Raw genomic sequence first — 115,343 nt, forward strand, 5'->3', positions numbered from 1 at the left:
ATGGCCCCGGTGAGCACCTCTTCCCATTCCGAACAGAGCAGTTAAGCCCGGGAGCGCCGATGGTACTGGGGTCACACCCGGGAGAGTAGGTGGCCGCCAACCCCAACAAGAGGGCCCCTTTCGCAAGAGAGGGGCCCTTCTTCTTTTTCCCACCACCACCACAAGCAAAGGCCATGGGAGGCCCAGCACCTACGAACGTAACTGTTGATTGCCTCTGAGCACGTTGGGAACGCGTTGAAAAAATGCAGGCCACCTACATTTATGGGAAACATATAAAAAGCCCCTGCCATCACTGTCAGGGGCTTTTTATGTAATTCACTATAAAGTTGATTTAGGTTCTTATTTGCCGATGCAGAAAGTGATGACTGTGTGTAATAGATTGTGAGTTAGTGTATTACAATATGTTGTTTCCTGATGAGGTACAAATGGGGAACAGTGGAGTTTTTTGGACTATTTGAGCTCCAGTTCTTTAAACAAAATTATTGATTTTTTCTGCTCCTTCTATTAAATTCTTAAACAGGTTAAGCCGGCCGCCCTTGCAGGCTTATTGCAGCCATTCCCTCACTTTTCCATGTAAGGCTGCCAGTTCACGATCAGCACTTTTTCCTCAGGCAGCAGCAGATACCCGTAATCGTAGCAGAAGTGGTAGGTATTGCCGTTTTTGGTGCGGTAGGTGTGGGTGAAGTGACGAAAGTCGAAGCCGTCCATCTCGAGCAGCCTGCGCCTGACGGTCGTCTTGCCCTGGGGGCTCGCCTGCTTTAGGAGGTGCCTGTTCTTTCTCAGGGAGGCGTTGACAGTGCGCATGAGCTGCTCGCCCTCGTCCTCGAGTTTGCGCCGGTTACCCGCCGCTGCCCGGCACTGGTCTGAGCAGAACTTCTTGTCTGACCTTCCCGCCATGGCTGTGCCGCACTGCCCGCATTTCCTGCTTTCTTTTTCCATAAGCTGCTGTTCTAGCCGTACGTATCCGGTTATACCCGGATTATCCGGCTATAACCGGATCATCCGGATGCTTACGGAACTATACGGGTAATCTCCGACTAAGTGTCGGCAAAGCGCGTTATTGCGCATAGTTATCAATTTAACGCGACATGTACTACGCCTCATCGCAGCCTGTCATCTTCCTTAACCCCCTCGAGCACGATGGGAAGCCCTTTGTTCGCATCTGGCACAAGCCCAACCCTTTTATCACTAAGCGGCTCAAGGAGGCCGGCTGGATTAGGTACAGTAAGACCTACAAATGCTTTGTGATGCACCGCTCCGAGCAGAGCATTGAGCGGCTGCACCTTCACTTCGAGGGCACAGCCAAGGTGGACTCGCGCTACCTGTACCGGCCCAAGCGGCTAAGGCCGGCCGAGGGGGCGGTGATCCTGGCCGGGGGGCATGCCTCTGAGCCACTGCAGAAGTCGCCGGTGCTGCCGGTGGTTCGGCTGCAGCCGCTGGAGCACGAGGGGAGAGCGCTGGTGCAGATCAGCCACGCCTTCGACAGGAGCATTTATGAGTGCCTGCGGCTCAGCAAAAGCTGTACATGGCTGCCCGTGCTCAAGTGCTTTGTGATGGGAACCGGCAGCGCTGAAATGCACTTGCTGCTCGACGATGTGGCGGGGGTGGCGCAGGTGTGGCTGGCGCAGACGCTGAAGGTGCGGGACCTGAGGCTGCAGGCAAGGCTCTGGGAGCAGACCTACGCCAAGGGCGAGGGCTATGTTGCCTGCCCTGTGGCATACCTTGAGAAGCTTTTCCTGCTAAACTACTCGCTCAACACCATCCGCACCTACCACTCGCTGTTGCTGCGCTTCCTCAACGGGCACAAGGAGCAGGGGCTGGAGAAGATCAACGCCTTCTCGGAAGAGGAAATCAACCTGTACCACCGGGGCATGGTGCAGAGCCAGAAGTACTCTTTCTCCACCGTCAGCCAGTCTATCAACGCCGTCAAGTTCTACTTTCAGCGGGTGCTGGGGCGCCATGAGGTGCAGCTCAACCTGGTGGAGCGGCCGGAGAAGCCCCGCCGCCTGCCCACCGTGCTCAGCAAGCAGGAGGTGGCCCGGGTTCTCGCGGCCACCGAGAATGTCAAGCACCGCTGCCTGCTGCAGCTGCTCTACGCGGGGGGGCTACGGATAGGGGAGGTGATCAACCTGAGGCTAGGAGACGTGCAGTCGGACCGGAACCTATTGTTTATCAGAGGGGGCAAGGGCAAGAAGGACCGCACCACACTGCTATCGGCAAAGCTGCTGGAGAGCCTGAGAGAATACTATAAAGTCTATCGGCCAAAGGTGTGGCTGTTTGAGGGGCAGACAGGCGGGCAGTACACGGTGGAGAGCATCCGCAACGTGTTTAGGGCCAGTATGGTGAAGGCAGGTATAAAGACGAAGGCGACGCCCCACACGCTGCGGCACTCCTTCGCCACGCACTTGCTGGAGCAGGGCACAGACCTGCGCTACATCCAGACGCTGCTTGGCCATGGCTCCAGCCGCACCACCGAGATCTACACGCACGTGACAAGCCACTCGCTGGAAAAGATCACCAGCCCGCTTGATAATCTGTAGATTACTTCTATATTAGCTAAAGAATATACTATGCGTATGAAGACTATTGGAAAGACGATAAAAGGAAAAGGTGGCTGCCATAAAACAGGCACAACCACCTTCGCACATAGTGTCAATAACCGTATGTTTTCGCATAGCCGCTAGTTAGGTAGTATTTGAATTATAAATTTTTTGTAAAAGAATCAATGAACTATAAGCAGTTTCTTCTTGGGCTAATTATTATAGTTCTCACAGGCTGTTCAGGCTATACTAAAAAGGATGGCAAGGTTTATTTAAGAAGTTCTAATGAAGCAAGGATTGGTGTTAGGTATTTGGAAGTAGAGAATGCTGATTACAGCTCATTTAAAGTTATCAACCAAAATACAAACTTAGACCTTGCTAAAGATAAGAAACATGTATTTGTCGGAATTTCAATCTTAGCTGACGCTGACCCATCAACTTTTGAACAAATCAAGAAGTACTACTGGAAAGACAAAAGCAACGTCTACTTATTACAGTTCGGAGTGAATGATAGTAAGATAAAACAAGCTGATGTAAACACCTTTGAAGTGATAGACAAACTTTGGTCAAAAGATAAAAACCATGTATATCATAAATTTGAAAAATTAGACGGCGTAGCCCCAAATGAATTTGCAGTCATAGATGAAGATTGGGGTAAGGACAACAGCTTCTTCTACTGGCATGAATTAAGAATAGACTCATTAGATTACACTTCTGCCAAGATTCTTAGCCCCTACTACATAAAGGACAAAGATAACGTCTATTACAAGAATCAATTAGTTGAAGGAGCTAACCCTTCAGCCTTTGTTCCAGATGGAGTTGGCTGGTTTGGGCATGATGATAAGAATATGTATGATAGGGAAAAGAATAAAGGCCCTATAACAGAGCAGTATAGAAAAACATACTTACAGTAAGAAAAAAACATTACCTAACCACACCCATAAGCCAGCTACGCCGCCTTATGGCCAAGTACGTTATAGCTAATTAGAAAGTATGAATAAAATATTGAATAGCTACTCCTTAACATTATTTATACTTTCAGGACTTTTGTTTTCCTGCTCAAACAGCAAAGCCTCTTTCGGTGCCAATGAATCATCTACTGACTCAAGTATAATAATTGATACTTTTTCCGAATTTCCACCAGAAATAGAAGGTTGTTCTTGTTACTTCTCCAGTAATGAGAGTGACTTTGAAAGTGACCAATATATCTATGTGGATGACTATGGAAGCAATGCCTTCGTCTCAATCAATGGAGAAATGAAAAGCTTTAGTCTAAGTAACACCAAAAAAGTAGCAGACGACCATTTCATCAAAACTTGGATTTCAGAAGATTTTGAAATTACCCTTGACTATAAACAAGTCAGTCAGGTAGAAGAGACTTGGCAGCAAAAAGGGACAATGCGAATAAAATCAAAGAAGGGTAAAGAAGTAGTTAAAGAGTTTTATGGAGAATGTGGTTGCTGAAAGAACAACAAGCTATAACCACACCTATAGGGCAGCTACGCCACCCTATAGCCCAGTACGTTGGGCTCAATTTGTAAGTATAAAATCTCAAGCAATTGAAAAAAATAGAATACTCGAAAGAAGCCGTGGATACCTTAAGGCTACTGATAGGAAAGACAGCAGAAAGGGTTATCTATAATTTCATGTACTACATTCTGGACTTTGGCGACTATCACATTCTATTCCCTATGGAGCTGGAAACAGGTCTAAGCGAAACAGGGGAGCAGGAAATTAAATATACCTTCCCCGTGCTATACCATGAAAGTGTTAAACTTGAAAGGTCAGATATAGTAGTAGCTGATAGTTTTAAGATAGAGAGTATACAGATATTGCAGACATTGCTCTACTGGAAGAAAGTAGAAAAAGAAAATGTAAATATTAGAGTTGGGGATGAAGCTGCAGCCAAGGTAGTCGCTGACTTAATTGCGGTTTCATTTGAGACTGAAGAAGAGCTTATGATAAAACCTAGCACAGCGGAAGATTTTCCATTAGAACCAAAGTATAAGAACCTTGTGGATGTAGGAATAAGGATAAGAAACAAAAACAATAGCTTGATAATTGCTCCCATAGATAATTGCTTTGGGTTTATGGAACATTTTGACGGATTCTTCTGGAACGAAGAAAATATAGAAGCACGTCTTTCAGAGTCATACGATTTTATAGTTGTAGATAAGAAAAACTAAGCCCAACAAGGTTTACACCCTATGCTTCGGCTGATAGCCTCGCACAAGGTATACACGAGCCGTTGTATGGGATTAAAATTATAGAATGAATGACCTGATGGAATTTACTTTAGGCTACTACGAGACAAGAATTAAACAGGAGTTCGCTATAGATGACGTAGGAATCACTTTAGACAGACTTGGCGGAAAAAGCTTTGAAAAAGTAATTCCAGTGGACTTAAATAATCCAGACTTACTCAACCAGCAAGAACTGGAAGTTGAAATACCTGAAGTCATTAAATTTATTCGAAAAGTTCTTCAGAAGAATTATAGTTATCGCCCTGTGTGGTTTAAGACAAACGTAGTTGACCAAGCTGTAAATGACTACGTTGGAATCGGGTTGTTAAATCTTGGTGGACCTTGGTTAAAATTTATAATTTGCTCTCTCAGCTTCGATAGAGCCGCCCAAAGTGGAGACACATTAATGACAGTTTTTGATACTGGTTTCCAGTGGGCAATCAACTTCGAACTATCGCAGGATAACAGTTGCTTGACTGTACAAAAAATTGAAAAATAACCCCATACAACAAAGTATAGCATCTATGCTGCGGCTGACGCCTTGCCATTTGCTATACCAGCACGTTATGGGGAATTGATAATATATGAAAGCAATAATTTTACTTGTGTCGGTTATTCTCCTTGGTTCTTGCTCACAGCAGCAGGAAATTATAAATGGAGATGTTCACGCAAGTGAAATCAAGGGCTATTGGGAAGGCGAGCAGCAATTCTTTGTAGTTTGGGACTCTATTATGCTTTATCCCACTAAGAGAACATCGGGCTTCCATACCTACACTTTGACCGATGATTTGTTGACAGTCAATAATAACGGTACAAGTAACTCACTTAAGCTCCTAAAACTGAACAAAGATTCTCTGGTTCTCGAACAGGTCAATAAAATTCTCCGCTATTCAAGAGCTAAGCCAGTCAACCCTGAATTAGAGTTTAGTACCATTAATTTTAGTACTGGTCCTTGTGAAGGGAATTGCCCTGTTTTCGATTTGACAATTAATGAAAACGGCCAGGTTGAATATGTTGGCAAACTCTATTCAGAAAAGTCTGGAGAGCACCATGGGCAGCTGCCTCAACAGCTTTTGAAAAACTTAAATGAATTGCTAAGCCACATCGACTTTCAAAAAGTAAGTAAAAATCAGTTACCACCGCCAGCAGATAATCAGCAGTTTGAATTGAGAATTAGGTTTAAGAACAATCAAGCGGTGCAGGTGAAGAATGGAAAGGCTGATGTCAGGTATAAGACGCTTTTGAACGTGCTGTACAACTTGGTTGACATAATAGAATTGAAGAACAAAACCCCATAACAAAGTGCAGCCCTTATGCGTGGCTTTGCCTCGCCCATCGGCTGCACGAGTAACGTTATGCGGCAGCTTAGAAGACGACACCGAAACAAACAGATAGATAGAAAATGAAATCAGAAAATAAACTCGCAGGACTTGGACTTTTGACAGCAATTTCAGCTTCACTTTGCTGTATTACACCTGTTTTGACTTTGTTGGCGGGGACAAGTGGACTTGCTTCGACTTTTTCGTGGCTTGACCCATTAAGACCGTATTTAATCGGCTTGACAGTTTTGGTGCTTGGATTTGCTTGGTATCAGAAACTAAAACCGCAGAAACAAGTGGACTGCAACTGCGACACGACCGAAAAAACACCATTCATTCAGACAAAGAAATTTTTAGGTATCGTGACAGTTTTTGCAGGACTAATGCTTGCGTTTCCGACCTATGCACATATCTTTTTCCCTAAGACAGAGAAACAAACAATTGTAACCGAACAAGCGAACATTCAGACTGCGGAATTTACAATTAACGGAATGACTTGCACAGGTTGCGAAGAACACGTAAACCACGAAGTGAATAAATTGACAGGAATACTTAACACGACTGTTTCATACGAAAACGGAAACGCAATTGTGGAGTTTGACAAGACCAAAACCGACATTCAAGAAATAGAAAAAGCCATTGCAAAAACAGGCTATTCAGTAACCGACAAGAAAGAAATAAAATGAACATAATACTACAATCAACAATCACTTGCCCCGACTGCGGACATAAGAAAGAAGAAACTATGCCGACAGACGCTTGCCAATACTTTTACGAGTGTGAAAATTGCAAGAAAGTTTTAAAGCCAAAACAAGGCGACTGTTGCGTTTATTGTAGCTACGGGACAGTAAAATGTCCACCCATTCAGGCAGGAACAAGTTGCTGTAATTGACAATGAAACAACTGACCGAAATAGAAAGCCGACCGCATAACACGGGTTTTGCGTCAGGCGGGGTGATGTGCAAACTTGGAGCTTTGTGCTTTTATTCAAGTTCGGTGCTGGTTGACAGTTTTGTGCTCCAAAACCCGCCCGAACGCAAAGCCCGAAACCGTTGTACCACATAGGAATTTATAAAATGAAGTTAAAGTATGTAACCATATTGCTGTTATTGCTTCTCACTTCTTGTTCTATCCTTGGCAGTGGTTCAAGGGCAAAACATACTTCTAAAACTATAAAACTCAAAAGTATAGGTGACGGCACCAAAGTAGGCTATGAAACTGATTCAGCAGTTGTGTATTTCAGCTTGGCAGAAATGAAAGAGCGAGTTGACAGGCTTCTGAATAGCAATAAGCTCGACCCCAGATGGGATTACAGAATCATAGCTCAGCTAAAAAAGGATAAGCAAATATTAGATGGCATAAATCATGACGTTGTTGTGAAGCACTGGCAAAACCAGAAAAGCGACAGAGATTTAGCAGAATACGATTTAGCCGGGTTTACTGACCAGTACATCTTCAAGGACTTTATACTTGATGGCAAGGCAAAAGTGTGGAATAAGAACTTAAAAAGATTTGAAGAAAAGGTGGTTTATAATTTTGTAAGGCACAGTTTAGGTACAGAGTCGGCTTACTATACTTTCAAAAATGGGACTGAATTTCACAGGCAAATAATCGCATTAGGAGAATAAGAACTACGCAGTACAACACGGTGCAGCTTTAACCCTTGCTACGCTTCGGGCTTTGGCTGCACGAACCCGTTGGCAGTAATACAAGCTAAATCTAAAATATGAAAACATTCTTACTTCTGTTTCTGACCCTTACAGCCCTAAATTGCTATTCGCAAACTACAGGAAATTACAAAATTGAAATCACGGCAAATGCATCAGCCAGTAATTCAGAGTTTAAGATTCATCTTTTGAAAGATACAGACACAGCAAAAGTCATTTATTTTAAAAGAAAGCAGGAGGATTCAAAACCCACGAAACAAGACAGCTTAGAAATTCAAGAACTAACTGAAACCTTCTTGAATGATTTGGAAGCGCAAAAGCGGCTAACCCAACTTTTTGAAAAGTATAAAAGCTATGATAAAGACAGTTTGATTATCTCTTCAAACCACCCCTTGCTTCGTATCAGTGATTCTCTATCAAGGGAAAAGAATCTACATGTAAAGAAAAGCGACAAAAGCAGAATTATCTTAGACGGGACACTCTTAAAAATAAGAGTACAACATGAAAATGGACCTGAATATGAATTTTATGCTCTCTCACCTCAAAAAGATAGTCATCCCTTGGTTTACCAATTTATAAATGATGCATTAGAACTTTATAGAGGTAGCGTAGAAGACCCAATTCTTACCAAGAACCATACGAATGGATATTAAAAGTACAACAGCCAACAAAGTGCAGCATCAACCCTTGCTCCGCTTCGGGCTTCGGCTGCACCAGTAACGTTGGGCAAAATCTTAAGTAAATAAATTATTGATGATTCTTATTCTGGAAATATTGACTTCCGTTGCTTTGGTGCTCTATCCGTTAATAGAAATCATCAGAACATCAACTAAAAGAGAAGAAAGAATCTCAGGAGCTGTTAAATGGATTTCTGTACTTTCTATAATCTTTGGAACATACTTGTGGCTCAAGAATGGCCTGACATTGGATTATGGGACGACAAAGGAGAAAATTGAGTCCAAAGCTGAAACCATGTTGTACTTTGGACTATCCAACATGGCTATAGGACTCCTGATAATATTGTTCTTAACGATTTGGTGGGTTTTTAGAAAAATAAAAAAGACTTTGCCCAACAACAGCTAAACACCAGCATCGGCCTCCGCCGCCGTTTAGCCTAACCGTTGGTAGTAAATGATGTTATAGAATATAGATAAATTTAATATATTAGAATTATCTGAAAATAAAGTGAATTAGTAGTAAAATGGATTGGTACAGCTTCTTATGGGGGTTTGTGTTTGTGTTAACTGGTGTAATACTGTTACTAATATGGTATCAAGATGATAGTAAAGAAAGTAGTTGGCTTGACATAGGAAATGCTGGTTTAATTTCTGGGGGTATCTTTGGTATCATTATGGGCTTATATGTTATCATTTCTTCACTTTAAAAAAACATCTTCTACCAACACAATGCATGCTCAACCTTCGCTTCGCTTCAGGCTCTGCATGCACCCGTCCGTATAGGTAAAAGCAGTACTCCTATACCTAGTGAAAGGGTGCTGACAGTATTGGAAAAATAATATAGCGCTAATCTAAAGGTTAGCTGTAACCAAAAATAAAGAAAATACTGAGTGAAAATGGAAAATATTGAAATAAGAAGAGTAACTGTAGACAATATAGACCAATTACAGAGAATCGGCAGACAGACATTTTCCGAAACGTTTTCTTCTGGGAATAGCGAAGAGAATATGAAAAAGTATCTGAATGAAGGGTTTTCTACAGATAAGCTAGAAGCCGAATTGGCGGACAAGAACTCTGAGTTTTATTTTGCTCTATTTGCTGATAAAGTAATTGGCTATCTAAAGGTCAACTTTGGAGAGTCACAGACAGAAATTAAGGATGAAAACACCCTTGAAATCGAACGCATTTATGTTCTAAAGGAATTCCACGGAAAGAAGGTCGGGCAAATCCTTTACGAGAAGGCAATGGAAATATCCAAGCACAAAGGCGTGGATTATGTCTGGCTAGGGGTTTGGGAAGAAAACCCAAGAGCCCTTCGCTTTTATGAGAAAAATGGTTTCGTGGAATTTGATAGGCACATTTTCAAACTAGGAGATGATGAGCAGATAGACATAATGATGAAACTGCAATTGAAATAAGAATGGTTGCAGCTAACATTGTGTAAAAATCATGTCTCAGCCGATGGCCTTGCACGTTTTTTACACGAGGCCGTTAGGCAAAAAAGCAATCTATATAAAAACCCATATGAAAACATCTTTTATTTGTCTCTTCATCCTCATGTTGCTCATAACTTCAGGCTGTAAAGACCGTGACAGGCTAAATGAGCCTTGTTCTGGCAACTGCGTTACAATTACGGGTAAAGTCACTACCGAAAATAACTCGGCAGTAGCAGCGTCAGGTGTATCATTGAAACTTTCTTGGGCAAGACCAGCAGTACCTTTGGGCAGCCCACAACGTGACATTGCCACTACAACCACAGATGATAAGGGAAACTATACCTTTGTCTTTACACCGAAAAGTGATGAGTTGCAGGATGGAAGGTATTTAATTGAATACTCCAAAGAAGGTTTCTTCCCTGCCGACATCAGCTTTTACGGTATTTCGAGAGGAGACACGACTATCAAACAAAATATACATATAGTTGAAAAGGAAACATGAAAAAAGGCCTTCAGCGTTAACTGAAGGCCTTTCGTGTAGCCCGTAGAGGAATCAAACTTTGAACAAGCTAAGGAACAAATTCTTCTTAACCAGTTGCAGGGTCAATTAAGCAAGTGTTATGAAAGGTATAAAAAAGACCAGCAGTAGAGTGAGAACAGTTACAAAGAAACTCCCCTCCGGCGGGACTGCCGTTTCTCTGCCGCCTCCTTTAGAGTGGTATCCGGCGTATGCACCTGCTGCTGCCTTTCCGGCTCCCGCTTTTGCTCCTGCCGCTGAATGGTCTCCCGCATCACCGGGCGACGCTGTTCGTTGTAGATGTTAATGGTCTTGAACTGGGGACTTGCCTCCACAAAGCGCTTCACCTCATAGCCTTCCTCCAAAGCCGTGATGGGGTGTTGGTTACCCTTTCGAAGGGAGTAGAGCAGCAGCTCCTTTTGCTGCGGGTCCTGAAGCTCTTTGATATTAAAATGCTGCAGGGTCTTATCCAGATCAAAACCATAGTTGTCATGGTACTGTTTGACCTTATAGTTGCCCGAAGGTTCCCGCGCCTTCAGGTCCAGCTGTACCCATGCCTTGTAGGGTAGGTTTTCTGATGTTAGCAGTTCCTTGTGCACTGCCCGGCCCTGCAGCAGGTTATAGGCCTCCTTGGTGGTGATGCCGCCGTTTCGGTTAATGTAGAAGGTGTGGCTTCTGTCCTGATCCAGGTCAGGGGAGCGCAGGGTCGCCTCGTACTTATTAAAAAAATACCTGTCCGATTGATCTGAGCGGCGGAAGTGCAGGGTATGGTCTACCGTACTGTTGTGGTAGGACAGCTGCAGCTGGAGTTGGAACTGTGGGGCCTGTTGCTTGAGCTGTTGCTCTAGGGCGCTGTAGAGCTTTTCGCCAAAGCCCGTGTACTTCAGTTCGTCCTTGAGGTAATCGAGGTTTTTGGAGTTCATATGTTATAGGTTTATGGGAGATGAAACTAGAATAATGATTCAGTGAAAGAGGAGGGAACTGGCCTGCTGCAGGTGCCTGCCACGGACTCTCAGGGTCAGGTGCCTGGCACCGTGGCGCTCATAAAGCTCGATAACCTGCTCTTGCCCGGGACCTAGGGGGAAGCGCTCTAGGGCGTAGAGCAACACCTTCGCTTCACCCGGTGCCACCACGGCGTCTTCCGCTTCCCAGGCATAGTAGGGAGGCCAGTCAACCTCTTGTCTGGCCGTGCGCCTGGCCTGCTGCCTGTCGCGTGTGGCAAAGCGTACAGTCTCCAGCGCATAAGCAAGGGTGGAAGCGTTGTGGAGTACGAGCCGATAGAAGATGGTATTTCCTTTCGTGTAGATTCCTTCCAGGGCCACCTTGATCCCTCCCGCCTTAGCTTTGATGCCGTGGTAAAACGGAGTGTCTTCAGCCAGCTGGCGACAGATACTTGACAACCTGGCCTCATTCAACCTGTCGCCTGGCAGCAGGACTGAAGTCTCGACAGCTGATAGCCGGTCTAGGGTAAGCAGGGTCTTTGAAGGAGCAGGGGCATAGCGTACAGGGAAGCTGTAAAGCTTACCGTCTGTGGTGATCACAGTTAGGTTTGTGCCGGGAAAGTTCTCCCGTGCGCCTTTGACCTGGAGCACGTTGGCCGTCTGCTCAGGAACCTGCGCCAGCACATCCCCACTGCCCCGGTCCACGCTCAGGATAGGGTAGGGGAAAACGAGGCTGGTGGTCTGATGGGTGCTCAGCTCTAGCAGGGGCTCAACGTCCGTCTGGGCATAAGCCTGCAGCCGTAACAGGAGCAGGCACAGGATTAGATAGAAGCTTTTGTTTTTCATGGCATGATCTGTTATTTGGTGGAAAAGTTAAACAAGGTCTTAGCGGTTTTGCAGGAGCAGGCGATGGCCGGCTTTTACTGTCACCTTCACCTGCCGCGTCTGGCGGCTGAGCAGGTCCCGAGCCGCGGCAATGCCGGCACCCGTGGCCTGCGCTCCCACTGAAGGGGAAAGCGTTGGCAGTTGCAGGCTTTGCTGCAGGGCACGCCCTGCTCCCTGCCGGGCAGCTTCCCGCCCGGCAGTCCCCGGAATAAAGAGGCCTTCCTGGCCGTCCAAGTCGTAGGCAGACAGGGCAACAGCCAAGGTTGCCTTGCCCACCAAGACGGAGTTGACGTCGATCATAAGGCGCTCTCCGCGGAGCCGGCAAATGCCGTAGAGGAGGCTACCCCGGGGAATGCGTCGGTCCTCCAGGTATAGGTCTTCAAGCAGGCGCAGCCTAACTTGCGCGTCTGTCGTGAGCGTTTGGGTGGTGGGGATCACCGCCTCCACGGTGTTGGCGTTTGCCTTGGCGACAGGCTGCGGGGGCTGCAGGGCGTGAAAGCCGGCTGCCGGGGCCTCAGATCCATTCAGTAGGGTGATGGCTGCCTGCCGCTTGTTAGTCTGCACCTGGGCGGGAGGCGGCTCCAGCGACGCATGCTCCGCTGCTTGTCTTTTCAAGCGCTCAGGGTGCTGAATATCAAGGATGCGCTCGAGCAGGGCCTCCATTTGTTGCATTTCAGGATTTGGGGTGCTGGCATTGGCCATGCGCTGGACCATCGCCTCCAGCCTGTCCACGTCCTGACTGAAACTAGCGCTGGATCTGACGGGCTGCCGGGCAGGCGGAATGCCTTGAGAAACTGGCGCTGGTGTGGTACCGGCTGCTATAGCGGAGAGCTGGGCAAGGCGCTGGTGTATTTCTGCTTCCTTTGGCTGAGGAGTAGGAAGGGCTGTTGCCTGTGCTGCATTGTTAGCTAAGGCAGGGGGGAGAACCAGCGGATCGGGTGCAACCAACGTGTCTGCCTCAGAGCCTGACATGCCCAGAGTGGGCAATACCGGGTTGTCCAAGTCAGTACCTTTTTTTGACAGGCGCCGCCGGGCCTGCTCGTAGAGGCTGAACTTGTCTTGTGCTTTTCCCTTCTTGAACTGCGGGTCGGGCAGCGCCAGGCTGAGTCCGCCGCTCCCGGTGGCATCAGGCAGGGGAAAGGGAATGCCCCGGCCGCCTCCGAGCGCCCAGAAGGCTAGGGTTAGGAAGGGAAGTACGAGCAGGGGCAGGACAAGGAAGAATTTTCGTTGGCGGAGCTTAATGTCGGATGGTGTGTTCATGTTTTGCTTGCTTTATGATGGATGATTGCTTTGTGCCATTAGTCTTGTTGCCGTTCGATGGCAGGCTAGCGGGCCTGGGTATGCAGTTGCCTGTTTTCCAGAGTGGTCCAACGCTCGATCAGAAAGCCATGAGGATTGTTGTCCGAGCGGGCCACGGGGCGCAGGAAGCCTTCGGTGATGAGGTTGCGCGTCATCACCGAGGTGGTACGCACCAGTTTTTGATGGGCATAGCAACGGAAGCGGTAAGGGGTTTGCCCGGTGTCTACCTGCACGCTGTCTATGGTGATCTCTTGGCTGATGTTGGCCGTGATCAGGTTGGAAAAGTAGCCGCTCTCCCGCAGGTTGTCATAAGCCTGCTTGGCCGAGTGATCAGCCAGGTAGAGTGCCCGTGCCATGGTTGCCTCAATGGCTTTGTCATCGGGAGCCAGGGTGAAAAAGTATTGGTGGAACTGACGAACGTGTTCCCGCGCCTCTACCGGCAGGTTCTCCCGGCCGCCAGCGGCGAAAGCCTCCAGGGCCTTACCGCCTGCCAGGATGTAAACACGCTCCTGGGCTTGCCGAACCTGCCGGTAACTGTAATAGAGGGCCAGGCAGCTGACGGCGACGCTGGCCAGCACCAGCACCAGGCTGAAGGTGCGGATGTAGCGAAAGGCGGTGTCGATCTGATGAAATTTTCGAAACATAGTATGTGGGATTAGGTGTGGTCATCTGTCTTTCCGGAAAGCCGTTCCTGCTGATAACTGGCGGGTGCGCTGCTGCCGGCTTGGCTGGTGCCCGTTTGGTTGGGTCCATAGAAGCTGGCCATGCCGTGTACCAACTGCTGGGCTCCGGCACCGAGCGTGCCGGCCGCATAGCTGGCCCCCATGCCGCCAGCTGAGACGGTGGTGTGGCTGGCGCTGCTCAGCAAGTTGGTTACTTTGTAGAGCAGGGCATTGCCGCCGCCGGCATGGACAATATAGTTGGCCACGTTGGGAACGGTGAAATAACCCACAATGCCGATGAGCAGGAAGATGAGGTAGGCTGTGTCGGTGGCGCTGAAGAACGTATCGCCGCTCACTTCCACCTGGCTGATGTCGAGCAGGAGCATGTGCTCTTGGATCTTGCCGATGATGGCACCGAAGATATTGGCCACGGGAAGCCACAGGAATACATTGATGTAGCGGGCGATCCAGACGGTAAGGGTGTGATGAAGCCCGTCAAAGACGGAGAGTCCGAAGACCAGGGGGCCGAGCACTGAGAGTACCACCAGGTAAAAGGTGCGGATGGTGTTAATGCACAGGGCAGCTGCCTGGAAGAGCACCTCGAGTACCTCCGACATCCACTGCTTGATGGAGTGGCGGAAGCTAAAGGAGGCACGGGCCATGGCAAACTTCATGTCGTTGCCGATGCTTTCCAGCAGGCCTTCCCCTTCCCCGAGCGGATCCTCCGGGTGGGCGTAGCGGTACCACTCGGACCGGTCACCTGTCCCATCCAAACCCACATACATTTGCCAGGCGTCGGATTGCTGGATAGCCGCTTGCTTTTGTTCCAGCAGGCGGGCAAGGGCCCTATCAGAATCTTCCACCATCGCGCCGGTGGCCGAGACGGTGGGTTGCAGCACCCCATTGAGCAGCCCCAGCACGGATGGGAAGAGCAGGATCGCCAGGCCCAGGGCAAAGGGCCGGAGGAGCGGGTAGAAGTCCACTGCCTCGGCGTTGGCCAGGTGGCGCCAGACGCGGGAGGCAATGTACCAAAGGGCGGCAAAGCCGGCCAGGCCGCGCCCTACGCCGATGAGCTGCTCGCAGAGGGGAAGCATCTGCTCATGGAGCTGGGCCAGAACCTGGTGCAGGCCCTGCATCTGGTCGGTTAGCCCCTGTGCCTGAGAGGCCTTGGGCCACAGTAGGCACAGGGATAAAAGGAAGATGAGGGAAAGAGGCTTTTTCATAGGTTTTGACTGGAGGTTAGGGGATGAGGTAGTAGAGCTGCTGCACCGCTTGCAGGTTATTTTGTTCCCGGGCCCGAAGTAGGGCCAGCCGGGTAGCCTGTTGGTTAAAGTGGCGGAGGAAACCAAATTTGTCAAGTGTGGCCTCATAGAGACGATCGATGGCCTCCATCCTTTCGGCCTCGGCCATACGCAACTCCCCGGCAGTGAGCACGAGCACGAGCTCCTCCAGATGCTGGAGGCTCTCTTCCAGTAGCTTTTCGTAGACGCTAGCCAGGTAGGTGAGCTCCTCTGGCGTAAACGCCCCGACTTCCCGGAAGCGGCGGTAGGCACCGCGGTATTCCTGCACCAGGCGTTGCTGCAGGGCGATCGTTTCGGCAACGCGCCGGTAGTGGCGAACCGTTGGACTCACCTCAAGGAGACCTTCCAGAAAGGCGTCATGCAGGCTGAAGCTCCCTTCCGATATGTCGCGGACGGTGCCGTAGCCCCGGTGAAGGATGTCATAGCCCTGCTTCATGTCCGAGAGGATACTCTTGAGTTGCCGGAGCTTTTCGACGTTGAGCAGCAGCTGCTGTATTTCATCGGCCTGTGCCTGGGCGCGGGGCGGTAAGCCGGCCCCCAGGAAAAGAAGCAGTAGCAGGGTAAAGTAGCTTTGTTTCATCTTCTTTCTGTTTATGGTAAGTCCTGTAGCTGGCGCAGTAGCGCGGCCTCCTGGCTCTGCCGCTCCCGCAGCCGGGACAGCTGCTGCAGCTCTGCAAGGAAGGCCTGTGCAAAGGCGACCGTTTCACGGGAGCTGGCATGAAGGCTGTTCATGCTTTCCAGCCGCGCCGCATCGCTCAGCTCCTGTTCACCTGCCGTGAGCGTTTGCCGGAGCGCCTCCAAATCTGCTGCTAACCGGGTCAGTACAGCGGAGCGGATCTGGTCAAGATAGGTGCGTTCGCTAGCCTGCAGCAGGGGAAGAGAACAGGCATGGATGAAGGCCTTTTCCAGGATCATCCGCCAGGTGACCATGTCCCCTGCCTGCGGGAGCCGGGCGATGGCAGGGTTCACAGACTTGAGGGAGGAAAAGAAGCCCTGGTGCAGGCCAAGGTCGCCTGCTTTGATTGTGTGCACGGTATGGAGCCCCTCACGGACAAGGACATATCCTTGCTGCAGGGTACCGGAGAAGGCCTGTAAGGCCGCGATCTGCTGCACCAGGTATTCTTTTTGGGTCTTTTTCTGGCGGAACCACTCGTCAAAGGTCTGCGCCCGGAGCGTGTGCCCTGCCAGCAGGAGTAGGACAAGGAGGAAAAGCTGTTTCATGTCATTTGCCTGGGGTGATACCGTAGAGTCGTTGCATGGCCACCAGGTCTCCCTGCTCGCGGGCGCGCTGCAGGCACAGCTGGAGTTGGCGGGCGTTGAAGCGCCGCAGGTCGCTGTAAGTTTGCCGGATGCCCGAGGCGGCTTTCTCCAGGCGCTTCAAGCGCTCTGCATCGCTCATCTGCGTGGCAAAGGAGCTGGTCACCAACAGGGCCTGGTCCAGGTGCTGGATGCTCTCAGACAGGATGCCGGCATAGACGCGGTAGAGGTAGTCCAGCTCTTCCGGGGAGAGCTTGCCGTCCTGGCGGAACAGGCCGTAAGCCCGCCGGTATTCCGCGACCAGGGCCGCTTGCAGGGTGATGATCTCCCGGACCTGGCGGTAGGTGGCGATGGCGGCCTTTACCTTCCAGAGCTCGGCATAATAGTCGGCGTAAAGCTGGCGCTGGCGCTCAGACCACTCGGAGATTTCGGTGAGCCGGAGCTCGGATAGCTTGTTTTCGAGCACCTTGTGGGCATTTTGCAGCCAGATGGTCTCGTTCTGGATGCGCTGCACCTGAAGGTCCAGGGCCACAATCACCTTTGTGACGCCGGCCTTGATGGCCTCTGTGATAGGATCCTGTGCATAGGCTGGCTTTGGTTCCGTGGCGGTACTGAGCAAGAGGATCAGCAGAAGAATTCTATAGGATGCTTTCATGGGACTGTTGTTTTTGGGTGCGGATATGTTGGGCCAGCTCATGGATGCCTTTGGCCATATCGCCTCCCCAGCGGGCAGCATAGGCTTCTACCTGCAGCTTTTCTTTTTCCTCGGTAGTAAAGGCAAGGTACTCTTCGAGCGACACCTCGGTGCGGTAGACCTTGGAGAGCGTGCCCCCCAGGCTAATGAAGACTTCCTTATAGGTGCGGGCAGGATCGTTTGCCCGGTTCACCGAGAGCACCAGGGCCTTTTCTTTTTCTGTGAGGCCCAGCAGCTGCTGAATGTCGTCAAACTTGTGCAGGTACTTTCGCTGGTCCAACAGGATCTTGCAATCGGAGTTGTTGATGATGGCCTGCTTTACGATGGGAGAGGAGATGATGTCCTCTACCTCCTGGGTCACGACAATGGCCTCCCCATAGAACTTGCGCACGGTCTTAAAAAGGTACTTGATGTACTCAGCCATGCCCTCCCGGGCGATAGCCTTCCAGGCCTCCTCGATGAGGATGACCTTGCGCACCCCCTTCAGTTTGCGCATTTTGGATAGAAACACCTCCATGATAATGAGCGTCACTACCGGGAAGAGGACAGGGTGATCCTTGATGGTATCAAGCTCAAAGACGATGAAGCGTTGGGGGAGCAGCTCCAGGTCCTCCCGGGCGTTGAGCAGGTAATCATACTGGCCGCCCCTATAGAAGGGGCGCAGCACGTAGAGAAAGTTACCTACGTCAAAGTCTTTCTCCTTCACGCCCTCCGCTTGGAGTTGCTCCCGGAAAGTGTCCCGCACGAACTCATAGAAGGTGTCAAAGCAGGGGAGTATAGAAGGGTGTGCTGCCAGGTTCAGGTAATACTGCTCGAGCGCATTGGAAAGCGCCACGTACTCTGCGCGTGTGGTGGTCTCGGAGTCCTTCTTCCACAGCGCTTGCAGCAGTGTCTTCAGGCTCTCGCCTTTCTCCGTGTCCGGCTCGACCTCTTCCCCCAGGTAAAAGGGGTTAAAGGAAAGTGGGTGCTGCGCATCGTAAGTAAAGTAGTAGCCGCCGACCAGCTCACAGAGGCCCTTATAGGAATGGCCCACGTCCACCAGCACGATGTGGGCACCCTGCTCGTAGTAAGAGCGCACCAGGTGGTTGGTAAAAAAGGACTTGCCGCTGCCCGATGGCCCGAGAATAAACTTGTTGCGGTTGGTGCAGATCCCTTTCTCCACCGGTTCGTCTGAGATGTCCACGTGCACTGGCCGGCCGGTGAGGCGGTCGCCCAGGCGCAGCCCTACCGGGCTTAGGGAGGAGCGGTAAGCCGTCTCCAGGTTCAGAAAGCAGCAGGCTTGCTCCAGAAACGTATCAAAAGTTTCGTTCATCGGAAAGTCGCCCGCATTACCCGGTAGGCCGGCCCAGAAGAGCTGTGGGGCCCCGTCCGTCTCGAGCTTGGGGGTAGCGTCAAGCTGTGCGATCGCCGAGGAAACCGTGTTGCGTAGTTCTTTTCGCCTGTCGGCATCCGCTGTCCAGGCTAGCACGTTAAAGTGCGCCTTGACCGGCAGCCGCTGCTGGCTCACAGCCTCCTGCAGAAACTCCTGAGCCGCGTCGCGCGCCAGGGCGTTGCCGCGGGAGTAAGCTGAAAGGGACTGCAGGCGCAGGCGCTTGCTTTCCAGGCGCTCAAGGGTTTTGGGCGCGTCCCCGATGAAGATGTACTGGTTAAACAGGTGGTTGCAGGCCAGCAGCTGACCCAGCGGAGAGGCAAAGCCCGTGCTGCAGCGGGAGCGGTCGGTAGAGTAACGGTCATAATTCACCCGGGACCCGCACAGGGCAGGCAGGTCCATTGCGTCAGCCAGGGAGAAAAGCTGGCAATGCTTGTCTCCGATGCGAAGACCATCCCGGAGGTGAATATCCTGCAGCATAGGGGCGCTACCGACCGGGAGCAGGCCGCAGTAGCGCTCTAGCAGACCTGGCCGGTTGGGGGTGCCGGTGAGCTCGGCATCAGAGAGCCGGCGGAGTGAGACAAAGCCACTATCCTCCAGCACCCGCACCAGCTGCCCTGCCTGGTCGAGGAACTCTTGGTAAAGCTGGGGCTGCAGGGTCTGCTGCGGGGCTAGTGACCGGCGCAGCAGGCTGGAGAGCAGGGATGTAGAGGGTTTTACATCCTCGGGCAGCTTGGTTAGCAGTACGAAGCAGTGGTGCTCGAAAAAGGGGCGCTCATGAAAGAAGCGCTCGCTTGCCCGGGAAAGAAAGTCCTGTTGCTCTTTGTCGAAAGCTGCCTTATGGGCGCTCTCCACAAACCAATCCTGCTTGTGCAGCACGCTGTGGCGGGGCAAAAGACGTATCGCTTTTATGAGGGCCTGGTGGAAGGCTTCGTAATCCTGGTCTGAGAGGGTAAAGATCTCGGGCAGGGTCACTTCATAAGCCAGGGTGACGTCGCCACGGCGGGAGAGGATGCAGTCTTGCTCTACTGCAAAGATCGGCAGCAGGCGCTCCAGGTCAACGGCTGTGGCCATGGGACACCTCCTTTCTGTTAAGGTAGAGGAAGAGGCTGCGCGATTGCAGGCGCAGGAAGTGTGGAATGCTGCGGCGGGCAAGCCGCTTGCTTAGCCCGTGCTCGCCGAATGTTTTGTTCAGGTAATAGACGCCGGCAAACAGGGCCCCTCCCAGGAGCAGGGTTATGCCAAGGCAGACTGCCAGAGCTACTCCCACCAGGTAGAGGAAGGTAAAGAGCAGGAGCAATCCTACCAGCCCCACGGCCAGGTAGGCGATGTACTGGGCGCGCAGCCCCTTAAACTCGATAGGGCGGTTGATGCCTTTGTTGATACGGTAGACACTTGTTGCCATAGCAATGGGATTAAACGCCAAAGAAGGATTTAAGAACAGTGGCCACGATCACCAGGAAAATGCAGCTACCAAACCAGGCGGCAGCGATCTTGCCTGTGTCCGGTTCCCCGGCGTTCCATTTCTGGTAGACTTTCACAGCCCCAACAAGGCCTACAATAGCCCCGATAGCATACATCAGGCTGGTGCCGGTGTCAAAATAGCCGCTGATCATGTCAGTGGCCTGCTGGATGCCGGCCTGGCCATCGCCTGTCTGGGCATGCGCCGATAGCGCGGAGAGGAGCAGTAGCACCACTGCTAGTGGTGCAGGGGGAGTGCCCTTAGATTGGCAGGAGCGGGAAGAAAAGAGATTTTCCATTAGTTTAAGTATTATGTTAAAGTTAAATGCGGTTATCAGGCCCGGTTAGATCGACCATCTTCGGTTGCAGCCAGATCGGCGGCGGTGAGGGGAAAGGAGAGTTTGGACGGGCTTTGCTCCAGCAGGAAGCGCTGCAGGGCCTGTCTTTCCTCAGAAGCAGGCATGTGGCGCTCGTCAAGCAGGCGCAGGCAGGAGAGAAACTCTTCTTTGCCCATGCGCGTCTCAGCGGCACTCTCCAGCAGGGCACCCGCTTCTTCCAGGATGGCGGCGGCCACAGGTGGGGAGGCCTGTTCTTGCCGGGCAGAGGCTACCTGCAGGTCGCTTGCCGAAGAGAGGGGAGGTGCCGCCTCCGGTAAGGCGGCACCCAAGATGGACTCCTGCGAAGGGGATGGCCGATGGGCCGGCAGGCCTGCCCGAACAAAGCGGCGCATGAGTTGGCGCTTGATGTCGTGCCTGTAAAAGAGCAGCAGTACGGCCAGGTAGTAGAGCACCAGGACCGTTCCGGCAGTAAGAAAGAAGTGGGACCAGGGAATGTCGTGAAGCATGGCTGTAAGGTGTTAACCCGGCGCCCCGTGCGACGGGCTTGGTAAGACAAAAGTGGCCAGGGCCTCAGCCACTTTTTCACAAGGCCTCCCTGACTTGGGACATTTTTCAGGAATATTTTTTCCAGACCCCCTTCCTATAAACCACCACTACCAAGGGGTGGGTATGTGGAAAAGCCCACCGGAACTTTTCCATATATCCACGCCCTTTGCAGGGGGCTGTAGCCTCAGGCCCCGTCCAGGGTATCCATGCGGTGCAGCAGGCGTTCGCGCATCAGGTCCAGGAATTTGGTGCGGCTGTCCTTCTTTCGCTGGCGCACCTCCTGGAAGGTGCGGTAGACGTTACCCAGCTTCACTCCAAAGCAGGTCTCCAACTGCTCGGTGATCTCACACAGGTCGGCCGTACCGTTGCTGATCTGGCCGGACTCGTAGAGGCCATAGGCCAGCTCAATGAGATAGACCTTAGAGCCAGTCCATGTCAATGCTGGCCCGGCCTGGGGAGCGGCAAACCCGACCTGGCCCTGCTCTAGGCGGTGGATGGCCTGGATCAGGTATTCCCCCAGGCGGCGGTTGGCTTCCAGGCGCGCGACAACGTAATCGTAGTGGGTACTGAAGCGGGTGTCAGTATCCATCGAGGAGGTACTGTAGTGGTAAGGCAGGTCTGCTTTCCCCCGCACAAAAAGGCGGCTGTCCAGATAGGTGGCCCCGGAGAGCAGGTATTGGTAGAGCTGCACGTGGTGGTCGTAGAAGACACGGATGAGCAGCAGCTCGTTCTCGTAATGCCGGCGCAGGTCCTGCAGGCTACCCAGTGGTTTTTTAAGCTCAATCAGGGCCAGGCGGGCATGGTAGATAAGCAGACTGGTAAACTTAGGCTTGATTTCCTTGAAAAAGTTTATCTCCTCTGCCTCGTCTGCGAAGGTGTAGGCGATTACCTGCTGCTTGAGTGCATCGATGGCCTTGCGGATGTGCTGCAGAAGACGCTCCTGGCGCTGTGCCGGAGAAGGGGAAGGAAGCGCTTCGGTTTCCCGGAGCTGTTGGGTCAGCTCGGCGTAGAGTTGGTTGGCGTGCTGTATCATATAGTTCTGCTTTGTTGGTGTCGCATCGTCTGGCGGCTCGACCGGAGCCGCTTACAAAGGGGTAAGGAAGCAGCGCCAGGATGTTGGCAAACTTTGATGAACCAAGCAGGGAATTCCGACACAGGAAACTTTAGCATACTGATAATCATTTACTTGTCTATTTTTAGCAAAGGTTAAGGATGTGATGAACCTTGGGTAAGTATGGAGGAGATTATGTGCTGTACCTCCTGCTTTACCTGGCGGTATTGCCGCTGCACGGCACCGGGGTCCACCTGCCGGATCTTGGGAATGGGGTGGTAGGCTTTTTCCTCCCGGGCAAGGGCTTTGTGGTCATTTAAGATGGAGGCGTGAAAGGCCTTGAGGCGTATAGGGCAAGAGGGCTCATCGGCCACTGTGCCGACGAATTCGCCTGAGGAAAGGGAGGCGATGGTGGCGGGCGGCACAGCTGCCTCGAGCTGGGTGGAACGGCTTACCGAGGTGTCGCTGCTGTTAACCGAGAGGCTTTGCCGCTCCTGCACAATCTTTCCAAAGCGCTCAGAGAGCTGCCGCGCCGTCTCTCCCGAAACCTGTCCGCTGATGATATTGCCCACGATGTTCATCACCACCTCAGCCTGCTCCCGACCATAGTCTTTCTTTAGCTGGCTATAGTCCTGCACGGCCAGGGTCGTGGCCACCCGGTTCGAGCGGGCCGTGGCGATGAGGCTATCGATGCCGTTGAAGTAGATGGTGGGGAACTCATCGAATACCAGGCTGCTGGGGAGCCGGTTCTTCTGGTTAACCAGCTTAATGGCCCGCGACACATATAGGGAGAGCACCGCCCCATAGACCTGCTGCTTCTGCGGGTTGCCGGCCAGGCAGACAACCTTCGGTGCCTGCGGGTTGTTCAAATCCAGCGTAAAGTCATTGCCGGAGAGTACGTAGTAAAGCTGGGGGGAGGCCAGGCGGGCCATGCTGATCTTGGCACTGGCCACCTGTCCCTCGAGCTGCTCCATGGCCTCATGCTCAAAGGCCGAGACAAAGGGGTTGATGAGCACTTCGATCTCGGGCTCAGTGCGCAGCACGGCAAAGAGCTCGGCATAGTCAGCCTGCATGAGCTCGATCACGTGGGGCAGGGTGCAATAGCGCCCTTGCTGGTAGCGTCGCAGAAACCAGATGATGGCCGTGACAAAGTTAATGGGGGACTCCACAAAGAAGTCCCCCTGCTTTTTGATCCACTCCCGGTTGAGCCCCAGCATGATGGTGCGGGAAGCCTCGGTGGCGTCGGTGATGTCGGTCATGGAGGCCGGGTCGAGTGGGTTGCAGCGGTGCGTGCGCGACAGGTCATCAAAGTTGATGAGGTAAAACCTGCGTTTGCTGTCCTTTTGCCGGAGCAGCGCATTGTAAGCGATGCGGGTCAGGTCATCGTACTTAAAATCATAAAGAAACAGGGTAAAGCCCTTGGCGATGTGCTGCGTGATCACGTGGCGGATAACAAAGTAACTCTTGCCCGCCCCGGGCGTGCCGATCACCAAGAGGGCCCGGAAAGGATTGATGATGTTGATCCAGTTGCGGCGCAACTGGCCCTTAAGGCTGTATTGTGCCGGCAGGTTTACCGAGTAGGCGTTCTCCAAAAGCCGCTCCTCCTGCGGAAAGGATTGGTTATGGCGGTTGAAGATGTCGGTGGAAAGACGCTGGTGCAGCAGGCGGGAAACGCGCGTGCCTCCGGCCAGTAGGAGCAGGTACCCCCATAGGGTAATGCCGAGGTAAGCAGCAGCGCTGAGGGAAGAGGCGTTGCTGAGCAGCAGGTGGCTGGCACCATATAACAGCAGCCCCGGCAGGAGGTAGGCCAATATATGGCGACACCCGAGCTGCTCGTCTTTTTTGCCGCGGGCGCCCAGCAGGGAAACCAGCAACAGGAGCCCTGCGGCGGCCTTGGCGCGCCAGGGCTCCTGGAAGAGGAATGCCTGGGCAATGCTCCAGGCTACCCGGTCCACCAGGGGATGGGTCAGGCCCCAATCCAGGAGGGCGGCATGGCAGGAGATGTAGCCGTGCAGGAGCAGCACCGCCAGGCTCAGCAGGCGGGTAAAGTCCAGGACCTGGCGCAGCCCCTGTAGGTTCTCTCCGGTGTTCATGGGTAGTGATCAGCGTTTTACTCTTCGTCGTTTTCGTTTCTTTGGGTGTTGGCGCAGTTCATAGGCAAGTCCTTCTGCCTGCGGGTCTGCTTGAACCAGCTCCTGCAGGAAGGTAGGGGCACGGAAGCCTTCGCTTGGCGAAAGAACCTGCTTAGAGGCGGGCTCCTGAGGGGACATCCCCAGCGGCTGCTCAGGCTGTCTGCGGATTGTGGCATCTGATTCTGTCAAGCGCGAAAGGAGCGCCTTAGCGCTGTAGGCCTTGCCCAGCTCGCTGCCATTGAACACTGCTCTTTGCCCATGATCCAGAAAGGTTACGCCATAGACCTGCCCGCCGGCGCTCTCCCGGAAAAGGACCTGTACCTGTGCCTGCTGCAGGCAGGCGGCCAGGGACACCCTGTCCTGTGGCCTGTGGGTTTGCAGTGCCTCGTCCAGTGTTTGCCTGAGCTTGTCGCGCAGTGGCTTGCGGAGCATCTTGTGCTGGGCAAAACGCTTCTCCAGCCTCGCCAGAGTAGGCTTGCCGGGCAGACTGCTGGCTTTCAGTGGCACGCCCACCGGCTGCCCCTGCCGGTCCAGAAGGCGGTAGTGCAGCCCACCCCTGCGAAACATCTGTGTCTGCTCGCCACCCCTGTCAGCATGTACCCGGAAAGCTCCCAGCACCGCATTCAGCTCAGTCAGGCTGGTGTAGCTGTAGGTGCGGGACACCACACTCACAATGTGGGCGATACTGCGCTTTGTCTCTGAAGTGCCATAGCGGGCAGGGGAGAGCGGCAGCCGGAGCAGGGTTTCCAGTGGCGTTTCCATTTGTCCTTCCGCCGGCCTCAGGCCATAAACCTGTTCCAGCGCCTGACGGGCCGGTTCGGAGCGGTCCCTGCCCAGGTTGTGCAGACTGATGCGGGTTCCATCTGGCTGCAGGTTGGTTGTGACGATGTGCAGGTGGGGATGGGCTGCATCCAGGTGGTGGTAGACCAGGTAAGGCTGTCCCCCAAAACCGATGCGGTCCATGTAGTCGCTGGCAAGCGCCTGCATGGTTTGTTGGGGCAGCGCTTCGCCCATGGCAAAATTAAGAGTGATGTGCACGCAGTTGGTCCTGACCCGTGGGTTTTTCTCCAGGAGCCGCTCAAAGCGCTTGAGCTTGTCCTTCCACCGCAGGTCCTGGGGCTCCTGCAGAAAGCGGTGGGCCAGCAGGAGCTCAGCTTTCCCTTCCCCGACCTTGTGCTCGTTGTAGCGCAACGCGCCGCGGATACTCTTGCCGGTGATAATGCGCACTACCATCGCCGGGCCAGTTGGGAAAGGAGCGTGAGCAGGGTATTGACTTTCTGCCCCACCAACTTGTACTGCTCCAGGGCCTGCTGCGCCAGGAACACGCGCTTGTGGGCCTGGGTGGAAGCGTTGAAGTGTCGCGTGATCTGGTTGATGTTCACGCCGATGGCCCGCAGCTCCTCGCGTACGCCGGCCAGCTCTTCCACCACCCCGTCCAGGGAGGTATCCTTGTGAAAGACGTTGATGCGCCGGTTCTCCAGGATGCGACGAACTACCTCTCCGATTGAGCGGCAGTCACTCTGCTGTGCCAGTTGGAGCAGCTTTTCATACTCCTGCTGCCTTACCCGGAACAGGATTGGTTGGGAGAGCAGCGTTGCTGTATCTGAAGTTTTCTTTCTGGGCATAAGTTATGCTAGCTTTTGTGAAGACAAACACCGAGTTCCGAGGTGTGGGGAAGGAGTTGGCGGGAGCGGGATCAGAAGCGATTTGTATACAAAAGTACATCTTGCTCGCTGCACCAGACCGCAGCGTGTTTTCCTTGCCGCAGGTGGGGACAAGTCCTTGCTGCACCGGTGGATCAGTTGACGGAGACAGGTCATCATAGCCTCGTGTTTTTTAGTGAAGATGGGCGGTTCGGGGCGGGAGACTTCACAAGCCGGGCCGGAGTGGGGAGATAAAATGTAAGATAAATCTTTCCCCTCTTGGGGGCTGCTTGTGAAGGAAGGTGCGGCTGTTCCTCCACTTTAGCGGCCTAACCTAAACGATAACCGTTATGTCCGTAGAACTCATTACCAAGGAAGACCTGCACCAGTTCCGCAGGCAACTGCTCGAAGACCTGCAAGGGCTGCTGGGCAAGTCGCAGCGCCAGGCCTTGTTACCCGTGCTCAAGTCCGCCGAGGTGCGCCGGCTGCTGCAAATCTCGCCATCCACGCTGCAGACGCTGCGCCTCAACGGCACGCTGCCCTTTGTGAAGGTGGGCGGCACGCTGTACTATCGCACGGAGGATATCAACCGGCTGCTGCAGGGAAAGGAGGGCCAGTCATGAACTATATCTCGCACCTGACCGGCTTTTACCACAGGGTTAACCGGGGCTACCGGCTCAACCCCTCGCACATCAGCCTCTACATGGCCCTGTTTCAGCAGTGGAACCTGCACCGCTTCCGCAACCCCATTTCCATTGCCCGGGAGGAAGTGATGACCTCCTCGCATGTCCACTCCCGGGTGACCTACCACAAGTGCCTCAGGGAACTGCATGCCTGGGGCTACCTGCATTATGTGCCGTCCTACAACCACTTCCGCGGGAGCCTGGTCTACATGCTGGGCCTGGAGGAGGAACAACAACGACAGGGTAAAATTTGTACTGGAACCGGACTAGAGCTAAACCCGGGCTGTATAGGAGGCAGACAGGAGGAAGGCCCTTCCTTAAACAAGACAAACCTCTTAAACAGCTTAAACAATTCAAAGGAGGGAGCAGGCGCACGCGCAGGACAAAGCAACTCAGAAAATGAGCAGGAGGCTGCAAGTCGCGAGAGCAAAGAAAAAGCTTGCGCCGAAAAAGAAAAGAAAGTGATCCAGGCCCTCGCCCCACCCAACCTGCAGGAGGTGCAGCATTTTTTCCAGGCCTGTGGCTACCGGGAGGTGGAGGCACAGCGCTTTTTCCATCACTACAGCGCCAATGGGTGGATGGTGGGCAGCCAGCCGATGCAGGACTGGCAGGCGGCGGCCCGTAAGTGGGCCTGCAATGTGTTCAGCCAGCAGCAGGATAATCCAGTTTCGGAGAAAGGACACCAACAGGCAAAAGACTATGCAGCGCCTCTCTAACGCTACTTCAGGCAAACACGAAAAGTGGGTAACCCTGGCGCTTCCCTGGCTGGAGCGCCAGGGCAAGCGCCTGTATGGAGAACACTTCCGGATTTACGAGGAAGATTATGCGCTGCTGAACAGGCTGCTGGCTTACTTCAGCGGGGACCAGATTACGGCCGAAGCCCAGGGCCTGAGCCTTCGGAAGGGAATCCTGCTCACGGGACCTGTCGGCTGCGGCAAGACCTGCCTGATGACGCTTCTGCGTTTGCTGTTGCTCCCGGCAGAACGCTACCGGGTCGTGCCCTGCCGACAGGTAAGTTTTGCCTTTCAGCGGGACGGGTTTGATGTGATCGGGCGCTACAGCAACGGGGGAGGCGGCAAACCTTTAGTATACTGCTTTGACGACCTGGGTGCTGAGCAGGTACAGCGCCACTACGGAAATACGTGTCAGGTAATGGGGGAAGTATTGCTCAGTCGCTACGATCTGTTTATCTCCAGCGGGCTCAAAACCCACATGACCACCAACCTGACCAGCACAGAGATAGAGCAGGTATATGGTCTTCGGGTGCGGTCTCGGATGCGGGAGATGTTTAACCTGGTGAGCTTTGCAGGCCAGGCGGAAGACAAGCGAACGTAAGCTTGAAAGCAATAAATGCAATCAGTCTTTTAAGAAGGTTAAACTGGATAGGTGTTGCCTGAAAGTCTAAATTTTAGGGTAAACATTCAAATATAGTTATATTAGTGCGCTTCTATCGCACCTAACTATACAGCTATGTTCAAACTTTACCCCAGGCTACTCCTGCGTACGCCTGCCTTCCCCTTTACAGCTTACGCGACGGCTGACTTAAGCAAATTGGTACATGATCCTTATTTTCAGGCGGCCCTGCAGCTAGCCAGCCCTTCTCTTTTCCAAGCATTAAGTAGTACGGGGTTCAACTATGAGGCCTTGCCCCAGAAAGTCAAAGTAAGCCTGCGGAAGTACCTGAACAGAATGTGTTTTCGGCCGACTCCGTTCGGCCTTTTCTCCGGCTTTTCTATCGCCTCCTGGGCACCTGGTGCAGGGCAGCCCCTAAAGCTGGAAGAGAAAGCGTTGCAGGTGCACCTCAACCTGACATTTGCCGAGACCTTGCAATTGGCGGAGAAGCTATTGACAGATGAACTCGCTCCCCATCAGCGCTTTAAACCGAACCGGTCGCTTTATAAGGTGCCGGGAGGTTACCGGTACCTGCGGTATACAGAAGACAAGCTGGCGAAGAGGAGGGCTTTCTCTATTGACAGCCTACAAGGTGACCGCTTGCTCCAGGAGGTGCTTCGCTTCTGCGGTAAAGGACCTACCAGGCAGGCCCTGGTAGATTTTGTTACGCGTAAGGCAGCTGTGGGGGCAGAGGAGAGCGAAGCGTACGTGGGGCAGCTGATAGCCGAGCAGGTGCTAACTTCTAATCTGCACATGAACATCACTGGGCAAGATTACCTCGAGCGCCTGCTCCAAGTCTGCGTCCAGCTGGGGGTAGACACGCCAGGAGTGCGGCACCTACAGGAACTTCTACAAGAACTTCAGGAGGCCGGAAAGACGCGTGCCGACTGGCAGCATGCCCTTTTGCGCATACGGGCAGACCAGGAATACTCCAAGGGAAGAGTGTATGCAAACCTGGAAAAAGGCTTAGTAGCAAATAGTCTGTGTGCCGCCTACCAAACGAAGATTCTGGAGGCCCTGCACTGCCTGCAGCGTCTTGTCCCGCAGGCACTGCCTGCGGGGCTAAAGGAGTTCATCAGGGCCTTTGAGAAAAAATTTGAGGGACGCGCCGTTCCGCTACTTGTGGCGCTTGACCCCGAACTTGGGGTAGGCTATGAGGAGCTTGCTGTCAGTTACCAGGTGCCAAAGCTGTTAGAAGAGCTTTCATTGGATAACCCGGGGGCGCGGAAACAAGTGGTGGAGTGGTCTGCGGCGCATGCGCTGCTGCTAGAGAAATGGCAGGCAGCCGGTCCTTATCCTTCCGCTATTCGTTTGACAGAGCAGGATGTTGAAAAACTTTCAGCGGGTCAGAGCAAGGGCGTACTGCCACCCAGCACCGCGGTGCTGTTCAGGGTGGTGGGGGAGCAGGTGTACGTTGAGCAGGCAGGAGGGGTGAGTGCCACGGCCCTGCTGGGAAGGTTCACACCCTTGAACCCCTCCGTGCAGGCCATGGCACAGGAGATAGCGCAGGCTGAGGAGCAGGTTAACCCAGAGGTAGTGTTTGCTGAGATTGCTCATGTCAGTGATGCCCACACGGCTAACATTGACCGGCGGGCTGCCATCCGCTCCTATGAAATACCGGTGCTCGTGCAGTCCACGTTCCCTGAGGAGCGACAAATCCACTTATCGGAGCTTTGGGTGCATGTGGAAAGGGGAGAAATAGTATTGTGGTCAGAGCGCTTGCAAAAGGTGGTCGTGCCGCGCCTGGGGTCCGCCTTTAACTATGTGCGGGATGATTTGGCCATCTTCCGCTTCCTGTGCGACCTGCAGTACCAGGGGCTGCACAGTAATTTTAGCCTGGATATGAGCCGCCTTTTCCCAAAGCTAAGCTACTATCCACGGGTAGAGTACAAGGGGGCTATCCTGCAGCTGGCAAGCTGGCATCTTGGAAAGGGGCAGTTGGAGCGGGTGCTACAGGTGCCGAGGGCACGGCAACAAGAGCAGTTGAGGCAGTTGGCCCAAGAGTTGCACTGGCCGCGTAACCTGGCACTCACGCAGCATGACCAGCAATTGGTTTTTGATCTGGAGCAGGAAAGGGATCGTGTGCTGCTGCTAGAGAACCTGCAGGGTAAGGCTGATTTAACGCTGAAAGAGTTCCCCTTTACAGATGAAACAGCGCCAGCAGTGACAGATGGTGCCCATCAGCCCTATGTTCATCAGTTCCTGGCCGCTGCGCACCATGACCAGCCGGTGTACCGGCAAAGATTGCTCCCTTCTCGCTCCGGGAGGAGGCCCCTGATGAAAAAGCGAAAGCGGGTGCCGGGCGATGAGTGGCTGTACTTTAAAATCTATTGCCACCCTTCCCGTGCTAACAGTGTCCTGACTGAAACCTTGTACCCCCTGTTCAAGAGGCTCAGGAAAGAAGGGGAAATTACCCAATGGTTCTTTGTACGTTATCGTGATCCTGCCTATCATTTGCGGGTAAGGCTGCGCCTGGCTGCGGGAAAATTCGAGTCAGGGGATGTGCTGGACAAGATGAGCCGTAAGCTAGGCAAGCTCGTAGCGCAAGGGTTTGTTCAGGATTTTCAGCTGGCGGTCTACGAGCGGGAACTGGAAAGGTACAGTCCAGCCCTGATCGAGGCGGCAGAGCAGGTATTCTGCGCCAGTAGTGCCTTGGTGGTGTCTTTTATAAAGGGTACGCGTTTCTCAGATGGTGCGTATTTGTATTATCGCATGGCTTTTGACGGCATGATTACGATTCTGGATGCTTTTGGCCTGGGTGTAGCAGAAAAGGTGGCGTTGCTGGGCCAGGTGTATGCCTCCTTTTATAGGGAATTCGGGCAGACGAAAGAACTTAAGGTACAGTTAGCCACTAAATACAGGGAAATCAGCAAGTTACCGGGTGTTCTGCCGGGGACAGGCAGTGCGGATTGCCTCTCCAAGGTGAAGTGGAGAAGACTCGAATGTCACTTTAGAGAAGCCCTGGCTGGTATGGCGCAACGGGCGAGGCGTCTCCCGCCTGAAAGAAGAAAGCGTTTAATCTCTGACCTGATGCACATGCACCTGAACAGGTTACTTATAGATCAGCCGAGGCAGCAGGAGCTGGTGCTGTATTACTGTTTATGGAGAGAGTTTAGCTCACTTCTGGCGAAAGCAAGAAATAATCATACGTGATTCCTTTTAACAGGGCTAAATACATTTTGTAAATCAGCTAGAAGGTGGTAAGGCCATCTTTAGCAAAGCGGTGTCCATGGTACTGCCTGCTATACAACAAGGCCATCTACTGCGATCCTTTCCAGTCATAGTTGTTGCCCATTCTTTGCAAAAACACACTTGAAGCACAGATGCAGCCCTTGATGCGTCTTGGCCACATCCTGCCGTGGAAAGGAAGAAGCAAATCGGAATTCACAGAAGTGAAAGAGATAGAACGCGACAAAGCTTCTTGATTTTGGACTATTCGTCCTGCATTCTTCGGAGTTGGTGTAAAATAATACCTAATCTGTTTAAATCATACAATCTTAGGTGTATGGCCTAGAACGTCACAGCTTATAGGGATGCTAGTTAGCAGTACACTTTCAAAATGCAACTGCTCACATTTCTAGATTGCCATATACTGAAGAACACGTGGCACACAGCGTGCGATTACATAAAAATAATCAATAACCATTTTTAACTTCTAAATATTTAAGATATGAAATCAATAAAAAAATTATCGCTAAAGAAAACTGTAGTTGCAAAATTGAACAACGACCAATTAGAAGGAATAGTAGGGGGGTATGTAGCAGCAGCTACAGGTACATGCTCCGCTAACTGTGCTACAAAAGAATCGACCATTACGCTTTGTGTGGCAATCCCAGATTGTACTAAAGGCTGTCCATGTTAATAATACAAAAGCCAACAAAGTAATTTCGTTGGTCATTTCACTGTATCAGCACATAATGGTACAAAAATAAACATGCTGTGTGTCATGTGTTTATTTTTAACCTTAACCAATCCAAAGGTTAAAATGTAGCTGTTTTCACCAATAACATAACCTAAAGAGACAACCGCATGCCGAGGGCCAATGAGGAACCTCCCCTATAAAGCCTCACTTTGGTCTTATTATCTTCTCAATGTGAAATGTCTCAGGGATGAAGAAGTAAAGAAAGGGAAGACACAATCTTAACACCTTATAAGAACTGATCATTTAGATAAACCATGGTAAACGTTGATATAAGACCACCTCAAAACCTTGTTGATTTATTATTGCCACGTCTAGAAAAAGCAGTTTATAACGATCAGTATCAAGTAATGGGACTGCTGACAGGTCGAACAGCGCATATTCTGTTTTACGCTTATCTGTCAAAGCACACAAAGAATGAAAAATACTTTGATAAAGCGCTGGAGCGTATTGATGAGGTGTATGCGCTCTTCGATCAATATAAGGATAAACATGATGTTTATTCATATGGAGGAGGGGTCCTTGGCTTAGCCTGGGTACTCAGGTTATTGCATAAGGAAGGGATGATCTCAGTTGACATCGATGATGTATTAGAAGACATTGACGGCGTGGTGGATGATTTTCTAAATAAGGATCTCAAGAATCATAAGTATGATCCATTATATGGGTATGTCAGCAAAGGAATTTACTTGCTTGAGCGAGTGCCAGAGCAAAGGGCTGTAGATGGTTTAGCCCGCATTGTGGATACACTGGTAAAAGAAGCTATTCCTGTAGGAAGTTATCTCACATGGCACAACAAGGAAAAGGATCTGTTAGTACCCACCATTGAGGGGTCGCCAAGATGGTGTGATTGTGGCATTGCACATGGCACGTCAGGAATCATCCTGTTGCTTTGCGCAATTTATGAGAAAGGTCTTTTCCGTGACAGAATAACGCCTTTAATCCAAAAAGCAGTCGGTTGGCTCCTTTCTGTTGAGGATACTGAGGAACATGCTATTTTCAAGATGCCATATTTTGTTACCTATCCTGCCATCAATACCTCCACTAGTTCTACAACGAAAGCATATAAGCTTGCCTGGTGCTACGGGGACCTGTCTATCGCCTGGACCTTAACGAAAGCCGCTAAGACACTTGATTGTGAAAGCTGGTTGGCTGCTGCCCATAAATTGGCACTGTCCTGTGCTTCAGTACCCATACAAGATTCGGGCGTCGTGAAGGAGGATGGTACGATTGACCCAACTTTCTGCCATGGGGCAATAGGCGTTGCTTACCTGTTGAACAAGATAAACGGGTACTTTCATGATGATAAGATGGCTTCAGCCATACATCAATGGAAAGAGATCGCCATACGGGAAACTGGCGAATGTCTGACTCATAAAAACCTTATATGTAACCTGGAAGGGCTAAAGGAAGATTGTGGACTGCTGTATGGATATAGCGGTATAGGGCTTGCTTTGATGGGGCTGATGGATTCAGAACTCACAGGCTGGGATGGTGCACTTCTCTTAAATTAATCACCATGAAAACGAACTTCTGCATATTACGGACTCCAGTGCTGTCTGTCGAGTTTCTGTTAAGCCTGAACGCAAAACTTTCTTCCCAACCAGCTGCTTTCCCATCCATTATCAAGCAGGTTGTCTCTTCAGATCCATTTTTGGAGGAGGCTATGTATGTTGCCTCGCCTGCGCTTTATGAGCAATACGAGCAGTGGACAACCGGCAAGTTACAGGACTCATCGAAGGAGGTGCAAAAGCTTTCGCTTAGTTTATACCGTTACCTCTGCAGGATGAGCAGCAGGTCTACGCCATATGGTCTTTTTGCTGGTACTACTATGTTGAGGCCTGCTACGGACACAAAAGTTGTGCTGAGGGCTAAAGAAAGCTTCAGCCGTCATGCAAGATTAGATATGAACTGCACGACAAAGTTGGGGCAGGAGTTAGTTCGAGCTCCGCATCTACAGGAGCAGCTTCTTTTTTATCCAAACAGCAGTCTCTACAGAGCGGGAGATATGTACAAATATATAGAGGTCACCATCGATGATAACTTTTACCGCTCTTTTAGCATCTCATCAATTGAGTGGACTCCTTATTTGGAGAAGTTACTGGATGGGGCAAAAAATGGTGCGACTTGGGAGAGCCTGAGCAATGTTCTTCTTCAGGACGATATCAGTACGGAAGAGGTACAGGATTATTTAAAAGCCCTAGAGGAAGCGCAGGTATTGGTAAGCGAGCTTGAACCTAATATGACAGGTGATCAGTACGTGGACATTATTATTGACAAACTTGGAAAATTAAACGGGACCGAATTACAAAGGGATAAACTAAAAGCTATCTCACAAGAGCTTGCCTCGCAAGAAGTTGGAGTAAAAAAATACCTCAATACACTGACTAGCTTAGACAGCTTAGTCTCCTCTGTTACCAGTAAGCATTATGTCCAAGTAGACATGTATGCTCAGACAACAGAAGGTACGATTAGCTGTGAGGTCGAATCCTATATCCAGCGCAAATTTGAAAAGCTTCACAAAATATTTTCCCCTAAACCGAACCAAAGGCTTGAGAGATTCAAAGAAAAGTTCTTGGCAAGGTACCAAACGGAGGAAGTGCCACTAACCCATGTGCTAGACCCAGACCTTGGGATTGGGTATGATGTTTTCACCCCGGGGCAAGCCACCAATACCCCGCTTGTTGATATGTTCCACTTCCAAAGCAGCAGTGCTGCACAAACTAACATCGAATGGGGAAAGAGGGAAAGCTTGTTGCTTAACAAGGTGCTGCAAGCTGTATCACAGGGAAAGAAGGTCGTGCACCTGACAGATGAAGATGTTGAAAGCATGTCGAACTACAAGGGGAGCAACGCAGGAGGGGCCAGTGTGCTCGGCACTCTACTCAGGCACAACCAGGGTAGTCATTCCTCTGAAGTGGACTGGAAGTTCCAGCTTAGGGTTATTAGCGGCTATTCCAGTTTAAATCTGATAAGCCGTTTTTGTCACGGTAGCAAGCAGCTGGCAGAGCAGGCTGCAATGCAGCTAAAGGAAGAGCCACAAGATGACTCGGTTATAGTTGCAGAAGTTACACATCTTCCCCAAGCCCGGCATGGGAACGTATTGTTACGTCCTCAACTGAGGGAATACGAAATTCCCTACCTCTCAAGATCTACATGTGCATCAGACAAAATAATTAGTATTAATGACTTGTATGTCAGCGTTCAGAATAATACTGTAATCTTGCGCTCGAAACGGCTTAAAAAGCAAATTGTGCCGCGGCATACGAATGCTTTTAACGGTAATATTTCCAGTCTGCCCGTCTTCAAGTTTTTCTATGACCTCCAGCAGCAGGAGACACACTACCACTTAGCCGGATGGGATTGGGGCTTTTTAGCGGAACAACCGTTTCTGCCGAGGGTCGAGTATGATAAGCTTATTTTAACACCGGCTCGTTGGGTACTGCACAAGAAAGCATTGCCAGGAATGGAGCGGGTGGAACTGGAAAACCTGTCATCTTTCTGCAAGGACTATTTTGAGAGAATTGAGTTACCCGCTCTTGTTCAAATTGTCGATGGTGATAATGAGTTGCTGGTTGACACGACAAATAGTGTTAGTCTTAAGTTTTTAACTGATAAAATCGTCAAAGAGGGATATGTACATGTTGTGGAGTTTTTACAAACACCTGATAACTGTGTCGTTTCCGGACCGGATGGGAAGCATGCCAGTGAGCTTGTCATCCCCATCAGCCTATCAGGAGTTGAAAGGAACCCGTGGGAGAATTATGTCAGCTTCAGAAACGCGCTGGCAAAGTCTGCTTCTATTGAGAGGGCATTTGCCCCTGGTTCTGATTGGATGTACATCAAGGTATATGGCGGGCATGGTATCTGTGATAGGATAATCAGAGACACCGTACTGCCACTGGTGCAAGAACTAAAAGAAGAGCATCTCATTGAGAAGTGGTTTTTTATTAGGTATGGAGACCCTGATAATCACCTGCGCATTCGTTTTAATAACAGCAGAAATCCCTTCTTATTGCAGTCCGTCCTGCACAGAATGCATGAACGTCTCCAACCCCTACTTCTTTCAGGCAATGTACAGAAAGTTCAGGTTGATACGTACCAACGGGAGATCGAGCGTTACGGGGTACGTACTATGCTGGACTGCGAGGGTCTTTTTACCTATGACAGTGAAGCTGTTGCCCAACTACTGCGTTTTATGTATGCGCATGAACTGGATGAGGAGTTCCGGTGGAAAGCAGCTTTGATAGGCATGGACACCCTGTTGAATGACTTTGGGTTTGAACCTGAAGAGAAGTTAGACATGGTCAAACAATGGCGAGATGCTTTTTTTGCAGAACATGGAGGGCACAAGCTCTTGAGTATTCAACTGGATAAGTCCTATCGCAACCACGCCACAACGGTAGTCGCGCTGCTTTCAGAGGAGTGGCAGGGGGAGACTTTAGGTCATGTCAGAGCTATATTCCATGAACGGAGCTTGTCTTCACAGCCTCATATCGAAAGAATAGTACTTGCTTATAACATGCAGAAGGGGAGCTTGAGGGAATTGGTGCAAAGTCTCTTACACATGTTCCTAAACCGCGTGTTTAACGCAAAGCAAAGGCAACATGAGTTGGTCTTGTATCATTTCTTGCATAAAGCATACCGCACCCTGCTGGCCACAAAAAAATACCGGGAAACTGCCCTAACCGGTGCTTAACTTTTTATATCTCTTGATTAATTAATTACAATGAATCCACGTATGATACCTTTTGCTAAAGCTTTGTTTTTCTGTTGCTTCCTCATGAAAATTTGTATGGGCCAAGCGCAAGGGTTACCTGCTGGAGACTGGGTTGGAGAACTGAACCTCGGCGGCGCTAACACGCACCAGGTTATCTTCAGCTTTAGGACTTCTGGAGTTGGAGAAACGAAAGTTCTTGTATCTATCCCTTCAACAGGCATGCATGATTTACAGGCGAGCAATGTGGTCATGAGGGGAGATAGCCTGCTGCTCAACATCAAAGATCATATGAGCCACTACATGTATAAAGCGTTCTATGATGATAAGTCAGGGACGATTGAAGGTGTGTTTGCTGTCTTTGGTTCAAAGGGAGGCTTCCCTTTGAATTTCAAACCTACTGATGCAGCGTCTTTGCGTCCCGCTCGCCCTCAAACTCCGCAAGGGCCTTTCTCCTATGATGTCCTTCCCATAACCTTTGCAGGAGGTGATAAGGGAATTACGTTGAAAGGTACGATCACGGCTCCCAAAGGGAGGAGAAGCGTACCGGGCATCGTTTTAATATCCGGCTCAGGACCGCATAACCGAGATGGGGAGCAGTTCTACCATAAGACCTTTATGGTGCTGGCTGACGCGCTTACAAAAAAAGGCTTTGCTGTTTTACGTTATGATGAGCGTGGGGTCGGTGAGTCTTCTGGAAATTACGCTGGAAACTTCACAGAGGACTTTGCCAGAGATGCAGCTGCAGCTGTTGCTGCTTTACGGGATTACAAAAAACTGCGGATAAAGGATGTGTTTGTTGTAGGCCACAGTGAAGGAACCTTGATGGCCCAAATAGTGGCTGCGCAGGATCCTGCGATAGCAGGGGTTGTGCTGTTAGCTGCGGCCGGCCAAACAGGTGTTGAATTCAATAAGACGCAGTACCGTGCAACCTTAAGGGCGCAGGGAAAACCGGAAGCGGGGCAGGAGCTCGAAATCTTTGATAAATGCTATGAAATTGTGGCTGCATCACCAGACAGTGCCGCAGCCGTGGCGAACCTGCACAACTGGTTTGACGAGCTTGAAATCGAGCCCCGTTACAGGGCGATGTTCATTAATCCAGTCATGAATCCCTGGCGATACCACTCCCTGCATTTCGACCCTTCACCGTTCCAGCATAAAATCAAGGCCCCCGTTTTAGCCATAACAGGAGATAATGACTCCCAAACCCCTGCGGAACCTAATTTGGCGGCGATCAAAGCCGGACTTCGTGAGGGTGGTAATACCAATTTTACCGGAGTTGTGTTACCAAAGGTAAATCATTTCATGCAGACCTCCATTAAGGGGACCTATGACGAGCCTTACACTTTAGAGGAGACGTTGTCGCCTGAGGTACTTAAGATGATGAGCGATTGGCTGCTAAACCAGGCTCAAAAATCTGGTTATCTCAAAGCGTCAACACAGCATTGAAAGCCACAGGAATACGGGGCAGTAGGAAGCTCCTGCTCCTGTTTATGGGTTCATAACTTGTAGACATCATACCAACGCAAAGGCGACCTTTGCGCAGCGTGGAAGCCAGTGTAGCTTTTGTGTTGCATAAGCCATAAATCACATTCTATGTCCTCGTTTACGTTTTATAGCCAGCCGAATTCAATGGACTGCGGTCCAACATGCTTGAGGATGATCTCCAAATACTATGGCAAAAGCTTATCGCTACAAGCTTTGCGGGAGAAGTGTTCCCTTAGCAAGTTAGGGGTTTCCTTGCTGGCTGTTAGTGAGGCTGCTGAGGGTATTGGTTTCCACACTCAAGGATTAAGAACTACGTTTGAGGGGCTTAGGGATGAAGTACAGTTACCGTGCATCGTTTTTTGGGAAAGCAACCATTTCGTTGTTGTTTACAAGATAACCAGGAACAAGGTATATGTGGCAGATCCTGGTAAGGCACTCATGCAGTACTCTCATAAAGAGTTCAAGGAAGGTTGGTTGTCAGCAGATGAGGCAGGCATAATTCTAGCACTAAAGCCGACCTCTAAATTCCATGAATTGGAGGAGGAAGCACAAGACTCCAAGCTTAACTTTCGATCCCTGCTCAAGTATGGTCTCGCATACAAGGGCTTATTGGTTCAACTGTTTATAGGCATACTTCTTGGAAGCTTACTGCAACTTATCTTTCCTTTTCTGACACAATCAATCGTTGATGTTGGGATCAATACACAGAACATCAACTTTATTTATTTGATTCTCCTAGCACAAATCATGTTATTCATTGGGAGAACCTCAGTAGATTTCATCAGGAGCTGGATACTCCTGCATATAAGTATCCGGGTAAATATCTCCATACTGACAGAGTTTGTCACAAAGCTAACACGACTACCACTCTCTTTCTTTGACACGAAGCACTTTGGAGATATCATGCAAAGGCTAAGCGATCACAAAAAGATTGAGCATTTCTTAACAGCGACCACGCTCTCGATTATATTCTCTGTTTTCTCTATTCTGGTATTCAGTGTTGTGCTGGCTGCCTATGATACTAGCCTGCTGATTGTTTTTGGAATCGGTAGTTTGCTTTATGCTGGCTGGATAACACTCTTTTTAAAGCCCAGACGTTCACTTGACTTTAAGAGCTTTGCTTTACAGGCGCGTGACCAAAGTAACACGGTGAGCCTCATTAACGGGATGCAGGAGATTAAAATGGCCAATGCCGAGTTGTCTAAGCGATGGGAATGGGAAAAGATTCAGGCCAAGATCTCCAAACTGAGGACAAAACAGTTAGCCTTGGACCAGTACCAGCAGTCTGGGGCAGTTTTCTTAAATGAGACAAAAAACATATTGATCACGTTTCTGTCTGCCAAAGCTGTGCTAGAGGGGCAAATGACACTCGGTGCCATGTTGGCTGTGCAATACATTGTTGGGCAGTTAAATAGTCCAATTGAACAACTCCTTCTTTTCTTGAAGTCCTACCAAGATGCTAAACTGTCCCTGGAGCGCTTAAATGATGTGCATATTTTAGAAGACGAGGAGCCCGCTAATAAATCGAAGCTGATGGAGCTTCCTTCTCATAAAACCCTAACACTTCGGGATGTCTCTTTCAAGTATAGCGGAGCTGATGCCCTAGTATTGCGGAATATATCCTTGAGTATACCCCAAGGTAAAACAACAGCTATTGTAGGGATGAGTGGTAGCGGCAAAACAACTTTGCTTAAACTGCTACTCAAATTTTATGAGCCTATTCAGGGAGATATCCAGGCAGGTCATGTACCTCTGAAGCATATTCATCAAAAAGTGTGGCGCAAAGACTGTGGCATTGTCATGCAGGATGGGTATATCTTTTCAGATACTGTTAAAAATAACATTGCTGTTGGAGAGGAAGCTGTGGACATGGAGCGCTTGCTGCAAGCGCTGAAGGTGGCAAACATCCTGGATGTAGTGGAACGCCTTCCACAGGGGGTAAACACTAAGATTGGTGCTGAGGGACAAGGTTTGAGCCAAGGACAAAAACAACGGATCTTAATTGCACGGGCTGTTTACAAAGATCCCGACTATATTTTTTTTGATGAGGCAACAAACGCCTTAGATACGAGCAATGAGGGACAGATTATGCAGAACCTGGAGAATTTTTTCCTAGGTAGAACTGTGGTGGTGGTGGCCCATCGGCTTAGTACGGTTCGCAATGCAGATCAGATAGTTGTCCTGGAAAATGGTACTATTGTGGAAAGAGGAACTCATTACGAGCTTGTCTGCCAAGAAGGGGCCTATTACCGGCTTGTCCAAAATCAGTTAGCATTAGAAAGCTAGATCAATGCCAATAGAATACCGTGAGCGTGAAGCTGTGCACAGTGACGAAGTCGATGACTTCATCAGTAAACCTCCTGCGTGGATCCTTCGATGGGGAGCAACAATTCTCCTTGTAATCCTGTGCTGTGTGGGGGCTGGGGCCTACTTTATTTCCTATCCGGAGGTAGTAAGCACCCCTTTAGTGCTCTCCTCTAGTTCCTTACCGGTGCCTGTCGCCTCCCATGTTCAAGGCCAGGTACAGCAGCTCCTGGTTGAGGACAGGCAGAACGTTAGCCAAGGGCAGGAGTTGGCTCTTATGGAAAGTACAGCAAATTATGAGCAAGTGCTACGGTTAACTACTTTGCTAGATTCCTTGCAGGCAGCCCTATCAAAAGGTGAGTTCGAACGCATGCAGGATCCCAATGGCTTTGGCCTAGAGCGTTTAGGCGAATTGCAGGTCCCATTTCAGGTTTTTAATAAGTCATTTTCAAGGTACAGGATTTACTCAGATAGCTACTATCAGATCAAGAGAAACAGTTTGAAGAAGGAGCTCGCAGGTCTAGAGGCCGTACATCAAGCACTGCTCCACAGAAAATCCCTGCACGAGGATAACATAACCTTAGCGGAACAGGAGTTTGAGAAGCAGGAAGAACTGTATCGGAACAAGGTTATATCTGCTACCGAATTCTCTAATGCCAAAAGTTTACTGTTAGGAAAACGGTTACCCCTTACACAAGTAGAGCATGAAATATTTGATAGCATCACACGGCAAAACGCGAAACGGAATGAAATCATAGAGTTTGAGAAGTCTATCTTGGAAGAACAAGAGGAGCTTACGCAGGCCCTACAAACGATGCAAAGCCATGTGAGTGAATGGCGTAAAAAGTATATTGTCACAGCGCCGCAACGGGGAGAGGTGGTCTATAGTTCGTTTTTGCAGGAGAATCAGTTAGTAGAACAAAGGGAAATCCTGTTTCACATCCTAGTAGAGCGCCAAGCGGTCTTTGGAGAGGTTCATTTGCCACAGCAAAACTTAGGAAAAGTTAAAGTCGGGCAGCTTGTTTTGGTGAAATTTGACAGTTTTCCCTTCCAGGAATTTGGAAACATCATAGGTAAAGTAGCCTATATTTCTGATGTTCCTACTCCAGATGGAGAGTATCTGGCGAAGGTGATCTTACCGGAAGGTCTTGTCACCACTTATGGAAAGACAGTGCACTACAGACCTGGGATGTTAGCGAAGGCAGAAATCGTGACAGAGGACATCCGCCTTTTAGAAAAAGTGCTGTATAGTTTTCGGAGAGCATTTGCCAAGTAAAGTAGCTGGCAGACTTCGCCAACTAGCGGAATGAGGGGCTTTATTAGCGGGGTTTCTATAAAGTGAGCGGTCAATGAAGCATCAGGCATGGGTGCCACTTTTGCTGACAATTAAAGTGACTGAGTAAAAAGGTATACAGCAGCAGGGCATCAAGGCAAGCGCTTGCTCTTCCACAGCCGGGCATGCACCTCGGCCAGAAAGCCGGCCCGGTACAGGGCGCCCAGGGGCAGTTTGTCCGCGTTGTCCAGAATGATCTGGTTACCTTCCACCGCCCTGACGTAAGGGGTGTGCACAATATAGGACTTGTGCACCCGGAGGAAGTGCTCTTTGGGCAGGTAAGCCTCCATCTCCTTCATGGTCAGGTAGGTGATGTGCTTGCCTGACAAGGTATGGATGCGAACGTAATTTTCCAGCGCCTCAACATACAGCACATCCTTTAGATCAATGCGCGTGATCCTTCCCTTTACCTCGCTTTTGATGAAAAAGGATTCGGGCGCCCGCTGACCAGGAAAGGGGGGAGGCGAGTGCTGTATCCGCTGCACCGTTTTCAGGAAGCGCTCATACGTAATAGGCTTGAGCAGGTAATCCACAGCGTTCTTGTCAAATGCCTGCAGGGCATACGCTTCGTAGGCGGTGGTAAACACGAGCCTGGAGAAGGGGCTGAGAAACTCTGCCAACTCAATCCCCGAGAGTTGGGGCATATCCACGTCAACAAAGACCACCTGCGGGCTCACCTGGCCGGTGCTGATGGCCTGCAGGGCTTGCAAAGGATTGTCTGCAGAACCCACCAAGGCAAGACCGGGCGTTTGTTCCACATAGCGCGTCAGGATCTGGATGGCATGGGCTTCGTCATCTACAATGTAACAGGTGATCATATCGCTTTGATTTGAAGGTGTACCGTATAGTAACGCTCGTCTTCCTGAATAAGCAGGGACTGTTGGCCGGGGCCGTAGGCATTCAATAGCCTGGTGCGGGCATTCTGCAGGCCCAGGTGATGCCCACCCTTGACAAAGGAGGTTCTTTTCTTGTTCCGGGTTTCAAAGGAGAGGGTGTGGTGCGCTACCTGAAGGCGAACACTTGCCGGGAAGCCCGGGTCGGTCAGGTCGCCATGGCGGAACATATTCTCTACCAAGGTGAGCAGGATGAGGGGCGGAAGCCGTAGCCCCTGCAATTGCCCCTCGGCCTGAAGCTGGAGCTGCAGGGGGTGCTGGAAGCGGAGCTGGTTGAGGGCGATATACTTGCGGATATGCTCCAGCTCACGGGCTACGTCTGCCATGCCATCCTCGTGCAGCCGCGCCAGGGAGTGGCGCATCACTTCTGAGAGCAGGAGTACCCCTTCCGAAGCCTTGGGCGACACATCGATGACCTGATTGTAGAGGAAGTTCAAGGTGTTGAAGAGAAAGTGCGGATTGATCTGCGCCTGCAGGTAGGCGTTCTGGGATTTGACCAAGTCCTTCTCCAACTCCACTTTTTCCTTCTGGGCCTGAAGTTGCTGCAGCTGCAGGCGGTTGATGGTTCTCATGTTATCAATCCTGCGCCGCACCAGCCAATAGGTGGCGCTCAGCCCCAGGAAGTAGACGCCGCGCCAGAGGAAGCCTATTATAAACTTCTGCTGGAAATTCAGTTGCTTGGGGCTATGGCGAAACAGGTTGTAAAACAGCTCCAGACCGTATTGAAGGGCGATGTAGAGGAGAAGCAGGAGGGGCAGGAGCAGCAACAGCAGCCAGGGTGCCCTGCGGTGTTCAAAGGCACTGGGGAGCACCACATGGGCGTTTACGTAAAAGAGCAGGATGTTGAGCAGATAAAAGCCCGCATATTCCCACCAATACACCCGCTGTGGGGTAGAAGTGAACGAGATGACGGAGATTTCATAAGCAATGAAAGCCGCCCAGGCAAGACCGTGCCTCCCTACCCTGCGATAGGGAAAATGCGCTACAGGAAAGTTTGTCGTCATGTCTGTAGGTATTGCGCGTGTTCTTCTCACAATATAGTAATATTTTTATGTAAGTAAAACTCCGGTTCGTCTAAAAAATTTGGGGTGAAGCACAAGCTGGTGTAGGTTTGTTTCAAAACACCAAGCCATGAAGAAGCAAGCCAACAAGTTGACCCTTAAGACCAAGCCCCTGTTTACTTTCAGAGTGCAGGGACAGGCAGGAGATTTCTCCACTACAGACCCCACGACGACGACCGTGACGATCACCACCTCCCTTACCACCATTACTGGATTTGGCCGATAAGCAACCTGCTCCGTCCCGACAAGCAGGAGGGCAGCAGCGGCAGATAAAATTACTGGTACAGGCCTTGACTGGGGGAGCTGCGCCAGTTGGCCGTATGCCCCGGGGGGTGCAGGAGCAGTTGGAGTCCCTGCTATCGGGCATGCTGGCCAGGAGTCGTTATGCCCAGCGGCAGCTGCTGCTGAGTGCCGGGCAGCTGCCGGAGCACCTGTATTATGTGGAGCAGGGCATGGTACGGGGGTATTATTACGACGATGCATCCGGCCGTGCCATCACGCTGTTCTTATGGCGGGAGGCCTCCTGGGCTGTGCCGGTACAATCCTTTTTTCACCGGCAGCCCTCTGACCTGTACCTGGAGGTCATGCCCGGAAGTGAGCTCTTATCGTTTTCTTACCAGCAATTGACAGCGCTAGCCGAGCAACTGCCCGCCGTAGAGCCCCTGCTGCGGGGGCTGGTGCTCCAGTATTGCGCCTTTCATAAGAAACGTACCAAGGACCTGCTCACGCGTTCTGCCTGGGAGCGTTACCTGGACCTGCTGCAGAGCCATCCCCGCATCGAGCAGCACGTATCCAAGGAGGTGATTGCCTCTTACCTGGGCGTTACCCCACAGTCGCTGAGCCGGCTCATCCGGGAAAACGGCCACCCCTGATCCTTCCCAAACGAACCTCTGTTCAGTCATTTTGAAACTTAGCTTCCTCTAGTTCATAACATAAGATAACCTGTTTAATGCGGCCGGGCCGCTACCTTTACAGCAGGCTCTTGTCGGATCGTCCGGCTGCGTCATTGTCTAGTAAGAGGCACACGCGGCCATACCCGGACAGCAGCGGAAGCGCTTTTTCCGGGAAGGCGGCAACGTTGAGCGGCCCGCTTCGGGAAAAGGTAGATACTCTGAAAGAAGCCCTTAGCCTGCCCCTTATCAACCAGCGGTAGCTTGGTGGTTCCACTAGGAGTGCCATCCAAAAGGAGAACTATGACGGATTTAAGTCACATATTCCAGGTGCTCGATTCCTACCTTCCTTTGGGTACTGCCTTAAAGAGGCACCTCAGCCAAGCGCTTGCCTTAAAGAAATACGCGAAAGGGCGTTTGCTGCTACGCCCCGGGCAAAGGCCGGCAGAGGCCTGGTTCATCAGTGAGGGGGCAGCCCGCGGTTACATCCTGGATGAGGCCAAGGGAGAGGAGGTGACCACCTGGTTTTGGCTGGAGGGGGAGGTGATGGTGGCACTGGACAGCTTCTGCCGCCAGGCACCCGCCACCTTTTACCTGGAGCTGCTGGAAGACAGCAAGCTGCACAGTCTTTCCTTTCAGGAAACGGAGTTTACGGCAAATACCTTTTCTTCCTTCCGGCAGCTGGAGCGGGCGATTGTAGAGGATTACCTGCTGCGAATCTCCCGCCATTACTTTGAACGGAGCAGTTTGCCCGCCCGGGCACGCTTCGAGAAGCTGATGGCAGCACGCCCCGGGCTCTTCCATGTCGCCCCTGTTAAAGCCATTGCCTCTTATTTAGGGATGTTTCCAGATACACTCAGCCGCTTACGGGGAGCAAAGTAGGGGCGCCTGCTACGAAAGTTTTCATCGTAAGTTATTGATATTTAGAGTGATTGCCTGTTATGAGACAGAAACGGAGCTCCGTTTCCTTCCTACCTTTACCATATAAGAAACGCAATCAGGAAAAGCATGACACAGAACACGTTACCCACAGCACATTCAGTCAGACGCACCACCGAGGTGGTCGCGTCCCTGATGATTGTCCTATTCCTTTACACGGGGCTGAGCAAACTGCTGGATGTGGATACCTTTCGTGGGCAGATACTACTGCAGCCCTTTCCCGGCTGGCTGGAGGAGCTGGTGGTATGGGTGTTGCCACCGACAGAGCTCCTGGTTTGCGGGCTGCTGGCCTTCCGGCCAACCCGAAGGGCGGGGCTGTATGCAGCCGCCGGTCTGATGGCCGCCTTCACGGGCTACGTGTTGCTGGCCCTGGCCGGTGCCTTCGGTTCGGTGCCCTGCAGCTGTGGGGGCGTGCTCCGGCAGCTGAGCTGGGAGGCGCACCTGGTATTTAACCTGTTTTTTCTGGCCCTGCCGGTAGGGGCCATCATTCTGGAACAAAAGGCCCGGCAACGGGGGCAGTCGGGCGTCAGTCCGCAGCCTGCGGCGGGGCAGAAAGGAGGGCAGACGACAAAGGAAAGCTGATGACAGGCAGCGCGGTCCCCGCTGCCAACTAGCAACAACTATTGCTCCTGGCGCCCCGGGGCCGAGCGGGGAGGAGCCGGAACAGGGAAAGGCCTGCCCCTGCTGGAAAGCGGGCCGAACAAAACCAGTAAAGATTATGAAAAAGGTAAATTTAAGTATCCTGGCCGTGCTGCTGGGCTCCGCGCTGGCCTTTGCCGGCACAACAACCGTTCGTTCCACCGAGGCCAGTGCCCTGCAGTGGTTCCAATTACAGACCGGTGGCGACCCGGATAACCCCGACCACTATACCCTGGTGGATGCCCCGGAAAACTGTGGCGAAGGGGAGAAGCGTTGCGCCATATACGCCGAAGAGGACATGCAGGATCCGGGCAAGCCAACGCAGAGCGGGGTGGACAACCCGATCCTGGAGGAACTGCGCGACAAGTAAGCCAATGCCCGCAGGGGAAGAAGAAAGCCTGGCACCAGACGGTGCCAGGCTTTCTGGATTTAGGGTTCACACAGGTTAAGGGTTTTGGGCCATGCCGCCGGACTCGATGACTTTCTGCGGAATGGGCAGCACGTAGCGGGGATCGCCGGGCGGCAGGCTGTAGGTCGTGCCGTTCAGGGTACGGGTCAGCTCCCGGGCAAAGCGCTCCTCGCGGTTGAGGCGTCTGAGGTCACCCCAGCGCAGGCCGCGGAAGGGCAGCTCTTTGCGCCGCTCCTCCAGGATGAGGGCCAGGGCCGCGTCTGCATCTTCGGCCGTATACGGGGTGAAGGTGCCCTGGCGCCAGCGCGTTCCGAGCAGCGAGTTCAGGGCTGCCAGGGCCTCCTGGGTGTGCCCCAGGCGGGCATGACTTTCGGCCATCGTCAGGTACAGCTCATCGGTGGCCAGGCCCCCAAAGAGCGCCGCGGAGCCATGATAGCTGCCCTTGAAGCCGATGTCGTCCGGGGCGGTGTAACGGAAGAAGGCCTCGCGCCGCAGGTCATCGGGCTGGTAGAGGCGGTAGAGGGCCGTGTCTACTTTTCCGGCCGGGTAGCTCATGCCAGGCAGGTTCATGATGGTGTTGTGGAAGATGACCTCCTCGTGGAAGCGCGGGAAAGGGTAGGCCGCTGCCGTGTGAAGCATGTTGAAGTCCAGGAGCTGCGGCTGTAGTTGCAGGGCCTGCTGCGCGCAGGAGAGGGCCTTTTCAGACTGGCCCATCTGCAGGTGCACGCGCGAGAGCAGGGCCAAAGCCGCTGCCCGGGAGGGGCGCGTCTTGTGGGCCGGCAGGTCCGGCAGCAGGGCAGCCGCCTCTTCCAGGTCCTGGAGCACCTGGCGGTAGCCTTCCGCCACAGTGGCCCGGCTGGAGGGGGCGTTGATGTCAGAGACCCGGCGCAGGACGATGCCCGGACTCTGGGAGGCGGTGGCCGGGTCGTAGGCCGGGGCGAAGACCTGCAGGAGCCAGTACTGGGCGTGTGCCCGGTGAAAGAGCGCGCTGCCCCGCACTGTATTCCAGAGCGCTTCCTCCCCTGGGGCAGGGGAGAGCTTGTCGGTTCCCTCCAGGACCAGGTTAGCAATAAAGATCACGTTGTAGGGCAGCGTCCAGTCATTACGGTCGCTGTCGTTGAATACATCCCGCTCCCAGACATAGGCCTGCTGCGCTGTCCGGCTGGACAGGCCCTGCCAGTCAGTGCTGTGGAGGTAGAGGTTATCGGCGGCGATGACCGGGGTGGCCGGGTAGCTCTGGTTGAGCGCGCTCGTGTTGTCGAGCAGGGCGAGCAGGTTCTCCAGCTTGTCTGTGGGAATGGCCAGCTGCTTGTCGGGCTTCACTTCGAGGAAGTCCTCGCAGGCGGTGCAGCCAAAAAGGAGCAGGGCCAGGAATAATATATTCTTGATCATGTCGGTCTACTTTTTAAATGTATGGTTAAAACCCGGCGCGCAGGCCCAGGGAAAAAGAGGTCACCGGCGGCAGCTTGCTGTCGGGGTAGTCGGGGTCCAGGCCCTGGTCGTTGGCCCGCCACAGGATGCCCAGGTTACGGGCCAGGGCATATACCTGCAGGCTGCGCAGGGTACGCGGCCTGTCCCCGCCCCGGGGTAGCTCATAGGAAAGGGTCACATCCTGCAGGCGCACATGGTCGCCCCGCTCCACCAGCGCCTCGGAAAACTGGTAAAAGGTATCGCGGCTGGGGTTGTTGGGGTAAACCAGCGAGGGCACCTGGGTGCGCTGCTCATCGCCCGGCTGCTGCCAGCGCAGGGCATAGTCGGCGTGCCCGTCCCAGCTGTTGAACAGCTGCCCGTAGCGGATGGAGGGGCGGCGGAAGAAGTAGCCGAAGCGGTAGGTCAGGTTGCCCGAGAGCGAAAGGCCCCTGTAGGTGAAGGTCTGCAGCAAAGAGCCCTGCCAGGGCGCGATGGCCGGCCCATGGTAGACGAGCTCCTCCAGGGGCGTAGTGCGGGTGATCGCCGCGTAGTCCGTGCTCACCTCGCCCTCATACATGCCGAGCGGGTCGCCCGTCTGCCCGTCCAGGCCGCGCCAGGCGTAGCTGAAAAGGCTGTAGAGGGGCCTGCCCTCCAGGGGCACGACAGAAAGGCCGGAGTTCACGTAGCGGCTACCGCTCACTTCACCGCTCTCGTAGCCGGTCACCTCGCTGTGGTGGTAGCCCAGCAGCAGGGTGCTCTGCCAGCCGAAGGCGCCGGTGAGCAGCCGGCCAGTCAGCGAGAGGTCCACCCCGCGGCCGCGCATCGAAGCGATGTTGCGGCGCACGTCGCCGGAGAGCACGCCGGAGGTTGGGTCCACCGGGGCATCCCCGATCAGGTCGGTGCTGTGCTTGGTGTAGAAGTCCAGGGTGCCGGAGAGGCGCTCGCCGAGCAGGCCGAACTCCACCCCGCCATTCCAGGTGGCCGTCTTCTCCCAGCGCAGGTGCGGGTTGGGGTAGGTGCGCACTACGGCAAAGGGCGTGTTGATCAGGTTGCCTCCCGGCACGGCGACGATAGTGGCCAGGGCCGTCAGCGTGTTGTCCACGTTGCCGTTGTAGCCGTAGCTGAGCTTGAGGCGGAGGCGGTTCACCCAGGAAGCGTTGAAGAAGGCTTCCTGGTGGGCGTTCCAGGCCAGGCCGGTAGACCAGAGGGGCACCCCGCGCTGGTTGCTGGCCACGCCGAAGAGGTTGGAGGCATCCTTGCGGGCGCTGGCCGAGAGGCTGTAGCGCCTGTCGTAGGTATAGGTGGCATTGGCAAACAGGGAGGTGTAGCGCAGGGTCCGGTCCGAAAAGTTCGTGCCGTCGGGGATGCGCTGGCGCCTGCCGGGATACTGGAAGTTAGGATACAGGCCGCTGTAGTCCACCGGCGTGCTGGTAAGGGTGCGCTCATCGTAGCCGTAGGCCCGGAAGTTCTGCCCGGCAGTGTGCTGGGACTGCAGCTCGGCGCCCGCCAGGGCCGCCACCTCGTGGATGCCCCAGCCCCTGTCGTAGCGGAGCTGGGCGCGGGCGTTGTGCGAGCGGAAGTCGTAGAGGCGCGTGTCCAGAATACCCCCGCGCGGGATAGGGTAGCTCAGGGTGCCGGTCTCGCTCTGCTGGGTGAAGCGGTTGATGAGGTCGCGCGCGTAATAGGAGCCGATCTCCTGCAGGTTGCGGTCCTCGTCGCTGTTGCGCGCGTACTGGTAGCGGGTAAGGAGCTCCAGCCCCGGGGCCAGGCGCAGGTCGGTGCCGGCCGTGAGGAGCACCTGCTGGGAGGCGGCCTGGCGGTCGATATGCTCGGCATCGCGCAGCGGCACATAGTCCCAGTTCAGCAGGCCCAGCTCCCGGGCTCCGGCTGTGTAGGTGCTGCGGTAGTCCCTGGGCAGGGGCAGGGGATTGCCCGCGTCATCGGCCAGGCGGGCGTAGGGGTAGAGCAGCCGGGAAGAGATGTCCGGGCGGATGGCCTCATAGGAGGGCCTGCCAAAGCGGCGCTGCCCTTGCGTGTAGTTAAGCCCCAGGTGCAGGGTCAGGGGCTTGAGAAGGGTATAGCTGCTTTCAGAGCGCAGGCTCACGCGGCTGTTCCCATCCCCGAGCTGGCCCTGCTCCTTATCGTAGCCCCCGGAGACATAGTACGTAAGCTTATCAGTTCCCCCGCTGAGGTTGAGGGCATACTGCTGGCGCAGGCCGCGGGTGTAGAGGTGGCGTTCAAAGTCCTCGCGCACGTCATGACTGCCCAGCTCCCGAAGGCCTGCCTCCAGCTGCTCGGAGGAAAGCTCCCCGTCGCGGTGACGGATGAGCATTTCCACGGCCGGGGAGAGCACCGGGCGCTGCGGGCTGTTTTCTTGGCTGTTGTAGAAGCCTTTGTCAAAGAGGTAGCGCTCCACGGCGATAAAGTCATGGGAGTCCATCTGGGGCAGGTAATCAAAGTCAGGCTTGGGCAGGTGTGTGGCGTTGGCGTTCAGCCCTACCTGCAGGGGCTGGTTCCGGCGCCCCTTGCGGGTGGTGATCACAATCACGCCGTTGCCGGCGCGGGCCCCCCAGATGGAGGCCGCCGCCGCATCCTTGAGCACGGTCACGCTTTCCACGTCGTTGGGGTTGATGGCGCTCAGATCCCCCTCGTACGGGAAGTTGTCCACCACGATAAGCGGAGCGGCGTTGGCGTAGAGGGTGCTCTGTCCCCGGATGTGGAGCCGCGGCGTGCTGCCGGTGCGCTCATCAAAGGTAAGGCCGGGGACCAGGCCCTGGAGCCGCTCCAGCAGCTCCGGGCTCGTGGAGCGCCGGAGCTGGTCCTGGCTGAGGACGGTATAGGAGCCGGTCACGCGCTCGGGCGAGAGCTGCTCGTAGCCCGTGGAGATGACTACCTCCCCCAGGGCCTGGGCGTCCTCGGTAAGGGTGATGGTCAGGCCGGGCGGCATGGGGTGACGCACCACCACGGTGCGGGGCACATAGCCCAGGTAGGATACTTCCAGCGTGTCGACCGCCTGCTGGGCCGGGAGGGCAAAGCGACCCTCGGAGTCGGCCACGGCGCCCACCGTGGTGCCCAGGATCCGTACTGATGCGCCGGGCAGGGGCAGTTGCCCGTTGGCTGAGAGCACCCTGCCACGCAGCACGTCCTGCGCCAGGGCGGGGGCAGCGAGGCAGAGGAGGAAAAGCAAGGGGTAAAAGAAGTGTTTCATCGTAGTTTCGATTAGGTTTAAAAGTTGGGTAAGGTTACTGGATCACCAGGACCTGTAGCGGTACTTCCTGGAGGCGTAGCTCCAGCCCGTAGGCAGCGAGCTGGGCATTGAGGACAGGGAGTTCCAGTGATTCCGTGTCCAGGGTCAGGTCTACCGGGTGCGTGATGCCGGTCTTGTCCACGACCGGGAGCGGGGTGGCGTACTGATCGAGGTAGCGGATAAGCACATCCAGGGGCTTGTTCTGCAGGAATTTATCTGACTCGCCTGGTGAAAAGAAATTATCCGAAGCAGGGCCGCCCTGACTACGCGGTACCGGTGCCCGCTTGCGGCGCTGCAGCACCCAACTCTCGAGTCTGCGTTCCTCTACGTGGGCCTGCAGGCCAAAGTGACGGCGCAGGTCTTCCTCCATGAGGGACTGCAGTTCCCCGGCCTTGCTTAGGGGCAGGAGCAGCTCATAACAGAAGGCTTTACGGGCTTTCTCCTCCTGCCAACGGTCGAGCGAATAGGCCTGGGCCTCGGGGCTGTCGAGCAGGATCTGTTTGTCCGGAAAATTCGAAGGCAGGCCCAAGGCCAGTTTGTAGAGGCGCGGCACAGAGGTGTTAGTCTGGAAGTAGCGCACGGTGGAATCGGTGCGGATGGTGCCCCCGATAGCCGGCAGCCCGGCTACATAGGGAGTCAAAAGCGAGCGGTACAGGGGGAAAGGGTTGCCCCCGTTGCCATCCAGGAAGAGCGGGTCCTCGTAGCGGAAGGCCATGTTGTCCTTCTTTTCTGTTTTGAAATCAGCCCGGCCGGTGCGGAGCATAGCCCGGATGGTCTCCGGGTTGGCGTCGTACTGGGTGGTCTGCGAAATCAGCCGTCCTTCCGGGCTGATCCACACCAGGTGGGGCACCATCCGGTAAGGGAAGTACTCTCCCAGGTGCCCGGCCCCCGTGACCAGGGGCAGCGTCACACCGCGCAAAATGCGGTTCTTCTGGCGGAAGCGCGCCACGGCCCCGGTGCTTTGGGAGGTGACGGCCAGGATCTGCAGGCTGTCTTTAAACTGCTCCTGCAGCTTTTCCAGCTTGGGCATGGACAGCAGGCAGGACCCGCAGGAGGTGGCCCAGAAGTCGAGCAGCACGAGCTTGCCACGGAAGTCGGAGAGGCGAGCCGTGGAGTCCTTGTAGTTGAACATGCCGCGAAACTCCAGGTCGGGCACTACCTGGCCGGGGGCCAGGGGACCATCGGACTGAGGCAGGGGACGTTCAGGAGCCCGGGCAAAGCTCATCAGCAAGGCGATGCCCCAGGGAAGCAAAAAGAGAATGAGGGGCATCGGCGGCCCCGGAAGCCATTTTTTATGAAACATAAGTAAATTGTTTAAAGGTGGAATAAAATAAAATGTAAGAGGTGCCGCGCACAGAGGCGGTAGCGTCAGCGAATGCTCACTCCGGCGGGCAGATCAGCAGTGTCCAGGACTGGGGCATGTTGTGGTGGAGCGTTTCCAGCGCCCTGGCAACGGGACCAGCCTCGGAAGGCATTTCGGCCGCGGCAGCAGGATAGCTGTCTTCTGCTATTTCTTCCTGCGCCTCGTTTCGGGATAGGTCATGCAGCTGATATACAGCTGAAATAAGCTTTTTAAGGTTTTCATAGAAGGTAATAAGGTTGGTGGTGCGGGTAGAGGAGAGGCCATCGTAGCCTTGTTTGAGCGAGCGGATAAACCAGCGCCAGAGTTCTTGCTGGGCCTCTTCCTGAGGATAAAGGGAGCAGAAGTGATGGAGTTCTTTTTCCGGGTAAGGATACGCTTGGTTGGGACTCGTTGGGTTATACGTTTTCATAGGCGAGTGATGTACTTAATTTGTAACATGAGTAGCGTGGAAGCGAAGGACGGCTAGTCGGCTTTATACAAATATTCAGAATGTGTTATGTCTGAAAGCTGTATATTAGCATCGGGTACAGCCTGACGATAAGACGAAGATGCCGGAAAGGGTAGTTGTATCAAATGTGGTACGCTTGTATTAAACAACCGAAGACGTGTGAAATACCAGTGGAAATGAATTGGATTTATTAAATAATTTTCGTAACTTATTTCTATGGAAACAGCAGCCAGAAGACGACCGATTCACCTGGGCGACCACGTGAGAAGAATGCGGACCGCTTTGGGAGTGAAGCAGTCCGCCCTAGCCAGTGAACTGGGTACCACCCAGCAAAATATCTCTCGCATTGAGCAGGAAGAGGAGGTAGATGATGCGACCTTAGATCGGATTGGGAAAGCGCTTGGTGTAACTGCGGAGGCAATTAAGAACTTTGATGAGGAGGCTGCTATCAATATTGTTTCCACCACCTTTAATAGCCATGATAACTCAACATCAGTAGCCTTCAAATCCACTTTTAACTTTAACCCAATTGATAGTTTAATGGAGGCTATTGAAGAGAATAAGAAATTGTATGAACGCCTGTTACAAAGTGAGCGCGAGAAGGTTGATTTACTGGAGCGAATGTTAAAGAATCAAAAGTATGAAGAATAGTCTCAATCTAATTATGCAGCGCAGCAATGAAGCCTGCTAATCGGTTGAGACCGCTTTAGCACTGTGTCATTGTTATGCACTAAAAAAGCACTTAAAGGTGAAAACCTATGAGTGCTTTTTTTACAGGCGTAAAAATTTTATACACTTTCTTGACCATACAGCTTTAACAAACAAAAATTTAAGTCTTAGGACTGTAATGCAATAACGTTCTACAATCATGCGTTGGTAAAACGTTTTAAGCTGCCACACTTGCAGATTTCCCTTGCGCAGCCAGGGATTTTAGAAATCAGCAAGCCAAAATGGGATTATAGTGCAGAGGGAATAGCCGTCCGGAAGCGACAGGGGAGGAGGTGTTTTACTTGCCTTTGTAGGTATAAATTGGATAGGGTAGAGGCTCGAAACATAGGCAGCCATATTTCTATACCACTAAGGTGCGATTGAAACTTGGGCGGATGAACAGCATAAGAATAAAGTAAAACAGCTTTCTATACCACTAAGGTGCGATTGAAACCAAAGCCCTTTTAGAAAGCAAAAGTGAGGTTTATGTACTTTCTATACCACTAAGGTGCGATTGAAACCGGTTGGTGATGCCCTTGTAATCTGCCTTCAGGATCTGCTTTCTATACCACTAAGGTGCGATTGAAACTTAAAGCCCTCCGGCACGCCCCTGCCCTCAAATAATTCTTTCTATACCACTAAGGTGCGATTGAAACCGCTTATTAACGCGCTGGAGTACCTGCGCACTATTACCTTTCTATACCACTAAGGTGCGATTGAAACCCGCTGCCTAGCGTTGCCGTTGGCGCGTCCACCTGCTCAACTTTCTATACCACTAAGGTGCGATTGAAACGATAGTTTTCTGAAAGCTGAGAACGAGAGCCTGCAACTTTCTATACCACTAAGGTGCGATTGAAACCGTTTCGCAAAGGGCTACATGGTCCTCGAAATTATACTTTCTATACCACTAAGGTGCGATTGAAACTACTTTTCCCTTCTGCTGCTTCAGTTCCTCTGCATCCTTTCTATACCACTAAGGTGCGATTGAAACCACCAGTCTGTTAATTCAGGTGTATAGCCCAGAACAGCTTTCTATACCACTAAGGTGCGATTGAAACCCCGATCTGGTGGCCGGTGCCGTGCTGCTGGTACACCTTTCTATACCACTAAGGTGCGATTGAAACCAATGTAGGAGTAGTGGGCGTAGTTGCGGTTCTTCACTTTCTATACCACTAAGGTGCGATTGAAACCCGTTGGTGCTGTCCGCCACCGGCTGCAAATCAATGCCCTTTCTATACCACTAAGGTGCGATTGAAACAATCCTTACGCCAGGGAGCTGGCGGCCCGCAGCAGGGCTTTCTATACCACTAAGGTGCGATTGAAACCCGTGGAAGACACCTGCACGATATCGCCCTTGGTGAACTTTCTATACCACTAAGGTGCGATTGAAACTCCTTCCAGGCGTCCAGCAGGCGTCCGGCCACCTCCAGCTTTCTATACCACTAAGGTGCGATTGAAACATCCGGTATAAACTGCCCTGTCTCGAAGTCAAACACCTTTCTATACCACTAAGGTGCGATTGAAACCCACAGGCTCGACACGTAGAAGGGGTACTTGCTGCCGTCTTTCTATACCACTAAGGTGCGATTGAAACCCTTCCAGGCGTCCAGCAGGCGTCCGGCCACCTCCAGCTTTCTATACCACTAAGGTGCGATTGAAACAAAGCGCATCTACGCCAAGCTACTGCTCTACCAGCCACTTTCTATACCACTAAGGTGCGATTGAAACTTGTCCATAGCATATTCAAATATCTACATCTTATGTTACTTTCTATACCACTAAGGTGCGATTGAAACTAAGGTTATTGAGTGAACGAGCCAGCCGGGCAGCATACCTTTCTATACCACTAAGGTGCGATTGAAACGCGGGGCTAGCGTGCTGGCCTACTCCTTTTTCCATAACTTTCTATACCACTAAGGTGCGATTGAAACGTAGCCTGAGGCGATCGGCTTGGTGCTGTTCTGCACCTTTCTATACCACTAAGGTGCGATTGAAACCCCGCCTTTAAGCAGGTGACCACGGTCACAAACTACTTTCTATACCACTAAGGTGCGATTGAAACTCTCGGGGGCAACCCTGCACAGCGGTTCGTTCGCAACTTTCTATACCACTAAGGTGCGATTGAAACAAACTGGACATCTCGAAGATGACGGGCACCTTCTCCTTTCTATACCACTAAGGTGCGATTGAAACTCAACACCGCGCCGTTTGAGTTAGACCTGTACCACTTTCTATACCACTAAGGTGCGATTGAAACAATGTGATCGTGGAGAACTGCGAGCTGCTGCAGACAGCTTTCTATACCACTAAGGTGCGATTGAAACGAATTTCTGCACAGCCGGGGCTTTGTGCTGTGAGTTGCTTTCTATACCACTAAGGTGCGATTGAAACAGGGTAATGGCTGGTGTAAGAATCACAACCCCCACCTTTCTATACCACTAAGGTGCGATTGAAACAGGGCTCCCAGTTCCTTCATTGCTTGCTTCACCTCTCCTTTCTATACCACTAAGGTGCGATTGAAACTCTACCTTTAGTTTCTGGCCTTTCTTATACTTAGGCTGCTTTCTATACCACTAAGGTGCGATTGAAACATATTAAAGCATAACGACATGAGAGAACTATGGCTACTTTCTATACCACTAAGGTGCGATTGAAACCGGGAACGCATGTTTTCCACATGGACGCGCTCGAGACACCTTTCTATACCACTAAGGTGCGATTGAAACCACCTCGCTGCCCCTGGCAGAGAGCCCTGCTTCCCCCTTTCTATACCACTAAGGTGCGATTGAAACAAGGGCGCAATCGAAAGCATCAAAGAGTATTATTCCTTTCTATACCACTAAGGTGCGATTGAAACACTCGTTCTCGTTCCCGGTCTCGGCGTAAGGATACACCTTTCTATACCACTAAGGTGCGATTGAAACCAAGGACTCGGCCCTCGAGTACCTCAAGCAGCTTAAGACTTTCTATACCACTAAGGTGCGATTGAAACCTTAACCAGCTGGCATCCCTTACGCTTACCCTGCTCACTTTCTATACCACTAAGGTGCGATTGAAACCCACCCTCAAAAATAATTATAATATTCCTTTAGATAAATTCTGAAGGGATTTTTATAGAAGAAATGCTTTATTAAAAGCGTCAGGTGCCGATAATGTAAAATGGCCGGGGAGCTGACGACTCGTTTAGTAATATGATTACCAGTAAGTTAATTTTGTGTGTCTGCTGGGAACAGCATAAGCTTCCGGGAAAGAGGTGCTTTTGCAGTCTGCCCGACGACTATAGGAAGCGCTGCGGCTTACCTTTGTCCTCCCCCAGCACGTGGCGCTCGTGGTAGCGCTCCTCGCGCATCCGGTAGATCACCACACCATCATCCTCCTCCATTAGCAGGTTGGCCTCGTGGCGGAGGCGCTGGTACTGGGCCTCGGTCAGCTCGCCTTCAAAAACGGAGTTCTGAACCCAGGTGAGGTAGCGGCGGAAGAGCTTCAGCATCTTGCCCACACGCTTCTGGTTTACATCATATACGGCTATAAAGTAGGGCATGGCTTGTTGGTTTTTTCAGTATGTCAAAGAACAGCTTGTTAGTTAAAGGTTTAGAGTTATGAGTTAAAAGTGAAGCATAATTGCAACAGGAGATACTCAACGATCAACTAACAACGAGTAACGAAAAACGAAAAAAATTACCACCACATATGCAGGCCCTGGTAAGAGTCCTGTTTCGGGTCACAGAGGTGGCGCACGAGTTTGTGACACTCCAGCCGCACCAGCCGTTCATAAGAAATGTGCCGGTTCAGCTGCCGGTGGAGCACCGTTTGCTGCAGGCGTTGGTCCAGGTGAGCCATAAAGATCTTGCGGCCCTCGTCCTTCAGGTAACACCCCCCCAGCCGCTGCTCGAAGTGCTTCGGCTGTATCTCCCCGTTTTTCAGTAGCTTAAAGATAGCACGGTCGATGAGCAGGGGCTTGAAGAGCTCGGCCAGGTCCAGCGACAGCGAATAGTGGCGGTCGCCGGGCTCGTGCAGGAAAGACACGGTGGGGTCGAGGGCGGTGCGGTAGATCTGGCGCAGCACCACCGAGTAGCAAATGGAGTTGCCGAAGGAGATGAGCGCGTTCAGCGGGTTGGACGGCGGCCTGCGCTCCCGTTTGTCAAACGGAAACTTCTGCGCCACGGCCTCGCCCAGCATGAGCGGCCAGGTCTGGTAATAGCAGTCGCGGGCGCGGCCCTCGGCGCTCATCAGCGTCGGGATGTCGGGGCAGGCAGGGATGCGGCAACGCTCCAGCTCTATCTGCTCACAACTCTCCTGCAGGGCCAGGGCCTCGGGCTCAGGCAGGCGCGGCACGTAGTAGCGCATCACCCGCAGGATGTTGAACAGGGCCGCATCCACAAACTCCCGGGCCAGCACCATCCGCTTTTTCGGGCTGAGGTAGTGCTGTGCCTGCGCCATCCGCACCCGTCCGCTCACCACCGGCTGGCGCGGGTACAGCGAGGCGGTGTAGTTGCCGTAGTAGTCGAAGAAGAACAACGGAATGCCCTGCTGCGCCAGAAACGTGACAAGTTTGGTGTTGATGTCGATCTCCCCGAACAGGTACAGGCTGTCCACCGACTCCACGGCAAAGGGCAGGCGCGGACCATCGGCGGGTTGGCTGGGCAGGCCTTCGGTGTCCTCGTCGTCGGGGATGCGGCAGTCGGAGGCGGCTTTTTCCAGGGCCAGCGTGTTGTGCTTGCGGCGCAGCCGGCCGTTGGAGAAGAGATAGAAAGGGCGCTTCATGGGCTTTGCTCAATTAAAAATTATTACACAACCATGCCGCAAGTTTAGCGGTAGCACAACTTGTGGCTTATTATAAGGCCAGTCTGTGACTGGCGTAAGAGATGCCATACTTTCGCCAGTTAAAAACCGGGGCCCAAACTAAACCACCAGTTACCGCTTCGCTTAAACTGGCGGTATGTATAGCTGTAAAATGAAATCATCCTTATCCGTAGCAAAGCTCCTCGAAGGCGCATTTGCGGCAGAATTCACGCTTGCTGATCCGGGCCGGCGGGTGCGGCTCCTCCAGCAAGAGTGTCAGGAGCCGGAGCTGCAGGGCCAGTTCCTCTTCCTGCTGCGGCCCCAGCGCCACGGGCTCCGAGCGGCGCAGGGCCGGGTAGTCGATCTGCCCCCGGTAGGGCACCCCGCCCGGACCGGTCACGCCGTTGAGCTTCAGAAGCCACAGGTAAAAGCGCACCTGGCGCAGGTGCGCTTCTTGGCAGGAACGACCTTTCTTCGTCTCGTGCAGCACCCCATCGCGCAGCAAGGCCCTGTCAATTTTGCCCACGAGGGGCGTGCCGTCGGGGGCGATGGCGTGCAGGTCCAGGTGCTTCTCATTGCGGCTGTAGCTGGTCTCGTCCAACAGCCTTCCCAGCGCCACGTCCTCGGACTCCTGTTCCATCCAGATGCCCTGCCGCACCAGCCACGCCTTGCGCGGACAGATGAGGTAGTAAGAAAAAAGCATACCGCCGATAGGCGATATGCTTTTGGTATTAAAGGGCGGCTGCTGCATAATCAAATGCCAGCAAGCGCTCTTCAATGGCTATACGTGCCTGGTCCAAGGCATCAGCCGTACCAGGCACACCGGGTACATAGGCTCTGGCGGCTAAAGAAGTATAAAGATCCACTTTGGGCACGCTTTCAATGATAGGCACGGCACGTTGCGGATTCTCCTCGTCTAAATCTGCGCGAATGGCGGCGGTTATGAGGGAGGCATTTTCGCTGACGGCTATAGCCAATGTTGACTGTGGACTGTAGGTGCGCGCCTGGTTGCTGGTAATTTGCCACTCAACAACGGCTGCGGCCAAGCCTTCTGCAATCTCTCTGCGGCGATCCTCGGGGCAAAGGAGAAATTCACCGTCGGCAGATGTTTCCCAGCCTTCTTCCTTTAACTGCTCAAGCATAGCAGGACTTAACTCTGGCTCGTGCTGGTTTGTTGCTACCGTAAACAAACGCTTCAGGTCAATTGCCAGATCGTAAACGAAAAGACCTGTGGTACGGCTGTTATCTGGAATCCAGGCTCTTCGTGGTAGAGTTCTTTTATTCGAATGAAGGTACTCCTGAATTTCCTCGGCAGTCAGCTCCTGACCAGATGCATTTAGAACCCTCACAGGATTTTGCTCCGGGTGCTCACTACGGTCAAATGTGATGTTCTCCGAGTTCATGCTCACCAGGAAGGGGTGCAGCGGACGCATGGCAGAGATAGAAAGGGGGCTGCGGCGTTTCAATGTGATTTCGCCGGTACGGGCACGCATCCAGCCGCCCAAAAGCTGGTCAGCGTAATGTGGGTCACATGGTGACCAAGGTTCCTTGTTCTCCAACTCCTTCTTTTTGTTGATCTCATAGTTGTAGGTGATAGGCGCGCGCGGTTCATTCAGCGTCTCTGACAGCGCATCCAGCATAGAGCGCTTTACCTGCTGTCCGCTTGAATAGGCAACTTTCCGGTTTGAGATCGGGTCATAGTAGGTTTTCTGACCGTCTTGTACACAGAAAACAGTATGTTCGGCCACACGGAGGCCACGGATGTAAAGGTATGGTTTCATGGATAAGTATGTTTTAAGGTTTTAAACAGTTTGTTTGGCTTCGGCTACGGCATACTTCAGGCGAAGGAGCGCCATGAAAAGCGGGAAGTCCTGCTTCGGAAGCTTGACCAGTTCATCACAGGCCTCATCTACCAGTTGGGCAGACTCACTGGATTCCTCTACCAACTTTGTGGCATGTGTTACCAGCTCGCGCCTTGAGCTGCTGTTGAGGAAGTTGCTGACGAGCTGGGCGTTGGTCTTTTTTCCCCGTTCTCCTTGAGAGAAGTTTGTTAGCGCTTCTGCCAGGTCTTGGGCTTTCTGAAGCAATTGTTCGTTGTTGAGCATAGCGATGGTCCAGATTTCGTAAATTTTAAAAAGATGATTTTCCTGAATATTTTTGAATGGTTTGGCCGGCCCTTTAAAGCCGGGCATGTGCTCCCGCAGTTTGGCTGGCTCCAACGCTCTTAAACCGATAGAACCTTGCAGGCAGGCGCGCTCGAACCCAAATTGGGTTTCATAGATTTCCTCCAGGCTTTTGTTATTGAGCCCTGCGGTTTCCCCAACAAGCCTGTTGTATAGGTCGATTTCATACTTGATCTCATCTAACTGCAGCTGCACAAAGCCAAGCGTTGTGTTCATCTGGCTCATGGAGTAAACATAAGCGGTGGTAGGTTTCTCCAGCTTTTGTGCGAGTGCAAACATAACCTGTATCCAGGGCTGTGTTTTTAGACTTACCACGCCCTCCTTTGTGTCTACTGCCGGTTGCCTCATGCTAAAAGGGGAGGAAGGATTAAACCTTCGGCCAAAGGCATTGGTAAGCCACCAACCGTTCCAGGTGTTTATCTGGTGCGGCTTCAGTGATGAAGTCTGTTTCATGTATTGCCTGTACCAGTACCACCCGTCAAACAAGGCAAGTATAACCTGATCAGAGTCTACCAGAATGTTTAGTCCGCCGTTTACACCAACACCCAGTGCCGCTCCGATCCAGGAGGCGTAAACATCCTCGGCCGGTATCTCAATGGCTAAATTGTTCACCTGGCCGCTGGTTCCGGCTGATGCGTCGGCGGCCGCGCCGCCCAGATAAAAAGAGCCATCCGGCGTGTCGTTTTCGATCCTAACCAGCTGCGCCTCTAATGCCTGAGCACGTACCGCTGCAGTAAGCGGTGTTTTCTTTTTTTGCTTATAGGCCTGGTCGAATTTGGAGTTGTTGATGTGCTGCAGAAAGCGATCATCATCAAAGAACAGCGGGTAATACACTTCCTGGTAGAAAGTGGCAGCGGTATACTGTGCTTGCTCCCGCTGGTTGTATAGCTCAATGAGCCTTTTTCCGATATAAGCGGTGTACATATCTTATAGCATTTGTATGGGTTGAACTGCCGGAGTAGTGTTTGATTTGGGTATGGTAAGGCCAATGGCTTGGCCAGCGGTGTTATACCATGCATCCGGAATGATGTAAGGATAACAGCCAACTTCTAATTGGCCTAAATTGTCCATTTGCCCCAATAAAGATTTCCAAGGCACCGGTATTTCCAGCATCTGTCGCTCTGTGCCTCGGCTTTTCAGGTATGCTTCTTTGTCTTCCTCCCGCACGCAAACGGCACTTTCAATCTCCAGCGCATCCAGTAGCACAGACTTTGGCCGGTGGCAGAGCATGGGCAGCTGTTGCGTATGCACCTCAATGGAAGGCATGGCAACTTCTCCATAAACGTGGTTCATCAGCTGTTGCAGCTTTTTTTCTTCCAACAGGCCGTCTGGCAAGGCTTCAAAACTCCGGCGTACTATGTCCGGCTCGTAAGGCAGCAGGTCTTTGTCTTCCTCACTCGGAGCGATTACATGCACCGGTTTGTAGGTGCCAATCGTAGCTTCTGTGCGTTTGCGGTGCACGCGCCCGAAGCGCTGCACCAGCGCATCCAACGGCGCTGCGTCTGTCACCATGCGATCGAAGGAAATATCGAGGCTCACTTCCACCACCTGCGTCGCAATCACCAGGCAAGGCCCCTGCATTTCGTTGTAGCGGTAAATCCCGCTTTCCAGCTCCGTGCGGTCGCAACGGCGGTAGCGGCTATGCACCAGCAGCACCGGCATATCCGGGAACTCTTCCAGAGCCCATTGATACCGTTCCTGCGCCAGCTTAACCCTGTTCGCCACAAACAGCACCCGTTCACCTGCCGCAATGGCTTTTGCTACTATTGCTCTTCCTGTATCCTCGTCTGGTGTTTTGTAGACCTCGTGCCGGTTAAATTTCTCCAACTGTTCATCCGGCAGGCGCACCTGCTGCACGTTGTCAGCACCGCCCAAAGCATTCAGAGTATGCTGCACCAGAGATTCTGATATCGTGGCCGTGCCAATGTGGATGCGGCAGCCAATTTCGGCTAAGCGCTCGATCAGCTTCAGCGTCATGGTTCGCACCTGCCCGTTGTAAACATGCACCTCATCCAGAATCACATCGCAGCCCTGCAGGTCAAGTGATAGCACCTCATAGCCGTTGATGTGGAAAATGAGCGACAGCAGTTGGTGCGGAGTAGTCACTTTAACGCCTGCACCCGCTTGCCGCTGTAGGTGCTGTTCTTCGGTTATAGTTTCCCCGTCTTTCTTCTTCAGGCTGATCTTGCTGGCAGCATGCACCCGCCGCACATCCTCTTTCTGATCATCTGGTTTGTCTTGATTAAGATCGTGCTCGATGCGCTGGAACATGGCGTTTATACTTGCCTGAAACGGTAAAGTATAAACCACGCGACCCTGGCAGCGCTTGAGCAAAAAATCAGTTTTACCGGCACCAGTCGGCGCTATTACCAGCGTGTGCGGCTTGTCCGGCACGGAGGGTAAGAGCGACAGCGGGTAAAGTGGGTGGCTTCGGTTGTAAAAGCTAAGGTCTGGGGTTTTGAAGAAATTAGATGCTAAACCAGTTACCTCAGCCATGAACTCGGAGGCAAAATGATCGGCCGTCATGAGCAAGCCGCGCCACTTAGACCAGCCTAACGGCAGGCTTTCTGCATAGGCTATGGCGAAATCAAATGCTTCGCGTGCTTCTTCTAAACTGACAGGCCGAAAGGCAACCGGCGTGGAAGAAAGCACTTCCTGTAGACCAAGCTGCCAGTTCTCAAACTCCTCTGCATGCCGTTGAAATACCCTGTCAGGACCGTACTGGTTAATCAGGTCCAACAAACCCCGGCTGCGGGCATCCTCTTCCACCGATTTATGGTGCGCCACCACCATCTCCACCAGGGGGGGCCACTCCGCATGCTCACAAAGCGGCAGCAACAACAGGGAAGATAGTTCATGCCGGTGTGGCACAGCACGCAAAATTTCCTCCTGACTTACCTCACCTTTTAAGGTACGCTGAAAGTATGGGTGTGCCTTTCCTAAGTCGTGCAGCAACGCTCCTTTTTCGGCTAAGGCAATCGGCATGTCATAAGCTTGGGCAAACAGACGAACAGCTTCCACTACCTGCTGGGTATGGGCTAAAAGGGTAAGTCCTCCTTGTTCAGGGCTTTTGGCAAGTAAAGTCATACCTCAAGGCTTAAGTCTAAGATTGGATTACCCGTGATGATGACCTCGCCATACATGGGCACGTTGCCTTCGTAGCGGTTGTGGCCTACAAGGATGCTGTTTGGTGTTTTGCCAAAGCGCAGTTCAAAACCCGGCATCTGGTCAAATTCCTCCACCGTTACTTTGGTGATGCCTTGAGAGGGTAATAAAACATCTTCATTTCGGCTCAGGCAGATGTGCTGCTCAGCGGCAAGTTCTGCATCTGCCAGCGTTGGGAAAGCCAGCCACAGGTTCGGGTACAGCATCACGCCCCGGTTGATGATAGAAAGCGCTCTGGCGGCATGCTTAAAGCCGCCTTTCTTTTTTTCCTCAAAGGCACGGGACTGCGTGCGCTCCTGCTGTAAAGATGTTCCGGCATGCATCAGTTTGTGCCGCAAAATGGCAGATACCCCTAATTTCTGTCGTAAGCCCTCTATAATAGAAGGGGTCAGGAACTGCTGGCTGAATGTTTTTTCGTCGCGCACTGCAGTCCAGGGCTTGATAAAGCCGAAGGTGCCGCTGTAGTTCACTATGTACAGTTCTTCCATATCTGTTTAAATCAAAGCCCCAAAACCACTTCCCGTTAACTCCCCGGCACCCACCAGCCAGGCAAACTGTACCGCCTCAGGCGAACCTTCTACCACCACAGGGCAAATGCTGCCTTTGTGTTTGATGCCTTTGATCTCCACCAGCTTCTGCCTTGGCGTCAGGAAAGAGCGGTCGAAGGAAACGGAAACGCCTTCGGCAGAGAGCCCGGCTTTTTCGAGCTTGTGGCGCAGCGTGGCGGTGAGGGCAAGGTCAGCGGCGGGTGCATCGTGCAGTAAATATTCCCGGGAGCCGTCGGGCCTTACCTGCCGGGCAATCACGGGGCCGTCGGCCAGAAAGCGGTACTGCTCCCCGAAAGCAGGCGTGGGCAGTTCCTGCACCTCGTACACGCGCATGCCATAGAATAACTCCGGACTGTTAATGATGCCCATCAGTAGTTTTCGGGCGGCGTCCTCGTCATAAAAGGAGACCTGCCAGGTGGCACCGGCAGGGAAGGAGAGTGCTCCTTTTCGGGCAGTACCACCCCTCAGCCACCCAAAGCTGTACAGGCTCAGCCCGTCGTGCAGGTTGTTTTCCGGCCCCAGCCAGCGGTGCAGCCGTTTGGTGAGCTCGTGCAGGTGCTTGAAGGGCACGGCTTGCGTGTTGGGCGATAGTTTAAGTTGTATCCTCATATGTTGTGCTTGTTGCTGCTAGTTAAAAGGTTGCTCCGCCAAAGGGTGGCGAAGTGCTGCTATTTTCTAAAATAAAGTTAATTCGTATACCGCCTCGCCAACTGCTGAATCCGCTCCCGCAACTTCTCCCGCAAGACCTGTGGCTCCAGTACCTCTACATGCTCGCCGTAACTCAGGAGCAAGCTCTCCAATTCATGGTTCAGTACCAGGCGCAAGGAAATGCTCATGCTGCCGTTTTCTTGTTCCTCCAGGGTCGCCTGGCTATGGTGAAGGGGGACGGTTCTGATGTAGGGGGCCATCGTTCCGTCCACCTGCAGCAGGACCTTCGCCACCTGCTGATCCGAGCCAAGATGCACCCCCAGCGCCTCCTGCTTCAGGGCCAGGAACGCGGCTCTTCTATCCTGCTGCACCGGAACCTGCGTCAACTGGGGCTCCTGCATGCGCTCCAGCCCGAAGGTCTTGAAGCGGCGGTCTGCCTCGTCCCAGGCGGCCAGGTACCAGCGGTTGCGGTACTCCAGCAGCACGAGCGGGTCTACCTGGTAGGGCTTCAGCGAGGCTATTCGGAAGGTCTGGTAGCCAAAGGTGAGTTGTCGTTGCGTCCGGAGGGCGTTCCAGAGCAGGGGCAGGTGCTGCAGGCCCAGCTGGGCCTGGTTCTCCTCCAGCAGCAGGTACTTGCTCGTGCTGAGGGCGTCGGAGGAGTGGGTGAGGAAAGCTAGGCGCTCACTGCGCTCCAATAGCTGAAAGAACTGCCGGAAATTGGACAGGTCCTCGTCGGCGGGCTGGTTCAGGTAATAGCCCCTGTGCCGGGGGCAGTAGGTGATGTTGATGCCGTAGAAGGCGTGTATCTCTTTGATGTCGCGCTCAAACGTCCGACCTGAAACCGAATCAAGGTCCTCCTGCTGCAGGCGCGCCAGCATCTGGGTTTTGCCGGGATAGAAAAAGGGTGGTTGTACCAGGCGGAGCATCGTTAAATGCCGCCGGAGGATGTTAAGTTTGTTCATATAGAGGTCTTTTCTTTAAATATACCGATATTTCAATTTAATATGCAATTTCAAATATTTATATTGATTGAATCGGTACGGGGGCCCTCCGCTTGGTGGCGAGCAGGAGGTGTCTTGTATAACCTATCGTCTCCTTCTTGAACAGTACCCTAGTTCGGAAACTGCCGAGTCTGTAGCGAACAAATTACGGCTCATATCTCAAGTTCCTGCTCAGTTTTGCGCAGCAAACTTTGAGCAGAGGAATAGACGGAAGAGAGTGCATGTAACTCTCCTGCTGTAGTGGCAACAGAGATGATCATGTCACCTTCTTTTGTCGGATAAGCGAAATGAATGTCGGATAAATGTCGGTAAAGCCTCCCATTTACCTAACGAGAACAGGGTAGTTTGTCAAGTTTTTGTGTTGTTAAACTTGACAAACTACCCTGTTCTCCGATTGTGGGCACAGAAAAGCAGCATGCCAATCGCTTATGCATCGTAATGTAAACTATACTTGACAAATACCTGTATTTTTGTAAATTATAGTTTACATATGGCCAAATCAAGACTTTTATACCCATACTGGTAACGGCTATTGGCTGAGCTGGTTAAAAACATCAAGCTGGCCCGGCTGCGGCGCAAACTCAGTGCCGATCAAGTGGCCGAGTGCGCGGCCGTCTCGAGTCTCACGTCTCACACTAATTCAGATTGATAAAGGGGAGCCAACGGTGGGCATGGCGAAGCACAAGGATACCAATATCTTTAAAATTGATCATTCTTCCATCCTGCCTTCCCAGGGGGCAGCTTGGTCGGGAATGTCTAAGCTTGTGACCAAGTTAATGACTAAGTGAAGGAGTTGTTAGTGTATTTAAGTGTGGAGCACCTGTGGATATTGACTTACGCTGCTAAACCGGTGTGGCGCAAAGAGACACTCGGGCAAGAGGTTCTGTTTTCTCTCATTAAATAATCTGCAATTGCGTGTCAATCCCTGTTCATCCGTACTTTGTTTTTCTTCTATTAATCACTAATTTGCAATTCGCGAATCACAAACCAAAAGTAAATGAAGAAGCACAGCGGCATGCGTCCCCAAGACATCGTGGTGTTACTGGCCATCGTCGCCCAAAGCGATAGGCCCTGGATGATGAAGGACATCGCCCAGGAGGCCTTCATTAGCCCATCAGAAGTCACTGAGTCGCTCCACAGGTCCTACAAGGCAGGCCTGATCGATAAGTCGAAGAAGAAAGTGATGCGACACGCACTGCTGGAATTCCTTACGCACGGCTTGCGTTATGTTTTCCCCCAAGAACCTGGTGCGATTGTGAGAGGGGTGCCCACAGCTTTCAGTGCCGCTCCTTTGAATGAGCTTATTATGAGCAACGAAAAGCTGGTGTGGCCCTATGCAAAGGGACAAGAGCGGGGGCAGGCGGTAGAACCGCTTTACCCTTCCGCCGTGGAGGCGGCACTCAACAAGCCTGAGCTGCACGAGCTGTTGGCGCTGGTGGATGCGCTCCGGGTAGGAAGGGTGCGGGAGCGGGAGCTCGCCAATGCGGAACTTGAGAAGCGAATACTGAATGGACGGTAAGGCAATCAACATAGAAGTCATCAAAAAGGTGGCTTCCGGGCTGCAGGAGCTTCGGGAGGAGATGGTGTTTGTGGGCGGGGCCACGCTGAGCCTCTACGCCGACGACCCCGCTGCCGATGCAGTTCGCCCAACCAGCGATATAGACCTGAGCGTTTCGCTGGCTGGCTACGGTGCCTGGAACCGGCTTCAGGAGCGCCTGCAGGAGCTAAGGTTCTATCCCGATCCGTCCAGTAGGGTAATCTGCCGCTTTGCCTACGAGGGCATCACCATAGACGTAATGCCGGATGACCCGGCTATACTGGGATTCACCAATCCCTGGTATCAGCCAGGGCTGGACCAGTCGATAACTGTCGCGCTGGCAGGAGATCTGCACATCCGCATACTGCCCGTGGCGTACTTCCTGGCGACCAAATTCGCCGCCTACCACAGCCGGGGCGGTGATCCCCGCGGCAGCCACGACTTTGAAGACGTTGTGTATGTTACTGACAACAGGCTGCGCCTGGTAGAGGAAATCGCTGAGGCCCCCAAAGAAGTAAGAGAGTACCTGCAGCAAGAGTACAGGGCAATCCAAGACAGCCGCTATCGGGAGGAGATGCTGGGCTGCCACCTGATGGATCAGGACCGCTTGCCGCTGCTAGAGGAAAGAATCGAGCAGATTATCCGGCTCTAAAGTAGAAGTTGGCAAAGAGAGCCAGGGCCCTATTGAACATAAGGTAAATTATAGGATGTGAATGGAGCTGTAGCTAAATGATGGGGTAGTACCATCCACAATCGGGGGATATACCTCTAGCCTTACTTTGTCTATGCATTGTTTAGCAAGTGGCGACTTAGGGAGACAACTACCTGGTTAATCCACGGGTAGCGTTGAGGTCCGTCAGAAAGACAGCTGGTCAGCACTTTCACTGCAAAAACCATTTTGCAATTGAATACAAACTACCTTGTGCACAAATGTCTTATAGGGACTATGAAGTTGTTGGTTATGAAAAGTACAACTGCAGTCCGTCCTGCTCCAGGGCAATGGCTATGCTTTCCAGCACGGATGTGTAATTAGGGTGGGAGGGAGCAGCCAGGTGGCGCTCCAGATCGCGAATGGTCGTGGCACCAGTGTCGCCGTCGAAGAACCGGATCCACAGCTCCCCGTCGGCGGTTTCTGCCTCCAACTGTCGGAGCCCGTCCAGTAGTTTTTGAGTATCGCGCGTCTGCTGAAATTCCTGAAGGAGGGCTTTGACCGCCTCCCTTTGTGATGTCGCTCTTTCCATGCCGTAAGATAGCTTTTTTCTGTTATTCTATGGCATCAGTTAGCCGTTTCCTTATAAGGAGAGCTTCGTTAACGTTTAAGCTAGCCCTAACTATTTTATTTCTGCTATCTTGTGGTGACTTGAGATGAAATCACTTCAAGCACTGTGGCATGTCACTTCCTGCTCTGCGTGTCTATGAACCCTACTTGCAATATGATTACCAGTAAGATGACTAGGTTTGGGGCGGATTCACCAGTGAGATGTAAGTGAGGGCCTGGTACCTTTCATAACTATAAGAAAATTAATCACATGGTAGAACCGCTACTGGAAGGAGACTTACAGGCAACAACAGAAAAACTCCGCGCGGCCACGGCGAAGCTGCAGGTCCTGCGCAGCGAGCTGAGTGCAAGAGAACTTCCCAACGAGACGGAGGAGCGCATTAACGCTTATATCCGGCAGGTGAACGCCAGCCCGGCAACAGGCGATACGCTGGCCAGGGAGATGGAAAAAGCCTGTCGCAATATCCTGAAGCTGCTGGAAAAAGAGCTGGAGCTAGTGCCCCGGAACCACTACCGCAACCAGTGGATGGCCTTGGGCATGGCGGCCTTCGGGCTGCCGTTTGGCGTGGTGTATGCGGTGGCGCTGAATAACTATGGCCTGCTGGGGCTGGGCCTGCCGATCGGCATGGCCGTTGGGCTTGGGATCGGCACCAGCACCAGCCTGGACAGGAAGGCGGCAGTTGGTGGCAGGCAACTCGCCTTGGAGTAAGCCACCATGGAACCGCCAGCGATCAGCAGGCTGTCCTCCTCTTCCAGCCCCTGGCCCAACATCAACGCTTTAGTGCAAAGGGAAAACCAGCGGCTTTTCCAGCAGGAAATGTTGCTGGCCTGCTGTGTAGATCTTTATTCCAGTTTAAATTATAGCCTAGTCCAAACCTGATGGTATTGTTTCTAGAATGAAAATCAAATTGCTTGCCCCATACTTTATAGGGATTTGTGGTGGACGAAATATCGTATTGCCATCTGGCCTCTACCCTCAGCCTCCATACAGTTGCACCGATCCCCAAGGAATACTTCCAAACAACTGGCTTTAAGACCCCTTTAAAGCTGTAAAGCACCTCTGCCATAGCAGGGCTGATAAACTTGTTGGAGAAATAGTCCTGCCCGTCCCGGGTTAAGCGAATGTTAGGGCTGAGACCAGCCATTACAAAAAAGCTCCTGCGCCTGATCGGCAGTTGATATTCGATAAGAACAGGAAGTTCTAAGGACCTGTTCCCGCCACTGGTTGTATGAATCAAACGTTCAAACCCATCTTTTGATGTGTTGTAGACCAGTGCTCCCTTATAGGAATTGTAGTAGTTTATACCTGAGGTAAGAGTGAACCTGGAGGTAAGCTTATAAGAGAAATAGCCGCCCAAGTAAGGTTGTCGGTCATTATCACCACGCAATGTAATTTGGATAGAGTCCAACAAGACAGAACCGGTCGGATTATCAAACAGCAATCCTACAGAAGGACCGAAAGAAACTTTTTGAGCTAACGTATCACCGCAACCCAAAATGCCCCAAACAAGAAAGCAAAAAGGAAAGAGACGCTTCATGGCAAGATAAAATGTAAAGCCAAGAGCTTTTGCTCTTGGCTTTAGGGTTGGAGTATTATTGTTTAACGTTAAAGTATAGAAAGGCTGTGCTGTACTCATAACCCGGAGAATCCGTGTTATCACAGTACTCTACATAGGACTCACCTAAATTTTTGTCTTCACCCTTCAATGTTACCTTAGTTTGCCCATTGACAGTCGTCGTAGCACCTGTGCCTTCATCTTTGAAACTTGTCGATAATCCTATGGTATATTCATAAGTGTCGTTGGAATCATCTTCCTCAATCCATGTATACTTCATTCTGTTTCCCATCTCTGCTTTGTCCCATGTGACTACCTCGGAATTGATGTAAAACCATTCTGGGCTACAGGTAAATACGCCGCAGTCTTTCCACTTGCTCCTATCAGGAGATGAGATTGATTTGCGTAGGGTATTGAAGGCATTTGATTCTTTAGCACCAATGGTGATGAGACAATATATCTCGGGATTGCCATCCAGGTAGTGCTCTGCATCCCTGAAGCCATCGATTGTCTTGAATTTTACCCGATACAGATAGTCTTTACCGGATTTAGTATCCCTGTCACAGTAAGATGTGGTGCCACTACCGGTGCCACCTCCACCTGAACCGCCACCTCCATCATCCATGATATACTCCGTACAGTAAGCATCGGAGGTGTAATAGTAGGTATAATAAGGGTCTTCATAGTACGGTTCGGCCGTGGCTAAACAGGAGTTGGTCATCTCCAGGCGAAGGTTTTTTGTATCTTTCTTCGCAACAGCTAAAAGTCTTTCGTTCTGACTCACAACAATAATGGATTTGTTGGGAGGTGTAGTGATATTAAGCAGCGTATCATTTCCCTCAGAATCATAAGCGGTCAGGTGCGTTGTGTTTTTTTCATCAAAGGTGGACGGCACAAATACAACAAGTGGGGTATACGTTTCATGATTCCAATTATCTGCTGAGGCATTGGGAAGTTCCGGCATAGCTATCTGTAACAGGGGGTTTTGCGCTAACAGCTCCTCGAGAAAAGCATTACCCGTTGTAGCATTTTCCACTTTGGTATCCAGAGGTGTGCTGCTCACAAGTATATCTCCAAAAGTGGTGCTTGCTGATTGCCTGGCGCTCGACAAAGTTACCGTGTTGCCTTTCGCCTCTGCAAATAGTACATCGTAATCCCCATCAAATTGAGCCGTTACTTTCTTTTTGATAAAATGTCTGACACCCTCATCTTTTAATGTCATGGCCAGTCTCTTCGAGAAATCCGCAGCTAGCTCATCTTTGCGGTCCACAATTGGCGCTAGTACCGGTGTCAGCGTATCTACCTGAGGGGAAATGTTCTGGTCCTCTGTTTGACATCCGAAGACTACCATAGCTAGCAATAGAGCAAGTTTATGTCTTTTCATGGTAAAATTTTAACTACTAATTTTCCGCTTACTCTGCGATGGATTTTCAGCTACCTCCAACTACTGTACAGAAGATTTAGAATGTAAAAAGCACGTGACTAATTAGCTACTCAAGAATTAAGAGAATCTGGCCTGAATTCTGAAGGCAATAATTGCATAATAATATTATAATGAGAAAATATTACACCAACGGCTATCCATAAAGGACAAAATTAATATGGAGTAGAAGGAACAAGTAGTTGTTGAAAGTAAGGGAGGGGCCTATTCCAAGTTCAGAATAGCAGCGGTTTTGGGGTGTCTGTTCCTTCCCTTGTATTGTGTGTAGGGAGGCTGTAAGAAAAACTGCTAATATGCAGACACAATTGTGGGAGGGGCACTCATGAGTTGATTTAAATGTGGTATGCTATGGAGGTAGCAGTTCAGGCAGGCTTATCAAAGGTGGCTGACGCTGCAATAGCTAAGCCCTGATCATAAAGAGAGGTAGTCATAGCAAAGCATACGCAAAAGCTGAAGGGGCAAGCAGTCGAATGATATTGTCAATACTTTAGCCCATTAACCGTTGGGGAGTTATAAGAAAGTAATAGTTGAGGGAAGAGCTTGTCCACCTGTTGTTCCGGGTGCAATCGCCCCTGGCTACGGCAATATATGAGGTTATGGTGTTGCTCCTGTTTTGTAGGGGGAAGGGACTTAGTCATTTGGCTGATTTGTGTTTAATTGGTTTTGACGGAGCAAGAGGGGACTTAGATCAGATACCTTTAACACCGTTACAAAGAGGCCGTCTATTGTAGAGTATGTTGAAAAGGAAGCTTTTTCTTTGTAGACTTGGTCCAGTCGCTTGTGAATGTTATCAAGACCAATTCTATGACTTTCAGGCTTTAACGAGCTTTTGAGATTGGAGGTGGAGATGCGTAAGGTATTCGCATCTAACATGATTTTAATTTGTGCCGGATGCTGTTGTTGTGTTAGGTCTCCGTGCTTGAAGATGTTCTCCACCAGTGTCATCAGTATGAGCGGAACAAACTTGACTCCTGCCAGATTATCACTATATATAAGTTGCACGTTTAATGTATCCTTATGCCGGATCTGATGAATACGGATTAGGCTTTCCACATGCTCTATCTCTTCCAGTATTAATGTCTCGTGCTGATCATCCTCATTTTGTAAGGCGTAGCGCATCATCTGGGAAAGCGCCATAATGGCCTCGGCAGCCTCAGCAGATGTCTTACGAACGCTGTTGTATACAAAGCTTAGTGTGTTAAAAAGAAAATGAGGGTTTATCTGTGTCTTTAAATAGGCATTCTGCGACTTGATCAGTTCATGCTGTAAGTTTTGCTGCTCTATGATCTTTAGGAGTTGCTCACTTTCAGCGCGATTGGCGCGCTTTTGCTCACGAATATAGTTTCTTAAGAAGAAATAGCCTGTTGAAAACCCCAAGAAATAAATAGCCCGCCATAGTGCCCTGAGCCAGTAGTAGTAGTCAAATACGAGAGGGCGCATCAACTTCACCTGTAGGTACTCTGTGAGGATTACCTCAAGAAGGTACGTCAAATTTATATAAACGGTGACTTCTCCAATGAGCAGCAAAGGTAGCAGCCAAGCAGTCATTCTCTTACGCCGCAGCACCCAGGGGAGCACCACCCTGGCATGAAAATAAAACAGGCTAATATGCAAGGCGTAGTGTCCCAGGTAATCCCAAGTGGAATTAAAGCTGCCGCTAAAAACGGCAACGATGACTATCTCATAAAAGATGAATAGGGTCCAGGCAATGATGTGCCCTTTGTGCTTTATAACGGTGGGGTGTAGAAGTTTTTTCAAAGCTTGGGGTGTTCGTCTAAGAATAAGCAGTGTTGGTGTAATATTTCATTTGGTAAAGGACGAGTCTTCTAACTTAAAAAGAAAAAGCTATGACGACTCAACACAGAACACGACTTTCACTGAAAAAAAAGAATCTATTTAGATTTGCAGGCAGCAAGGGAGCTAAGCCAGGAGTTAGTACAGAGCCAACTACTTTAACACTAACGCTCCAAACAAGCGTCACCATGTTCTTATCAAAAAAGTGATAGTATAATCCTTGTGGGCCGGTGAATACTTAACGACCGGTTCGCAAGATTTTACCTCCGATATAACTATAAAAGTCTGGCTTGTATGTTTCCCCAATTGGAATATCGAGGTTGTTCTTTAAGTGAATGGTGCGCCCTTCCACCCGCTCAATATGTTGATTCGCGACGATAAAGGACTTGTGCACACGTAGAAACCTTCCGGTAGGGCATAGTGCATCCTCCATCTCCTTTAAGGTTAAATAAGCTATATGCTTTTGTGTAAGCGTATGAATGAGCACATAATTTTTGAGACCTTCTATGCAAACAATTTCATGGAGCTGAATTCTTATCAGCTTATTTTTCTGATCACTTTTGATAAAGAAGGAATCATCATCGGGGTAAACCGGATCAGGGTTGCTTTCCCCGGTGCTTTTTAAAAGTAGGTCAACTGTCAGGGCGAATTTATTCATGCTGATGGGCTTAAGTAAAAAGTGATCCGCCCGGACATCATAGGCCTCCAACGCATACTTTTGATGGGCAGTGGTGAACACTAGGAACCTTGTTCTGCTCCTTAGGGATTTGGCCAACTCTAATCCGGTTAGGCGCGGCATGTCTATGTCCAGAAATATAAAATCATATGGCACTTCAGGAGCACTGTCCATAAGGGCGGCAACTGGGTCCTGGAATGTTTTTTCCAACTGTAGGCGGGGAGTTGCTGCTATGTAATCAGCCAATAACTCAATAGCATGGTCTTCATCATCGATGACGACACATCTGTAGTTTCTGTTTGTATCCATCTGTTTTGTTTGTTTTCCTTATGTCGATTTTTGAGTGTACTTCCGCTGTATTTTTTCTATTGATATTTGATCTCTCTAAACCAGTATAGCTTTCTGTGTAAGTTGAAAGTATGTAAAGCTAATATAAAAAATATTATATTAGTTCTTCGTGTTCATGCTGATTTAGCTAATCACAGCACTTCTGAACAGATGAATAGTGCACGTTAAAGAGCTAAGAGAGGGTTGGAAGAAGTGTTAGGAAGTCGAACGTCTTAAAACAAGATATCGATGCTAGAGAAGAGGCGATACCCCAGTAGAGCATAACCAATAGCGGGATGGAGTGAATGCAACTGTAAAGTATGTTTACAGAAAATACGCTATCATGGCTCGCTAACGTAGTGCTGTTTATCATCATGATCTGGCATTCTATAGGTACTCGTAAATTTGAAATGGTTGTAGGCCTGGAAGTGCAGGTTATATTTTGTGTGGTAACTTCAATAATAGCCTTTATTAACTACATTAGGCTTAGAGAACCAATACTATTCAAAGAGTAACTCCAGCTTAACCTAAAGAGCATCATTGCTAGCGTGAAAACATTACTTACAGCCTTGATTGTGCTAAGCACAGTGTTCAGTTTAAGAGCACAAAGCTTATTTTCAGTTCTTCACCTGAATGAAGAAACAGCTGTGCACAGCGGAGTGCCTAAGCAAATAACAGAGGTAAGAACGTTCTACAATTCTAATGGGGTAGAAGTAAAGCAAGACATAACGGAATACGACAGCTTGGGCTTGCCCATATCGCTAAAGGTGCTAGATGAGAGAAAACAGGTGGCTTCAATCGCTACCTTCAAACACGATAAAGAAAGACGAGTTGTACTAGAGAAGAATCTGAATCAGCTCAACGTAAGATCCCCCTCGAATAAAGTCCGCACCACTTACGAATACGATACCCAGGGGCACTTACTTAAAATTGCCTACTATAACCAGCAAGGAACCGTTGTAACGGAAGTACACTTAACGAACAACGCGATAGGTTTACCAACAGAGTTCAGGCTTTACGAGCCACCGGGGAATCTAATCGGTATAGAGCTCGGCTCCTATGCGCCGGAGGAAAATATGGCCATTGTGAGTGTAGCTAATAGTAGAGGAGAAGTTATATCAGCTGACACAATGATGATCAGCTTTAAGAACGCCTACAAATTCAGTTACCCCAGCACTTCCAAATATAATGAGCACGGGGATGTGATCTCCTCACAGAGCAGGTGGGCTAATGGAAGCATCCATTACAAAGAGTACGACTACAAGTATGACAGCCAGGGCAACTGGGTTGAGCAGCGGGCTTATGAGGTGACCCACAAGAAGAACGGCAAAAAGAAACGAGACCTGAAGTCCCTGTTCAAAAGAGACATTACTTACTGGAATGAGTAACAGAATCTACACCGTCTGCTACGGATTGTAAGGAAGAACAGTGATGTCAGAAATGTGCCAATCAGCAGCCAGAGTCATCAACAGCTCTGGCTTTTCTGTTCCATGCTGATCTTCTTTTGGTATATCGGAACAGCCGCAGGCAAGGCCCTAGTCTTGGCGGAGGTAGTTTAAGTCAGAACAGCTCCTTACAGGCCATCAGCACGAGCCTTGTTTAGAAGCTCATCGCCCTTTCCACTTTCCGCATAGTCTTGAATGACCCTGTTTCGCTCCAGCAGCAGGCTATGCATGTACTTCCTCAGAAAGAGGCTGTCAGCAAGCTTTCCCAAAATGCCGAGCGGGGAGGCGTAGTCGAACACATCGGTCATTCTGGTACCGCTACCTGTGGACTGAAAATAGTGTTCGTGCCTGAAATGCCGGAATACGCCTTGCACCATTTCATCCGCAAAAAAGTGCGGACGGTCAAACGCTGTGATTCTACTTGTCAGGTGCTGCCAAACCCCAAAGTGCTTTGCCCGCCAGGTGACCGTTTGCCCCGAGCCTATTAGTCCGGACGTGACGCCGGCAACGGCCCGTTCACCCGTGTGCGCCGTGGAGATCGTGTGCAGGTCAACGCTCCGGGACAGATCGAAGCAGCGCTCCACCGGGGCGTTAATGTCGGTTTCCAGAATAATTGTGGGCATAGGCGCTGCGCTCTGGACTAGTTCACAAAAACCTCCTTTATCCGCTCTGAGCGCAGCATGAACGGAATCACGATGCTACACAGTACGGCTACTCGTACCAAATAGAAATAATCCACCCGCTCTGGAAAGGTTATGTACAGGACAATGGAGCCATACACAATGTAGAGCACGCTCAACAGGGAAAGTCCGTTATCAAAGCCCTGCACTTTCGAAAGTCCAATCACAAGGATTCTGATGGAAAGAACCCAGCCGACCAGCATTAGCAGGTAGCTTCCCTGTGAAACCTCCCCACTGAGTGCAGAGACTAACAGGATATTGGTCAAGTACATTACCTCAGGGATGAGTGACAGCGACACGATGAGCGTTATTTGGCTGAAGGACGCCCTGTCATCCCAAAGCTTCCCCGCCAACAGGAACAGGGCAGGCAGGAGTACCTTGACAGGCTCCACGCGAAGGCAGTGAGCAGTAGCAACAGGATTGCGCCATGCAGAAGGCCCAGCGCCTCAAATATCTCAAGCTCGCCCATGATTTGTAAAGCTGAGGCTAGCCCCGACAGGAGGAAACTGAGGTGCAGCAGTATTCTGTCCAAGCCATGTATAAGCAGGAGGTCAATTGTTTCAGATGGTTTTATCAAAATAGTCTTGTAGGGGTTTATTATTAATAGTGGTTTTATGTCCCAGTCGCTTTATTGGTGTTGCTGAGGCCCTGTTCTTATTTCATATCTAAATGCTTGCTTGGCAGTGTACTCTACCTCGATATGCCACGTCAGTAGGTCCCGTAAATCAACTGTGTCCTTTTGTAGCGTGACTGCAGGTGCCAGAAGCCAAAGTCCTCGGGTTTGCTTGCCTGTACTGTGCCGCGACCTGAAAAGACACCAGCCATGGAAGGAGGAAGAGTAGAACGGCCTGCTTCATTTTATTAGCTTTTGGGTGAAGCGCATCACTGCTTTTATGTACTGGTCCCCGAAGCTTTCCTCGGTTAGGGCCATAAAGCCTTCGGTGTGGTTGCCGCTGTGCGTGAGGACTTCCCTGTTGGCCCGTTGCCGGGCCACCTGTTCGTTGTCCGCGACCGTGGTGAATGCGTCCTGCTCGCCTGCCACCAGCAGCATGGGGCACTTTAGCTTCTTGAGCTTGGAGGTATAGGTGTGGGCACCCGCCGGCAGGGCGATGGCCCGGCCCTTGGTTTCCTTTATCCTCGCCACGTAGGCGCCGGGGTCGTGCACGAAACCTTCGCCAATCAGGAAGCCCGCCTTCTCCCGCTGCAGGGCATGGGTGGCCACGATGGTGCCCATGGAAAAGGCCAGTACGCCAGTACTGTTTCCCTTCACGCTCTCCTTCGCCCACTTTAGTACGGTGGCAAGGTCGGTGGCGAACTCGTTGTAGTAGAGGTGAAGCGGGTCAATCTCGAAGTCGGAGCTTTCCCCGAAGCCCCGGTAGTCAAAGGCCACCACCGTAAACCCGGCTTCGGACAGCGCCTTGATGTGGTAGAGCCAGTAGGACATGTTGCCGCTGTCCGCGTAGGAGAGCACCAGCGTAGTTCTGTTGTCTCTATCCGGTGAGGGGGGGATCAGCCACGTGTTCAGCCTGTACCCGTCCGGAGTGCTCAGCACCTGCTGTGCGTAACGCATCCCCAAGCTGTCGGGCGTGGCCACGTACGCACGGGCTGGCTTTAGCGCATAACAGTCCAGGGTAACTGCCAGGAGAAGCAGGAGGAGCGTACTTTTTATAAATGCTCGTTTCATCATTATTTTCATTTAACCCCTACTCGCGGACAGCCCGCTTCCTGCCACTGTCCTGCCAGGGCCAGCTCCACCGGGTCAGGTGTGGCGTGGCGCGTTGTTTCAGGGTCTGTCCTTTTCCCGCTTCTTCTACCTTCCATACCAGGCCCAGGCTCTGGAAAAGGCGGATCATGTACCAGCTGAAGTCAACCTCATACCACTTCAGGCCGAAGCGGGCGCTGGAGGGATGGGCGTGGTGGTTATTGTGAAAGCCCTCGCCAAAACTTATGAGGCCCAGAAACCAGGTGTTCTTGCCGCTTACATCTGCTTGGGCAATGCTGTACTGGCTGTAGCCGTAGGTATGGGTGACATAGCCCACGAACCAGTGGCCCAGCATCGTGAGGCTGATGCGCAGCGTCATAGTCACGATCAGGGTCTGCCAGCCGAAGAGCAACCAGACAAGCCCGCAGGCCCCGAGCACATGCAGGTACCAGGTTTTGTCCAGCCAGTTGAGCCAGGGATCCTCCAGGTCATCGGCAGGAATGGCGTAGCGCTCCAGGTCGGCGGGGTGGTAGCTTACGTGCAGGTACCACCAGTAGTCTTTCCAGAGCGAGTGGTGGTACTGAAAGTAGCGGGGCGTGTCCTGCCGGTTCTGCCAATAGTCCCGGATGTAGTGCAGCTTGAGCCAGGCCAGGGGGCTGCCCAGGCCCGTGAGTACAAACAGGTAAGCCGTCAGGTTGCGGAAAGCCCGGCTGCACCGGTAGCTGCGGTGGATAATGCCCCGGTGCAGGCCAACGGAGTGGCCGATGCCCACGATAAAGAAGGTGAGCAGCGCAGATGTGAGGCTGAGCTTCCAGGAGGCAGCCTCCCAGGTGAAGGCTATGCTGGGAAGCAGGAACAGGTACAGCCAGGCAGTCTTCTGCCAGTTGAACTGCACGCGGTCGCCTGGGTGGGCCACCGGGTGTTGCCGCACTGCGGCGAGATAGGGTTGGTTCATTGGTCGTTTGTTTTCTTACTCGGGTATCATCATTCTTTTCAGGTGGCACGGGGGCTGTTTGGAAGGGATTTAGTACCTCTTTTGCTGATTGAATTATCGAATATAGAGTATATTTAGTATACTCGCAACCAGGTCCTGCGAGCGGTGTTAGCAGTGAACGGACGCTGCAGTTCTGCCGGGCTGAGAATGAAGATGCCTTTGAAAACCCATTACAAGGAAAACAAACTGGCGCTCCGCTGCGCCCTGGGAACCTGGTGCCTGCTGGCGCTGAGCCTGTGGGGGCTGCCGGTGGCTTTCTGCGGTTACCTGGAAAGCGACCTGGATACGGGGTTCTGGTATGCTGTCTCCGAATCCGGCGGCGTCTACGGCACGGCGGTGTTGGCGGTGGTGCTGTGCCTGGCGGCAGCCTGGCAACAAGAGCGCAGGCGTCATCGGGTGCGGGCTTTCGGGGCTGGTTTCGGCTTTTTGCTGGTCTTGCTGGGAGGGACCGCTGCCCTGAACGAGTACGGGGTCAAGCCGCTCCTGCACCAACCTCGGCCCAGCCACATGTTTCTCCTGGGGGAGGGGCAAAGCCCGTATTTAGCTGAGTTTTACCGTAAAACAGTGCCCGAGCGCCAGGTCTACCTGCAGGGGCACATACAGGCCAACGCTGATAAGTTTGCTGTAGTCTCCCCGCTGGTACTGGCGCACTGGGTGGCCGAGAGCGGCTACTCCTTTCCGTCGGGCCACTCGCAGAACGCCTTCCTGCTGGCCACAATGCTGGCCTTCTGGCTGTGCGGGCAGCTGCCGCCCGGCAGACGTGCTTGGTGCCTGCTGCCCCTGGGCTGGGCCCTGCTCGTGTGCCTCTCGCGCGTGGCGCTGGGGGTGCACTCCGAACTGGACGTGAGCCTGGGTGCCGCTTTCGGGCTGGTGCTGGCTTACCTTCTCTCGCTCACGGGCCTCCTGCACCGGGTGCTCACTTTAACCAAACCTGAAACAGACTTACCATGAAGATACTTTACGGAGTGCCCGGAGAGGGCATGGGCCACGCCACACGCAGCAAGGTTATCATTACCCACCTCCTGGAGCAAGGGCACCAGGTCCAGGTGGTTTCCAGCGCCCGGGCTTACCAGTTCTTAAGCAAAGCATTTCCGGGCCTGGTGCATGAGATCAAGGGCTTTCACCTGGCCTACCGCCAGGCGGCGGTTTCCAAGCTGGGAACAGCCCTGCTCACGCTCAAATCGGCGCCGGAGAACCTGCGCCGCAACTACGAGCGCTACCGCCAGCTGCTTGCCAGCTTTGCCCCGGAGGTGGTGATTTCAGACTTTGAGTCCTTTTCCTACTTTTTTGCCAAACAGCACCGCCTGCCCCTGCTCAGCATCGACAACATGCAGGTGATGAGCCGCTGCACGCTCGACATTGCGGTGCCCAGGCAGGAGCGGGGCAGTTACGCCATCGCCAAAAACATTGTCCGCTCCAAGGTGCCGCGCTCGGACCATTACCTCATCTCCTCGTTTTTCGAGGCGCCGGTCTGCAAGGAGCGCACGAGCCTGGTGCCGCCCATCATCCGGCGCGAGATCCTGCAGGCCGCCCCGTCAGTCGGCACGCATGTGCTGGTTTACCAGACGAGCACCAGCCAAGCCAACCTGGTGGAGACGCTGCAACAGCTGCCGGCAGAGGAATTCCGCGTCTACGGCTTTAACAAGGAGGAAACGCACGGCAACGTGCAGCTCAAGGCTTTCAGCGAGGAAGGCTTCATCCGGGACCTGGCCTCGGCCAAGGCGGTGGTGGCCAACGGTGGCTTTTCGCTGCTCAGCGAGGCGGTGTACCTGCGCAAGCCGGTCTGCTCGGTTCCGATTGACGGGCAGTTTGAGCAGTTTGTCAATGCCGCCTACGTGGAGAAGATGGGCTACGGCCGCCACTTTGCGGGCTTCAGCGCTGATGGGCTCAAGGCCTTTGTCTATGATTTGGAGCGTTTTCGGGACCGGCTGCAGGACTACCGGCAGGAAGGAAACACCCTTCTGTTTGCCGAGGTTGACCGGCAGCTGGCTTCCCTGGTGCCGGCCTGAGCGGAAAGGATCTCCTGCAGTAGGGATCCTTGGTCGGACATTGCTAGGCACGCATGGGCAGCCAGCCTGGCTAACGCCGGCGTTGTTTAATTTCTTAACGATAGTACATGAAGTGGTCCGCTTTTTATAGTTCATTCTTAGCGCCGGTTGTTTTGCTGGGCGTGTACCTGGCGTATATGCTTGCGACCTTCTCCAAAGCGAGCAGCTATGAAACCGGGGTCAGGCAGGTGAACACGGTCATCGGCATCATTTATGCCACCCCGGTAGTACAGGTGCTTCTTTTCCTTGTGTACCGGAAGCGGCGCCGGGACATCGCGCGCGGTATCCTGTATGGGGCATGCTTCTGGATCTTGGTGGCCCTGCTGCATTATTGGTTTTTTAAAGGCTTTGTCAGCTAAATTGTGCCGCTTAGAAAGAGCTTGGCTTCGGAGCCGCTGAGCCCTTTCATGGGGCTGTGCCCAGCGCGCTGGCGGTCGCTGCTTCACCTATGCCAAAGAAATTGACAGTCGCATGACGCTACTTCCCATCATTGGATTTCTTTACCTTTCCTTTATCGGGACGGCCTTCGGGGTTTTTGTGAACCTGCTTTTCTATTATGTGATGGACAGCCTGGATATGGAATACAGGCTGGGGGTTTACCGGTTTACCAAATGGACGTTCCTGATCGCCTGGCCGCTGAATACCGGGCTGCACTTCTTTATGGTTTGGCTGACGCTAAGGTATAAACACGTCCAACTGATGGTAAGCTTCTGGAACATCGCTGCGTTTTTTGTGGTGGTGTCGGTTGTCGCCTTGATCAACTACAGAAGGTTGCGGGTGCCTGTACCTTTTGAGGAGTGGGAATAGCACCGTACGCCACAGCAGGCTCCAGCGTAACTTTAAGCTTTGGTGCCGATAGCGGTCTATCAAAATGAACCCTAAACATAGTCTAGCCGCTGTCTTTAGGGTACTGTTACTTGACACCCGTATGTATGCCAGCAAAACGCGCACGGAGAGCCTGTCCTGCTCAGCCTGATCCGCACCGGCACCTTCCAGCAAAGCCTGGCGCTGCAGCCGCCGGCCATTCCAACAAAGAGCCCTTTGAGCCGCCTGTTATTTTGCCGATAAATGTACAGGACAGCACTTACGGCACAGCGCGGCATCTTCTACGTGTAAATGATTGCTGCCGCGAGTTGAGTCATATCCTACTTACAGTTTCTGAAGCCTAATGTCCTGTCATGTAACGCTCACATTACTGCAAGCAAGGGTAGTGCTCTTAAGGCTATGATGGGAGGACTTACACATATTCTGTCTAAACTAGGGCAGGTGTCAAAAAATAAATGTTCACGCTTGTGTGTTTATGCATGGTTGATGCAGCAAACGGAGATTACCGTGTCCAAGCGCTGGAAACTAGCTTCCGAGTTATTGGCCTGTGCGATGCTGGCCATGGGGCTGCTTGGGGTCGGTGGTTGGTTTTTGATTCTTACCGGTTGAAGCAGTCGAGCGAAATTCAAAAGCTTCGCCGTAAAAGATCAGTTGGTATTGCTAATCCTGAGCTTCTCCCTGATAACTTTCAGCGCCTTGTAAAGGTGGTTTTCAATGTTACTGTTGCTGGTGTTGAGCAGCTGGGCGATCTCAGTGTTACTTTTACCCTCCAGGCGGCTCAACACAAACACCTGTCGCCTCACCGGGGGCAATGCGGCATAAGTCTCTTCAAGTAACCTTTCCAGGTCCCGGTAGTCAACCGTCTCCTCGGTAAAACACCCGGTGGCATCGCCCCTGGCAGAAAGGTACTGGGCAAACGCGAACTCATAGGCCTTGCGCCGACCTTTGTTATAGGCAATGCTTTTGGCGATGCTGAACAGATAGCCTTCAAAATTCTGCTCCGGGTCCAACTGACAGCGCCGCTCCCATACCTTAAGAAAGATCTCCTGCACTATTTCCTCAGCCTCCTCCTTCTGCCCGACAAGGCGCAGGGCGAATGCAAACAGCCTGGGCTCGAAAAGCTCATACAAGTTTTCAAATACAGACACATCCCCTGCCCTCAGAGCCACTATGGCAGCGGGCAAACTGTTGACGCCCTTTAGCTTCATGTGATAGTTCATGCTTAGGTGAGATGAGGAAACAGGACTTCCACCAGTACAGCCAGGCGCAATAACTGTTGCCCGGGAATCCCATGTCTAAAAGTAATAAGTTAAAATAACTGCGCAAAAGTGAGCGCTTAATTATTTTTTAACAAGGGAGGTGGTGCAAAGGAAGCCTTGTGTGTAATATATATAAACAATCAAATCGAATGGACAGCAAGCTACTTGATCGGTTCTACAAAGGCGAATGCACCTCCGAAGAGGTACGGGAAGTACTGCAGTGGTTTAGGCAGCAACAGCTGGACCCGGAAAAGGAGCAGGACCTCTATGCCCTATGGCAGGAGGCAGCCCGGCAACCCATAGAGGTGCCGGAGCATGACGCAGGACTGGTGTTTGCCAAGATACGGGCGAAACTAGGCGAAACGGGAGAGCCGGAAAAACAGGGTAGGGTTGTCAGGTTCAGGAGATTGACCAGCGCACCTGCCTGGGCAAAGGTTGCCGCCGTCCTGTTGCTTCCCCTGTGCCTGATAGGGGCCCTGTTGCTGCACCTGAATGGAGCCGAGCCTGCAAAAATGGCCTATCATACCATCGAGGCAGCACCCGGAGTGAAGAAAACGATCCGTCTTGCCGACGGCTCGACTATCAAGCTGAATGCGGGAAGCAGTGTTTCCTTTGCTAAGAATTTCGGAGCGGAGAAGCGCATCGTTACGCTGCAGGGCGAAGCTTTCTTCGAAGTAGCCAAAGACAGCCTGCGTCCTTTCATTGTGCATACGGGGAACATCTCCACGCAGGCCCTGGGCACTTCTTTCAATGTCGACTATAGGCTGCATGAGGGCACCATATCGGTGGCGCTAGCCACTGGCCTGGTGAAGGTGGAGCAGGGGGAACAGGCTCATAAGCGGCTGCTGTCCCTCCTGAGGCCGGGGCAGCAACTGGCATATGACAAGGCATCACAACAGCACACAGTGGCACCGTTCGACAGGAGGGAGGTACTGGCCTGGAAAGAAGACATACTCTCTTTCCGGAAAGCGAGCATGGACCAGGTGATCAGAGAGCTGGAGAACTGGTATGGCGTGCGCATTGAGGTGGACACGGAGGGCGGGCAGGATACCGCGTGGAACTACACCGGGGAGTATCACCAGGAGACACTCGGGAAAGTGCTGGACGGCATTGGCTTCGTGAAGGGGTTCACATACACCAGGTCAGGCAAGCAGGTAAGGATTAAATTGGATAAAAAGCAATGAAATGTACATGAGACGGGAATAAAATACAGCCAGGCCTGAAGCAGGCCTGGCTGCGGATGCCTCCCAGGAAATCTGTTGGCGCAAATTGTACCTGAAGAGGCAGTTGTTTAATCGGAATCAACTCACAATCAAACACCCAAATTTATGGAAAACAGTCTTTACTACCTACTAAAAGGTAGGAGGGCCAGCACTTTGTCCTTGGTGCTCGCTCTCTGGTGCCTCAGTTTTTCCTCCCTTGCCTCAAGTTCCGGGCCTGACATGCAGCGTGAACGGGTTACGTTAACCTTGCAAGAGGCCTCGTTGATGGAATTCATCAGGCATGTGGAAGCACAAACGCCGTTTCGTTTCACATTTGACGAAACAGAGCTGGCAGAAAAGCGCAATATTTCAGTCAGAGCCCATAAAGAGCCCCTTGGCAAGGTACTGGAGCGCATTACCTCCCAAACGGGGCTAGAGTTCAGGCTCATCAACAACAACATTCACATCCGCACCCAGCCCATACAGCCCAAGCCCCTTCCGGCCGGCAAGAGCGCCTTTCAGGAGCCGGCAACGGTGACAGGCCGTGTGACGGATGCGAGCGGCACGGGGCTTCCCGGTGTTACGGTGCTTTTAAAAGGCACCACGACTGCGGCTCCCACTGACGCAGCGGGAAGATATACCTTAAACGTGCCGGATGGAAGCGGTACGCTGGTGTTTTCCTTTATAGGATATCAGACGCAGGAAGTGCCCATCAGCAACAGGACCAGTATTGATGTGGTGCTAGCCGATGACGCCAAGGCGCTGGAGGAAGTAGTGGTGGTGGGATACGGCACACAGGAGAAGAGCGACCTGACCGGAGCCGTATCTTCGGTAAAAGGTGAGGAGGTAAAGAAGATTGCCTCCAACACGCCCGCAGACGCCCTGCAGGGAAGAGTGTCGGGCGTAACCATCCGCCGTGGCTCGGGCAATCCAAGGGCTGGCACTGACATTAATATCCGGGGGGTGCGCTCGCTGAGCGGCAACAACCCGCTGGTTATCATCGACGGTATCCAGGGCAACTTCGACCTGCTCAACCCGGATGATATTGAGAGCATAGAGGTGCTCAAGGACGGTGCCGCAGCCGCCATCTATGGCTCCCTGGCAGCCAACGGCGTGGTGATTGTAACCACTAAGTCGGGAAAGTCCGGCAAGATGAAGGTGGAGTTCAGCAGCTACTACGGCGTGGACAAGCTGCAGAACAAGCTGGAACTGGTAGACAGTGAGGGCTATAGCCGCGTGGCCCGCATGGCTGCCCAAAATGCTGGAATGCCTGCACCAGACTTCCTGAGCGATACCTGGACGGCCAACACCGACTGGGTGGACGAACTTTTCGACAACGGTACCTTTCAGAACTATAACCTGACCTTTGGCGGCGGCACCGAGAACGTGAATTACATGCTGTCGGGCAGTTATAACCTGCGCGAAGGCATCTTACAGGGCGAAGACCGGGAGAAAAAGCAGCTTAGGGCCAAGGTAGGAGCAAAACAAGGAAGGCTCTCAGTAGATGCAAATATATATTATGTGGAGAACGATGACCACATTTTCGGGGGCAGCATTTATGAGGCCTACTCCATGCCCGCCATCATCCCGGCGCGCGATCCCGCCAAGAAGTATGGCTTTGGCTACATTGATGATAACCTGTACAACGACCTGCCTGACCACGAGAATCCATTAGGGGTTGACTTTTATAACAAGAACACAGCCGCTGAGGAGAACCTGACCACCAACTTCTCGGCCACCTACGACTTGTTTGAGAACCTTAAGGTTACCGGCAGGGCAGGTGTGGAGAACGCCAACACGTTCAGCTACCGCCATACCAAACCGTATCAGGTAGGCAACAAAACCGAGGTGCGTTTCCACGAGGTCTATGAGTACCGAGGAGAGTACCAGCAGACAAACATGGAGCTCTTTGCCAACTATAGCAAGCAGTTCGGCAGCCATAGCCTGGAGGTACTCTTGGGCGGCTCCCGTCAACGCATCGAAGATAATTTCATTGCCACATCGGTAGAGGGCAAGCAGGTGCTGCCCGATGGCACGGAGGTACCTATCGGGTTCCTGGACCCCAGCTTCGGCACCTTGAGTGCGGGCCAGGGCGGGGTAACGACAAATGAAGGGTCAGGAACGGCCATTTCCAGGCTGTCGCAATATGGCCGCATCAACTACGCTTTCCTGGACAGATACCTGATTCAGGCCACTGTGCGCCGCGACGGTTCCTCTAAGTTTGGGGTAAATAACCGCTGGGGCGTTTTCCCGTCCTTCGGTCTTGGCTGGAAAGTTAGCGAGGAGGAATTCTTCCAGGTGGATTTCATCAGCTCCCTGAAGCTGCGCGGTAGCTGGGGGCAGCTGGGCAGCGAGGCCACGCTCGGGGCCTATGACTATCAGGTAAACACGGTGACCGGCTACCGCTACCCCTTTGGCGCTGCCGAGACTCAGCGCATTGGCACAACCCTTACAAACATCCCGAACCCGGACCTGAAGTGGGAGACTGCTGAGACGGTGAACCTGGGGGTGGACTTTGGCCTGCTTGGGGACAGGGTTACCGGCTCCGTTAACTACTACACGCGCAACACACGCGACATGATCATTCCGCTGGTGCTGCCGGGTTCCGCTGGCTTCAACAACCTGAACGTGAACTTTGGCGATGTGGAAAATAAGGGTATTGAGCTTGAGGCCCAGTACCGGAAGGCGAGCGGTGTTTTTCAGTATTCCGCTGGCATCACCCTTGCCAACAATTCCAACAAAATTACCAAAGTGGCCAATACCTCCCGTGACGAGTTCCTGGGCGACGACACCACCATTGACGGGGAGCCGGCCAACCGTTCCCGTCTGGGCTACCCCATCGGTTCCTTTTTTGTATACCAGGCAGACGGCATTTTCCAGACCGAGGAGGAGGTACTGCAGCACACCGGCACCGATGCCGAGGGCAATACCGTGCAGGTGCAGCCAAATGCCCAGCCAGGGGATATCCGCTTCCGCGACGTGAACGGCGATGGGCAGCTGAACACCGAGGACCTGGTGTACGCCGGCTCCGGCTTTCCTAAATTCAACATCGGCGCCAACTTCTCGGCAACCTACAAGGCCTTCGACTTCTCGCTGCAGCTTTACGGCGCTTCGGGCTTCAAAGTCTACAACGCCGTGCGGCAGAACTTTGAGGCCATGGACAATTACGAGAACTACATGACTTCTGCCCTGGATGCCTGGACTCCGGAGAACCGGGATTCAGACGTGCCCAGAGCCGTGTTCGGAGACCCCAACCAGAACGCGCGCCGCAACTCCACCCGCTTTATCGAGGACGGAAACTACCTGCGCCTGCGCAACATCCAACTCGGCTACACGCTGCCATCGTCCCTGACGCAGAAAGCAAGTATAGAGCGGCTGCGCGTGTACGTGAGCGGGCAGAACCTCTTTACCTGGACGGGCTACAGCGGCATTGACCCGGAAGTGGGCGGCACGCTGAACGCGGGTACGGACTTCAGCTCTTACCCCAATGTAAAAACGATGTTACTCGGACTTCAAGTAAACTTTTAGGAACATGAAAAATCATTTATACCGATACCTGATGTTGGCCTCGCTTTCCTGCCTGGCCATGGGCTGCAGCGACGATTTGCTGGATGAGTTCCCGAAGGACAAGCTCAGCTCCGAGAAGTTCTGGACAAATCCCGAGGATGCTGAGAGCAGCCTGGTTGTGGCGTATGAGCGCCTGAACCTGGGCTTTTGGGCCCACACGGAGGTGGCCTTTGTGGTGGAGAACTTTCGCTCTGACTTTGTGCAGGCCGGGAGTGACGTGATTGCCAATTACCCCGACCAGGAGGCGTTTGACTCCTATCGGGTTACCAGTAGTAACGGGCGCCTCGAAGACTATTGGAACCGGCAGTACCGGGGCATCTCGGCGGCCAACCTGGTCATTCACCACGTAGGTGCGATGACAGAGGAGCAGATAAGCTCTGACCAGAAGAACAAGATCGTGGCACAGGCCAGGTTCCTGAGAGGGCTCTACCACATGCGCCTGCTGATGAATTGGGAAAGAATCGTGCTGTTCGACTTTTTGCCGGAAGGGGCAGATGAGTTGCTACAGCCACTCTCCGAGCGAGAGGTTGTTTGGGCAGCCATCGAGAAGGATTTTACCGAAGCAGCCGAACATTTGCCCGACACCTGGGACGCCAACAACAAAGGCCGTGCGACCAAAGGCGCTGCGTTGAGTTTCCTGGGAAAGGCCTATCTGGAGCAGCATAAGTGGGCCGATGCGGAACGTGCTTTGAAAGCTGTGGTTGACCTGGGGGTATACCGGCTGGAGCCCGATTTTGCCTCTCTGTTTGATGGCTCAAATGAGCTGAACAGCGAGTCTATTTTTGAGATTGCCTTTACGGACAAGGAAGTGGCGGGCAGCGCCGTGGAGTACGCGGGCATCTATAACATTGCCACCACCGAGATGGGCGGCTGGGAGGCCATGCTGCCTACACAAGCCCTTCTCAACGAGATGAAGAGAGAGGGAAAGGTATCGTCAAAAGGAAAGTATGATGCCCGTCTATACGGTACCCTTTTCTTCGATGATCCGGATGTCAACATCTATGGTTATACGTATGAGGAGGTGTTTGGCGAGGGTAACACCAAAATTGCCTGGAAGAAATACCTGTTCCGCAACATAGCCCCCTGGGAGGCCCCTCGCAGGTATAGGTCTAACATCAACAATGTGCTGATGCGTTATGCGGACGTGCTGCTCATGTATGCTGAGGCGCTGAATGAGCAGGGGAAAACAGGCGAGGCAAAGCTATACATCGACCAGGTGCGGGCCCGCGCTGAGATGCCTGCTACCACGGCCACGTCGCAGCCCCAACTGCGGGCCCAGATCATGCACGAGCGGGCCGTGGAGTTCGCACTGGAAGGGCATCGGTTTTACGACCTGCGCCGCTGGGGCGATGAGGTGATGGCCGACGCAATTCGCAGCAGCGCCTCCAGGGGGCACCAAGGCTTCAGTGTGGCGGAGGACAAGTTCCTGCCAATCCCATCCTCCGAAAAAGCCAACAATCCAAAGATTCAGTAGCAGGGCATCTAAGGGTACACCGCACTATCTGTTCCGGTAGTGCGGTGTACCCGCATGTCCGGCAGTTAACTACTTCGTGATGAATTCGAAACACTTATTCTACGTATGTGCAGTTGTCGCCCTGCCTGTTGCCTGCACGGTGAGCAGGGAAAGTGGCAGCAGTGAAATAAGCCTGCAGGAGGCCTACCCCAATGTGCTGGCCCTGCAGGAAGCGCCTGCCACTGCCCGTGTGACGGGTAAGGCGGCCTTGTCGGCTTTCTCCGACTTGGGCGCCTGGCACGCCTACAGCCTGCCCACCCATTTTACCGGCGGCTTTTCCGGTCCTTTCCTGATGACCCAGCAGAACGGGGTGTGGGCTTCGCCCTCCTTGGCCGATTTACACTTGACCGATGCCGCCACAGGCCAGCCGCTTGTACTGGACTCGACCGCGTTTGAGGCGGTGTACCTGCCCGGCAAGTTGGTGCAGACCTACACAGGCAAAGAGCTAGATCTGAAGCTGGAGCTGATCTTTATCTCTTCGCGCTCGGCCCTGGTGCGGGCACAGCTCACCAACAAGGCCGGTGCAAACTTGCAGGCAAGCTGGCGCGGCTCTACCTGGTTGCCTGACAGCCACTTTAAGGCAACGGACAACGGCGTGCGCCTCGAGCAGCAGAAGGAGAGTACTATCGTGCGCCTGTGGGTGCCGGAGGCCGGCGAGGCTCGGGTAACTGAAAACAAGTATGAACTCCAGGCACATCAAGGCCAACAGTTAAAAAAAGGGGCTACAGTGCAGCTGTTGCTGGCGCAGAGCGCCGTGTTCTCGGAAGAGGAGCTGGCAAAGGAGCAGCCGGTCGTAGCAGCCGCTTTTAAAAATCCGGAGGAGGTATTTGAGCAAAATACCCAACGCTGGAATGGCTACGTGCAACAGGTGCTGCCAGAGGCGAAGAATGACACCCTCAGCAGGCTGGCGGTAAAATCGCTCATCACGCTCACCAGCAACTGGCGCACGCCGGCCGGAGAGCTGAAGCATGCGGGTTTGTTTCCGTCTTATGCCTACCGCGGCTTTCACGGCTTCTGGGCCTGGGACTCGTGGAAACATGCGGTGGCTTTGGCAAGGTTTCACCCTGAGCTCGCCAAAGGCCAGATGCGCACCATGTACGACTATCAGGATGAGCATGGCATGATCGCCGACTGCATTTTCCGGGATACGCTGATCGAGCAGCACAACTGGCGTGACACAAAGCCCCCGCTCTCAGGCTGGGCCATTCACAAGATTTATGAGGCGACAAACGACAAAGCTTTTGTGGAAGAGATGCTGCCCAAGTTGCTCCGGTACCACGCCTGGTGGTACGCCTACCGCGACCACGATCAGAACGGGCTGTGCGAGTATGGCTCCACCGACGGCACCCGCATTGCGGCGGCCTGGGAAAGCGGCATGGACAATGCCGTGCGCTTCGACAAGGCGGTGATGCTGCAAAACAATGCTTCGGCCTGGTCGCTCAACCAGGAGTCAGTGGACCTGAACAGCTACCTGTATGCCGAGAAAAAATACATCGCGCAGCTCCTGCAGGCCGTGGGCAAGGGTGAGCAGGCAAAAAGCTACCTGCAGGAGGCAGAGAAGCTGGCTGCCCGGATTCGGGAAGTATTTTACGATGCAGAAACAGGCTACTTCTACGACGTGCGGCTGGAGGATAAGTCCAGGATCAAGGTAATGGGCCCGGAAGGCTGGCTGCCGCTCTGGGCCGGACTAGCCACGCCGGAACAGGCCGCTGCGGTGCAGGAAAAGCTCATGGAGCCGACACTGTTCAATACTCACGTGCCGTTCCCGACCCTGAACGCGAGCCACCCGGACTTCAACCCCCGCAAAGGCTATTGGCGCGGCCCTGTATGGCTCGACCAGGCCTACTTTGGCTTGCAGGGGCTGCGCCAGTATGGCTATGCCCAGGAGGCAACTATGCTGCAGCAAAAGCTCCTGCGCAACAGCAACGGCTTGTTGGGTAACGCTCCCCTCCACGAAAACTATCACCCGGTAACGGGCGAGCGACTGAATGCAGCACACTTTAGCTGGTCGGCTGCTCATGTGTTAATGTTGTTGAACGAGTAAACCCGATCATGAAAAATACCCTACTTGGCTGCCTTGCCGTGCTCAGCTTGTTGACAGGCTCTGTACAGGCGCAGCAGCAAACAGCGGCAAGGCCGGATTGGGAAAATGAGCAAATCATCTCCCGCAATACACTAAAGCCCCACGCCACACTCTTTCCTTACGAGACGAAGGCGCTGGCACTGGATAACAGGAAAGAGCAATCTGTGAACTTTCTTTCGCTGGACGGAACTTGGAAATTCCATTACGCGCCCAACCCGGAAGCGCGGCCGAAGGACTTTTACCAGACCTCGTACAATACCAGCGCCTGGAAAGACATCAAAGTGCCAAGCAACTGGGAACTGCAGGGCTTCGGTACCCCAATCTATTTAGACGAGGAATATCCCTTCAAGCCCGATCCCCCTTTTGTGCCCAAAGAAAACCCGGTGGGCTCTTACAAGCGCAAGTTCAGCTTACCGGCCAGTTGGCTGAAAGAGAAACAGGTGTTTCTTCACCTGGGCTCGGTGCGTTCGGCCATGTACCTGTGGGTGAACGGACAGAAAGTGGGCTACATGCAGGTGAGCAAAACGCCGGTGGAGTTCAACATCAGCCCATACCTGAAAGCTGGGGAAAATGACCTGGCCGTGGAAGTATACCGCTGGAGCGACGGGTCTTATCTGGAAGGGCAGGACACCTGGCGGATCAGCGGCCTGGAGCGCAGCGTATACTTGTATGCCGTGCCGGAGGTGCACATCCTGGACTTTTTCGTAACTACCGACCTGGACGAGAATTTCCACGATGCGACCCTGAACATAGCCCTGGAGTTGGCCAAGTATAAAGAGGCTACATCGGCTAAGTATAAATCGGACAAGTATACCATAGCAGCCGAGCTGCTGGATGCCTCCGGCAACAAGGTTTGGCAGCAGGAAAAGCCCTTTGCTACCAATTTAGCTTTCAACACAAAGCTGCAGAGCCCGGCTAAATGGACCGCCGAAACACCCACACTTTACCAACTGCTGCTTTCGGTAAAGGCACCGGACGGCAAGGTACTGGAGGTGATTCCTGCTAACGTCGGCTTCCGCAAGGTGGAGATCAAGGGCAAGCAGCTGCTGGTAAACGGCAAGGCCATCGACATTAAAGGGGTGAACCGCTGCGAGTGGGATCCTGTATTAGGCAGGGCCATGTCTGAAGAGCAAATGCTGCTGGACATCACGCTGATGAAGCAAGCCAACATCAACGCCGTGCGCATGAGCCATTATCCCCACGACGAGCGCTGGTACGAGCTCTGTGACAAGTACGGCCTGTATGTGGTGGATGAAGCGAATATCGAGGCGCACGGCATGCAATTCCACCCCAAGAGTTATGCATTTTTGAGCGATAACCCTGCCTGGGAAAAGGCCTATCTGGACCGCATCGAGCGTATGTTCGAGCGGGACAAGAACCACCCGTCCATCATCATCTGGTCGCTGGGCAACGAGGCTGGCGACGGCAGCAATTTCGTGAAGTCCTACAAGTGGCTGAAGGAGCACGACACACGGCCCGTGCAGTACCAGCCCGCCTGGTACGAGGCCCACACCGACATCGTGGCCCCCATGTACAAAGACAAGCACTTTATCGAGAGCTATGCGAAGAAGTCGCCCGAGAAGCCGTTGATTTTATGCGAGTATGCGCATGCTATGGGCAACAGCGTGGGCAACCTGCAGGACTACTGGGACGTGATCGACAAGTACGAGGTGTTGCAGGGGGGCTTTATTTGGGATTGGGTAGACCAAACCATCCTGACTAAAAACCAGCAAGGTGATATGATCTGGGGCTATGGCGGCGACTTTAACGACTTTCCTAACGACTCCAGCTTTAGTGCCAACGGCCTGGTACGTGCCGACCGCACGCCGTACCCTTACTACTGGGAGGTAAAGAAAGTATACCAGCCCGTAAAAGTGGAGCCGGTGAATGTTGCTGCGGGCCAGGTGCGCCTGCGCAACTGCTACTTTTTCACCAACCTGGATAAATTTTACCTGACCTGGGAGCTGCTCGAAAACGGACATGCGGTTGCCTCTGGCAAGCAGGCTGATCTTGCCGTGGCACCGCAGGAAGAAGCGACGCTCACGCTGCCGGTCTCAAATTATACTTTAAAACCGGGAGCAGAGTACTTTCTGAACCTGCGCTTCTACACCAAGGCACCGGAGCAGCTCTTGCCTGCAAAACACGAGGTGGCCTGGGCGCAGCTGCAGGTAGGGGAGGCGCCAACCTTGGCACAGCAGAGCCATAGCGGCAAGCGGCCGAAGGCAAAGGAAACGAAAACCGGGCTCACCGTAAGCGGGAAAGACTTCAGCCTATACTTCGACAAGGCTACGGGCGCCATCACCTCTTACAAGTATAAAGGCAAGGAAATGTTCCTTGCCCCACTGCAGCCCAACTTCTGGCGCTACCCCACCGACAACGACCTGGGGAACGGCCTGCAGCACCGGGCCGCCATCTGGGAAACGGCGGGTACTAATCGCAGCGTTTCTAATGTGTCAGTTGAAAAAGCCAAAGGCGCCTACGTGATCCGTACGGCGGCTGACGTGGCAGGCGGAAAGGCATCGCTCGCCACTACCTATACCATACAGGGTGACGGCCAGGTGCGGGTGCAAAACGAGTTCATGCCGCATGACTCACTGCCCGAACTGCCGCGCTTCGGTATGAAAGTGCAACTGGCAGGCGAGTTGAGTAACCTGCAGTGGTATGGCCGCGGACCGTTTGAGAATTACTGGGACCGTCAGACGGCTGCCCTGGTGGGTATTTACGAAGGCAGCGTGTGGGACCAGTACGTGCCGTATGTGCGGCCGCAGGAAAACGGCAACAAAACAGATGTGCGGTGGGCGAACCTCTATAGCCAAAGTGGCACCGGCCTGCGCATCGAAGGGGCTCCGACCGTGGAAATCACCGCGCAGCAGTTTGACACCCAGCAGCTGTCGTACCCGGGGCGAAGGGCTCCCAACAAGCACGGCAACGAGATCAAACCTGAAGGGCTTATCTCGCTCCATATCGATTACCGGCAGATGGGCGTGGGAGGCGACAACACCTGGGGCGCCCGCACGCACCCGCAGTATACCTTGCCAGCCGCGAACTATTCTTACAGCTTTACGATCAGACCGTATGAGCGAAACGAAAAATAGGCCACCTATGAAGTATAAACTGGTGCAGGAAGCACTGCAGGCGTATGGCTTGGACGCGGTTTCCTTTACGGAACTGGCCTCAGGCTATGCCAACGTCAACTACAAGGTATGGACGTCCACCGGGCCGGTGCTGCTGCGCCTGTGCCGGCAGCAACCGCTGGAATTGCTTGCGTATGAGGCACTACTTATGCAACAGCTTCGGCAGCTCGGTTTTCCCACCGCTTACCCTATTCCTCGGCGGGACGGGGCGTATGTCACCCAGGTGGGAGAGGAGAACATCATGCTCTACGATTTTGTGCAGGGGCAGGAGCCGGAAGTGAATCCGGCAACGGCTGCTGAAATAGGGGAGGCGGTAGGCAAGCTCAGCACCCTGCAGGCGGGGCCGGAGTTGCAGAAGAAGAACGCTGTGCATATCCTTCACTGCCAGCGGTTGATCACAGAATTCAGCCAGGCCGCGAACCAGTATCCGGATATTTTCAGCTACTTTGAGGAGCAGACCGCCTATCTCGAGCCACTCCTGTCAAGGCCGCTACCCACGGGCGTCATTCACGGCGATGTGTTCCCGAACAACACGCTGTTTTCAGGTAATAAGTTGCTGGCCATCATTGACTTTGAAGAGGCCTGTACCGACCATCTGCTCATGGACGTGGGCATGAGCATGAACGGTTTCTGCTTTGTAGACAACCGGCTGGACATGGAGCTGGCGGAAAGCTTTCTGGCTGCCTATACCTGCCAACGACCGCTGCAGGAGGAGGAGTGGGCGTTGTTGCCCGTATACCTGCAGTGGGGGGCACACGGCATGCTCTCATGGCATCTGCGCAACAACCTGCTCTACCACGAAAAACCCCATCAGCTAGTGCGGGTGCGGGAGCTGATGGAACGTACTATTCGGCTCCGCCATACAGAGGACAGGATTTTAAAGGACATGACAACATTAGCCAAACAGCAGACATGGAAATAGCAAACAACGAGTATAAAATTCAGGAAGTCCCGCTAACGGAGCTGCGGGAGCGGTTCGGCACACCGCTATATGTGTATGATGCGGAGCACATCCGCGAGCAGATCAGAAAGTTCCGTGAAGGCTTCAGCACTGTAGACCTGCGCATTAAGTATGCCTGTAAGGCACTCACCAACATCAATATCCTCAAGCTGATGCTCCGGGAGGGCTTAGGATTGGACACGGTGTCGTTACCAGAAGTAAAGATGGGGGTGCATGTGGGCTTCAAACCGCAGGAAATCGTTTTCACCCCCAACGCGGTGGATTTCTCGGAGATAGAGGAAGCCATTGCGCTGGGTGTGAAGATCAATATTGAGAACCTGTCGAACCTGGAAAAGTTGGGCCGCAAGTATGGCGGCAGCGTACCGGTCTGCATCCGCCTGAACCCTCACATTGCCACACAGGCCAACTCCGAGAAGGTAGACTGGTGGCACAAGCAATCCAAGTTCGGTATCTCCATCGACCAGGTAAGCGACGTGAAGGCGCTGGAAGAGAAGTATAACCTGCACATCGACGGCATTCACATTCACTCCAGTTCGGTAATTATGAGCCCGGAGATCTTTATCAACGGCGCCAAAGCGGTGTTTGACATCGCCCTGCAGTTCCGTAACCTTGACTTCATTGATTTTGGCGGGGGCATCAAGGTGGATGTGGGCGACGGCAGTCCGGTGATTGACGTGGTAGCGCTGGGCAGGCAACTGGACGTCGTGTTCTCCGAATTTTGCGGCAAGTATGGCCGCCGGCTCCAGCTGTGGTTTGAGCCGGGCCGTTACCTGGTAGGCAACGCGGGCACGCTGCTGACGACCTGCGTGCTGCGCAAGCGCAACGGCGGCACCGAGTTCGTGGGACTGGACACGGGCTTTAACCACCTGATTCGCCCGATGTTCTACAATGCCTATCATGAAATAGTAAATGCTTCTAACCCGGCAGGTCCTGCGGAGACTTACACTGTGGTGGGCAATATCTGCGAGATAGACAACTTTGCCGTGGATAGGGAACTGCATCAGGTGCGGGAGGGGGATCTGATCGCCATCCGGAGCGCCGGCGCCTATGGCTATTGCATGGCCTCTACCTATAACTCCCGCTACCGCCCCGCCGAGGTTCTGGTGGTAAACGGCGTGGCAAAGCTTATTCGGAAGCGTGACACGTATGAGGATTTACTTCGCAACCAGGTTAAAGTAGAGCTTGACTAAAGAAGGTGAGTGTAGGTTAACCTTGCATGGGTCTGGAGCTGGTGCAGCAGGCCAGGCAAGGTGGACTGCTGAACTGCATTTCATGGAACATCATGGTGTAGTTCCCGTCCCGCTCAAATGCTGCCCCGCCAGGCTCCTGCCAAAGCACGTCAGGGCCTGCGTTTTAAAGGAATAACCAGGGGCTTTTCCAGCAGGAAAGGCTGCTGCTCTACTATCTTACCATTCGGTTCAAAATACCTCTGTGCCGCTTGCTCTCCTCCACCTGCGTGGCACTTTTTTGATGCCGATGGGGTAAGATGGTAAGCTCTCTTTCAATGATGCGCAGGCGCAGGAAGTTCTTGTGGTCCTGGTGGCGGAGGGCAGAAAAGTTACTTCCTTCAAAGAGTCCACGACAGCCTGGCTGCTGGCGCAGCATGAGGCGGAGGCCCGCTACCATGCCACGCCCTCCCAGATGCTCGGACTGAGTAACCGCAGAGGGGGCACCGCGGCGGGCAAAGGCGTTCCTCCAGTGCATGGCCCGGGTGCTCGCACTCAAATGCTCGCCCTGAAGATCCTTACCAGGTTTCAGACAAGGCTATCCTTCCTGGAGGGGAGGAGCTCCCAAAGCATTCTGAAGGCGGAGGAATGGTTGCTACGGTTCTGCTAAAGCGGCGACTCGGGCTGTATGGCGGCGCTTCGCAAGGTGCTGGCAAACCGGATTACCCGGAACCCTTGTCAGCCTGTGAGGCTGCTGCGGTCAATCCCGTCTGTTAAGCTCAGAAGCAATAACCTGCACATCCTCTATGCCTAGGGGCTTGTGAATGAAGCCGTGCACAAGCACGTAGTTACGGCTTTTTCAGTGTCTGACGGGCCGAGCGTGGAAGGCTTACAGCTGCGGCTGGCGAGTCTTTTTTCCGGCCTTGCTTCCAGGGGAAGATGGCCCTGCGTTGCATAGGTGTCCCGGCACAGCGGAGTCTTCTTCCTGCCATTAGAAGTAAAGCAGCCTGTCGGTTTTCCAAATATCGGTTTCCACGCACAGGGGACACAGAAGGGGGAAAGATAAAATATATGGTTAAACTTTAATATAATAATATAATTATATACTTTCGCCCCGCAACAATAAAAGGGACTGCTTCGCCAGCCCACCTGCTTGAAAACAAATTTTAATAACTACATAATGCTAACAAGAAAGCTTACGGCCATGGCACTTTGTTGCCTGGTCTTGTTCTCCGGCTGCGACAAGGACGACAGCAGCGCGGAGGTGGAGCAGCTCGAGAAGGAGCTAATCGCTGAGAAGGGTAAAACAGTCGTGGACCTGAGGAAAGAGGGTGACAACCTTGTCATCGTCTACAGCAACGGAACGACCTCCACGGTGCCCTACACCGACGCTATGAAGGGTAACCTCGGCGCGGCAAAGGACGGGGTGGGCATCCAGAGCATCACCTACAACGGGGAAACCGGTATCCTAACCATCACCCTGACCAACGGGGAATCATCTGAGTTTAAAATCACCACCACAGACACAGAGTGGGACGCCGTACTAGTGGGGGACACCAACGGCAGCCTGTTCATCACCGAGGCACTATTGGGATCTGTGCCGCTAATCAAGGCCGAGTACGATGATGCCTACCAGCTGACCTACCTGGAGAGCAACCAAGCGGTGGATATGCAGACGCGCAAGGCATACGATCTGACAAAAAGCTATGCGAGCGGTGCTTTAGACAAGTACACCATTAATAAGTATGCGACAAGGGATAGAACTAATGAAAGCGTCTCCGAATATGTAAGACACCTTTACGAGTCAGAGGTGACGTTCACGGAAAGCAAAGGCTATACCTTTAGGGAATCGAATGGGGATGGGACCTTCGCTTTCTTTGTACAGAATGGGGAAAGAGAAGGGCAGTACCGTTATTCAAAGTATGCTAAATGCATATCTATTCCCTCAAGCAATGCCGAATATGATCAATACAGCATAATTAAGAAAATCAACGATTCTGAGTACTACTATTATTATCACGTATACACATCCTCTACAGAAAGAGTCTATGCTATTGAGTTCTTAGTGACGGTACTACCCGAGGTTGCTGCTGGCGATTTAAGATCCACAGTGGTTGTTGATACTGAAACAGATGCGCAGGGCCGGGTTACCAAAAGCTATGAGGCTAATAGTGAGGGGGCTCTTCCAAGCAAGTATATCAGCTACGAGTATAACGCGGCAGGCTTGGTGAAGACGACAAAGACCTACTTTAAGAATGCACAGGGGAATTGGAGCGCTGCGGGGGAAGTAGAGGCCTATAACTATAACACAGACAATAAACTGACTTCAGTAAGTCGTACTTTTTTAGATGGCACCACAAGAGAAGTACAGAAGGCGGTGTATGACAATAACGGGAACCCAACGGCAGTTTGGGCATGGCAACCTGCAGTGTATGACCATGGCTGGAGGCTAGATGCTCCAACCGGGGAGTGGGTGCCAACATCTAAACTTATCCGTGAGGCAGGCTTGCACAAAGTGGCTGATATTGAGTATGAGCTTGCCTACAAGAACTTCCTGGGCAATACCATCACAGCGCTGGTGCCGGAATTGGAAGGTTACAGAGTGGTAAACGCTATCAAGCGTGTTACTGTGCCAAACTCCTACACCTTCGCAAACATAGAGTACAAAGACTTCAACGAGAACGGCTATCCGCGCCGGATGAAGATGGACGCCTCTTACATCGAGTCAGATGATACTTTCAGTATAAACTACGAGGTTGTGCTCAACTATAAGGTGAAGAGCAACTAGCAAGCATTTAAGATGCCCCCTGCTACATATGGCAGGGGGCTTTTGCTGTTATGAGGGGTTCAGTACTACTTTTACTGTTTTTACTCTCTCCTTCTTGGCTGCTGGCACAGGTGGAGGGCACTGTGTTGGATGCAGACACCAGGCTACCGGTGGCAGAGGTCGTTATCAGCACCCCGTCCGCTCATGCGGTCAGCGATGGGAGGGGGCGCTTCTTTCTGCCTGCTGACACTTCAAGCGACAGTCTCCTTCTGCTTCGCCTGAGCCACACCCGCTACCGGGACACCACTATGCTGGTAAGGGGCAGGATGCCACTCAGCCTTTACCTGAAGCGGAGCAGCATTAGCCTGGCAGAGGTGGAAATCACCGCCCCCGTATCCTCCGGCACCGAGACAGCAAAGCTTTCCCGGGAAGACCTAGAAGCCATAGGCAAGCCTTTGGGGGAGGCGGACCTGGTACGGGCCCTGCAGTACAGGCCGGGCGTGCTCCAGACGGGCGAGATGCAGTCGGGTCTCTTTGTGCGCGGCGGCACAAACGCCCACACGGCTATGCTCGTGCAGGGCGTTCCTGTCTTCAACCCGGCCCACCTCATGGGCATCAACAACTCCTTGGACCCGGACGCCTATGAATCCGTTTCCCTTGCCTCGGGCGGGTTCGCCGCGAGCGAGGGCGGCTGGCTGTCTGCTTACCTGCAGGCAGCGCCCCGCGCCAGGGAGGTGTCCACCCGGCAGCTGAAGGTAGGAACCGGGGTGCTGAGCTCGGAACTGAGCTACCAGCAGCACCTGTCCAGGTACAAGACCCATGTATTCGCGAAGGCCAAGTCCTCTTATTACCAACTTCTGGCAAAAGCCTATGAGCAGCTCCATAGTGAAGAGGGACAGGACAACCCGCTGCCGGACTACGCCTTCCAGGACGTGAACCTGCAGGTCTATAAGGCCCTGCCGAAGGGAAGCCTCTCGGTGGCGGCATTTGCGAGCCGGGACAGCTACGATGGCACCACGGACCGCTTCTCATTGGCCTCCGAATGGGGCAACCGCCTCCTCTCCGCACGCTGGAAGCACCGCTTTGGCCCTGCTTGGCTGGAACTCACGCAAGGGTACAGCCGCTACGCATTTTCCATGGAGCACCGGCGCCAGGAGACACGGCTACTGGACCAAGCCACCTCCGGGCATTTCTCCAAGCTCTTGCTGGGCATGCCCCTAGGCAAAACAGGCTTCGTGGAGGCGGGTGCCTTCCTGCAGCACCTGCAGACCGAGATGGCGTCTACCCAGCAGGACAGGGAGGGACGCCTGCTACAGGAAAGCAATTTCAGTGAGAAGCTGCCCCTCCTTGGCGCCTTCGCCCAGGCGCAGGCCACATCGGATAAGTTCACCTACTCTGCCGGGACACGCCTGTACAGGCATAACGGGATTATGCTGCCAGCCCCGCGGCTGAAGGCGGAGGTGACGGAAGATAACTGGTCAGGTAGCCTCTACTACGACCGCACCTTCCAGTTCCACCACCAGGTGAACGTGCTGGGCATCCACATGCCCTTCGACTTCTTCCGCTTCGCCTCCGGCAGGCTGCCTGTGCAGCGCTCGGACCAGGTAGGGCTATCGGTAAGCAGGCCCGTGAAGCAATATAACCTGGCTGCCGGGGTGTATCACCGCTGGCTCCAGGGGCAGCTCCACTATGCCAACGCCTCGGAGCTGCTCTCAGACTTTACTGCCTCCTTCGAGCCTCATGTAGGCCGTGCCTATGGCGCGGAACTGGAGCTGCAGGCCCAGTGGTCCCGCCTGGCGCTGACGGCGAGCTACACTATGGCCTACAGCAGGCTGGCGCTGGAGGGGGAGAACGGCCGGAGGGAGTGGGTGTACCCCGTGCAAGATGTGCGGCACCAACTCTCCACCACGGCTCAGTACATGTTCAACGAGCGCTGGCAGCTGTCGGGGCAGTGGTTCATGCAGACGGGCAGCCCCTATACCTTCCCGGTGGGCATCATCCCGGCGCAAGGCATGACGCCCGGGGAGGCGCCGAGAATACTGCCTGCATTTGGGGAGTTTAACAACGTCCGCACTCCTGTGCGGCACAGGCTAGACTTGGGTGTTACTTACAAAAAGCGCCATGCCAGCCGCACCTCAGAGTGGAACGTGGGAATCTACAATGCCTACAACCGTGCTAATCCATACTTTCTGTACTTCGACGTGGTGCGCCAAGAGGACGGCACAGGCCGGATCGTTTCCAGGCAGCGGTCGCTGCTTCCCTTCACCCCAACACTTCGCTACACATGCACATTCGACCTTTAGTATTTGTGATGCTGCTGCTCCTAAGCTCCTGCTCGCTGAAAGAGGAGTCTGAGCTGGTGATGCCCGTGAGCCCGGCCCATCTCTTCGTGGAGGCCTACCTTTTGCCGGGGGAGCCTCTCCGGCTTAGCCTGATCCGCACCAGTACCTTTCAGGAGGACCTGGCGCTGAAGCTGGTCTGGAACGCGGAGGTGGAGCTGCTGCTGCCCGACACCACCATACAGTTGCAGAACATCTTTTACAAAGAGAAAGGAAGCGGAAAGCTGGTCAACTACGCCAGCACCTACTTGATGCCAGTCATGCTTCCGGGAGACTCGGTGCGTCTGCGGATCATTAACGGGGACAAGGCCGACAGGCTCTACGCCGCCACGGAGCCTGTGGAGCAGGTGAAGATTACCGGTTGGTCCTTCGACGGCACCCAGATCAGGGTTAGCTGCGAGAACGGTGCCGAGCCTAGGAACCGCTTCTACGGCATCTACCTGGAGTATGAGCAGGAGGGGAAGACCAAAAGGAAGACAGAGTACTACGACCATTCGCTCTCAGGTGAGGAGGAGCTGACGTTCCGGTTGGACGTTGCTGCCGGTCAGCAACCTTACCGCGTGGTTCTTTACCGGGTAACTCAGGCTAACTACTCCTTTCAGCGGGCGCTGCAGCAGGCATCACGTTCGAATGTGGACCCTTTTGAGCCGCCTGTTGTGCTACCAACAAACGTTCGGGGAGGGCAAGGGGTTTTCACCTATAGCACGCAAGACAGCCTTCTTATAGTACGGTGACTTCTGTGATTCCTCAAAAAAAGCTTCCTCAGCACGTGAACAATGATCTCTTAATAAATTTGAGTCCCTTTGCCTCCTCAAACGTCAATGCACACAAGCAAACTTGCTTTCAACAGAAGCAGGATGACGTTCTTAGGGTAGGATTCAAAACACCACTCTTCCTGAACTGTCGCAAATTGGTAGAGGTCTTGGTGGAACTGGTGGCACAAACTGTCTAAGTTTGGCATCTCCATCGACCAGGTAGGCGACGTGAAGGCGCTGGAAGAGAAGTATAACCTGCACATCGACGGCATTCACATTCACTCCAGTTCGGTAATTATGAGCCCGGAGATCTTTATCAACGGCGCCAAAGCGGTGTTTGACATCGCCCTGCAGTTCCGTAACCTTGACTTCATTGATTTTGGCGGGGGCATCAAGGTGGATGTGGGCGACGGCAATCCGGTGATTGACGTGGTAGCGCTGGGCAGGCAACTGGACGTCGTGTTCTCCGAATTTTGCGGCAAGTATGGCCGCCGGCTCCAGCTGTGGTTTGAGCCGGGCCGTTACCTGGTAGGCAACGCGGGCACGCTGCTGACGACCTGCGTGCTGCGCAAGCGCAACGGCGGCACCGAGTTCGTGGGACTGGACACGGGCTTTAACCACCTGATTCGCCCGATGTTCTACAATGCCTACCATGAAATAGTAAATGCTTCTAACCCGGCAGGTCCTGCGGAGACTTACACTGTGGTGGGCAATATCTGCGAGATAGACAACTTTGCCGTGGATAGGGAACTGCATCAGGTGCGGGAGGGGGATCTGATCGCCATCCGGAGCGCCGGCGCCTATGGCTATTGCATGGCCTCTACCTATAACTCCCGCTACCGCTGATCCGCCGCGCCACTAAGCTCCGCAGGCAGCAAAGTATGGCGGGAGCCACGATTGTGTTTTAGGAACCAGTCGCTTCGGATCCGAGATAACACTTTCTTGAATTGCCGTTTCGATTCCTTTAGGACGCCCACCTATTCGGAACTCGACATCATCTTGAAGGTACGTGGAGCCAACAGGGAGATCTTCTGCCCGGGCTTTCGCGACAAAAAGACCATTGTGCAGGCTCAGTTGCCTGATGCCTTGCACCAGCATATAACTGATCCTGCTGGATACAGTGGCCCGGGAGAAGCACGCGGCTTATGTAAACGCTCGACTCCTTACAAGATCGCTAGGACCACTCTACCGGTATAAACGGGATGCAGGGCATCAGAGAGAAGCTTTAGCCACTGCGGCAGCAGAGCCTCTTGCCCTGCTGCTACTCTACCTGTCTGGAGGATATCTCCTGAAGCGATTTGCGGGAGTAGTACCCCGTGAATCTGCAAGTCGTACTAGTCAACTACCTTTTCACCAAGTGAAAGCCACTGTGTGATGAAGTACGGGACATATTGCCGGCCAAGCCGAAACTGTTGGAGTGCCAGCCGGTGGTGGAGCGGAGTACAGCTCAAGTGATCAGGTTTATGGGGAAATTTATTAGAGGGATGAGCCTAAGACATTAGCTTCTCTCTACTATCTTAATCTTCAGCCTTTTACCCCGCTTTACTTTTTTTGTGATGTGATGATTGGCTGAAAGGGGCCATATTTATGCTGTTCTTCACTAAAGCTGTCTTGGTAGGGACCAAAGGGATGATCAAATGGCTTCTTTGAAATATCAGGCCAGTCTTTGCTTGTGTCTTTCTTAGGTCGTGGCATTGAGTTAACAAAAGCTGCCACGTTCCAGGCTTCTTCATCTGTAAGTTGAGGGTTGTCATACGTTGCTCCTAATGGCATATTAGCCTTCACGTACCTTGCAAAGTTTGAGATACGGTATAAACCGGCTCCGTCGTTGTAACTGTTCTGTCCCCAAAGCGGAGGATAAACATATACGGCACTACCTTCAGGTTTCAACCCTTCGCCTTCCTCACCGTGACACACCTGGCACTTCTGTACGTATAGTGCCCTACCTAATTCCGGACTAGCCGCACGAATCAGCAGCTCTATATCCATCAAGCCAGATCCCTTTACTTTTTCGCCCTTCTTAACATCTTTTCCAACCCATTGGATATAAGCAACCATGGCTTTCATTTCCTTGGTGTCTTTATCAGGTGCGGTTCCGTTCAAACTACGTTCAAAGCAGTCCGTTACACGCTTTGTCACATCCTCTTCCATTCCTGACCGCGCCCGAACCTTAGGATAGGTGGAGGCAACTAATGCATAGTTATTGCCATAAGGTTTGGTGCCGGCATCCAAGTGACAATTCTGGCAGTTCATCCCATTGGATACCTGTAGCACACTTCCTTCTGGGCCAAGGTATTGAGCGGTGTTCTTTACCAATTCATGGCCGTAGCGTATGAAATCACCCTCAGGTGTAGCAGGTAGCGATGCCAGATCCGGGGCCTTCCACATTTCTTCTTTAGCTTCAGGTACAGCAGGCGCATCCATGGTACTATCCGAGAAAACCTGTGTCAGGTCTGGCAGAAGCGTATGAACTGTGGTAGCACGTAAAGCCACGACTATAATTACTAGTAAAACTGTTGTTATGGTACTTAAACCTATCACACCGGTAAATCTTACCAACAGGCTTCCAAAGTCTTGCTCCTGATTTCTTTTCATAGTTTACTCTCTTATGCTGAATATCAGTACAAGCTATAATATAAACACATCATACTATGTGATATAAGTCACATAGTATGAAATTTTGTGGTGGTTTTTCTTATAAGCAAAAAGAGCAGGAAGCATCAGCTCCCTGCTCTCCCCAACACACTAAACCAAATGCTTATCTGAAAACATAATCGATATTTGGCAGCTGCGAAAGTACCGGTGACTCAAGGTCAAGTACTTTGGCTCTTCCATCTATTTTAGGTGAAACCGTACCTTTCTCTTTCAGATACTCTTCCATTACATCGTGCACTGTGTAGGCCAGTACTTTAGGATCCTTAGCGTTCGGCATACGACATAGCACATGGTCTGGCTCACCGGTTCTGCGGCAGGCAGCCATAGTGTATTCCTTTTTCAGGTCTAGTGGTTTCCCTCCAACTGTGATAGACTGCACACGTTCTCCTTTAGGAGCATTGGCATTGAAGGTCAGCTCCATTCCTGAAAAGCGGATTACCCAACCGCCAAAGCGTTCCAGTGGCTTCTGGGCAAATACGTTGTGGAGTTCCTGTTCCATCCAGTTCTTTATCTGCAGGCCAGTCGCCTTTCCCGTTTTTACGTTCTCGTTCACAGGCAGCATGTTCCAGATGTCGCTGTAGGTGATAGGCGCCTTGCCCGAGGCATCTGGTACAATCGGTGTACCGAAACGGAAACCGTTTGAAATAGCAATATCAGCACCCGTCTTCCAGCGAACCGCGTCCGTGATCATATTGTCCAGTGCATTCTCCACCACCAGGTAGCGGTAAAGCGGTTCCGTGGTATAGCCCAGCACCCGGTCCATCTGCGCTTTATAAGGTGCCATCTGCTCATCCACTATTTTCTGTACGATAGGGTCTGCCGGGTATTTCTTTGGGTCTACATCCATCAGTTCATAGCGCTGGTCTACTATTTTACCGTCTTTCACTTGCAGGTCCAGACGACCAACAAAGGACCCGAAGCCACCTGGCTCTACCACCTGCGCATACTTGCGCTTCAGCGGCTGCCTGATTCTCTCGTGCGTATCGTTGCCCAAGACAAAGTCTACGCCCTCAATCTCCGGCTGATCGGCCAGGTAAATCTGCTTGGAAATACCCAGATGTGTTACCAGAAACAGGATGTCCACACCTTTTTCTTCTTTCAATTCTTGGATGAGTGGTTGGAGGTTGTCCTCTAGCCCTTTAAAAACAAGCCCTTTGCTGAATACCGGGTTTTGGCGAACAGGCACTTCTGGATCGTTGAAGGAGATAAAGCCTAACTTTACGCCTTTCATTTCTTTGATGATATAGGGCGGGTATAGCAGCTCAGAGCTGGCCTCGTCGTAGATGTTGGCACACACCACTGGCTTGCCATACGAGGCCAGTATGCTGCGCATTTTCTGGCTGCCAAAAATCACTTCCCAATTACCGGGTATGAGGAAATCATAATCCATTGCTTTGATGACTGGGGCAATGGCATCTCCTTCCGACATGGCGGCCACGGCGCTTCCCTGTATTAGGTCGCCACCGTCCACGATCACGGTACCTTCGGGGTTTTCTGCCTTTACCTGTTTGAAGAGCGTCTGAATATGAGCCACACCGCCGCGTTCTTTAAACACAAACTCCATGTTCTCCACGAACATTTCCTGGTGGGGCATCAGCTGCCCATGGATGTCGGCTGTCTGTAGAATGGTGATGGTTTCAATGCCATCGTTGCTGGCTGTTGTTTCTCCCTGCCCTGTTGACTGACAGGAGGTCATCCAGAGGCCTGCAAGCGGAAGAGCAGTAAGTAATATCTTTTTTAATAGGTTAATCATTTTCATGGTGTTAAGGTTGGATAACAAGGTATTTTTTTGCCTGTAGTTGGTACAAGCGGATATAGCCGTTAGAAATCACGGCGGCAGCGCTTGGCAGGGTTTTCTTATCTATCTGGTATCTGTCCAGCGCAATCTGGCAAACAGTCACGCTGAAGGCGCCATCTGACTTTTCCTCGATGAACTTGCCTAACTCCTGTTCAGCGGTAATGCTCTTCACCGCATTTCCGATGGCAATCACTTCAAAGTGCTGCACCGGTACACCAGCGTTCTTAAGTTGCTGATAGGTCTCCCAGGCACCTTTAATATGCCTGGCTTCTTTGGCTAAAAAGGCATAGGTCTGGTGGTGTTGCAGGTCAGCTTTTTCTGTGGCAGTAAGCGGGGGAAGGCTTTGGGCAAAGCTTGTACCGCTCGTTAGCCACATAAGCAAAAGCACATAGGACGAAAGCGCGGATAGTTGAATCAACTTCATATCATTTGAATAGTTAGGATAATAGTATCGTATGGCGGAAAGCCTGTTGTATCACTTTCTCGCAATAGCACCACCTAAGGAGGTGGAAGGTTACTGCATGCCGATGCAAGGGTGGCACAGACCCTCGCTAGCAGGTGTGTTTTCCAGCTAAAGGAAGTAAACTGCTTACCACAGAGGTGATCACCGGTTGGGAACGGTGCAGTAATCCAAAAGGTAAGAATTAGCTGAGCCGGGGCGGGTGAGGCTCTAAAAATTTGCTGGGGGAGTGGTAGCTTATCGGATTGAACCCGGCTTTTTGGCAGGCCAGGTATAGGGGTATAAACACAAAGGCATCAGCGGCTGCCGTACTAATCAGCTTTACTGAACAATGTTCAACAGTCTCATCTTTCTGCTCGTCCTCTGTATTTGGTGCTTTATTAAGCAGCTGCTTTAAATTTAGGATTTTATCTGCCGATGCCGCTATCTGCCTTTGAGCTTCTTTCTTCAGACACACCTTCCTAATAGAAACACCCGCACGCTCTCCTGGCACGAAGCTGATAAGGGTCAACGTCGAAAGATGTAGGATTAACATCAAAATAGCCCATATGTGCAGGTAGTACTTCAAGTAATGGCTTTATAGTTTATAACACAGTGCTGCTGTGCTGTTTCACAAAACAAGCGAAAGAGCATGAGCTTAACTGTGACAAATGTCACATTGGTTCAGGCAGCAATGTGTGTACTTGCAAACGATAGACTTATTAGAAGCTTAAAATTAAACTATGCCTATGAACTATGTAGTAAAACTAATTGCTTTCGTGCTCCTTTTTGGATTTAGCAGTTGTCAGCAGGAAACAGGTAGTACAAAAGTAAACTTAAATGCCACCGAAGTAAAACAACTCACTGCGTCTGATCAGGATATTATAGTGCTGGATGTGCGAACACCTTATGAGTTTCAGGACGGCCATCTGGAAGGCGCTATTAACATAGACTATACTTCACCGGATTTCGAACAGGAAATAGCCAGACTGGACACAGCCGCTACCTACCTGCTATACTGTAAATCCGGGAACAGAAGTAGCCGTGCCACAGCTGTCATGAAGCGCCATCTTTTCAATAACATTTACAACGCCACAGTAGGGTTTGATGCACTCAAATCAGCAGGGATACAAACAAAATAAGCCGTGGATATTTCAAACAAAAGATTTATTCAACTGGGCATTTTCTGGCTCATACTGTTACTGATTGTAATAACAGACCTTATTGGTGCGCCGCTCGCTCTATTCTCAGGTATTGTATTGGGCCTGATTTTCGGCAACCCTTATCCGGCAAAGCTGAGCAAGTTTACGAAGTACGCGCTGCAAGCTTCGGTAGTAGGATTGGGTTTCGGTATTAACCTATACCAGGTAGTTGAAACCGGCTTAACAGGCTTCTTCTATACGGCCATCTCGCTTATTGCTACTATGATGGTCGGTTTACTATTGGCGAAACTGCTAGGCGTTGAGAAAAAGCTGAATCACCTTATTTCTGCTGGTACGGCTATTTGTGGGGGAAGCGCCATTGCCGCCGTTGCCCCGGCGATCAAAGCATCAGAAAAGGAGATTTCTGTAGCGTTGGGTGTGGTGTTCATCCTGAATGCGCTGGCTCTGTTTGTTTTCCCGTTCATCGGCAATCAGCTACATCTATCGCAGGAACAGTTCGGGGTTTGGGCCGCTATTGCCATACATGATACCAGTTCGGTAGTGGGGGCTGCCACGGAGTTCGGTGAAAAAGCACTCGAGATTGCTACCACACTCAAACTCACGCGTGCGCTGTGGATACTCCCGATGGTACTGATTACAGGCTTTCTGTTTAAGTCTGAAGGCAAAGCAAGCTTCCCGAAGTTTATACTTTTCTTTCTGGTAGCGTCCTTGTTCAGCACTTTTCTGAGTGGCCTGAGCGAAGTGTTTGGCTGGCTGACCATGCTAGCCCGAAAAGGCTTGATCATCAGTTTATTTTTAACGGGTGCAGGCATCAGCATGTCGCTGCTCAGAACCATTAGTATCAGGCCATTCCTGCAAGGAGTGGTGCTTTGGCTGGTTGTGGCGACAGGCTCTCTGCTGGCAGTTTACTATGTGGTTTAACAGGTTAGCAGGATTACTTAATCCCGTCTATTTTAAAATACTAAACTTAAAGGCGACACAGCTAGATAAACCTAATTGAATAGCCTTACCTCCTCAACTATGGAAAAACAAATGAACTTCACCATTCTTCAGCTCAACGACACGCATGCCTACCTGGAGCCCCACCAGGAAATGTTCTGGGAAGGTGGTACAACGAAATATCGAAAAGCAGGTGGCTTTGTCAAGATAGCAGGGTATTTAAAACAGCTTCGAAAAGAGCAAAAAGGTGTGCTGGCACTGGATTGTGGAGATACGTTTCACGGCACCTATCCGGCTGTTGCTTCGAAAGGGGAAGTGATGGTACCTGTGCTGAACGAACTTGGCTTGGCAGCCATGACGGCACATTGGGAATTTGCCTACGGTCCGGAGCAGTTCAGGAAACTGACAGAGATGCTCAACTTTCCCATGCTGGCTATCAATGTGTATGATAAAGCTACAGATAATCTAGTATACAAGCCCTATGTGGTACTTGAGGTGAACGGGGTAAGAGTAGGCGTGATTGGGATAGCCTGTAACATCGTTGATAAGACCATGCCACCCCATTTCAGCAAAGGCATTTACTTTACACTGGGTAACGTAGAGCTTCCCGGTTATATTCAAAAGCTAAGGCAGGAAGAAAAGGTTGATCTAATTGTTCTGATTTCTCACCTCGGCTTCCCGCAAAACATGAAGCTGCTTTCAGAAGTGGAAGGTGTGGATATATGCCTGAGTAGCCACACCCATTACCGTACACCTAACGCTGTAAAACAGGGGCAAACGATTGTGATAGAGTCCGGTTGCCATGGTTCCTTCCTGGGGCGGCTGGATCTGACCATAGAGAATGGCAGAATTTCCAGCTATAAACATGAGCTGGTAGAAGTCTCAGACCGATTACCTGTTGATGGCAAAATGCAGGAGTTGGTGCAGCAAGCTGTTCAGCCTTATAGAAAAGAGCTAAAGCAGAGAGTGGGGGAGACAGCTACGGTGCTGGACCGGAATAACATCCTGGAATCTACCATGGATAATTTCCTGCTGCAAAGCATGCTGCACGCAACTGGAGCAGAGCTGGCTTTTTCGAACGGCTGGCGTTACGGAGCACCTATTGTTCCCGGGCCTGTTACCCTGAACGACCTTTACAACATCATTCCCATGAATCCGCCGATACAAACGGTGGAACTGACGGGGCAGGAACTGCAGGACATGCTGGAAGAGAACCTGGAGAAAACGTTTTCATCAGACCCCTATGCGCAGCAAGGTGGCTTTGTAAAACGGTGTATGGGCTTAAGGGCCTTTATAAAAATAGAAGCACCCAAAGGCACCCGTATCCAAAAGCTTTTTGTGAGCGACGAAGAACTGGACTTACATCGAACGTATAAAGCCGCTTTCGTGACAGAACAGGGCGTGCCGAAAAAGTATGGCGCCAACCGCGCCGACGCAGGTATAAAGGCTATCGCAGCCATGAAGCAATACCTCAATAATCATTCACCTGTCCGTGCTGACCTGCTTGGCACGTTCACGGCTGTATAAATCTCACCGATTAAACTATAGTACGATGAAGTTAAGCATGCATTTAAGAATACCCTTTATGATGGCGCCACTTATACTTGCCGGCGCCTGTACAAACTCTAACCCAGCATCAACGGCTGCAAACGAAATGGCAGAAAAAGACCAGAAATCGATCAGCATATTACATACCAATGACATGCACGGCTCTTACATGCCTTTCCTGACGACTACGGATAACGCTACTGCCCAAACCGGTGACGCTGGTCGTGACACGCTTATCACGTTCGATAAAGCAGCCAGGATAGGGGGCTTTGCCTACCTGGCCAGCGCTGTTAAAAAGGTGCGATCAGACAAAGGTGCAGATAATGTGCTGCTGGTTGATGGGGGCGATACCTTTAGTGACGACCAGCTGGGCAACCTGACGAAAGGAGAAGCCATGATTCGCTTCATGAATGCGGTGAATTATGATTTGATGGCACTCGGGAACCATGATTTTGACTATGGTTTGCAGCGCACGCGGGAACTGGAGCAAATGGCAACCTTCCCGATGCGGGCAGCCAACATTACGGATGACAACACGCAGCAACCCATTTTCGGAGTGCCTTATATCCTCAAAGAAAAGAATGGGATTACGGTGGCGATTCTGGCGCTTGGCTACCGCAACACACTTAAAACCGGTAATCCAGACAACGTGAAAGGACTCAGTTTTAAGGTGGGGCAGGAAGTTGCGCAAACCTATGTGCCGGAGCTCCGGAAAAAAGCCGACATAGTGGTGGTGCTTTCGCATGAAGGGACGGCGGTGGATTACAAAATGGCCCGTGAAGTAGCAGGTATAGACCTGATCATAGGAGCTCATAGCCACGACATACTGGAACCAAGAAAGAAGATAGGGCAGACCTATGTGGTGCAGGCGATGTCTGACGCGGCGGTATTGGGCGAAACTGAACTGATAGTCACAAACCGAAAACTGGTTGATGTGAAAACGCATCATCATTGGCTCTGGAACGAGCAGGTGCAGCCTGATGCAGCCATGCAGGCGTTGATAAACCAGCAGCGCAAACCACACTTGGATAAGCTGCAAGAACATGTGGTGGAAAGCAAGGCAACTATCGGGCGTCAGTATAAATCTGAAAGCCCCTTTGACAAGTTAGTAGGTAATCTGTTACTCGAAAGCTTCAAAGGGGATGTGGCCATCATGCCGGGAGTAGGTTATGGGATCTCTTTAAAGCCAGGCCCAGTGACAAGTGAAGAAATATGCAAGCTGTTGCCACATCCATCTAATATAGTAACCCTGACCATGACAGGTAAGCAGTTGCAGCTGACACTGGAGCAGGCAGCCAAAAACCTAAAGCCGGCTAACAAACTGGAAGCGGTGGGTGGTCTTATTCAGACAGCTGGCATTCGCTATGAAATGGACCTTACCAAGCCAGTCGGACAACGAATCAGCAAGGTCCAAATTAAAAACCAGCCTATAAATGATGACCAAAGCTATAGGATTGTCACCCACAACGGCTTCTTAACCGGGCTGCACAACTTCAATGAAATAGGCAAGGGGCAGAGCATCAACAGGACAGAACAGCTTTTAACCGACTTCATCATGCAGAAATTAAAGGAGATGAAGACAGTAGACATGCCAGCTAATATGGGCGAAGTGACCATCAAACGCTAAGTATAGTTGCACACTAAAATAAAAGCCCCGTAATCGATTGACTACGGGGCTTTCTTTTTATGAGGTACTGCCGTTTAAAACTTAATATAGCTCCAACCTTCTTCCTGTTTAGTTACGATTTCACCAATCCCCATTGGTACGGTAGGCACGTCAGGCAGTAGTTGGCTTTTTTCTACTTTAGCTCTTTTCATCGTATTCTGGCAAGCGGCAAAAACTACTCCTTTGGCCTGTAGCTCTTCTATGGCGTTGGCTTGGGTTGATTTTCCAGTAACCAGGAGGTTGAGTGCCTTGCCGTGTACCACCACTTCAATTTGTGCATCCGGCCAGCCACGCTTGATATTGTTGAGTTGTCTCATCAAACCGGCATGCATCGTAGTGTCAGCCACCGACAGATCGTATACAATCTTGTGCTGCGACGTTTGTTCCGTTTTTTTAGCTTGTGACTTTGTTTGTGCCTGGGCCATGAATATAGGCGCTGCCAGCGTAGCCACCAGCACCAGCATAATCAGTTTCAGTTTCATAATTTGCTTGTTTAAGTGTAAGAATAGCTAAATTCTATAGGTTGGAAGAATAACTCTTGTAAGGCATCCTGAACCATACGCAAAGTTCACTTCTCGTAAAATAGGCGTATGGTTTGCAGGTATTACTTTTTCACCATCCCCTGCAGGAACTCCACCACTTCCGGTGTATTGTAATCGGCCATACCTTCCTGCTTGGCTACAATCTTGCCTTCCGGCGAGATGATAAAAGTAGTAGGGATGGCATTCGAGTAAAACTCTTGCGGGAACTGGCTAGCCGGCATGTACACTGGGAACGTGTAGTCTTTCTTATCGACGAACTTCTTCACTTTCTCCATGCCTCCTTCATCTACCGACAGCATCACAAAGGCAATTTTATCAGAGCCTACCTTGTCATAAAGCTTCTGGATGTGAGGCATCTCCGCGATACAAGGCGGGCACCAGGTAGCCCAGATGTTCAGGAACACCACCTTGCCTTTCAGGCTTTCAAAGGCTACTTGCTTGCCTTGCAGATCTACCATTTGAAAGCCGGATCCGGCCATTTCTGAACTGCCCACGGCAGCCGCATCTACAACTGCTGTAGCATCCGGGTCCTGTAATGTTTCCGGCACGTCCGCATTTTTAATGCCCGTAGCCAGTAATACACGCTGTACCTGGCCAATGGCCTCGGTATGTAGACCGGTAAGGTATAAAAATCCAAAAACGACTAGCATCACCGCCCAGCCGGGTAAGTCTTTTATCGAAAATTTCTTCTTATTCATAAAGTTATTGCATTAAGGTAGCTAAGTTAGCCCAATCTTTCAGGATACTATGTGACTAAAGTTCCACAGTCGTATAGCCTTTTTGCTTAAGGTCAAACATGAAGGTCAGGCCATTCGGCGTGACTTCCACACCATCCACCAGATCCGCAGCAGAAATGTTGAACTGCTTCAGCGACATGCCGCAGAGGATGTACCTCACCCCGGCAGCGCTGCCTTTCGCTATCTCTGCAGCCATCGTACCATCCTTTTTAAAGGCTTCTACTGACTTTCCGCAAGCCATTACCACAAAGGCTTCACGGTTATACTTGCTGTCTTTAATAATCGTCTCCGCCGTATTCACGGCTGCTTTTAAGTGATTTGGCTGGCTAATAAGCACGGCATAGTTTGTACTTGCAGTAATATGAGAGATATCCTGTTGCATGTTATTTGGAGCACTTGTCGTGGCGCAGGACCCAAATAGTCCCATCAGCCCAAGAGCTATTAGCGACACGTAACCGTTATTTCGTACAGAGATCGTCATGATTTTCTTTTTCTGCTCCAGGAGCGTGTCTACACTATAGTACAATGCGCCATTTATGATAAAGAAAATGAGCAAACCAAGCAGCGCCACGTTCTTGAACAAAGGCCCATAGTCTCCGCTGCCTACCTGCACGGTCAGCGTAATCGGTATGAGGATAGCCAGCAATCCAGAAGAAGC

102 protein-coding genes, 1 rRNA gene and 1 CRISPR repeat array (1 of these 104 running past the window's edge) are annotated in these 115,343 nt (G+C 52.3%); of the genes, 53 read left to right on the plus strand and 50 right to left on the minus strand.

Annotated features, from left to right (window positions below):
- Positions 1 to 102: ribosomal RNA gene (gene rrf, locus PXG97_RS18640) — 5S ribosomal RNA — on the plus strand; the annotation flags it as partial.
- 459 nt (positions 103 to 561) lie between these two features.
- Here the strand turns inward: rrf and PXG97_RS18645 are convergent.
- A complete protein-coding gene (locus PXG97_RS18645) occupies positions 562 to 939 on the minus strand; it encodes a hypothetical protein (RefSeq protein ID WP_276499341.1) in 378 nt (125 codons plus the stop codon).
- Positions 940 to 1,088: 149 nt separating this feature from the next.
- Between PXG97_RS18645 and PXG97_RS18650 the strand changes: the two genes are divergently transcribed.
- The 12 genes from PXG97_RS18650 to PXG97_RS18705 all read left to right on the plus strand — a co-directional run bounded on the left by PXG97_RS18650 (position 1,089) and on the right by PXG97_RS18705 (position 10,384).
- On the plus strand, positions 1,089 to 2,540 hold the full coding sequence (locus PXG97_RS18650; protein WP_276499342.1) for a tyrosine-type recombinase/integrase: 1,452 nt from the start codon (positions 1,089 to 1,091) through the stop codon (positions 2,538 to 2,540).
- 185 nt (positions 2,541 to 2,725) lie between these two features.
- Positions 2,726 to 3,454, plus strand: a complete 729-nt coding sequence (locus PXG97_RS18655) for a DKNYY domain-containing protein (protein WP_276499343.1) — start codon at positions 2,726 to 2,728, stop codon at positions 3,452 to 3,454.
- Between the two features lie 79 nt (positions 3,455 to 3,533).
- Positions 3,534 to 4,004: a hypothetical protein gene (locus tag PXG97_RS18660; RefSeq protein WP_276499344.1), complete on the plus strand. Its 471-nt coding sequence runs from the start codon at positions 3,534 to 3,536 to the stop codon at positions 4,002 to 4,004.
- Between the two features lie 95 nt (positions 4,005 to 4,099).
- The gene (locus PXG97_RS18665; RefSeq protein ID WP_276499345.1) at positions 4,100 to 4,726 is read left to right on the plus strand and encodes a hypothetical protein; all 627 of its coding nucleotides are present in this window, start codon (positions 4,100 to 4,102) and stop codon (positions 4,724 to 4,726) included.
- Between the two features lie 85 nt (positions 4,727 to 4,811).
- Positions 4,812 to 5,282 carry a hypothetical protein gene (locus PXG97_RS18670; protein WP_276499347.1) on the plus strand — a complete coding sequence of 157 codons (471 nt, stop codon included), beginning with the start codon at positions 4,812 to 4,814 and terminating at the stop codon, positions 5,280 to 5,282.
- 85 nt (positions 5,283 to 5,367) lie between these two features.
- A complete protein-coding gene (locus PXG97_RS18675) occupies positions 5,368 to 6,081 on the plus strand; it encodes a DUF6438 domain-containing protein (RefSeq protein ID WP_276499348.1) in 714 nt (237 codons plus the stop codon).
- Between the two features lie 104 nt (positions 6,082 to 6,185).
- Positions 6,186 to 6,788 carry a mercuric transport protein MerTP gene (gene merTP, locus PXG97_RS18680; RefSeq protein ID WP_276499349.1) on the plus strand — a complete coding sequence of 201 codons (603 nt, stop codon included), beginning with the start codon at positions 6,186 to 6,188 and terminating at the stop codon, positions 6,786 to 6,788.
- Entirely contained in the window at positions 6,785 to 6,994 is a 210-nt protein-coding gene (locus PXG97_RS18685; RefSeq protein ID WP_276499350.1) for a GDCCVxC domain-containing (seleno)protein, read from the plus strand. Before merTP ends, PXG97_RS18685 begins: the two co-directional genes overlap by 4 nt.
- 184 nt (positions 6,995 to 7,178) lie before the next feature.
- On the plus strand, positions 7,179 to 7,730 hold the full coding sequence (locus PXG97_RS18690) for a hypothetical protein (RefSeq protein ID WP_276499351.1): 552 nt from the start codon (positions 7,179 to 7,181) through the stop codon (positions 7,728 to 7,730).
- Between the two features lie 98 nt (positions 7,731 to 7,828).
- Complete coding sequence (locus PXG97_RS18695) at positions 7,829 to 8,422, plus strand: hypothetical protein (RefSeq protein WP_276499352.1); 594 nt, start codon at positions 7,829 to 7,831, stop codon at positions 8,420 to 8,422.
- Positions 8,423 to 9,342: 920 nt separating this feature from the next.
- Positions 9,343 to 9,864 (plus strand): GNAT family N-acetyltransferase, encoded by a 522-nt coding sequence (locus PXG97_RS18700; RefSeq protein WP_276499353.1) that lies wholly within the window; start codon positions 9,343 to 9,345, stop codon positions 9,862 to 9,864.
- A 106-nt stretch (positions 9,865 to 9,970) separates the two neighbouring features.
- Complete coding sequence (locus PXG97_RS18705; RefSeq protein WP_276499354.1) at positions 9,971 to 10,384, plus strand: carboxypeptidase-like regulatory domain-containing protein; 414 nt, start codon at positions 9,971 to 9,973, stop codon at positions 10,382 to 10,384.
- Positions 10,385 to 10,542: 158 nt separating this feature from the next.
- Here PXG97_RS18705 and PXG97_RS18710 read toward each other — a convergent pair whose 3' ends face one another.
- The 16 genes from PXG97_RS18710 to PXG97_RS18785 all read right to left on the minus strand — a co-directional run bounded on the left by PXG97_RS18710 (position 10,543) and on the right by PXG97_RS18785 (position 25,960).
- Positions 10,543 to 11,322, minus strand: coding sequence for a hypothetical protein (locus PXG97_RS18710; protein WP_276499355.1), 780 nt, complete (start codon positions 11,320 to 11,322; stop codon positions 10,543 to 10,545).
- A 39-nt stretch (positions 11,323 to 11,361) separates the two neighbouring features.
- The gene (gene traN / locus PXG97_RS18715; RefSeq protein WP_276499356.1) at positions 11,362 to 12,186 is read right to left on the minus strand and encodes a conjugative transposon protein TraN; all 825 of its coding nucleotides are present in this window, start codon (positions 12,184 to 12,186) and stop codon (positions 11,362 to 11,364) included.
- A 39-nt stretch (positions 12,187 to 12,225) separates the two neighbouring features.
- Positions 12,226 to 13,485, minus strand: a complete 1,260-nt coding sequence (gene traM, locus PXG97_RS18720) for a conjugative transposon protein TraM (RefSeq protein ID WP_276499357.1) — start codon at positions 13,483 to 13,485, stop codon at positions 12,226 to 12,228.
- Between the two features lie 65 nt (positions 13,486 to 13,550).
- Positions 13,551 to 14,168 carry a conjugative transposon protein TraK gene (traK, locus tag PXG97_RS18725; protein ID WP_276499358.1) on the minus strand — a complete coding sequence of 206 codons (618 nt, stop codon included), beginning with the start codon at positions 14,166 to 14,168 and terminating at the stop codon, positions 13,551 to 13,553.
- 11 nt (positions 14,169 to 14,179) lie between these two features.
- Positions 14,180 to 15,409 carry a conjugative transposon protein TraJ gene (gene traJ / locus PXG97_RS18730; RefSeq protein ID WP_276499359.1) on the minus strand — a complete coding sequence of 410 codons (1,230 nt, stop codon included), beginning with the start codon at positions 15,407 to 15,409 and terminating at the stop codon, positions 14,180 to 14,182.
- Positions 15,410 to 15,425: 16 nt separating this feature from the next.
- Positions 15,426 to 16,067 (minus strand): TerB family tellurite resistance protein, encoded by a 642-nt coding sequence (locus PXG97_RS18735; RefSeq protein WP_276499360.1) that lies wholly within the window; start codon positions 16,065 to 16,067, stop codon positions 15,426 to 15,428.
- Positions 16,068 to 16,078: 11 nt separating this feature from the next.
- Positions 16,079 to 16,708, minus strand: a complete 630-nt coding sequence (locus PXG97_RS18740; RefSeq protein ID WP_276499361.1) for a hypothetical protein — start codon at positions 16,706 to 16,708, stop codon at positions 16,079 to 16,081.
- Position 16,709: 1 nt separating this feature from the next.
- Positions 16,710 to 17,399, minus strand: a complete 690-nt coding sequence (locus tag PXG97_RS18745) for a conjugal transfer protein TraI (RefSeq protein WP_276499362.1) — start codon at positions 17,397 to 17,399, stop codon at positions 16,710 to 16,712.
- Positions 17,383 to 19,881, minus strand: coding sequence for a TraG family conjugative transposon ATPase (locus tag PXG97_RS18750; protein ID WP_276499363.1), 2,499 nt, complete (start codon positions 19,879 to 19,881; stop codon positions 17,383 to 17,385). Before PXG97_RS18750 ends, PXG97_RS18745 begins: the two co-directional genes overlap by 17 nt.
- Positions 19,865 to 20,212, minus strand: coding sequence for a DUF4133 domain-containing protein (locus tag PXG97_RS18755; protein ID WP_276499364.1), 348 nt, complete (start codon positions 20,210 to 20,212; stop codon positions 19,865 to 19,867). Before PXG97_RS18755 ends, PXG97_RS18750 begins: the two co-directional genes overlap by 17 nt.
- 10 nt (positions 20,213 to 20,222) lie before the next feature.
- Complete coding sequence (locus PXG97_RS18760) at positions 20,223 to 20,567, minus strand: DUF4134 domain-containing protein (RefSeq protein WP_276499365.1); 345 nt, start codon at positions 20,565 to 20,567, stop codon at positions 20,223 to 20,225.
- A gap of 35 nt (positions 20,568 to 20,602) precedes the next feature.
- Positions 20,603 to 21,112: a hypothetical protein gene (locus PXG97_RS18765; protein ID WP_276499366.1), complete on the minus strand. Its 510-nt coding sequence runs from the start codon at positions 21,110 to 21,112 to the stop codon at positions 20,603 to 20,605.
- Positions 21,113 to 21,336: 224 nt separating this feature from the next.
- Positions 21,337 to 22,185, minus strand: a complete 849-nt coding sequence (locus tag PXG97_RS18770; RefSeq protein ID WP_276499367.1) for an RteC domain-containing protein — start codon at positions 22,183 to 22,185, stop codon at positions 21,337 to 21,339.
- Positions 22,186 to 22,358: 173 nt separating this feature from the next.
- Positions 22,359 to 24,296, minus strand: a complete 1,938-nt coding sequence (gene mobC / locus PXG97_RS18775) for a conjugal transfer protein MobC (RefSeq protein ID WP_276499368.1) — start codon at positions 24,294 to 24,296, stop codon at positions 22,359 to 22,361.
- 9 nt (positions 24,297 to 24,305) lie between these two features.
- Positions 24,306 to 25,568: a relaxase/mobilization nuclease domain-containing protein gene (locus tag PXG97_RS18780; protein WP_276499369.1), complete on the minus strand. Its 1,263-nt coding sequence runs from the start codon at positions 25,566 to 25,568 to the stop codon at positions 24,306 to 24,308.
- Positions 25,562 to 25,960 (minus strand): plasmid mobilization protein, encoded by a 399-nt coding sequence (locus PXG97_RS18785; protein ID WP_276499370.1) that lies wholly within the window; start codon positions 25,958 to 25,960, stop codon positions 25,562 to 25,564. Before PXG97_RS18785 ends, PXG97_RS18780 begins: the two co-directional genes overlap by 7 nt.
- Positions 25,961 to 26,328: 368 nt before the next feature.
- On the opposite strand from PXG97_RS18785, the gene PXG97_RS18790 reads away from it, so the two are divergent.
- The 10 genes from PXG97_RS18790 (at position 26,329) to PXG97_RS18830 (ending at position 41,757) form a co-directional block, all read left to right on the plus strand.
- Complete coding sequence (locus PXG97_RS18790; RefSeq protein ID WP_276499372.1) at positions 26,329 to 26,601, plus strand: helix-turn-helix domain-containing protein; 273 nt, start codon at positions 26,329 to 26,331, stop codon at positions 26,599 to 26,601.
- Positions 26,598 to 27,377 (plus strand): hypothetical protein, encoded by a 780-nt coding sequence (locus tag PXG97_RS18795; protein WP_276499373.1) that lies wholly within the window; start codon positions 26,598 to 26,600, stop codon positions 27,375 to 27,377. Before PXG97_RS18790 ends, PXG97_RS18795 begins: the two co-directional genes overlap by 4 nt.
- Positions 27,361 to 27,996 carry a P-loop NTPase family protein gene (locus PXG97_RS18800; RefSeq protein ID WP_276499374.1) on the plus strand — a complete coding sequence of 212 codons (636 nt, stop codon included), beginning with the start codon at positions 27,361 to 27,363 and terminating at the stop codon, positions 27,994 to 27,996. The genes PXG97_RS18795 and PXG97_RS18800 overlap by 17 nt, the downstream gene beginning before the upstream one ends.
- 135 nt (positions 27,997 to 28,131) lie before the next feature.
- The gene (locus PXG97_RS18805; protein ID WP_276499375.1) at positions 28,132 to 31,206 is read left to right on the plus strand and encodes a lantibiotic dehydratase; all 3,075 of its coding nucleotides are present in this window, start codon (positions 28,132 to 28,134) and stop codon (positions 31,204 to 31,206) included.
- Between the two features lie 517 nt (positions 31,207 to 31,723).
- On the plus strand, positions 31,724 to 31,915 hold the full coding sequence (locus PXG97_RS21510) for a class I lanthipeptide (protein WP_420851821.1): 192 nt from the start codon (positions 31,724 to 31,726) through the stop codon (positions 31,913 to 31,915).
- A gap of 314 nt (positions 31,916 to 32,229) precedes the next feature.
- A complete protein-coding gene (locus PXG97_RS18810) occupies positions 32,230 to 33,486 on the plus strand; it encodes a lanthionine synthetase LanC family protein (protein WP_276499376.1) in 1,257 nt (418 codons plus the stop codon).
- A 5-nt stretch (positions 33,487 to 33,491) separates the two neighbouring features.
- Positions 33,492 to 36,671 carry a lantibiotic dehydratase gene (locus tag PXG97_RS18815; protein WP_276499377.1) on the plus strand — a complete coding sequence of 1,060 codons (3,180 nt, stop codon included), beginning with the start codon at positions 33,492 to 33,494 and terminating at the stop codon, positions 36,669 to 36,671.
- Between the two features lie 42 nt (positions 36,672 to 36,713).
- The gene (locus PXG97_RS18820) at positions 36,714 to 38,138 is read left to right on the plus strand and encodes an alpha/beta hydrolase family protein (RefSeq protein WP_276499378.1); all 1,425 of its coding nucleotides are present in this window, start codon (positions 36,714 to 36,716) and stop codon (positions 38,136 to 38,138) included.
- A 147-nt stretch (positions 38,139 to 38,285) separates the two neighbouring features.
- Entirely contained in the window at positions 38,286 to 40,463 is a 2,178-nt protein-coding gene (locus tag PXG97_RS18825; protein WP_276499379.1) for a peptidase domain-containing ABC transporter, read from the plus strand.
- A gap of 4 nt (positions 40,464 to 40,467) precedes the next feature.
- Positions 40,468 to 41,757, plus strand: coding sequence for an HlyD family secretion protein (locus PXG97_RS18830; protein WP_276499380.1), 1,290 nt, complete (start codon positions 40,468 to 40,470; stop codon positions 41,755 to 41,757).
- Positions 41,758 to 41,906: 149 nt separating this feature from the next.
- Here the strand turns inward: PXG97_RS18830 and PXG97_RS18835 are convergent, their stop codons facing one another.
- Positions 41,907 to 42,632 carry a LytR/AlgR family response regulator transcription factor gene (locus PXG97_RS18835; protein ID WP_276499381.1) on the minus strand — a complete coding sequence of 242 codons (726 nt, stop codon included), beginning with the start codon at positions 42,630 to 42,632 and terminating at the stop codon, positions 41,907 to 41,909.
- Positions 42,629 to 43,711 (minus strand): sensor histidine kinase, encoded by a 1,083-nt coding sequence (locus PXG97_RS18840; protein WP_276499382.1) that lies wholly within the window; start codon positions 43,709 to 43,711, stop codon positions 42,629 to 42,631. Before PXG97_RS18840 ends, PXG97_RS18835 begins: the two co-directional genes overlap by 4 nt.
- A gap of 148 nt (positions 43,712 to 43,859) precedes the next feature.
- On the opposite strand from PXG97_RS18840, the gene PXG97_RS18845 reads away from it, so the two are divergent.
- Together PXG97_RS18845 and PXG97_RS18850 are read left to right on the plus strand one after the other, a co-directional pair.
- Positions 43,860 to 43,994 carry a hypothetical protein gene (locus tag PXG97_RS18845; RefSeq protein WP_276499383.1) on the plus strand — a complete coding sequence of 45 codons (135 nt, stop codon included), beginning with the start codon at positions 43,860 to 43,862 and terminating at the stop codon, positions 43,992 to 43,994.
- Positions 43,984 to 44,640, plus strand: a complete 657-nt coding sequence (locus PXG97_RS18850; protein WP_276499384.1) for a Crp/Fnr family transcriptional regulator — start codon at positions 43,984 to 43,986, stop codon at positions 44,638 to 44,640. Before PXG97_RS18845 ends, PXG97_RS18850 begins: the two co-directional genes overlap by 11 nt.
- 97 nt (positions 44,641 to 44,737) lie before the next feature.
- Here the strand turns inward: PXG97_RS18850 and PXG97_RS18855 are convergent, their stop codons facing one another.
- Positions 44,738 to 44,947 (minus strand): hypothetical protein, encoded by a 210-nt coding sequence (locus PXG97_RS18855; RefSeq protein WP_276499385.1) that lies wholly within the window; start codon positions 44,945 to 44,947, stop codon positions 44,738 to 44,740.
- Between the two features lie 14 nt (positions 44,948 to 44,961).
- On the opposite strand from PXG97_RS18855, the gene PXG97_RS18860 reads away from it, so the two are divergent.
- From PXG97_RS18860 to PXG97_RS18870, 3 genes are all read left to right on the plus strand, one after another.
- Positions 44,962 to 45,540: a Crp/Fnr family transcriptional regulator gene (locus tag PXG97_RS18860; RefSeq protein WP_276499386.1), complete on the plus strand. Its 579-nt coding sequence runs from the start codon at positions 44,962 to 44,964 to the stop codon at positions 45,538 to 45,540.
- A 126-nt stretch (positions 45,541 to 45,666) separates the two neighbouring features.
- Entirely contained in the window at positions 45,667 to 46,179 is a 513-nt protein-coding gene (locus PXG97_RS18865) for a MauE/DoxX family redox-associated membrane protein (protein ID WP_276499387.1), read from the plus strand.
- Positions 46,180 to 46,315: 136 nt separating this feature from the next.
- A complete protein-coding gene (locus PXG97_RS18870; protein ID WP_276499388.1) occupies positions 46,316 to 46,606 on the plus strand; it encodes a hypothetical protein in 291 nt (96 codons plus the stop codon).
- A gap of 75 nt (positions 46,607 to 46,681) precedes the next feature.
- Here PXG97_RS18870 and PXG97_RS18875 read toward each other — a convergent pair whose 3' ends face one another.
- The 4 genes from PXG97_RS18875 to PXG97_RS18890 all read right to left on the minus strand — a co-directional run bounded on the left by PXG97_RS18875 (position 46,682) and on the right by PXG97_RS18890 (position 53,074).
- On the minus strand, positions 46,682 to 48,037 hold the full coding sequence (locus tag PXG97_RS18875; protein ID WP_276499389.1) for a RagB/SusD family nutrient uptake outer membrane protein: 1,356 nt from the start codon (positions 48,035 to 48,037) through the stop codon (positions 46,682 to 46,684).
- 25 nt (positions 48,038 to 48,062) lie between these two features.
- On the minus strand, positions 48,063 to 51,263 hold the full coding sequence (locus PXG97_RS18880) for a SusC/RagA family TonB-linked outer membrane protein (RefSeq protein WP_276499390.1): 3,201 nt from the start codon (positions 51,261 to 51,263) through the stop codon (positions 48,063 to 48,065).
- Positions 51,264 to 51,297: 34 nt separating this feature from the next.
- A complete protein-coding gene (locus PXG97_RS18885) occupies positions 51,298 to 52,605 on the minus strand; it encodes a redoxin domain-containing protein (protein ID WP_276499391.1) in 1,308 nt (435 codons plus the stop codon).
- Between the two features lie 76 nt (positions 52,606 to 52,681).
- Entirely contained in the window at positions 52,682 to 53,074 is a 393-nt protein-coding gene (locus tag PXG97_RS18890; RefSeq protein WP_276499392.1) for a hypothetical protein, read from the minus strand.
- Positions 53,075 to 53,329: 255 nt separating this feature from the next.
- Here PXG97_RS18890 and PXG97_RS18895 point away from each other — a divergent pair, with 255 nt between their 5' ends.
- The gene (locus tag PXG97_RS18895) at positions 53,330 to 53,764 is read left to right on the plus strand and encodes a helix-turn-helix domain-containing protein (RefSeq protein ID WP_276499393.1); all 435 of its coding nucleotides are present in this window, start codon (positions 53,330 to 53,332) and stop codon (positions 53,762 to 53,764) included.
- A gap of 414 nt (positions 53,765 to 54,178) precedes the next feature.
- A CRISPR array of direct repeats spans positions 54,179 to 56,880; the repeat unit is 30 nt; unit sequence CTTTCTATACCACTAAGGTGCGATTGAAAC.
- A 218-nt stretch (positions 56,881 to 57,098) separates the two neighbouring features.
- Here PXG97_RS18895 and cas2 read toward each other — a convergent pair.
- The 9 genes from cas2 to PXG97_RS18940 all read right to left on the minus strand — a co-directional run bounded on the left by cas2 (position 57,099) and on the right by PXG97_RS18940 (position 66,109).
- Positions 57,099 to 57,362 carry a CRISPR-associated endonuclease Cas2 gene (gene cas2, locus PXG97_RS18900; protein WP_276499394.1) on the minus strand — a complete coding sequence of 88 codons (264 nt, stop codon included), beginning with the start codon at positions 57,360 to 57,362 and terminating at the stop codon, positions 57,099 to 57,101.
- A gap of 137 nt (positions 57,363 to 57,499) precedes the next feature.
- Positions 57,500 to 58,585 carry a type I-B CRISPR-associated endonuclease Cas1b gene (gene cas1b / locus PXG97_RS18905; RefSeq protein ID WP_276499395.1) on the minus strand — a complete coding sequence of 362 codons (1,086 nt, stop codon included), beginning with the start codon at positions 58,583 to 58,585 and terminating at the stop codon, positions 57,500 to 57,502.
- 202 nt (positions 58,586 to 58,787) lie between these two features.
- Positions 58,788 to 59,306, minus strand: coding sequence for a CRISPR-associated protein Cas4 (locus PXG97_RS18910; RefSeq protein WP_276499396.1), 519 nt, complete (start codon positions 59,304 to 59,306; stop codon positions 58,788 to 58,790).
- Positions 59,307 to 59,334: 28 nt separating this feature from the next.
- Positions 59,335 to 60,384, minus strand: coding sequence for a CRISPR-associated protein Cas7 (locus PXG97_RS18915; RefSeq protein WP_276499397.1), 1,050 nt, complete (start codon positions 60,382 to 60,384; stop codon positions 59,335 to 59,337).
- A gap of 21 nt (positions 60,385 to 60,405) precedes the next feature.
- Positions 60,406 to 61,710 (minus strand): hypothetical protein, encoded by a 1,305-nt coding sequence (locus PXG97_RS18920; protein WP_276499398.1) that lies wholly within the window; start codon positions 61,708 to 61,710, stop codon positions 60,406 to 60,408.
- A 3-nt stretch (positions 61,711 to 61,713) separates the two neighbouring features.
- Positions 61,714 to 63,873: a CRISPR-associated helicase Cas3' gene (cas3, locus tag PXG97_RS18925; RefSeq protein ID WP_276499399.1), complete on the minus strand. Its 2,160-nt coding sequence runs from the start codon at positions 63,871 to 63,873 to the stop codon at positions 61,714 to 61,716.
- Positions 63,870 to 64,439 carry a hypothetical protein gene (locus PXG97_RS18930; RefSeq protein WP_276499400.1) on the minus strand — a complete coding sequence of 190 codons (570 nt, stop codon included), beginning with the start codon at positions 64,437 to 64,439 and terminating at the stop codon, positions 63,870 to 63,872. Before PXG97_RS18930 ends, cas3 begins: the two co-directional genes overlap by 4 nt.
- 6 nt (positions 64,440 to 64,445) lie before the next feature.
- Positions 64,446 to 65,108 (minus strand): CRISPR-associated endoribonuclease Cas6, encoded by a 663-nt coding sequence (locus tag PXG97_RS18935; protein ID WP_276499401.1) that lies wholly within the window; start codon positions 65,106 to 65,108, stop codon positions 64,446 to 64,448.
- Between the two features lie 77 nt (positions 65,109 to 65,185).
- Positions 65,186 to 66,109: a helix-turn-helix transcriptional regulator gene (locus tag PXG97_RS18940; RefSeq protein ID WP_276499402.1), complete on the minus strand. Its 924-nt coding sequence runs from the start codon at positions 66,107 to 66,109 to the stop codon at positions 65,186 to 65,188.
- Positions 66,110 to 67,145: 1,036 nt separating this feature from the next.
- Between PXG97_RS18940 and PXG97_RS18945 the strand changes: the two genes are divergently transcribed.
- Entirely contained in the window at positions 67,146 to 67,667 is a 522-nt protein-coding gene (locus PXG97_RS18945; protein ID WP_276499403.1) for a hypothetical protein, read from the plus strand.
- Entirely contained in the window at positions 67,657 to 68,337 is a 681-nt protein-coding gene (locus tag PXG97_RS18950; RefSeq protein ID WP_276499404.1) for a nucleotidyl transferase AbiEii/AbiGii toxin family protein, read from the plus strand. The genes PXG97_RS18945 and PXG97_RS18950 overlap by 11 nt, the downstream gene beginning before the upstream one ends.
- 307 nt (positions 68,338 to 68,644) lie before the next feature.
- Here the strand turns inward: PXG97_RS18950 and PXG97_RS18955 are convergent, their stop codons facing one another.
- Positions 68,645 to 68,926 (minus strand): hypothetical protein, encoded by a 282-nt coding sequence (locus PXG97_RS18955; RefSeq protein WP_276499405.1) that lies wholly within the window; start codon positions 68,924 to 68,926, stop codon positions 68,645 to 68,647.
- 288 nt (positions 68,927 to 69,214) lie between these two features.
- Between PXG97_RS18955 and PXG97_RS18960 the strand changes: the two genes are divergently transcribed.
- On the plus strand, positions 69,215 to 69,673 hold the full coding sequence (locus tag PXG97_RS18960) for a hypothetical protein (protein ID WP_276499406.1): 459 nt from the start codon (positions 69,215 to 69,217) through the stop codon (positions 69,671 to 69,673).
- A 61-nt stretch (positions 69,674 to 69,734) separates the two neighbouring features.
- Here PXG97_RS18960 and PXG97_RS18965 read toward each other — a convergent pair whose 3' ends face one another.
- From PXG97_RS18965 to PXG97_RS18980, 4 genes are all read right to left on the minus strand, one after another.
- Positions 69,735 to 70,601 (minus strand): hypothetical protein, encoded by an 867-nt coding sequence (locus tag PXG97_RS18965; RefSeq protein ID WP_276499407.1) that lies wholly within the window; start codon positions 70,599 to 70,601, stop codon positions 69,735 to 69,737.
- Positions 70,558 to 71,904 carry a DUF3103 family protein gene (locus tag PXG97_RS18970; RefSeq protein ID WP_276499408.1) on the minus strand — a complete coding sequence of 449 codons (1,347 nt, stop codon included), beginning with the start codon at positions 71,902 to 71,904 and terminating at the stop codon, positions 70,558 to 70,560. Before PXG97_RS18970 ends, PXG97_RS18965 begins: the two co-directional genes overlap by 44 nt.
- A 687-nt stretch (positions 71,905 to 72,591) precedes the next feature.
- Positions 72,592 to 73,719: a sensor histidine kinase gene (locus PXG97_RS18975; RefSeq protein ID WP_276499409.1), complete on the minus strand. Its 1,128-nt coding sequence runs from the start codon at positions 73,717 to 73,719 to the stop codon at positions 72,592 to 72,594.
- A gap of 274 nt (positions 73,720 to 73,993) precedes the next feature.
- The gene (locus PXG97_RS18980) at positions 73,994 to 74,740 is read right to left on the minus strand and encodes a LytR/AlgR family response regulator transcription factor (protein ID WP_276499410.1); all 747 of its coding nucleotides are present in this window, start codon (positions 74,738 to 74,740) and stop codon (positions 73,994 to 73,996) included.
- 566 nt (positions 74,741 to 75,306) lie between these two features.
- Here PXG97_RS18980 and PXG97_RS18985 point away from each other — a divergent pair.
- A complete protein-coding gene (locus tag PXG97_RS18985; RefSeq protein WP_276499411.1) occupies positions 75,307 to 76,146 on the plus strand; it encodes a hypothetical protein in 840 nt (279 codons plus the stop codon).
- Between the two features lie 185 nt (positions 76,147 to 76,331).
- On the opposite strand, the gene PXG97_RS18990 is transcribed toward PXG97_RS18985, so the two are convergent.
- From PXG97_RS18990 to PXG97_RS19005, 4 genes are all read right to left on the minus strand, one after another.
- A complete protein-coding gene (locus PXG97_RS18990; RefSeq protein WP_276499412.1) occupies positions 76,332 to 76,826 on the minus strand; it encodes an SRPBCC family protein in 495 nt (164 codons plus the stop codon).
- 17 nt (positions 76,827 to 76,843) lie between these two features.
- Positions 76,844 to 77,275 carry a hypothetical protein gene (locus tag PXG97_RS18995; protein ID WP_276499413.1) on the minus strand — a complete coding sequence of 144 codons (432 nt, stop codon included), beginning with the start codon at positions 77,273 to 77,275 and terminating at the stop codon, positions 76,844 to 76,846.
- A 461-nt stretch (positions 77,276 to 77,736) separates the two neighbouring features.
- Entirely contained in the window at positions 77,737 to 78,570 is an 834-nt protein-coding gene (locus PXG97_RS19000; RefSeq protein WP_276499414.1) for an alpha/beta hydrolase, read from the minus strand.
- 16 nt (positions 78,571 to 78,586) lie between these two features.
- Positions 78,587 to 79,540 carry an acyl-CoA desaturase gene (locus PXG97_RS19005; protein ID WP_276499415.1) on the minus strand — a complete coding sequence of 318 codons (954 nt, stop codon included), beginning with the start codon at positions 79,538 to 79,540 and terminating at the stop codon, positions 78,587 to 78,589.
- A 198-nt stretch (positions 79,541 to 79,738) separates the two neighbouring features.
- Between PXG97_RS19005 and PXG97_RS19010 the strand changes: the two genes are divergently transcribed.
- The 4 genes from PXG97_RS19010 to PXG97_RS19025 all read left to right on the plus strand — a co-directional run bounded on the left by PXG97_RS19010 (position 79,739) and on the right by PXG97_RS19025 (position 82,434).
- Entirely contained in the window at positions 79,739 to 80,530 is a 792-nt protein-coding gene (locus tag PXG97_RS19010; RefSeq protein ID WP_276499416.1) for a phosphatase PAP2 family protein, read from the plus strand.
- Positions 80,527 to 81,588: an MJ1255/VC2487 family glycosyltransferase gene (locus tag PXG97_RS19015; protein WP_276499417.1), complete on the plus strand. Its 1,062-nt coding sequence runs from the start codon at positions 80,527 to 80,529 to the stop codon at positions 81,586 to 81,588. Before PXG97_RS19010 ends, PXG97_RS19015 begins: the two co-directional genes overlap by 4 nt.
- Before the next feature lie 107 nt (positions 81,589 to 81,695).
- Positions 81,696 to 81,986, plus strand: a complete 291-nt coding sequence (locus tag PXG97_RS19020; protein ID WP_276499418.1) for a hypothetical protein — start codon at positions 81,696 to 81,698, stop codon at positions 81,984 to 81,986.
- A 112-nt stretch (positions 81,987 to 82,098) separates the two neighbouring features.
- Positions 82,099 to 82,434, plus strand: coding sequence for a hypothetical protein (locus PXG97_RS19025; protein WP_276499419.1), 336 nt, complete (start codon positions 82,099 to 82,101; stop codon positions 82,432 to 82,434).
- Positions 82,435 to 83,099: 665 nt separating this feature from the next.
- Here PXG97_RS19025 and PXG97_RS19030 read toward each other — a convergent pair.
- Positions 83,100 to 83,672: an RNA polymerase sigma factor gene (locus PXG97_RS19030; protein WP_276499420.1), complete on the minus strand. Its 573-nt coding sequence runs from the start codon at positions 83,670 to 83,672 to the stop codon at positions 83,100 to 83,102.
- A 188-nt stretch (positions 83,673 to 83,860) separates the two neighbouring features.
- Here PXG97_RS19030 and PXG97_RS19035 point away from each other — a divergent pair, with 188 nt between their 5' ends.
- The 12 genes from PXG97_RS19035 to PXG97_RS19090 all read left to right on the plus strand — a co-directional run bounded on the left by PXG97_RS19035 (position 83,861) and on the right by PXG97_RS19090 (position 104,044).
- Complete coding sequence (locus PXG97_RS19035; RefSeq protein ID WP_276499421.1) at positions 83,861 to 84,895, plus strand: FecR family protein; 1,035 nt, start codon at positions 83,861 to 83,863, stop codon at positions 84,893 to 84,895.
- 285 nt (positions 84,896 to 85,180) lie between these two features.
- Positions 85,181 to 88,441: a SusC/RagA family TonB-linked outer membrane protein gene (locus PXG97_RS19040; RefSeq protein ID WP_276499422.1), complete on the plus strand. Its 3,261-nt coding sequence runs from the start codon at positions 85,181 to 85,183 to the stop codon at positions 88,439 to 88,441.
- A gap of 4 nt (positions 88,442 to 88,445) precedes the next feature.
- Positions 88,446 to 89,954, plus strand: coding sequence for a RagB/SusD family nutrient uptake outer membrane protein (locus PXG97_RS19045; RefSeq protein ID WP_276499423.1), 1,509 nt, complete (start codon positions 88,446 to 88,448; stop codon positions 89,952 to 89,954).
- 79 nt (positions 89,955 to 90,033) lie between these two features.
- Complete coding sequence (locus tag PXG97_RS19050; RefSeq protein WP_276499424.1) at positions 90,034 to 92,037, plus strand: MGH1-like glycoside hydrolase domain-containing protein; 2,004 nt, start codon at positions 90,034 to 90,036, stop codon at positions 92,035 to 92,037.
- Between the two features lie 8 nt (positions 92,038 to 92,045).
- Positions 92,046 to 95,171, plus strand: a complete 3,126-nt coding sequence (gene lacZ, locus PXG97_RS19055) for a beta-galactosidase, LacZ type (protein WP_276499425.1) — start codon at positions 92,046 to 92,048, stop codon at positions 95,169 to 95,171.
- 7 nt (positions 95,172 to 95,178) lie between these two features.
- Positions 95,179 to 96,132, plus strand: a complete 954-nt coding sequence (locus PXG97_RS19060; RefSeq protein ID WP_276499426.1) for a homoserine kinase — start codon at positions 95,179 to 95,181, stop codon at positions 96,130 to 96,132.
- Positions 96,123 to 97,361 (plus strand): diaminopimelate decarboxylase, encoded by a 1,239-nt coding sequence (gene lysA, locus PXG97_RS19065; protein WP_276499427.1) that lies wholly within the window; start codon positions 96,123 to 96,125, stop codon positions 97,359 to 97,361. The genes PXG97_RS19060 and lysA overlap by 10 nt, the downstream gene beginning before the upstream one ends.
- A 340-nt stretch (positions 97,362 to 97,701) precedes the next feature.
- Positions 97,702 to 98,007, plus strand: coding sequence for a hypothetical protein (locus PXG97_RS19070; protein ID WP_276499428.1), 306 nt, complete (start codon positions 97,702 to 97,704; stop codon positions 98,005 to 98,007).
- 534 nt (positions 98,008 to 98,541) lie between these two features.
- Positions 98,542 to 100,125, plus strand: coding sequence for a hypothetical protein (locus PXG97_RS19075; RefSeq protein WP_276499429.1), 1,584 nt, complete (start codon positions 98,542 to 98,544; stop codon positions 100,123 to 100,125).
- Between the two features lie 50 nt (positions 100,126 to 100,175).
- Positions 100,176 to 102,407 carry a TonB-dependent receptor plug domain-containing protein gene (locus tag PXG97_RS19080; RefSeq protein WP_276499430.1) on the plus strand — a complete coding sequence of 744 codons (2,232 nt, stop codon included), beginning with the start codon at positions 100,176 to 100,178 and terminating at the stop codon, positions 102,405 to 102,407.
- Positions 102,389 to 103,177 (plus strand): DUF4249 family protein, encoded by a 789-nt coding sequence (locus PXG97_RS19085; RefSeq protein WP_276499431.1) that lies wholly within the window; start codon positions 102,389 to 102,391, stop codon positions 103,175 to 103,177. Before PXG97_RS19080 ends, PXG97_RS19085 begins: the two co-directional genes overlap by 19 nt.
- Before the next feature lie 210 nt (positions 103,178 to 103,387).
- Positions 103,388 to 104,044: a type III PLP-dependent enzyme domain-containing protein gene (locus PXG97_RS19090; RefSeq protein WP_276499516.1), complete on the plus strand. Its 657-nt coding sequence runs from the start codon at positions 103,388 to 103,390 to the stop codon at positions 104,042 to 104,044.
- Positions 104,045 to 104,740: 696 nt separating this feature from the next.
- Here PXG97_RS19090 and PXG97_RS19095 read toward each other — a convergent pair.
- The 4 genes from PXG97_RS19095 to PXG97_RS19110 form a co-directional block, all read right to left on the minus strand.
- The gene (locus tag PXG97_RS19095) at positions 104,741 to 105,793 is read right to left on the minus strand and encodes a c-type cytochrome (protein ID WP_276499432.1); all 1,053 of its coding nucleotides are present in this window, start codon (positions 105,791 to 105,793) and stop codon (positions 104,741 to 104,743) included.
- A gap of 163 nt (positions 105,794 to 105,956) precedes the next feature.
- Positions 105,957 to 107,612, minus strand: coding sequence for a bifunctional metallophosphatase/5'-nucleotidase (locus PXG97_RS19100; RefSeq protein WP_276499433.1), 1,656 nt, complete (start codon positions 107,610 to 107,612; stop codon positions 105,957 to 105,959).
- 4 nt (positions 107,613 to 107,616) lie between these two features.
- Complete coding sequence (locus PXG97_RS19105) at positions 107,617 to 108,075, minus strand: DsrE family protein (RefSeq protein WP_276499434.1); 459 nt, start codon at positions 108,073 to 108,075, stop codon at positions 107,617 to 107,619.
- 220 nt (positions 108,076 to 108,295) lie between these two features.
- Complete coding sequence (locus PXG97_RS19110) at positions 108,296 to 108,679, minus strand: hypothetical protein (protein WP_276499435.1); 384 nt, start codon at positions 108,677 to 108,679, stop codon at positions 108,296 to 108,298.
- A 160-nt stretch (positions 108,680 to 108,839) separates the two neighbouring features.
- Between PXG97_RS19110 and PXG97_RS19115 the strand changes: the two genes are divergently transcribed.
- From PXG97_RS19115 to PXG97_RS19130, 4 genes are all read left to right on the plus strand, one after another.
- Positions 108,840 to 109,232: a rhodanese-like domain-containing protein gene (locus PXG97_RS19115; RefSeq protein WP_276499436.1), complete on the plus strand. Its 393-nt coding sequence runs from the start codon at positions 108,840 to 108,842 to the stop codon at positions 109,230 to 109,232.
- Positions 109,233 to 109,235: 3 nt separating this feature from the next.
- Positions 109,236 to 110,174 (plus strand): YeiH family protein, encoded by a 939-nt coding sequence (locus tag PXG97_RS19120; RefSeq protein ID WP_276499437.1) that lies wholly within the window; start codon positions 109,236 to 109,238, stop codon positions 110,172 to 110,174.
- A 99-nt stretch (positions 110,175 to 110,273) separates the two neighbouring features.
- Positions 110,274 to 111,719, plus strand: a complete 1,446-nt coding sequence (locus PXG97_RS19125; RefSeq protein WP_276499438.1) for a bifunctional metallophosphatase/5'-nucleotidase — start codon at positions 110,274 to 110,276, stop codon at positions 111,717 to 111,719.
- 37 nt (positions 111,720 to 111,756) lie between these two features.
- Complete coding sequence (locus PXG97_RS19130) at positions 111,757 to 113,367, plus strand: bifunctional metallophosphatase/5'-nucleotidase (RefSeq protein WP_276499440.1); 1,611 nt, start codon at positions 111,757 to 111,759, stop codon at positions 113,365 to 113,367.
- 74 nt (positions 113,368 to 113,441) lie between these two features.
- Here PXG97_RS19130 and PXG97_RS19135 read toward each other — a convergent pair whose 3' ends face one another.
- The 3 genes from PXG97_RS19135 to PXG97_RS19145 all read right to left on the minus strand — a co-directional run.
- On the minus strand, positions 113,442 to 113,888 hold the full coding sequence (locus PXG97_RS19135; protein WP_276499441.1) for a DsrE family protein: 447 nt from the start codon (positions 113,886 to 113,888) through the stop codon (positions 113,442 to 113,444).
- Between the two features lie 122 nt (positions 113,889 to 114,010).
- Positions 114,011 to 114,646, minus strand: a complete 636-nt coding sequence (locus tag PXG97_RS19140) for a TlpA family protein disulfide reductase (protein WP_276499442.1) — start codon at positions 114,644 to 114,646, stop codon at positions 114,011 to 114,013.
- A 55-nt stretch (positions 114,647 to 114,701) separates the two neighbouring features.
- Positions 114,702 to 115,343: the 3' portion of a DoxX family membrane protein gene (locus tag PXG97_RS19145; protein ID WP_276499443.1), read on the minus strand. 243 nt of this gene lie beyond the right edge of the window; only the last 642 of its 885 coding nucleotides appear in the window; its start codon lies beyond the right edge, outside the window; it ends in the stop codon at positions 114,702 to 114,704.

Origin of the sequence: Pontibacter litorisediminis, from assembly GCF_029360645.1 — a bacterium.
GTDB classification, from domain to species: Bacteria; Bacteroidota; Bacteroidia; order Cytophagales; family Hymenobacteraceae; genus Pontibacter; species Pontibacter litorisediminis.

Excerpts from the sequence above, each read along its gene's own strand:
- traM (WP_276499357.1), bottom strand. The coding sequence starts at position 13,485 with ATGAACACACCATCCGACATTAAGCTCCGCCAACGAAAATTCTTCCTT.
- PXG97_RS19000 (WP_276499414.1), bottom strand. The coding sequence starts at position 78,570 with ATGATGAAACGAGCATTTATAAAAAGTACGCTCCTCCTGCTTCTCCTG.
- merTP (WP_276499349.1), top strand. The coding sequence starts at position 6,186 with ATGAAATCAGAAAATAAACTCGCAGGACTTGGACTTTTGACAGCAATT.
- PXG97_RS18870 (WP_276499388.1), top strand. The coding sequence starts at position 46,316 with ATGAAAAAGGTAAATTTAAGTATCCTGGCCGTGCTGCTGGGCTCCGCG.
- lacZ (WP_276499425.1), top strand. The coding sequence starts at position 92,046 with ATGAAAAATACCCTACTTGGCTGCCTTGCCGTGCTCAGCTTGTTGACA.
- PXG97_RS21510 (WP_420851821.1), top strand. The coding sequence starts at position 31,724 with ATGAAATCAATAAAAAAATTATCGCTAAAGAAAACTGTAGTTGCAAAA.
- PXG97_RS18750 (WP_276499363.1), bottom strand. The coding sequence starts at position 19,881 with ATGGCCACAGCCGTTGACCTGGAGCGCCTGCTGCCGATCTTTGCAGTA.
- PXG97_RS18650 (WP_276499342.1), top strand. The coding sequence starts at position 1,089 with ATGTACTACGCCTCATCGCAGCCTGTCATCTTCCTTAACCCCCTCGAG.
- PXG97_RS18760 (WP_276499365.1), bottom strand. The coding sequence starts at position 20,567 with ATGGAAAATCTCTTTTCTTCCCGCTCCTGCCAATCTAAGGGCACTCCC.
- PXG97_RS19125 (WP_276499438.1), top strand. The coding sequence starts at position 110,274 with ATGGAAAAACAAATGAACTTCACCATTCTTCAGCTCAACGACACGCAT.
- PXG97_RS18825 (WP_276499379.1), top strand. The coding sequence starts at position 38,286 with ATGTCCTCGTTTACGTTTTATAGCCAGCCGAATTCAATGGACTGCGGT.
- PXG97_RS18695 (WP_276499352.1), top strand. The coding sequence starts at position 7,829 with ATGAAAACATTCTTACTTCTGTTTCTGACCCTTACAGCCCTAAATTGC.
- PXG97_RS19105 (WP_276499434.1), bottom strand. The coding sequence starts at position 108,075 with ATGAAGTTGATTCAACTATCCGCGCTTTCGTCCTATGTGCTTTTGCTT.
- PXG97_RS18965 (WP_276499407.1), bottom strand. The coding sequence starts at position 70,601 with ATGAGTACAGCACAGCCTTTCTATACTTTAACGTTAAACAATAATACT.
- PXG97_RS18910 (WP_276499396.1), bottom strand. The coding sequence starts at position 59,306 with ATGCTTTTTTCTTACTACCTCATCTGTCCGCGCAAGGCGTGGCTGGTG.
- PXG97_RS18700 (WP_276499353.1), top strand. The coding sequence starts at position 9,343 with ATGGAAAATATTGAAATAAGAAGAGTAACTGTAGACAATATAGACCAA.
- PXG97_RS18785 (WP_276499370.1), bottom strand. The coding sequence starts at position 25,960 with ATGCCCAGAAAGAAAACTTCAGATACAGCAACGCTGCTCTCCCAACCA.
- PXG97_RS19050 (WP_276499424.1), top strand. The coding sequence starts at position 90,034 with ATGAATTCGAAACACTTATTCTACGTATGTGCAGTTGTCGCCCTGCCT.
- PXG97_RS19060 (WP_276499426.1), top strand. The coding sequence starts at position 95,179 with ATGAAGTATAAACTGGTGCAGGAAGCACTGCAGGCGTATGGCTTGGAC.
- PXG97_RS19080 (WP_276499430.1), top strand. The coding sequence starts at position 100,176 with ATGAGGGGTTCAGTACTACTTTTACTGTTTTTACTCTCTCCTTCTTGG.
- PXG97_RS18895 (WP_276499393.1), top strand. The coding sequence starts at position 53,330 with ATGGAAACAGCAGCCAGAAGACGACCGATTCACCTGGGCGACCACGTG.
- PXG97_RS18865 (WP_276499387.1), top strand. The coding sequence starts at position 45,667 with ATGACACAGAACACGTTACCCACAGCACATTCAGTCAGACGCACCACC.
- PXG97_RS18810 (WP_276499376.1), top strand. The coding sequence starts at position 32,230 with ATGGTAAACGTTGATATAAGACCACCTCAAAACCTTGTTGATTTATTA.
- traN (WP_276499356.1), bottom strand. The coding sequence starts at position 12,186 with ATGAAAAACAAAAGCTTCTATCTAATCCTGTGCCTGCTCCTGTTACGG.
- cas3 (WP_276499399.1), bottom strand. The coding sequence starts at position 63,873 with ATGACTTTACTTGCCAAAAGCCCTGAACAAGGAGGACTTACCCTTTTA.
- PXG97_RS19045 (WP_276499423.1), top strand. The coding sequence starts at position 88,446 with ATGAAAAATCATTTATACCGATACCTGATGTTGGCCTCGCTTTCCTGC.
- PXG97_RS18960 (WP_276499406.1), top strand. The coding sequence starts at position 69,215 with ATGGTAGAACCGCTACTGGAAGGAGACTTACAGGCAACAACAGAAAAA.
- cas2 (WP_276499394.1), bottom strand. The coding sequence starts at position 57,362 with ATGCCCTACTTTATAGCCGTATATGATGTAAACCAGAAGCGTGTGGGC.
- PXG97_RS18880 (WP_276499390.1), bottom strand. The coding sequence starts at position 51,263 with ATGAAACACTTCTTTTACCCCTTGCTTTTCCTCCTCTGCCTCGCTGCC.
- PXG97_RS18800 (WP_276499374.1), top strand. The coding sequence starts at position 27,361 with ATGCAGCGCCTCTCTAACGCTACTTCAGGCAAACACGAAAAGTGGGTA.
- PXG97_RS19135 (WP_276499441.1), bottom strand. The coding sequence starts at position 113,888 with ATGAAACTGAAACTGATTATGCTGGTGCTGGTGGCTACGCTGGCAGCG.
- PXG97_RS18855 (WP_276499385.1), bottom strand. The coding sequence starts at position 44,947 with ATGGCACTCCTAGTGGAACCACCAAGCTACCGCTGGTTGATAAGGGGC.
- PXG97_RS18980 (WP_276499410.1), bottom strand. The coding sequence starts at position 74,740 with ATGGATACAAACAGAAACTACAGATGTGTCGTCATCGATGATGAAGAC.
- PXG97_RS18685 (WP_276499350.1), top strand. The coding sequence starts at position 6,785 with ATGAACATAATACTACAATCAACAATCACTTGCCCCGACTGCGGACAT.
- PXG97_RS19030 (WP_276499420.1), bottom strand. The coding sequence starts at position 83,672 with ATGAACTATCACATGAAGCTAAAGGGCGTCAACAGTTTGCCCGCTGCC.
- cas1b (WP_276499395.1), bottom strand. The coding sequence starts at position 58,585 with ATGAAGCGCCCTTTCTATCTCTTCTCCAACGGCCGGCTGCGCCGCAAG.
- PXG97_RS18815 (WP_276499377.1), top strand. The coding sequence starts at position 33,492 with ATGAAAACGAACTTCTGCATATTACGGACTCCAGTGCTGTCTGTCGAG.
- PXG97_RS18795 (WP_276499373.1), top strand. The coding sequence starts at position 26,598 with ATGAACTATATCTCGCACCTGACCGGCTTTTACCACAGGGTTAACCGG.
- PXG97_RS19025 (WP_276499419.1), top strand. The coding sequence starts at position 82,099 with ATGACGCTACTTCCCATCATTGGATTTCTTTACCTTTCCTTTATCGGG.
- PXG97_RS18675 (WP_276499348.1), top strand. The coding sequence starts at position 5,368 with ATGAAAGCAATAATTTTACTTGTGTCGGTTATTCTCCTTGGTTCTTGC.
- PXG97_RS19020 (WP_276499418.1), top strand. The coding sequence starts at position 81,696 with ATGAAGTGGTCCGCTTTTTATAGTTCATTCTTAGCGCCGGTTGTTTTG.
- PXG97_RS18950 (WP_276499404.1), top strand. The coding sequence starts at position 67,657 with ATGGACGGTAAGGCAATCAACATAGAAGTCATCAAAAAGGTGGCTTCC.
- PXG97_RS19130 (WP_276499440.1), top strand. The coding sequence starts at position 111,757 with ATGCATTTAAGAATACCCTTTATGATGGCGCCACTTATACTTGCCGGC.
- PXG97_RS18885 (WP_276499391.1), bottom strand. The coding sequence starts at position 52,605 with ATGTTTCATAAAAAATGGCTTCCGGGGCCGCCGATGCCCCTCATTCTC.
- PXG97_RS18915 (WP_276499397.1), bottom strand. The coding sequence starts at position 60,384 with ATGAAACCATACCTTTACATCCGTGGCCTCCGTGTGGCCGAACATACT.
- PXG97_RS18765 (WP_276499366.1), bottom strand. The coding sequence starts at position 21,112 with ATGCTTCACGACATTCCCTGGTCCCACTTCTTTCTTACTGCCGGAACG.
- PXG97_RS18670 (WP_276499347.1), top strand. The coding sequence starts at position 4,812 with ATGAATGACCTGATGGAATTTACTTTAGGCTACTACGAGACAAGAATT.
- traJ (WP_276499359.1), bottom strand. The coding sequence starts at position 15,409 with ATGAAAAAGCCTCTTTCCCTCATCTTCCTTTTATCCCTGTGCCTACTG.
- PXG97_RS18835 (WP_276499381.1), bottom strand. The coding sequence starts at position 42,632 with ATGATCACCTGTTACATTGTAGATGACGAAGCCCATGCCATCCAGATC.
- lysA (WP_276499427.1), top strand. The coding sequence starts at position 96,123 with ATGGAAATAGCAAACAACGAGTATAAAATTCAGGAAGTCCCGCTAACG.
- PXG97_RS18805 (WP_276499375.1), top strand. The coding sequence starts at position 28,132 with ATGTTCAAACTTTACCCCAGGCTACTCCTGCGTACGCCTGCCTTCCCC.
- PXG97_RS18645 (WP_276499341.1), bottom strand. The coding sequence starts at position 939 with ATGGAAAAAGAAAGCAGGAAATGCGGGCAGTGCGGCACAGCCATGGCG.
- PXG97_RS18860 (WP_276499386.1), top strand. The coding sequence starts at position 44,962 with ATGACGGATTTAAGTCACATATTCCAGGTGCTCGATTCCTACCTTCCT.
- PXG97_RS19075 (WP_276499429.1), top strand. The coding sequence starts at position 98,542 with ATGGCACTTTGTTGCCTGGTCTTGTTCTCCGGCTGCGACAAGGACGAC.
- PXG97_RS18940 (WP_276499402.1), bottom strand. The coding sequence starts at position 66,109 with ATGAACAAACTTAACATCCTCCGGCGGCATTTAACGATGCTCCGCCTG.
- PXG97_RS18935 (WP_276499401.1), bottom strand. The coding sequence starts at position 65,108 with ATGAGGATACAACTTAAACTATCGCCCAACACGCAAGCCGTGCCCTTC.
- PXG97_RS18840 (WP_276499382.1), bottom strand. The coding sequence starts at position 43,711 with ATGACGACAAACTTTCCTGTAGCGCATTTTCCCTATCGCAGGGTAGGG.
- PXG97_RS19085 (WP_276499431.1), top strand. The coding sequence starts at position 102,389 with ATGCACATTCGACCTTTAGTATTTGTGATGCTGCTGCTCCTAAGCTCC.
- PXG97_RS18970 (WP_276499408.1), bottom strand. The coding sequence starts at position 71,904 with ATGAAAAGACATAAACTTGCTCTATTGCTAGCTATGGTAGTCTTCGGA.
- PXG97_RS18990 (WP_276499412.1), bottom strand. The coding sequence starts at position 76,826 with ATGCCCACAATTATTCTGGAAACCGACATTAACGCCCCGGTGGAGCGC.
- PXG97_RS18655 (WP_276499343.1), top strand. The coding sequence starts at position 2,726 with ATGAACTATAAGCAGTTTCTTCTTGGGCTAATTATTATAGTTCTCACA.
- PXG97_RS18780 (WP_276499369.1), bottom strand. The coding sequence starts at position 25,568 with ATGGTAGTGCGCATTATCACCGGCAAGAGTATCCGCGGCGCGTTGCGC.
- PXG97_RS19005 (WP_276499415.1), bottom strand. The coding sequence starts at position 79,540 with ATGAACCAACCCTATCTCGCCGCAGTGCGGCAACACCCGGTGGCCCAC.
- PXG97_RS18945 (WP_276499403.1), top strand. The coding sequence starts at position 67,146 with ATGAAGAAGCACAGCGGCATGCGTCCCCAAGACATCGTGGTGTTACTG.
- PXG97_RS18710 (WP_276499355.1), bottom strand. The coding sequence starts at position 11,322 with ATGAACTCCAAAAACCTCGATTACCTCAAGGACGAACTGAAGTACACG.
- PXG97_RS18830 (WP_276499380.1), top strand. The coding sequence starts at position 40,468 with ATGCCAATAGAATACCGTGAGCGTGAAGCTGTGCACAGTGACGAAGTC.
- PXG97_RS18740 (WP_276499361.1), bottom strand. The coding sequence starts at position 16,708 with ATGAAACAGCTTTTCCTCCTTGTCCTACTCCTGCTGGCAGGGCACACG.
- PXG97_RS19140 (WP_276499442.1), bottom strand. The coding sequence starts at position 114,646 with ATGAATAAGAAGAAATTTTCGATAAAAGACTTACCCGGCTGGGCGGTG.
- PXG97_RS19015 (WP_276499417.1), top strand. The coding sequence starts at position 80,527 with ATGAAGATACTTTACGGAGTGCCCGGAGAGGGCATGGGCCACGCCACA.
- PXG97_RS18705 (WP_276499354.1), top strand. The coding sequence starts at position 9,971 with ATGAAAACATCTTTTATTTGTCTCTTCATCCTCATGTTGCTCATAACT.
- mobC (WP_276499368.1), bottom strand. The coding sequence starts at position 24,296 with ATGAACACCGGAGAGAACCTACAGGGGCTGCGCCAGGTCCTGGACTTT.
- PXG97_RS19095 (WP_276499432.1), bottom strand. The coding sequence starts at position 105,793 with ATGAAAAGAAATCAGGAGCAAGACTTTGGAAGCCTGTTGGTAAGATTT.
- PXG97_RS18920 (WP_276499398.1), bottom strand. The coding sequence starts at position 61,710 with ATGTACACCGCTTATATCGGAAAAAGGCTCATTGAGCTATACAACCAG.
- PXG97_RS18755 (WP_276499364.1), bottom strand. The coding sequence starts at position 20,212 with ATGGCAACAAGTGTCTACCGTATCAACAAAGGCATCAACCGCCCTATC.
- PXG97_RS19115 (WP_276499436.1), top strand. The coding sequence starts at position 108,840 with ATGAACTATGTAGTAAAACTAATTGCTTTCGTGCTCCTTTTTGGATTT.
- PXG97_RS19035 (WP_276499421.1), top strand. The coding sequence starts at position 83,861 with ATGGACAGCAAGCTACTTGATCGGTTCTACAAAGGCGAATGCACCTCC.
- traK (WP_276499358.1), bottom strand. The coding sequence starts at position 14,168 with ATGTTTCGAAAATTTCATCAGATCGACACCGCCTTTCGCTACATCCGC.
- PXG97_RS18875 (WP_276499389.1), bottom strand. The coding sequence starts at position 48,037 with ATGATCAAGAATATATTATTCCTGGCCCTGCTCCTTTTTGGCTGCACC.
- PXG97_RS18890 (WP_276499392.1), bottom strand. The coding sequence starts at position 53,074 with ATGAAAACGTATAACCCAACGAGTCCCAACCAAGCGTATCCTTACCCG.
- PXG97_RS19100 (WP_276499433.1), bottom strand. The coding sequence starts at position 107,612 with ATGAAAATGATTAACCTATTAAAAAAGATATTACTTACTGCTCTTCCG.
- PXG97_RS18735 (WP_276499360.1), bottom strand. The coding sequence starts at position 16,067 with ATGAAACAAAGCTACTTTACCCTGCTACTGCTTCTTTTCCTGGGGGCC.
- PXG97_RS18690 (WP_276499351.1), top strand. The coding sequence starts at position 7,179 with ATGAAGTTAAAGTATGTAACCATATTGCTGTTATTGCTTCTCACTTCT.
- PXG97_RS18955 (WP_276499405.1), bottom strand. The coding sequence starts at position 68,926 with ATGGAAAGAGCGACATCACAAAGGGAGGCGGTCAAAGCCCTCCTTCAG.
- PXG97_RS18745 (WP_276499362.1), bottom strand. The coding sequence starts at position 17,399 with ATGAAAGCATCCTATAGAATTCTTCTGCTGATCCTCTTGCTCAGTACC.
- PXG97_RS18820 (WP_276499378.1), top strand. The coding sequence starts at position 36,714 with ATGATACCTTTTGCTAAAGCTTTGTTTTTCTGTTGCTTCCTCATGAAA.
- PXG97_RS18770 (WP_276499367.1), bottom strand. The coding sequence starts at position 22,185 with ATGATACAGCACGCCAACCAACTCTACGCCGAGCTGACCCAACAGCTC.
- PXG97_RS18660 (WP_276499344.1), top strand. The coding sequence starts at position 3,534 with ATGAATAAAATATTGAATAGCTACTCCTTAACATTATTTATACTTTCA.
- PXG97_RS18930 (WP_276499400.1), bottom strand. The coding sequence starts at position 64,439 with ATGGAAGAACTGTACATAGTGAACTACAGCGGCACCTTCGGCTTTATC.
- PXG97_RS18790 (WP_276499372.1), top strand. The coding sequence starts at position 26,329 with ATGTCCGTAGAACTCATTACCAAGGAAGACCTGCACCAGTTCCGCAGG.